This window comes from Hymenobacter nivis, from assembly GCF_006439025.1.
Taxonomy (GTDB): Bacteria; Bacteroidota; Bacteroidia; order Cytophagales; family Hymenobacteraceae; genus Hymenobacter; species Hymenobacter nivis_A.
The window spans coordinates 281343-396685 of record NZ_RCYZ01000002.1 but is presented as its reverse complement, the minus strand read 5'-3'; the positions used below and the strand labels follow the sequence as shown (position 1 = coordinate 396685).

Below are 115343 nucleotides of genomic sequence, written 5' to 3'. Positions count from 1 at the left end.
GCGCGACACAATTTCTATTTCCTTATGTTACTCCATTTCGCTTTGCTGGGGGCCCTATTTGCCGCCACCTTATCACCCGCTGGGGCCCAAACCGCGCCAGCCGCGAAGGCCGCACCCGGCAACTTGGTGGCCAACTGGGGGCTGAATGACTTGGCCGCCGCCCAGGCGCAGGCCAAGGCCACCAATCGGCCCATCGTGGCCGTGTTTTCGGGCTCCGACTGGTGCGCGCCGTGCGTGAAGTACGAACGCGAGGTGTTCGCCCAGCCCGCCTTCGTGGCCTACGCCAAGGACCGGCTTGTGCTGGCCCACTTCGACTACCCGCAGAAGCCCCAGAACCAGCCCGCGCCCGACCAAATCAAGCGCAACGACGCGGCCAAGGCCCAGCTTAACCGCGAGGGCGAGTTTCCGTTGGCTGTAGTGGTGGCACCCGACGGCAAAATCCTGGGCAAGATTGGCTACGTCAGCGGGGGTCCCGCGGGCTTCGAGGCATACCTGAAAACGCTGCTGGGCAAGTAGGCTGCCCTCGTTTTGAACGCAAAAAGGCCCGCGCAAATGCGCGGGCCTTTTTGCGTTAGTAGCCAGTGGCTCTAGGCCTTGGCCACGGCCAGGGCTTCGCGCACCAGCGGGGCCACGCGGGTGCCGAGCAGCTCGATGCCGTGCAGCATTTTGGCGTGGGGCAGCAGCCGGTTGGTCATCTGGATGGAGATGCGCGCCAGGCCACCCAGCGACTCGCTGACGGCCAGCAGCTTGGCGGCCACCGTTTCGGGGTCGCCGATCATGAAGGCGCCGCGGGGGCCCCGGGTGGCGTCGTACTGCGCACGGGTGGGCGCCGGGAAGCCGCGCTCCTTGCTGATGGTGGCAAACATTTGGGCGTAGCCGGGGTAGAAATCGTCGGCCGCCTGCTGGGTGGTGTCGCCCACAAAGCCGAAGACGTGGACGCCCACCTTCAGTTGCTCGGCGGGGTGGCCGGCGCGGCGGCCGGCCTCGCGGTACAGGTCCACGAGCGGGCGGAAGCGGTGCGGCTCACCGCCGATGATGGCAATCATGAGCGGCAAGCCCAGCGTGCCGGCGCGCACAAACGACTCGGGCGTGCCGCCCACACCAAGCCAAATGGGCAGCTTTTCTTGCAGCGGGCGCGGGTAGATGCCCTGGTTTTTGAGCGGGGCCCGGTGCCGGCCCGACCACGTAACGGTGGCGTTGTCGCGGATTTTCAAGAGCAAGTCCAGCTTCTCGGTAAACAGCGAATCGTAGTCTTTCAGGTTGAGGCCGAAGAGCGGAAACGCTTCCGTGAACGAACCACGGCCCACGATGAGGGCGGCGCGGCCCTGCGAGAGCAGGTCGAGCGTGGCGAAGTTTTGGAACACGCGCACCGGGTCGTCGGCGCTGAGCACGGTCACGGCGCTGTTGAGGTGGATGCGCTTGGTGCGGGCCGCGGCGGCCGCCAGAATCATGGCCGGGGCCGCGTCGAGGAAGTCGCTCCGGTGGTGCTCGCCGATGCCGAAGGTGTCGAGGCCCACTTCGTCGGCCAGCGCAATTTCTTCCAGCAGCTGCTGCATCCGGTCGGCCGGGTTGATGGGTTGGCCCGTGGCCGGGTCGGTGCCCGCCGCCACGAAGCTGTCGATGCCGATTAACAATTGATTGCTCATGGGTTTATCTAATTAAAAGTCTGTTGTTTTAAGAAGCAAAAAGCTGCAAAAAAGCCGCCATGCAGCGCGCGGCGAAGCACCTTCCTTGCCCAACTAATTATGGATTAGTGGTTGATGGGGGCCTCAATGAGCAGGAACCGGGCGTCGGCGCTGGTTTCGAGGCGGATGGCGTCGGTGTCCCAAATACCCAGGCTGTCGCGCGTGCCCACTTCCTGGCCGGCCACGGTCACAGTGCCGCTGATGACGAACAGGAACACCATCTTGTTCAGCGGCTTGAAGGTGTAATCCACCGCGGTGGGCTGCTCGTAGTGGCCCAGTGAAAGCTTAGCGTTTTGGTTGATCCAGCAGTGGGCCTGGCCTTCCTCGTTGCTGACGATGGTGGTGAGCTGGTTGCGGCGCTTTTCCTCCGGGAACTGGCGGCGCTGGTAGCGGGGCGCCACGTTTTGCAGCTTGGGCTCGATCCAGATTTGCAGGAAGTTTACCTCGTCCTCGCCTACGTTGTACTCCTCGTGGCGCAGGCCCGAGCCGGCGCTCATGATTTGCACGCCGCCGGGCGTAATCACCTCCGAGTAGCCCAGCGAGTCCTTGTGGTTCATGGAACCGGCCAGCAGCACGGAAATAATTTCCATGTTGGCGTGCCCGTGGATGCCAAAGCCGCCGCCGGGCTGCACAAAGTCGTCGTTGAACACGCGCAGCAGCCCGAACCCGTTACGCAACGGGTTGGCGTAGGAGCTGAAGCTCAGCGTGAAATTGCTGCGCAGCCAGCCAATGTCTTTGAGGCCGCGGTCGGCGGCGCGGGTGAGGTGGGTTTGCATGGGAACGGCGGGGATAATTTTGGGGCGCGAACGGGCGCGGCGGCCAACGGGCGGTGCGCTTCGGTTCGCAAATGTATATACATTAAATGTATGTACATGGTTTCAATAGAAATTTATTTCCTTCCGCACTGCATGAATTACTGGCTTGTCAAATCCGAACCCGATAAATATTCCTGGAACACTTTTTTGCAAGAAGACGGCACGGCTTGGACCGGCGTGCGCAACTACCAAGCCCGCAACAACTTGAACTTAATGCAGCCCGGCGACCAGGTGCTTTTTTACCACAGCGTGAGCGAGAAGGCCGTGGTGGGCCTGGCCGAAGTGGCCGCCCCCGCCGCTCCCGACGCTACCGCCGAAGCCGGCTCACCTTGGGTGGCAGTAGCCCTGCGCCCGGTGGCAGCCCTGGCGCGGCCGGTGGCGCTGGCCGCCCTCAAGGCCGACGCGCGCCTGGCCGAGCTGGCCCTGCTGCGGCAGTCGCGCCTGTCGGTGCTGCCGGTGCGGCCCGACGAGTTCGACCTGATTCTGGCCTTGGGCGCGGCGTAGGCCAGGGGCCCCGGCCGAACGACTTGCCCCCGGACCGCGTTAGGCCGTAGGGCCCCGGCTTGCGTAGCAGCAGCGCGGGGCGTACCTTTCAAATACTGCCGTTGCCGGGGCCCCACCCCCGGGCGGCCTACTAGCGGAACGGGTATGAAAACACTGTATTACTTGCTGTTGGCAGCGTGCTTGCTGTTGGGCCCCGCCGGGGCCCTGCGCGCTCAAGACCGGGGCGGCGCGCCCCTGCCCCCGCCCCCCGGGGCCCCCACCCAGGCCGCCCGCATCGAGCTCGACCTGGACCCCAACACCAGCGAGGCCCACGTGCTGGCCCTGCCCGCCGATAGCTCGGTGGTGCTGCTGCTGGGCCGGCCCAACCGGCCGGGGGGCCGTGAAACGCTGTATGCGTTTCAGCAGTACGACCGCGACCTGCGCCTGCGCACCGAGCGGGCGGTGGAGGTGCCCGACGAGTTCACCTTCGTGCGCCTGTGCGCCGAGCCGCGCATTGTGTACGCGCTGTTTGGCTCGACGCGGGTGCCCGGGCGGTTTTTGGTGGCGGCCTACGACGCCCAGGGCGGCCAGGCCCTCACGCAGGTGTTCGAAACGAAAACGGCCCGCGAGGTGGTGGACCTCAAGGCGATGGACGGGCACCTGTTTGCCACCGTTACGCTCAGCGACGGCCAGCACCTCACGGCGCTGCTGCTGGACGTGGCCACCGGCCGGCTGCAATTCATCCCCTCGGTGTACGAGCAGCTGCCTACCCAGCTCAGCTTCGTGGCCGACGCCGCCACCGGCCGCGCCGAGTACGTGCTCACCCAAACCAACGGCCGCAAGAGCCGCCTGCAGCTCAAGCAGCTCACCGACCGCGGCCAGCTCGTCAGTTCCGAGTACGTGCAGGCCCAGAGCGACCGCAGCCTCATCACGGCCCAGCTCAGCCCACCCCAGGACACCAGCACGCGCCTGCTCACGGGCACCTACTCGCTGCGCGACCCCGGCTATGCCCAGGGCCTGTTTGCCACCGACCTGAGCGCGGCCGCCGTGGGGCAATCATCGCTGAAGTTCTACGATTTCCGGCGGCTGAAGCACTTTTTCGACTACCTCAACCCCGCCCACCTGGCCCGCCTGGAGCGCCGCAACGAGCGCATCGACGCCACCGCCGCGGAGCCCCAGCGCTGGCGCTACCGCCTGCTGCTGCACGAGTTGCTGCCCCAGGCCGACGGCGGCTACGTGCTGGTGGCCGAGGTGTACGCCCCCCACTACCGCAGCAGCGCCTACGCCGGCAACCGCTACTACGGCTCGGGCTTCGGCCGCGGCGGCCTGCCCGGCTACGCCGGCATGCCCTTCGACATGCCCGTGGGCATGAATAGCGCCTACGGCAACCCGCGCGACGCCGACGGCTACCAAACCAGCCACGTGGTGGTCTGCGGTTTCGACCGCGCCGGGGCCCTTCTCTGGGATAACACCTACGTGCTCAACGACGTGCACCGCCGCGCCCTGGAGGAAACCGTGCGCTTGCAATCGCTACCCGACGGCCGCCTGGCCCTGGCTTACCTGCGCGAAGACCAGCTGCACTACAAGCTGGTGGACCGCGACGCCGCCGGCCCCAACGACCTGGCCGTGCCCCTGTTCACGCCCCCCGCCGGCTCGCCCGATAAGGTGCTCGACTCGGAACCCGACGAGCTGCTGCCTTGGTTTGGCACCCGCTTCGTGGCCAGCGGCTACCAGCGCGTGCGCCGCCCCGGGGCCCCCGACCGCGACGTGTTTTTCCTGAACGCGGTGGCTTTTTAGGGCCCCGGGGCGCGGGTTGGCCCGGCGTTTGCGAGGCGGCGCGGGCGGCGGGTTGTCTGTTCCCTGCCGCCTTTTCGTCATGCTGAAGCGCTTTATTGCCCCGTTTTCCTCGTTTTTCCTGCTCGGTTTACTGTTGCTGGCGGGTTGCCGCGCCAGCGGGCCCGGCGGGGCCCCGGCCCGCACGGTGTCCGCTTTCTTCAATAAGTACGAAGGCCAGCCCGGCTTCCACACCACCGCGTGGTCGGCCGATTTGCTCCAGCGCCTGGCCCTGGTGAAGGCCGCCAAGCTGCTCGGCGGCTCCGAGCTGACGGACGGCATCACGGGCATCCGGTCGGCGCGGTTCATCAGCTTCTTGCCGGTGTCATCGTCGGCGCAGGCGCTGGCCCGCGAGGGCTTGCGCGCCGAGGCGGCCGGCGTGCTGCAAAGCGAAAACTACACCGCCCTGAGCGCGGGGGCCCCGGCGGCGAGCAGCTACCAAGTATCTACCCGCGGCAGCGGCGACAAGGTATCGGAGTTCGCCGCCGTGGGCCAGTTGCCCGACGAGGCCAATTCCTTCGTGCTGGTGTCGGTGCAGGGCAATTTCACCCAGGCCCAGGTGCAGGCGCTCAGCAAGTACCTGCCGGCGCTGGTGCAAGCCACAGGAAAATGAGTTAAAAGCTAAAAGTGAGGAGTTAAAAAAAGCCCGCCTAAATCACTAGGCGGGCTTTTTTTAACTCCTCACTTTTAACTCCTTTTACCGCTGCATCAGCCGTTCGATGTCGTCGGCTTCGAGCGGGATGTTGGCCATCAGGTTTTCGTTGCCGTCGGCGGTGAGCAGGTAGTCATTTTCGAGGCGGATGCCCAGGTTTTCGTCGGGAATGTAGATGCCCGGCTCGATGGTGTACACCATGCCCGGCTCGAAGGTGCGGTACTTGGCGCCCACGTCGTGCACGTCGAGGCCCAGGTAGTGGCTAGTGCCGTGCATGAAGTACTTTTTGTAGAGCGGCTGGTTGGGGTTTTGGGCGGCCACGTCCTCAGCTTTCAGCAGGCCGAGCTTGATGAGCTCCTGCTCCATTTTTTCGCCCACGCTCTTGTGGTAGGCTTCGATTTCGTTGCCGGGGCGCAGTTGGGTTTCGGCGTAGCGCATCACGGCCAGCACCGATTCGTACACTTCGCGCTGGCGGGGGCTGAACTTGCCGCTGACCGGGATGCTGCGGGTGAGGTCGGCGGCGTAATTGGCGTATTCGGCGCCGAAGTCCATCAGAATCACGTCGCCGGCCTGGCACTGCTCGTCGTTGGTGGTATAGTGCAGCACGGTGGCGTTTTTGCCGCTCCCGATGATGCTGCCGTAGGCGGGGCCCCGGCTGCGGTTGCGCAGGAACTCGTGCACGATTTCGGCCTCAATCTCGAATTCCCACACGCCCGGCTGCACGAAGCCCAGCACCCGGCGCAGCGCCTTTTCGGTGATGTTGCAGGCCGTGCGCATGGCCTCAATTTCCTGGGGCCCCTTGATGGCGCGCAGCCCGTGCAGCAGCGGCGCGGCCCGGCGGTAGGTGTGCAGCGGGTACTGCGCCTGGATGGCCTTGATGAAGCGGGCGTCGCGGGTTTCCACCTCCACCACGGCCCGGATGTGGTCGTTGGCGTTCAGGTACACCTGCTCGGCCTCGTTCATCAGCGCGGGCAGCACGGTTTTGAAGCTCTCCAGCCACATAATAGTGGGAATGCCCGAGTTTTGGCGGGCCTGCTCCTTGGTCAGCTTATGGCCTTCCCACACCAAAATCAGGTCAGATGTTTCCTTCAAAAACAAGATTTCGCGGTGGCTTTCGAGCCGCGCGTTGGGCGCAATCACGAGGATGCTTTCCTCCTGGTCAACGCCCGCCAGGTAGTACAAGTCGCTGCTCTGCCGGAAGCCCATTGAGCCGTCGGCGTTGGTGGGCATGATGTCGTTGGACTGGAAAATGGCCAACGAATTGGCCGGCAGCAGCTCGCGGAAGCGGCGGCGGTTCTCAACAAAAAGCTCGGGGGCCAGGGGGGCGTAGCGCATAGCGGGAGTGAGGTGGGTTAGGGGCCGCAAGTTAGCGGCGCGGCGGGTGCTGGGGCCCCAGCGGGCGGCTTAGGGCCCCCGGGCGTTTGCCAAACCAGTAGTAAGTTGCTAGTGCAAACGGCTCTTGCTTTCCCCCGCCGCCGTGCGCCGCCTCCCATGAAAAAATTTGCTTTGCCGCTGGTCCTGAACTCGTTGTTTGTGTTGTTCGGGCTGCGCGGTTTTCTGCACGCCCTGGCCATGCACCAACCGTGGCGCATTGCCGCGGCCACGGCGGGCCTCATTATTGCGCTGGGGCTGCTGGTGGCGCTGGGGCTGGCCATGCAAAAGCAAGCAGCGGCCGGCAAAGCGGTTTGAATATGGGAAGTCCGCAAAGCTGCCGTTTTTTAGCCCCAGCGGGATTGCCCGTCGGTGGTACCGGCTTGATTTAGAAAGACAAAGTCCCGTAGGGGCGACCCAACCAATTACAATGACGTTGGGTCGCCCCTACGGGGCTTTATTACTTACCCTCCCTAGATTTCTACCGCCGGGCCGCCCCGCTGGGGCTAAAAAACGGTCTTTTTTGCAAGCCTCAATCCTATCTGAGCAGGTTTCTTGAAGTTAGCAGGCAACAAAACAGGGCGCCTCCCCGGCCGGGGAGGCGCCCTGTTTTGCTTTAAAGCGGCAGTGGCTTACGCCTCCTGCTCTTGCAAGGCGGGCCAGTCGATGGGCACTTGGGCAATGTGCTGCACGTAGTTGTTGAACGTGTTGAGGGCCACGAAGCCGATGAGCTCTACCAAGGCGGCCTTGCTGTAGCCGGCGGCGAAGAAGCGCTCGAGGCTCTCGGCGGCGGGGCGGCCGTTGCTGGCCACCACGTCGAGGGTGAGGGCAGCCACGGCGTCGAGCTTGGCATCGCCGGTGCTGGCGGTGCGCGCGCCGCGGGTTTCGGCTTCGCTCAGGCCCTGGAGCTGGCCCACTTTGGTGTGGGCGGCCACGCAGTAGTCGCAGGCGTTGGCTTCGGAAGCGGCGAGGTAGATGGTTTCAATTTCGCGGCCGTCCAGCTCGCCCTTGGCCAGGGCCGCGCCGAAGCCGATGGAGCCGTTGAGGGCCGCCGGCGAGTGGGCGAAGGTGGCGTAGAGGTTGGGCACGAAGCCCAGTTTGCCGTGCAGGCCGTCGTAGGTGGGCTGGGCGGCGGCAGGGGCCTGGGCGCGGGGCAATACTTCGAGGTGGGGCATGAGAAAAATGTGCTGATGTGAGAAGTTGGAGATGTGCGAATGGTTGGATTTACCGTGTATTTCGTTCGCCTTTTTCTTCACTCACAAGCAGTTGCCCCGGTACTGGCCGCCGGCTGGCCCGGCGCGACGACGCGCACCGGCCAGCCTGGCGAGCCGGACGCATCAACTACCCACAAGTAAGAAAAAAGGGCCGCTAGACGGGTGAGCCGCTAGCCGCGGCGGCACTGGGGGCGCGGCCCACGGGCCCGCGCCAGAAGCCGGGGAAAGTTGAGCGGCCTCAACAACCCCGGCCGGGCATCATCGCGCCGCAACACCGCCGGGCCGAAGCCAAGGGAGCGCGCAGAAGGGTACCGGATGGGGGAAAGAGGGGGCGCATGGCAATTCGTTTTTATATGATCAGGAATTGGCACCGTGCCAGCGGGTAGCTGGGGGTTGCCGGCGGTTCGTCGAGCCTGTCTCTCCGCGCCTCTTTATAAAAACAATCCTTTCAGAAAGAACTGCTGTGCCAAATGTAAGGCCCTGGTTTTGACTTTTCCAAACCAAGGATTGGGCAAAGGGCGGCGGGGCCCGTAGTTTTGGGGCCCCTGCCCGCCCGCCATGCCCCAGCCCCCCGCGCCCATCCTCCTCATCCAAACGGCGTTTATCGGCGACGTGATCCTGGCCACTTCCCTGGTGGAGTACCTGGCCCAGCACGAGCCCGCCACGCCCGTGGATGTGCTGGTGCGGCGCGGCAACGAGGCCCTGCTGACGGGCCACCCCCACATCCGGCGGGTGCTTGTCTGGGACAAAAAACACAATAAGTACGCTAGCCTCTGGCAGTTGGCCCAGCAAGTGCGGGCCGGCGGCTACGGGCGCGTCGTCACGCTGCAGCGCTTCGCCAGCACGGGGTTCCTCACGGCGTTTTCGGGGGCCCCCGAGCGGGTGGGCTTTGCCGAGAATCCGTTCAGCCGATGGTTCACGCGGCGCGTTCCCCACGTCATCGGCAACGGCACCCACGAGGTGCAGCGCAACCTGGCCCTGGTGGCCCCCTCGCGCAGCACCAACCCGCGGCACCAGCGCCGGGGCCCCCGCCCGGCCAGCCTGCCGCGCCTGCCCCCGCGCCTCTACCCCACCCCGGCCGACGAGGCCGCCGCCGCGCCCTATGCCGCCCGGGGGCCCTACATCTGCCTGGCGCCCACATCGGTGTGGTTCACCAAGCAGTACCCCGAAAGCAAGTGGCTGGAGCTGCTGGCCGCCCTGCCGCCCGGCCTGCCGGTGTACTTGCTGGGGGGCCCGCCCGACGTGCCCGCCTGCGACCGCCTGGCCGTGAACAGCGGCCGCACCAACGTCGTCAGCCTGGCCGGGCAGCTGGGTTTGCTGGCCTCGGCCGCCCTCATGCGCGGGGCCCAGCTAAACTACGTGAACGACTCAGCCCCGCTGCACCTGTGCTCGGCGGTGGGGGCCCCGGTAGTGGCGGTGTTTTGCAGCACCGTGCCCGACTTCGGGTTTGGGCCCCTGGGGCCGGCCGCCGCGGTGGTCGAAACCGAGGAGCGGCTCGACTGCCGGCCCTGCGGCCTGCACGGGCACGGGGCCTGCCCGCTGGGGCATTTCCGCTGCGCCCACACCATCAAGGTAGAGCAGCTGCTGGCCCCGCTGGAGGTGCGTCCCGATTGATTGGCAGTTAGTTGGCCGGTGTGTTAATCGCGCAACTCTAAACGGCCCATTGCTTGCACGCTGTTGCCCGGGGCCCTAATTTTTGGCGGCAGCGGGCAATAGCACCGGCATGGCGAAGGACACGGCCACGGCTTGGCCGTTTTGCATGCCCGGCACAAAGCGCGGCAATTGCCGCACGGCGGCCAGCACGGCGGCGTCGCAGGCGGCATCCAGGCCGTTGGTAATTTTGGCGTCGGTCACCCGGCCATCGGCCCGCACTACAAAGCTGACGGACACCCGGCCCTGGCACTTTTCGCCGGCGCCCGGCGGCAGCACGGTGCGCGCTCGGATGGCCTCGTAAATGGCTAGGTTGCCGCCGCCACCGGGCAGCTGGGGCATTTGCTCCACGTAGATGTACACCTTGTTGGGGTCGGAGGGGGCCGGCCCGGGCGCGGGGGCCCCAGCGGCGGCCGGAACCGAGCGCGCGGCAGTGGGCAGCAGCGGCGCCGGCGGGATGGCCGGTGCCCCGGGGGGCGGAAACGAAACGCCCGCTTCGATACGCACCGCCACGGGCTGGCCGTCGCCGTTGCGGCCCGGCTCGTAGCGCGGCAGGCGCGCCAGGGCCCCCAGCATGGCGCGGTCGTGGGCGAGGTCGCAGGTGCCCACCGAGAGCACGTCGGTGATGCGGCCGGTTTTGTCAACGGTAAAGGCCAGCCGAGGCCCGATGCCTTCTTCCGGGGGCACGGCGGCGCCCGGGGGCAGCAGCGGGTGCCGGGTCAGGTCGGCGTACATGGCGGTGTGGAAGGGCTCGCCGGTGGGCAGGCGGGGCGGCACGGGCACCCACTTTTCCACGTCGGGCCAGTCGGGCGGCATCCGGTAGCCGCCGGTGTCCGGGTGGGATTCGCGCGGCTCGGTCAGGCCCACCGTCAGCGTGTAGCGCACCGGCACGGGCTGGCCCTCCTTGCGGCCGGGCGCGAAGCGCGGCAGCCCGCTGGCGGCCGCCACCACGGCCTTGCCAAAGGCCTCTTCCTGCTCGGTGAACGCGCGAGCGTCGCGCACCCGGCCGTCGGGGCCAATGGTGAAGGTTACTTCCGCCTTGTAAAACTTCAGCGGCACCACCGGCACCGCGGGCCGGTACGTGAGCTTGGCCCGAATGGCGGCCTCAACGGCCTGGGCCGAGCTGGCCCCGCCCGGCAGCTGGGGCATGGGGTTGGTGACGGGGTAAAGCAGCTCCAGCGGCGGGGCGGCGGGGCGTTTTTGGGCCGTGGCCGCCGCGGGGGCCAGCAAGGCCACCGCCACCGCAAGCCGGGGGCCCCAAGCAAGTTGTGTAATCATGCGCCAAAACTAAACCCGCCGGAAACCTCCGGCCGGCGGCGGTAGTTTTGTGGTCCTTATGATTGATTACGATATCCACGAGTACCCCAACGGCATCCGGCTGCTGCACAAGCAGGTGCTGCACACCAAAATTGCGCACTGCGGCTTTATGCTCGACGTGGGCTCGCGCGACGAGGGCCCCCACCAGCAGGGGCTGGCCCACTTCTGGGAGCACATGGCCTTCAAGGGCACCCACAAGCGCAAGTCGTTCCACATCCTCAACCGCCTCGAAACCGTGGGCGGCGAGCTGAACGCCTACACTACCAAGGAGAAAATCTGCTTCTACGCCACGCTGCTCAGCACGCACTTCGAGCGCGCCTTCGAGCTGCTCACGGACCTCACCTTCAACTCCACCTTCCCCGGCCGCGAGCTGGAGAAGGAGCGCGGCGTGATTCTGGAGGAGATGAGCATGTACCAGGACGCGCCGGAGGACGCCATCATCGACGACTTCGACACGGTGGTATTTGGCGAGCACCCGCTGGGCGTCAACATCTTGGGCACGCGCGAGAGCGTGAGCGGCTTCTCGTCCGACGATTTCCACGCCTTTTACAACGAGAACGTGCGCACCGACCGGCTGGTGTTCAGCTCGGTCAGCAACCTGTCGTTTAAGGACGTGAAGCGGCTGGCCGACAAGTTTCTGGCGCCGCTGCCGGCGCGGCTGGGGCCCCGGGCCCGCCGCGGCGTGGGGCCCTACGCCCGCAAAACGCAGCTCGAAAGCCGGCCCATTACGCAGGCTCACTGCCTGGTGGGGGGCACCGCCTACCCGCTGGCCGACGCCCGCCGCATCCCGTTTTTCATGCTCAACAACATCCTCGGGGGCCCCGGCATGAACTCGCGCCTCAACCTGGCCGTGCGCGAGAAGTACGGCTTGGTGTACACCATCGACAGCACTTACTCGCCCTATACCGATACGGGCATGTTCGGCATTTACTTCGGCACCGAGGGCCGGCAGGTGAAGCGCACCCTGGGCCTGGTGCAGAAGGAGTTGAAGCTGCTGCGCGACAAAACCCTGACCACCACGCAGCTGCACGTGGCCAAAAACCAGCTCATGGGCCAACTCGCCATGAGCGAGGAAAGCAACTCGGGCCTGATGCAGCTGCTCGGCAAGAGCACCCTCGACCTGGGCCGCGTGGAGCCGCTGAGCGAAATCTTCGGCCAGATCGAGCACGTGACGGCCGCCCAACTGCGCGACATGGCCAACGAGCTGCTCACCGAGGAGCACCTGAGCGTGCTGCAATACCTGCCGGAGGAGAAGTAGCGCGGCGCGATGGCAAAGCTCCCGTTCGTGTTTGGGCCCCTGGCCGGCGTGGCGCCCGGCCACGAGTTCCGCAACCGCTTGGAGCTATACGGCGCGGGCGTGCACACCCAAACGCAGGCTGGCATCAGCGCCCGGCAGGGCGAGGGCGCGGCCTCCATCGTGCTGTCGGGCGGCTACGAGGACGACGAGGATTTTGGCGACGTCATCATCTACACCGGCCGCGGGGGCCGCAGCGCCGAGAGCCGCCAGCAGGTGGCCGACCAAACCCTGACGGGCTCCAACCTGGAGCTGGCGCGCAACTATACCACCGGCCTGCCGCTGCGCGTGACGCGCAAAGTGGAAGCCCGCAACGGCAGCTTCTACCGCTACGACGGCCTCTACCGCGTGGCGGGGTATTGGGCAGAGCCGGGCAAATCGGGCCTCCGCGTGTGGCGCTTCCGGCTGGAACTGCTCCCCAACGATGGGGCCCCTAGCCCTGATGCAGCAGCGGCGGTTTCTGCCGTGGCCGAAGAAATGGCGGCCTACGGGTCCGCGCCGCGCCGGGCCAGCACGGTGCTGCGCATCGTGCGCGACACGGCCATCAGCCGCGCGGTAAAGGCACTGCACGACTACCACTGCCAAGTATGCGGGGTGCAGCTGCGGGGGGGCCTGCCATACGCCGAGGCCGCCCACATCCGGCCGCTGGGGGCCCCGCACCACGGCCCCGATGCGTTGGCCAACGTGTTGTGCTTGTGCGCCAACCACCACGTTTTATTTGATCTAGGTGCCTTTGGCATTGCTCCCGATTTTCAGCTACTGGGATTGCCCGGGCAGCTCATTATCAAAAAAAAGCATCTCATCGGTGCTGAATTTCTGGCTTACCACCGGGCCCATTTCTACGAACCGCAAGCCAACGCTGGGCAAAAATAAGACCAGGCAAACATGGCATTATCCACCTTCGGCCACGTGGGCACGGCGCGGGCCGGTGACCTATTTGCCTCGCGCCACGAACTGGCCGAACGGGGCCAGCACCGGCCGCTACGGGCGGGCGTGTGCGCCACGGCCCAGCACGGGGCCGAAAGCATCATCCTGGCCGACCAGTACGAGGACGACGAGATTCACGACGACTACTTCTGGTACGCCGGGCACGGCGGGCGCGACCCTAAAACCGGCCGCCAGGCCACCGACCAAATCCTCACGCACCGCAACCAAGGCCTGGTGCGCAGCCAGGAAACGGGCCGGCCGGTGCGCGTGTTCCGGCGCATTGCGGGGGCCCCGGCGGCCCAGCAGTTTCGCTACGAAGGGCTGTTTGGAGTGGTGGCGCACACGTACGTAGTGGGCAAATCAGGATATAAGGTGTGGCGGTTTCGGCTGGAGCCTTGGCGGGCGTAGCACGACCTTTGCGGCGGGCGCCCTCGCCCCACCGTTTCCCACGCCCGTGCAATCCGAAGAGTCCACCGAGCGGTACGCCGCCGCCCACACGGCCCCCGAGCCGCCGCTGCTGGCCCAGCTCACCCGCGAAACCCACTTGCAAATGCTGCTGCCGCGCATGAGCAGCGGCCACGTGCAAGGGCGCTTTCTGAGCCTGCTGAGCCAGCTGATGGGGCCCCGGCGGGTGCTCGAAATCGGCACCTTTTGCGGGTACGCCACGCTGTGCCTGGCCGAGGGGCTGGCCCCGGCCGGGCACTTGCACACCATCGAAATCAACCCCGAGCGGGAGGCACGCATCCGGCGCTACGTGGCGGCGGCGGGCCTCACCGAGCGCGTGACGCTGCACATCGGCGACGCGCACGACGTTTTGCCCGAGTTGGCCGACGAAGTGTGGGACTTGGTCTTTATTGACGCCGACAAGCGCGCCAACGCCGCTTACTTTGAGGCCGTTATCGGCCAGGTGCGGCCGGGTGGATTGCTGATCGTCGACAATGTGCTGTGGAGCGGCAAAGTGCTGCCGGGCCACGCCCTGAAGCCCGGCGACAAGGATACGCCCGCCGTGCAAGCCTTCAACGACCAAGTGGCCCGCGACCCGCGCGTGGAGCCCGTGTTCTTGCCCCTGCGCGACGGCTTGCTGCTGCTGCGCCGGAAGTAGGGCCCCGCGGCGTCCGGGGCCCTATCTTGCCTTTCTTCCCTTTCGCCGCCCGTTCCTACCGCTTGATGAAACGCTACTTACTGCCGCTGTGCCTGGGCTCTGCCTTCGCCGCACACGCCCAAACCACCGCCGTGCCTGTGAGCGGGCGCGTGGCCGACGGCAAGGACCAAAGCCCGCTCATCGGGGCCAACGTGCTGCTGATTCACCTGCCCGACTCGGCGCGCAGCGGCGTGGCGGCCGACGCCCAGGGCGGGTTTCAGTTCGACAACGTGGCCCCCGGGCGCTACCTGCTCGACGCCTCTTTTGTGGGCTACCAGCGCCTGCGCCAAGCAGTTACCGTAGGGGCCGAGCCCGTGCGCCTGGGCACGCTGGCCCTGGCCGTGGGCGGCGTGCAACTGAAGGGCGTGGTGGTGACGGCCGCCGCCCAGCTGGCTTCGCAGAAGGGCGACACAACGCAGTTTAACGCCCGGGCCTTCAAAACCAACCCCGACGCCACGGCCGGCGACCTGCTCCAGAAGATGCCCGGCGTGACGGTGGGCACCGACGGCAAGGTGCAGGCCCAGGGCGAAACCGTGCAGCAGGTGCTGGTGGACGGCAAGCCGTTTTTCGGCACCGACCCCGACGCGGTGCTCAAGAACCTGCCCGCCGACGCCATCGACAAGATTGAGGTGTTTGACCAGCGCAGCGAGCAAAGCCGGTTTTCGGGCTTCGACGACGGCAACACCACCAAAACCATCAACGTCATCACCAAGGCCGAGTACCGCAACGGCAGCTTCGGGCGCGTGGTGGGCGGCGTGGGGCCCGCCGGCCAGCGCGACGCGGCCAGCAACGACGCGGCCCGCTACCGCCTCAGCGGCAACCTCAACAACTTCCACGGCGAGCGGCGCATTTCGGTGCTGGCGCAGAGCAACAACGTGAACGAGCAGAACTTCGGCACCGACGACCTGCTGGGCGTGGCGGGCGGCGGGGGCCAGGGCGGGCGCGGCGGCGGGGGCGGCGGCTCAGCCGGCAACTTCCTGGTGAACCAGAGCGGCGGCATCACCAAAACCAACGCACTGGGCCTGAACTACTCCAACAGCTGGAACAAGAAAACCCAGCTCACGGGCAGCTACTTCTACAACCGGGCCGACAACCGGGTGCTGAGCAACACGCAGCGCTTCTACGTGACGGCGGCGGGCAGCACCTACAACCAGGACGCCAACTCGGGCAGCCTCAACACCAACCACCGCTTCAACCTGCGCCTAGAGCACCAGATTGACTCGACCAACTCGCTGCTGTTCACCCCGCGCCTCAGCTTCCAGCGCAACAACGGCACCAGCAGCTTGCAGGGCCTCACGGCCCGCAACGGCGTGGTGCAGAGCCAGATCAACTCCGACTACGCCGCCCTCTACAATGGTGTGAACACCGGCGGCAACCTGCTGCTGCGCCACCGCTACCGCCGCGTGGGCCGCACCGTTTCGCTGAACCTGAACGGCGGCTACAACAACAAGGACGGCAACTCGGACCTGCTCACCACCAACACCGGCTCGCCCGCCGCCAACCTCAATCAGCACAGCGACCTGGCCCAGCACGGCGGCAACGTAGGCGCCAACCTGGCATACACCGAGCCGCTGAGCAAAACCGACCAGCTCCAGGCGAACTACAACATCAACTACGCGCCCAACAACTCCGATAAGCGCACGCTGGACTACGCCGACGCCGGCCGCCAAAACCCGCGCCTCGACACGGCCCTGAGCAACGTATTCCAGAACTACTACCTCACCCAGGCCGGGGGCCTCAGCTACCGGCACGTCACGCCCAAGTACCAGGCCAGCCTGGGCGTGGCCGGGCAGTACTCCGAGTTGATGAGCACCTCGCAGTTTCCGCGCGAGGGCACGGGGCGCTACACCTTCGTGAACCTGCTGCCCCAGGCCATGCTGAACTACCGGTTTTCGCGCCAGAAAAACTTGCGCATCTTCTACCGCACCAATACCAACCCGCCCAGCATCAGCCAGCTGCAGGCCGTGGTAAACAACTCCAACCCGCTCCAGCTCACCATCGGCAACCCCAACCTGCGGCAGGAGTACGGGCACTCGGCGGTGCTGCGCTACTCGGCTTCTAACCTGAAGGCGTCGAGCAACTTCTTCGCTTTGCTCTCGGGCTCGTTCACCCAAAACCCGATTGCCAACCGCAGCATCGTGGCCATCCGCGACACGGCCGTGGCCCCCGAGGGCGCGGGCCTCGTGAACTTGCCCGCCGGGGCCCAGCTCACGCAGCCCACCAACCTGAGCCAGCAGTACAACCTGCGCACCCAGGCCAGCTACGGCCGCCCCCTCAAGGCCATTAAAACCAACCTGAACGTAAACCTGAGCGCCAGCTACGCGCAGAACCCCGGCATCGTGAACGGGGGCCTCAACTACGCCCGCACGCCGGCCCTGGGCGCGGGCCTCGTGCTCAGCTCCAACATCAGCCCGCAGCTCGACTTTACGCTCTCGACCAACGCCACCCAGAGCTACGTGCGCAACACGCTGCAAACCCGCCTCAACACCAACTACTATTCGCAGGTGACGCGCCTGCGCCTGGGCTGGATTGTGGGCCCCGGCATCAACATCCAAACCGACGTGGCCCACCAGGCATACGCCGGCCTCTCGGCGGGCTACAACCAGCAGTACATCCTCTGGAACGCCAGCGTGGGCAAGAAGGTATTCCCGGGCCAGCGGGGCGAAATTAAAATCTACGCCTTCGACCTCTTGGGCCAGAACCGCAGCATCCAGCGCAACGTGACGGAGGCGTACTACGAGGACGTGCGCACCACCATTTTGCAGCGCTACTTCATGCTCATGTTCACCTACAACATCCGCAGCGGCAACGTGCAAACGCCCCAGGGCCCCGGCGAGGACCGCCCCGGGCGCGGCGAGGGCGGCGGCCGGGGCGAGGGCGGCGGGCGGCGCGGCGGCTTCGGCCCGCCCCCCGGCGGTGGGGGCCCGCCCCCCGGCGGGGCGTAGCCACCGCATTAGTAGCACAAAGGCCGTTCTTTGTACTTTGCTAGCCTGCTACTTCCCTTGCGTTTTCCCTTGAATACCCGCTTTTTGTTGTTGGCGCTGCTGGCACTGGCCGGGGCCCCGGCGGCGGCCCAGCGCCCGGCCGCCGGGGCCCACCCCAGCGTGCCGGCCGAGCTGGATGCCCTGGGCCTGCACCTGGTGCTCACGGAGGAGGCCCGGCGCCTGGTACAGGCCCGGGCCGATGCGCTGGTCCGGCACCAGCCTTCGTTTCAGGCCCGGGTGGACTTGGCCGATGCGGCCTTTCCACTCATCGACCAAACCTTGCAGCAGGCGGGCGTGCCGCGCGATTTCCGGTACCTGGCCTTGCAGGAAAGCGCCCTGCTGCCCGACGCCGAGAGCGCGCACGGCGCGGTGGGCTACTGGCAGTTCAAGCGCGAAACCGCCACCGGCCTGGGCCTGCGCGTGGACGGGGCCGTGGATGAGCGCAAGCACCTGGCCGCCAGCACCCGCGGGGCCGCCCGCTACCTGCTGCAGAGCAACGCCGCGCTCCGCAACTGGCTCGATGCGCTGCTGAGCTACTACACCGGCCTGGGCGGCGTGCGGCCCTACACCCTGCCCACCGACGCCGGGGCCACCGAAATGGCCATCACCGCCGATACGTCGCCCTACGTGCTCATGTTCTTGGCCCAGAAGCTGGCCTACGAGCCTGCCTGCGGCCTGAACCCAAACCCGGCGCGACTGCGCGAGTTGCCGGCCGTGCCGGGCCAGGGCCTGGCCCAACAGGCGCAGGCCCTGGGCGTACCGCCCGAGGCTTTGGCCACCCAAAACCGCTGGCTACTAGCAGCTACCGTGCCCACCGACGGCCGCGCCTACACCCTGGTGGTGCCCGTGGCCACCGCGGCCCAGGCCGCCGCCGTGCTGGCCCGCCAGGGCCAGGGCGCCAGCCCCGACCTGCCCGCCCGCCCCGTGGCCGACGCCCGCCACCCCGCCGAGGTGCGCGTGAACGACCTGCGCGCCCTCATCGCCCTGCCCGGCGAAACCACCGCCGACCTGGCCCGGCGCGGCGGCCAGCACCTGCCCCGTTTCTTGCGCGACAACGACTTGCGCCCGTTTGACGCCGCCGTGCCCGGCCGCCCCTACTACCTCGAAGGCAAGCGCGACGACGCGGAGGTGGAGTATTACGTGGTGCAGCCCAACGAAACGGTGGCCGACGTGGCCCAGAAATTCGGGGTGCGCCGGCACGCGCTGCTCAACAAAAACCGCCTAGCCCCCTCGGAGGCGTTGCGCCCCGGACGGGTGCTGTGGCTCCAGCACACGCGCCCCCGCCACGTGGCCATCGAGTACCGCACCCCGCCCGAAACCAGGGCCCCCGGCCCCGTGCTGGTAGCCGCCGCCCCGCGCCCGGCCGCGCCCGCCGCCACCCCGCCCAGCGACGGCACCGATGCCACCGCCGACGACGCAGACGATGCGCGGGCGGGCTGGCCGGTGCCGCTGCCCACGCGCCCGCGGCGGTCGGGGCCCCTGCCCACGGCCGCCCCCGCCCCGGTGCCGGCCGTGGTACCAGCCGTGGTGCCGACCGTAGTGTACCGGCCCGCCCCAGCAAAACCCACCCCCGTGCCAGAAGTGGTAGAGGAGGAGGAACCCGCCCCGCCGCCCGCCCCGCCCGTGCCCGTGCGCCGGCCCACGCCATCCGCAGCCGAGGCCGCCCCGGTGGCGCGCCCCACGCGGCCCGCGCCTGCCCCCGCCCCTGCTCCGGCGCGCCCGGTGGCGGCGAAGCCCGTGGCCGCGCCTCCAGTAGCTACGGCCCCTGCGGCTACGGCTGCGCCCGCCGTGCCCAGCCGCTACCAAGTGCAGCCCCACGAGGGCGTGTACGCCATTGCCCGCCGCTACAACCTGCGCCCCGCCGACCTGCTGGCCTGGAACCAGCTGCCACCCAACGCCGGCCTCACCGTGGGCCAGGTGCTGCGCCTGACGCCGCCGCCCGCCGCCGGGGCCCCCAGCACCACGGGCATCATTTACCAGCCGCGGGCCACGGCCGCGCCGGCCGCGGCGCCAGCAGCGGGGGCCCCAGCGCCACCCGCCGCCACGGCCGCGCCCGCAGTGTGGCACGCGGTGCTGGCCGGCGAAACCCTCTACAGCTTATCGAAGCGCTACGCGGTGAGCGTGAGCGATTTGCAGGCCTGGAACCACAAGCCCGACCCCAGCGTGCGCCTGGGCGAAGTGCTGCGCATGAACGCTCCGCCGGCCCGCTAATCATTTCGCTTTCCTGGCCCGGCGGCCGTACGCACATTTTCCCAATTGTTGGGTTTGGCGGTGCCAGTGGGGCACACGTTGCGCGTGCCTTGGCGGCAGCCTAACTACCACAAGAGCCGCTTGGCCGCACAGTGTTGGCAGCGGGCGCCTTTTACCGGCAGCGTGGCCGGCACTAACGAGCGCATCCGCGTGGCTGGCTACGCGCGGGCAACCCGGTTTTACGCGGCGCTGAATAAAACCTACTGCCCCGGTAACGCAGTGGGGCCCCCACCGCGCAGCGCGGTGGGGGCCCCACACAAAGCTTATTTACTGCCGCCTTACGCTGCCACCAGCACCGGCCGGGCAATGCGCCGGGTGCGGCTGCGCAGCAGGGCCACCACGTCGGCGTCGGAGCCGTAGCGGCCGCCCAGGTTCACGAAGTTCTTGGCCAGCAAGTCGTAGCGCTTCAGCATGAGGAAGGCGAAGATGTGCAGGTAATGGATGCCGTCGAACACCACGGCGTCGTTGGCGGCGTACTCGCCCACGTGCTGGCGGAAGTTGGCGGGATGCTCGGTCCAGTGCAGGGCCGGGCGCAGGTGGTGGCTGATGTGGTAGCCGTCGTTCCAGCACTTGTGGTTGTAGGCCGTGTTGATGCAGGTGGCGCTGTTGGTGTAGCAATTTTCGGGCGCGTTGCCGTCGATGAAGGCGTGCTGGCTCCAGTTGCCCAGCATCATCACGATGCGCGTGACCAGCAGGGGCCCCAGGAACACCACCAGCGTGGCCGGCAGGTTGACGAACGCCAGGCCCACCACCACGGCCGCATAGGCCAGCTCGCCGCGCACGGCCCGGAAGCGGAGCGTGAACTTGCGGGTGCGGCCCAGGTAGCCCAGCAGGCGCACTACGCCCAGCACCAGGAAATCGCCCAAATAGTGCAAAAAGCCCCAAGCCGAGTCGCGCTGGTAAAACATGGTCGAGCTTTCGTCGTCGGGCAGGTTGTTCTCCGGGTGGTGCATGCCCATGTGGTGGGTAAAGTACGTTTCCGGGGTTTGGCCAAACAGGGGCCCCACCACCCAGGGCGTAAACTTATTGAGCCACTTGTGCGCCTTTTTGAACAGGGGCCGGTGCGTGGTGCAGTGCATCATCAGCCCCAGGGGCCCCTTGAAATAGAACGTGCCCAGGAAAAAATATAGCCCGGCCGCCGCCCACCACGCCGCGCCCGTGAGGGCGGGCACGAACAGCAGCGCCGCCAGCGGCAACATGGTGAGCGAAATTTGCAGCAGCAGGTACACAAACGGCAGGTCGCGCTCGTCCTGCACGTAGCGCGCGGCAAATTGGTGGAACCACGACGGGGCCGCAACGGGGGAATAGCCCGGGTCGGTAGAGGCAGCGAGGTCTTTCATGAGGATGAAATGAGCCGTTTTTCGCTGCCCGGCGCGCCAATACGGCTTGTGGGTAGGAACCCACAGGCGGTTAGACCCAAAGGAGGCAATGAGGGAAGGAGCGCCGAACCACTAGTGAACAGCGGCGCCGTGTAATTATTAGCTTACGCAATTGCCTTAAACTCGGCCGTGTAAAACTAGTGCAAACGGCGGGCCCGGGCGGGGCCCCGCAACTTTCAAAGAATCAATCGGCTGGCAAACGCGCCCGCCGCGGGGGGCCCGGGCCGGCGCCGGGCCGGCGAACTAACCCCGGGGCCCCGGCCTTATCTTTACTATAGTACCCTTTTGCCCCGCCCGCCGCCATGCCCGTTTTCTCGCACCTCCACAGCCACACCCAATACTCGCTGCTCGACGGCCAAGCCAGCATTGGGGCCCTCATGAAAAAGGCCCAGGCCGACGGCATGCCCGCCGTGGCCCTCACCGACCACGGCAACATGTTCGGGGCCTTCAACTTCGTGGCCGAGGCCAACAAATACAACGTGAAGCCCATCGTGGGCTGCGAATTTTACTTGGTGGAGGACCGCCACAAAAAAGCCTTCAGCCGCGAGAAAGGCGAGCGCGACGTGCGCCACCACCAGCTGCTGCTGGCCAAGGACCAGGCCGGCTACCACAACCTGAGCAAGCTCTGCTCCCTGAGCTTCATCGAGGGCTCGTACTCGAAGTTCCCGCGCATCGACAAGGAGCTGCTCGAGCAGTACCACGAGGGGCTGATTGCCACCAGCTGCTGCATCGGGGCCGAGATTCCGCAAACTATCCTGTTCCGCTCCGAAACCGAGGCCGAAGAAAAGCTGAAGTGGTGGCTGAACCTGTTCGGCGACGACTACTACATCGAAATCCAGCGGCACGGGCTGATGAACTTCGACGGCACCGGCAAAAGCCAGGAAGACGTGAACCAAGTGCTGCTGCGCCTGGCCCACAAGCACGGCGTCAAGGTCATCTGCACCAACGACTCGCACTACGTGGACCAAACCGACTTCGCGGCCCACGACCTGCTGCTGTGCGTGAACACCGGCGAGGAACACAGCATCCCGGTCGGCGACATCCGCACCAACTACTACACCCTGCTCACCACCGACGGCACGGTGCGCTACGACCTGCTCGACAACCTGCGCCAAAACCACGGCCGCGACGAGCGGGCCCAGAAGCAGCTGCGCCGCATCGACGAAGAACTGCAGAAGCCCAAGCCGCACACCCGCTTCGGCTTCGCCAACGACCAGTTCTACTTCAAGAAGCAGGCGGAAATGAACGAGCTCTTCGAGGACGTGCCGGAGAGCGTGGACAACACGAACGAGATTGTGGACAAAATCACGCCGCCCAAGCTAGCGCGCGACATCTTGCTCCCCAACTTCCCCCTGCCCGCCCAGTTCGCCAACGCCGACGAGTTCCTGCGCGACCTCACCTTCAAAGGCGCTTTCGAGGGCCCCAAGCCGCGCTACTCCGAGCGCACGCCCGAAATCGAGGAGCGCCTGAACTACGAGCTGCGCATCATCCAGACGATGGGCTTTGCGGGCTACTTCCTTATCACCCAAGACTTTATCAACCACGGCCGCTCGGTGGGCGTGGCGGTGGGCCCCGGGCGGGGCTCGGCGGCGGGCTCGGCGGTGGCCTACTGCGTGGGCATCACCAACATCGACCCGATTAAATACTCGCTGCTGTTCGAGCGCTTCCTGAACCCGGAGCGCGTGTCGATGCCCGACATCGACATCGACTTTGACGACGTGAACCGCCAGAAAGTCATCGACTACGTGGTGGGCAAATATGGCAAAACCCAGGTAGCCCAAATCATCACCTTTGGCACGATGGCGGCCAAAAGCTCCATCAAAGACGTGGCCCGGGCCATGGAGCTGCCCCTGCCCCAGACCAACGACCTCACCAAAATGGTGCCCGAGCAGGTGGGCACTACCCTGGCCAAGGCCTTCGCCGAAAACCAGGAGCTGGACATGCTGCGGCGCGACGAGCACCCCGACAACTTAAAGGGCCAGATCCTGCGCTTGGCCGTGCAGCTCGAGGGCTCGGTGCGCAACACGGGCATCCACGCGGCGGGCGTCATCATTGCCCCCGACGACATCACGAAGTACATCCCGGTCTCCACCTCGAAGGATTCGGATCTGCTCGTGACGCAGTTCGACGGCAAGGTGATTGAGAGCGCCGGCATGCTGAAGATGGACTTTCTGGGCCTCAAAACCCTGACCATCATTGTGGACGCCATGCGCCTGATCGAGCGCAACCACGGCGTGAAAATTGACATTGACGACATTCCGCTCGACGACCCCAAAACCTACGCCCTGTACCAGCGCGGCGACACGATTGGCACGTTCCAGTTCGAGTCCGAGGGCATGCGCCAGTACCTCAAGGACCTGAAGCCCACCAACATCGAGGACCTGATTGCCATGAACGCCCTGTACCGCCCGGGCCCCATGCAGTTCATCCCGAACTTCATCAACCGCAAGCACGGCCGCGAGGAAGTGGTGTACCCGCACGAGCTGCTCAAGCCCATCCTCGAGTACAGCCAGGGCATCATGGTGTACCAGGAGCAGATCATGCAAACGGCGCAGATTCTGGCCGGCTACTCGCTGGGCGGGGCCGACTTGCTGCGCCGCGCCATGGGCAAAAAGGACATGAAAAAGATGGCCCTGGAGCGCGAGAAGTTCACCAAGGGGGCCCTGGAGCTGCACAGCATTCCGGCGAAGAAGGCCAACGAGGTGTTCGACGTGATGGAGAAGTTTGCCGAGTACGGCTTCAACCGCTCGCACTCGGCCGCCTACTCGGTGGTGGCTTACCAGACGGGCTACCTGAAGGCCAACTACCCCGCTGAGTACATGGCCGCCGTGCTCACCAACAACATGGGCGACATCAAGAAGGTGACCTTCTTCATCGAGGAAGCCCGCAAGCAGGGCGTAGACGTGCTGGGCCCCGACGTGAACGAAAGCCTGCTGAAGTTCAACGTGAACCAGGAGGGCAAAATCCGCTTCGGCATGGCCGCCGTGAAGGGCGCCGGCGAGCTAGCCGTGGAGTGCATGGTGGAGGAACGCGAAAAGACGGGGCCCTACTCCGACATTTTCGACTTTGCCAAGCGCGTGAACCTGCGCACCGTGAACAAGAAAACCTTCGAGAGCCTGGCCCAGGCCGGCGCCTTCGACGACTTTGGCAAGCACCGCCGCCTGTACCTGGAGGCCCCCGCCGGCGACCAGCCCCTCATCGAGAAGGCCATGAAGCTGGGCCAGCAGCACGCCGCCGCCAAGGAGAGCAGCCAGCACAGCCTATTCGGGGCCTCGGCCTTCGGGGCGGTGGCCGCGCCGCTGCCCAAGATGCACGAGATGGAGCCCTGGACCAAAACCGAGCAGCTCCGCCGCGAGAAAGACGTGGTGGGCTTCTACCTCTCGGGCCACCCTCTGGACAGCTACAAGCTGGAGCTGGACGCCTATTGCACCTGCGGCCTGGAAAAGGTGGAGGGCCACAAGAACAAGGAAATTAACGTGGCTGGCCTCATCACCAACGTGGCCTTCAAGACCACTAAAATGGGCCAGTCGTTCGCCACCTTCACCCTGGAGGACTACGAGACGAGCATCAGCCCGGCCCTGTTCCGCGACGACTACACGCGCTTCGCTCCGCTCATCAACCCGCGCAACTACGCCAACGAGCAGGTGCCGCCCATGTTCGTGCGCCTCAAGCAGGAGCTGCGCCGCGGCACCCAGGACCAGTGGGACTTGCGCATTCTCAACATGCAGCCGCTGAGCGAGGTGGCCGATAAGCTGAGCAAGGGCGTGCGCGTGCGCCTCGATTTGCGCACCGTGACGGGCCCCATGCTCGACCGGCTGGAGGAGGCCATCCAGGCCGCGCCGGGCCGCAAGCGCCTCGAAATCCAGTTTGCCGAGCCCCACGAGCACTTGGCGGTGGACATGTTCTCGCGCAAGTTTCAGATTGAGCCTAAGGCCTTTATTGAAAAAATGCAGGAGATGGAGATGGACGCCTGCCAGCTCATTTGAGGGCCCCGAACCTAATGCCCACGCGCCGGGTTTGGTAGATAATAAGGAGCCACGCAGCAACCATGAACTTTCCATGGAGCCCGTTGTTAAGCCCCCAATCTGCTACCTTGCGACCCCGTTGGCCGTACACGCCAGAGTCTATATAACCCGTAACCCTTACTGAAATGGGACACAAAGCAATTGAGATTACCGATGCCAACTTCGAGTCCATCATCAACTCCGACAAGCCGGTGCTGGTCGATTTCTGGGCCGAATGGTGCGGCCCCTGCCGCATGGTGGGCCCGGTAGTGGAAGAGCTGGCCGGCGAATACGAAGGCAAAGCCATCGTGGGCAAAGTTGACGTAGACGCCAACCCCCAAACCTCGGCCAAGTTCGGCATCCGCAGCATCCCTACGCTGCTGGTGTTTAAGAATGGTCAGATCGTTGACAAGCAAGTAGGCGCCGTGCCCAAGCACGTGCTCGCCCAAAAACTCGAAGCCCAAGTAACGGCCTAAGCGCCCGCACTTCCGTTTATAAATGCAAAAAGCCTGGACCCTATGGTCCGGGCTTTTTTGTGTGGTTTCGGCACGGCGCTTGCCAAGGGAGCACTGCGGCCGCCGGGGCCCTAGCCAAGAGATAAGCGCCGCGGTGCTACATTTCCGATGGCATCGGGGCAATTCCCGGGCCGTGTCAAAATCTTCACCTCCTACTCACCTTTTCCCATTCCCCTTATGAAACGCCTCCTCGGTTTCCTCCTCTCGCTCAGCCTGCTGGGCAGCGCCGCCCACGCCCAAGCCACGGCCCCCGCCACCGGCACGATGAGCTCGTCGAAAATGACGACCACCAAAATGTCGCAGACCCCGGCCACCACCACGCACACCACCACGTCGAAAACCGGCATGATGGGCACAACGGCCCCGGTGGGCTCGAAGAACATGGCCACCAAAACGGCCACCATGTCGTCGACCTCGACGGCCACCAGCAGCAAAATGAAGGCCGACGGCACGCCCGACATGCGCTACAAGGAGAATAAAATGGCCAAAACTACCACCACGACCACCGGCAAAATGAAGTCCGACGGTACGCCCGACATGCGCTACAAAGCCAACAGAACGACGACCACCACTACCAAAAAGACGATGTAATACCGGGCAAACTGCCCCAGTTTTCAAAGCCCTTCCCCGCCCGGGAAGGGCTTTTTTTGGCGCAATACCAGCCGGTGCGGGGGCCCCGCCGGCAACGGCTTGGGCGGCCCAACCCGGCGGCCAGGGGCGGGCAAATGTGCGGCGCAATTAGGGCCCCCACGGCCAATCTCAAACGTGCGAAAGAATAAAAAATTAAAAATTTGCTGGCTATATATTATTCTTAATCAGCATTATAAAAACTAACAATCGTTTGTTGTGACGTTTTCATTACATTTTTAATGCGGAAAACTATTTAATCTTATTCTACCTTTGCACCCGCCAACAGCCGAAAACTCCGGCTGATAACTTGTAGTGTGGTGGAACTGGCAGACACACCCTCCTCTCTCGAGGGTGAAGGTTCGGGATAAATCGGCCCCCCGGCCGGCTAACCACTTCGTGGAGGTTCAAGTCCTTCCGCTACAGCCAAAAATCGAAAAGAGGCGACTTTGATATAAAGTCGCCTCTTTTCGATTTTAGTGCTTTTGCACTTTGCGGCTATCGGGCCGCTACGGCCCCGTGCCGGGCCTGGTAGCTGCGCCGCCCTTCCTTCAGGAATTGCGCAAACTGCGCCACGTTGGGCTCGTAGGCGATGGGCGTCACGAGCGGTTTGCCCGTGGGGTCGTCGGGGTTGAGCAGCACGTAGTAGGGCTGGGCGTTGAAACCGTAACGGGTCACCTGGAGGTCAGCGTTTTGCTTGCCCAGGCTGGTTTTCTGCTGGTGGTCGCGGGCCGAGGTGTACCACTCGTTCTGGGGCAGCTCGGTTTTGTCGTCCACGTACAGGGCCACCACCACGTAGTCGTTTTGCAGCTGGCTGAGCACCGCGGGGTCGCTCCACACGGTGGCTTCCATCTTGCGGCAGTTCACGCAGGCGTGGCCGGTGAAGTCGATGAAAATGGGCTTGTGCGCCAGCTTGGCCGCCCGAATGCCCTGCTGCAAGTCGAAGTAGCCCTGCAAGCCGTGGGGCAGCTCCAGGAAGTCGCCGAAGCGCGGGGTTTCGGCCAGCGCGCCGGCGGCCTGCACTGGCGTGGCGGGCCCCCCGGCGGCCAGCGAGAAATCGTGGCGGCTCTGGGGCGGCAGGTAGCCGGCCAGCAGCGGCAGCGGGGCCCCAAATAGGCCCGGCACCAAATACGTCATGAAGCTGAAGGCCAGCACCGCCAGCAGCAGCCGGCCCACGCTCAGGTGCTCCAGCGGCGAGTCGTGCGAGAGGCGGAATTTGCCCAGCAAGTACAGCCCGAGCAAGGCCGAAAGCACAATCCAGAGCACCACGTACACGTCGCGGGTGAGGATGCCCCAGTGGTAGGCCAGGTCCACCATGCTCAGGAATTTCAGGGCCAGCATCAGCTCCACGAAGCCCAGCACCACCTTCACCGTGTTCAGCCAGCCGCCCGAACGGGGCAGGCTTTTCAGCCACGACGGGAAGATGGCGAATAGCGTGAAGGGCAGCGCAAAGGCCAGCGAGAAGCCCAACATGCCCACCACCGGCGCCAGCGTCTGGCCGCGGGCGGCCAAGCCCAGCACCGTGGCCACAATGGGCCCCGTGCAGCTGAACGACACGAGCACCAGCGTGAAGGCCATGAAGAATACCCCCAGCCAACCGCCCTTGTCGGCCTGCGCGTCGGCCTTGTTCACGAGGCCGCTGGGCAGCGTGATTTCAAACAAGCCCAGAAACGAGAGGCCGAACACCACGAACACGACAAAAAACAGCAGGTTCGGTAGCCAGTGCGTGGCCATGAAGTTGGGACCGTCTTCGCCCAGCAGGCGGGCCACCACCACGCCAATCAGCGTATATATCACGATGATGCTCAGGCCGTACACCACGGCTTTGAGGATGCCTTCGCGCCGCGTGCCACCGCTGCCGGTGAAGAACGAAACCGTCATGGGCACCATCGGGAACACGCAGGGCGTGAGCAGCGCCGCCAGCCCCGAAATGAAGGCCAGCAAGCCGAAGCTCCACAGCCCGCCCGCGTCGGCCACCGGGGCGCCGGCCACGGCCACTGCTACAGTAGGGGCCCCAGCGGTGGCCGTGGTGGTGGTCGTTTCAGGGGCCCCGGCGGTGGCCGTGGCAGCGGTCGTTTCAGGGGCCACTGGGGCCCCCAGCGGGGCGGCGGGGGCCGTGGCGGCGGCAGCAGGGGCAGTAGCTACCGTTGCGGCGGCGGCAGGTGTGGCCGGTGCTGCAGTGGCAGCGGCCGGGGCACCTGGCTTGGCGGCGGGGGCGGCGCTAGCGGCGACCGGGCCGCTCACTTGCAGGGGCCCAAAGGCCAGGGTTTCGTTGCCGGGCACGCAGCGGCCGTCCACGTCGGTGCAGCTCTGGTAGTCGGCTTCGGCCTTAATGGTGAGGGGCCCCGGCTGGAGCACTTTGATACGCTGGCGAATCTGGCCGGTTTTTTCCCAAAAAGCCACCTCGCCCTTGAATACCTCATCCTGCTGGTGGTGCGACTTCACCGACTGCGGCTTGCCCACCAGGGCGTAGCCCGCGCTGGGCGCAAACTTGAGTGTAAACACCACGGGCCCCACGTCCTCGCTGAAATCGGTGGCGTAGAGGTGCCACTTCTCGTCGATGCGGGCGTTCACCAGCAGCTCCACCTCTTGGCCCACCTTGGCGGCGGGCTGGCTAAGGGCCGTGCTGAGGTGCGTGGGCACCAGAATCTGGGCCGCGGCGGGCAGAGCCGGCAACAAGCACAACAGTAAAAATTTTAAAACCCGGCGAATATTCATACAAAATTTATCAGCATTAGCCCGTAAAAATAGGCTTCCTAAGCACAATCGGCTGGCTGAAAAGTTCAAACCGCCAACCCCCCGCGCCAAAGTCCGTACTTTTGGGATACAATGGCCCCCAGACCGTCCGCGTCGCGGGGGCCGCCGACATGGGTTTAAAAATTCTGATCACCCTGCTACTCATCATAGCCAACGGGTTTTTTGTGGCCGCTGAGTTCTCACTCATCCGGGTCCGTCTTTCGCAGCTCGAGCTCAAAGCCAAGGAAGGCAGCCGCCTAGCCAAGCAGGCGATGAGCGTACTGCACAACCTCTACAGCTACCTATCGGCCACGCAGCTGGGGGTTACCATCGCATCCCTGATCCTGGGGGCCGTGGGCGAGGAAGTGGCTACCGAGATCATTCTGAACACGATGGGCCGGTTCAGCATCGCCATTTCGCCGGCCGCGGCCCACAGCACGGCGGTGGTGGTGGGGCTGATTTTTATTACCATCCTGCACGTGCTCTTCGGCGAGCTGTTTCCCAAAACGCTGGCCATCCAGCGGCCCGAGGCCGTGAGCCTGGCCCTGGTGCTGCCGCTGCGGGTGTTTTATTTTGCCACCCTGCCCCTCACGTGGTTCCTGTCGAAGGCGTCCAACGTACTGCTCGGGGCGGTGGGCGTCACGCAGGCCCACGGCACCGAGGCCCACACCTCCGACGAGCTGCGCCTGTTGCTGGACCAGAGCAAGCAGAGCGGCGAAATCCAAGACTCGGAGCACGAACTGATCGAGAACGTGTTCGAGTTTAATGACCGCATGGTGCGCCAAATTATGGTGCCGCGCACTAAGCTGGCCGCTCTCGACGTGCACGCCTCGGAAGAGCAAATCCTGGAAACGGTGTTCAGCGAGGGCTACTCGCGCCTGCCGGTGTACGAAGGCAACATCGACAACATCGTGGGCATCCTGAACGTGAAGGACTTGCTGCCCATCATCCGGCGCAACGAGCCCGTGGAGCTGGCCCGCATCATGCGCGCCCCCTACTTCGTGCCCGAAACCAAGAAAATCAACCGCTTGCTGCGCAATTTCCAGCGCAAGCACACGGTGATGGCCGTGGTGAGCGACGAGTTCGGCGGCGTGTCGGGCATCGTCACCATTGAGGACATCATGGAGGAGCTGGTGGGCGAAATCCAGGACGAGTACGACAACGAGGTGCCCGTGGTGGAGAAGATATCGGCCGACGAGTACCGCGTGGCTGCTGCCACGTCCATCTCCGACGCCAACGAGTACCTGCCCTACCCACTGCCCGAGAGCGATGACTACGAAACCGTGGGCGGCCTGCTGAACGTGGTGTACGGCAGTATTCCGGAGGTGGGCGACGTGGCCGTGCTCGCCCCCTACGAGTTCCGGGTGCTGGAGCGCTCGCGCCGCGTTATCGACCTAGTACAGCTGCGCGTGGTGCGCGCCGAGGAAACCGCCGAGCCCCGCAACGACCTCAGCGCCGAGATTTAGGGCCCCCGGCTAGCGCGTCCCAAAACAGGCGCGCTTCAGTGTCCGTGAGTAGGCCTCGTGCACGAAGTGTTACTGCAACAAAGAAGGCGGTCATGCTGAGCGCCTTTCCGCTTGTTCGCCTTCGCACAACTACTTGTTCCGGTCCAATGCCCTTGCTTAGTGCAGTTTGGGGCTAGTGTACGTATCGATCCGTACCACTAAGCTGTGCTTGGCCTTGCCCCAGGGTCCTACACGCGAGACCAAGCGCAGCCTGGTAGTAAGTGGTCGCCATGTACACTAGCGCCAAACTGCTAGGGTCCCACAGCTTCTCTAGGGGCCCCAGCGGCCACAAAAAAAATCCCCGGCATCGTAATGCCGGGGATTTTTTTGTGGGTGACGGAGCAGCCGGGTAGCTTACAGCGACTTCAGGATGAAGAGCACCAAGCCTACCACCAGCACGATGGAACCAACGGTGATGAGGAAGCCCGAGCTAACAATGATACCAATCAGCAACGCGGCCAAACCGACCAAAGCCACCGTAATTGCAGTACCAGCAGCAGCGGTTTTAGCAGTGCTGGCGGTGTTCTGCTGGCGAGCCTCAGCCTTAGCCACTTGCTTCATCACTTTATTAACGGCCAAGCGCTGGATCAGCGTGGGCTTCACTTCTTTAGCGGTGGGCTGGGCCACCGTTTGGGCTACTACTTGCGCCGAGTTGACTTTGGCCAACTTGCTGGGAGCCACGGCAACAGCGGCCGGAGCGGGGGCGGTGGCCACAGGAACCACGGCTACCACTGGTGCTACGGGAGCGGGCGTGCCCACGGTTACTTCGGGGGCAATGGCCTCAGCGGCGGGGGCAGCCACGGTGGTGGCAACGCTCGTGTGAGCGGGCGTCTGGGCAGTGGCGGCGTAGTCGGTGCGGCTGCACGAGCTCAACGAACCAACAATTACTCCCAGGGCGAGGGTTAAAGAATAGGCTTTTTTCATGGTGAAAAATGAAGAAAAAGATGAGAGGTGGGTAATAGTTCCCTATACGCAGCCTATTTTTTCTTGATTGTCCATCTCCCACAAAATACCCGCTGAGCCCGTTCTGACCGCCACTAACGCATTGATAATTATTAGCTTTGTTTTTTAAAAAAATACCAAAAACGCGTTAACACTAAGCCTTTGGCCTCGTTGGCACCCACCTTCCCAGCCAACTTAGGGCCCCTAGGCGCCCGGCACTCCGGCGGAGGCACAGGGCCCTCCCCTACCCGCGCCTCACCTACTCAGCCGGGGCCGGCGGGGCGGCAAACCAGCTGCCGTAGAGTTGGTAATTCTCAGCGGTGCGGCGCAAACCGGCGCGCTGGGCCTCGCTCACGGGCTTAATACGGCGGGCGGGCACGCCGGCGTAGAGGTAGCCGGGCTCGCAAACGGTGTGCTCAAGCACCACGGCGCCAGCGGCGATGAGGCAGCCCGCACCCAATACGGCGTGGTCCATCACGATGGCGCCCATGCCGATGAGCACGTCGTCTTCCACGGTGCAGCCGTGCACCAGGGCCCGGTGGCCGATGCTGACGCGCGCGCCGATGCGCAGGGCCGCGCCCTGGTAGGTGCAGTGCAGCACGGCCCCGTCCTGGATGTTGGTGCCGGCCCCGATGCGGATGCTGTTCACATCGCCCCGCACCACGGTCGTGAACCACACCGTGCAGCCGGGCCCCAGCACCACGTCGCCCACCACCGTGGCGTTGTCGGCCACGAAGCAATCGGCCGGAATTTCAGGGTAAACGCCGCGAACGGGCAGGATGAGGGCGGGCATGGGGCGGGCTGGTTAATAGAAGCTCAAAGGTAGCCGCTGCTATATTTGGCGCATGGCGTCCTCCCCCGCTTCCGGCCCCGTGGTGTTCTCCGAAAGCCAAGGTTTTCTGCGCCCCTGGTGGTGGCTGTTACTGGTGCTAGCCCTGCTGCCGGTTGGCATCGCCGCACTGTCCCACGGGCCGGCGCGCTGGTCGCCGGGGCCCCTGGTGCTGCCGGTGCTGCTGGTAGCGGGGCTGTTTGCTTGGCTGCGCTTGGACACCCGCCTCGACGCCCAGGGCCTCACTTACCGCATGCGCCCGCTGGGATGGACGCGCCTGACGTGGGCGCAGGTTCGGACGGCGCAAGTGCGCACCTATTCGCCGCTGGGCGAATACGGCGGCTGGGGCATCCGGGGGTTGTCTGCACAGAATAGGGCCCTGAACGTGGCGGGCAGCCAGGGCCTGCAGCTGGAATTGACCGATGGCCGCCGCCTACTGCTGGGCACTCAGCGCCCGGAAGAACTGCAGCAGGCGCTGGCCCAGCTGGGGGCCCAGCTGGCGCGCTAGGCCCGCAGCAGCCGCTTCCAGGTGCCTTTGTCCCAGTTGTACTTGAGGGTGCTGGGCAGGGCTTGCCAGAAGTATTTGCTGGTTTCGACGGCGAAGCTGGGCTGCATGTAGCAGTTGATGGTACAGCCCTCGCAGGCGGGCAGGCGGCCTTCGAGGGCAGCGAGGCGCTGGGTTTCGGGGGCCCCGTAAAGGTCGAACAGGCGGCCGTCGATGGGAAATTTTTGCTGGCCCAAGTGGTAGCAGGGTAGCACCAGCTCGTTGCTGGGCGAGATGACGAGCGTAGTGCTGGCCGCGCGGCACACGGGCGCGGCCACGTGGTTGCCGCCGTCGCGCCGCAGCGCAATGAAGGCCTCGTTCAAATACACGCCCTTGCGCCGGCCGAAGGCGGAGAGGTAGTCCAGCTCCTCGGCGGTGAGCTGCTCACCGGTTTCCACGTCGCCGTACTCGAAGGCCGGGTTGAGAATGAGCACCAAGCCGTTGGGCTGGGTAATGTCGCGGTACACGGCCTCCAGGTCCTTCAGGTTGTGGCGGAAAACGGTGAACAGAATGTCGGGCCGCTCGCCCAGCTCCTTGGCCACGCGGATGCTTTCGAGCACGAAATCGTAACAGGCCACGCCGCGGCCCCGGTCGTGGGTGTCGCGGTCGGCCGAGTCGAGCGAGAAGTGCAGCATGTCCACCAGGCCGCGCAGCTTCTCCGCATTTTTCGGGTACAGCAAGCCGTTGGTGGTCACCGTAGTGATGAAACCCAGTTCCCGCGCCAGCGCCAGGAAGTCGGGCAGCTGGCGGTGCAGCAGCGGCTCACCCCCGGTAAAATCAATCACCGACACGCCCAACCGCTTGAGGTCGCGCAGGTTGCGGTCTACGTCGTCGAGCGTGATGTAGGGCGAGGGCTTCTCCCAGATGTCGCAAAACGCGCACTTCGCATTGCAGCGGTACGTGACGTAGTAATTGCAGAGAACGGGGTGCTTAACGAGGCGCATGGGCAGAGGAATGGGCGGCGGACGCCAGTGGGGCCCCGGCCGACCCGTTCCGCGAAGTTAGTGCGGCAGCTTGCCCCAGGCGGCGGCGTCCCAGGCGGTGGGCGTGGCGGCCAGGGCCTCGGGGGTGGCGGCGCCGTAGTGCTCTTGGAAGTAGTTGCAAAAGCCTTTGAGGGGACAGCGCGAGCAGTTGGGCTTCAGGAAAAAGCAGATTTGCTGCCCGTGCCAGTAGTTGTGCTTGTGGAAGTTGAACAGTCCTTCGGCGTCGAGCCGGGGCCCCAGCAGGGCCAGCAGCACGCTATGCGCCTTCTCCACCGACACTTTGGGCCCCAGAAACCCTACCCGCTGGGCCACGCGGTGCACGTGCGCATCCACCGGCAGCACGGGGTGGTGGTAGTTGAAGAGCAGCACCAGCGAAGCCGTCTTCAGGCCAATGCCGGGCATGTCCGTCAGCCAGGCCATGGCGCGGTCGGTGGGCCAGTCGGCCAGGAAGTCGAGGTCAAACTTACCGCCCGTCTCAGCCTGAATGCGCCGCAGAATCTCCTGGATGCGCGGCGCCTGCGTGGCCGGCCAGCGCGTGGTGCGGATGGCGTGGATGAGGTCGTCCACTGGGGCCCCCAGCACGCCGGGCCAGTCGCCGAAGGCCTCCAGCATCCGGTCGTAGGCCAGCTCTTCGTCGGCGTGAGTGGTGCGGTGCGAGAGCACCGTAGAAATCAGTTCGCGCATGGGCGTGCGCCGGGCCACCGGCGGCAAGTGGCCATAAAACTGGTCGAGGATATCGTGGTCGGCCAGGGCCTTGGCGGCGGCGTCCGAAGCGTAGGTGGCGGCAGGTGCGGGCATGGCCGGTTGTACCGCCCCGCCCCGGCGAAGGTTGCCGCCCGGGGCCCACAAAAAAGTCCGGCGGCCCGAGTGGGCCGCCGGACTTTTTTGTTTTGCAGCGTTGCGCTTACAGCGTGCCCTTCTTAGCGGCCTTCTGCATTTTTTCGTTGGCGAAAATGGCTACTTCCACGCGGCGGTTGGCAGCTTTGCCGGCCACGGTGGTGTTGTCGGCCACGGGCTGCGACGAGCCGTAACCCGTGGCCGTGATGCGGGCCGAATCCACGCTCTTGCCGGTCAGCTCGTTGGCCACGGCCTGGGCGCGGCGCTGGCTCAGGGGCTGGTTGATGGCGTCGGAGCCCGAGCTGTCGGTGTGGCCTTCCACCACCACGTTGGTGTCGGGGTATTTCTGGAGCGTGGTGGCCAGCTCGTCGATGTTGCCGGCGGCGGCAGCCGTCAGCGTCGAGGAGTTGCTGGCGAACAGGATGCCCGAGGCGAACGTGATTTTAATGCCTTCGCCCACGCGCTCCACGGTCGCGCCTTCCAGGTCGCGGCGCAGCTCGGCGGCTTGCTTGTCCATTTTGCGGCCGATGAGCACGCCGGCCCCGCCGCCCACCACGGCGCCCAGGATGGCACCCTTGGCCGTGCCCGATTTACCGCCAATCACGCGGCCCAACAGGGCCCCGCCGGCCGCCCCGCCCAGGCCGCCGATGATGCCGCCCTTCAGCGTTTTGGTCATGCCCTTGGGCTTGGCCGTAGTCACGGTGGTGCTTTGGGCCTGCGCCAGTTGGCCCACCAGCAGCAGCAACGCCAGCAAGAAAGAAAAAGGAGTGCGGAGATTTTTCATAAGTAACTTAAAAATGGATTTTGGCAAGAACGGAATAAACCGTGTTAAGAAATGGGCGCCGACCCGCCAAACAGTCGGCAAATACGCCTTTTACAAGCATCTTGCCAAACTCGCGCCCGCCGCCGGGGGCCCCACCGCGCCTAGGGCCCCACAAAAAAAGCCTGGCGACAGGGCCAGGCTTTTTGCAGTTGCTGAGCAGATTATTATACCCGCGTGGGCTCCTTATTTTTTATTGCGGTAGCCGTTGTAGCGGGCCGGATCTTTTTTCTTGTCTTGGTTGCGGCCTACTGCGCCGCCGCCTAAAACACCGGCACCAGCACCTACTACGGCACCAGTTTTGCCGCCAATCAGGCCACCAACTACGGCGCCACCCACACCACCGGCCACGGCACCCTTGGCCTTGCGGCTCCAACCTTTTTTAACGTCCTGGGCTTGCGCAGCAGAACCGGCTAACAGGAAAAACATCAACAAGAAGGCGAAAGCAATTTTGAAAGATTTCATGGGAAAGCAAGGCTAAGTGGAGAATGGATAAGCAGTACAATGATTTTAACGCAAGTCGTTTTATTGGAGTTACTCCCTACTAGTTAGAGCCCCACATATTCATAAAAAAAGCCGCCCAGGGGGCGGCTTTTTCTTGATTTTGAACTATGGCTGCTACAGGCGGCAATAGGCCTTGCAACGAAACTAGAGCGTGCCGTTTTCAGCGGCTTTCTTCATTTTCTCGTTGGCGAAAATGGCAATTTCCACGCGGCGGTTGGCCTGCTTGCCGGCCTCGGTCGAGTTATCACCCACCGGATCCGACGAGCCGAGGCCCTTGGTGGTGATGCGGCTGCTGCTCACGCCCTGGGCCACCGTGGCATCGGCCACCGATTGGGCGCGGCGCTCGCTCAGGGGCAGGTTGATGGCGTCGGTGCCGGTGTTGTCGGTGTGGCCTTCCACGAGCACGTTGGTGTCGGGGTACTTCTGGAGCGTGGCGGCCATCTTGGTGATGTCGGCCTGCGAAGCGGCCCGCAGCGTGGCCGAGTTGGTGTCAAACAGAATGCCCGAGTCGAAGGTGATTTTGATGCCTTCGCCCACGCGCTCTACTTTGGCGTTCTGCATGTCGCGCTGCAAATCAGCGGCTTGCTTGTCCATCTTCTTGCCGATGAGCACGCCGGCACCACCGCCCGCCGCGGCACCCAGGATGGCACCAATGGCCGTGCCGCGGCCGCCGCCCAGCAAGCCGCCCAGCAGGGCCCCTGCGGCCGCGCCGCCGCCAGCCCCGAGCAAGCCACCCTTAGTGGCCTTGTTCATGCCGTCTTTGCGGACGCCCGTGCCGTTGGCAGAGGTATCAGCTGGCTGGCGCGTGGAGGCGCAGGAGCTGAATAACAGCACGCAGGCCATGAATACCGAGAGTAGGGATTTGGGAGTAGTCATGTAAAAAGAGCAAAAAGTGAAAGAAGTAGCTGCCGCCTTGTACGGCAAACCCCGCCCCGGGGATGGGACGGGGTTTCAAGAAGTGTGCCGAAACGGCCGCTGGGGCCCCTAGCGGGCCTTGCCCGGGCTGCGCCGCGGGGCAGCGGCGGTGGCGCTGGCCACGGGGGCCGCGGCACCGGGAGCCGCGGCGGTGGGCCGCAGCAAGTGCAGCAGGTCGGCCAAGCGGCGCTTGAGGTCGCGGCGGTCCACGATGAAATCGAGGAAGCCGTGCTCGAGCACAAACTCGGCACTTTGGAAGCCCTTGGGCAGGTCCTTGCCGATGGTTTCTTTGATGACGCGTGGCCCAGCGAAGCCAATTAGGGCCCCGGGCTCGGCAATGTTAAAATCGCCGAGCATGGCGAACGAGGCCGTGACGCCGCCCGTGGTGGGGTCCGTTAGCAGGCTCACGTAGGGCACGCCGGCCTCGGCGAGCAGGGCCAGCTTGGCCGAGGTTTTGGCCATCTGCATCAGCGAGTAGCCGGCCTCCATCATGCGGGCCCCGCCCGAGCGCGAAATCATGAGGAACGGCACGCGGTGCTGGCGGGCGTAGTCGATGGCACGGGCAATTTTTTCGCCCACCACCGAGCCCATCGAGCCGCCGATGAACTTGAAATCCATGGCCGCCACCACCAGCGGCTGGCCGTCGCTCAGACCGTGGGCGGTGCGCACGGCGTCTTTGAGACCGGTATTTTTTTCGGTGGCCGCCACGCGCTGCGGGTAGGCCTTGGTGTCCACGAAGTGCAGCGGGTCGCCCGAGGTCAGGTCGGCGTTGAGCTCCTCGCACCGGCCGTCGTCGAAGAGCAGCTCGAAGTAGTCGGCCGCGTCGATGCGGTCGTGGTGGCCGCAGTGGCCGCACACGAAGTGCAGGCGCTTGTGCTCGGCCATGGTGGCCACCGTTTTGCACTCGGGGCACTTGTACCAGAGGCCGTCGGGCGTTTCTTTTTTCTGTTCGGTGGGGGTGTTGATGCCCTTTTCCTCGCGCTTAAACCAAGCCATTTGTTCGGGAGCTGCAAGCTGTGGGCGACGGGCCGCCAGCTTTGGATATAAGTAAAATGACCACAAAAATACGCGCTGGCCGGCAGAGGGCGCGGCCCGCCCGCCGGGGCCCTAGCAAAGGGCCCAGCGTAGCCGTTCCCAGTGCCGGGGGCCGGGCCAAAATTCTGGCCGCGCCGCCGCTCAAAGGGCTCCTAAAAGCCCAAAGCCGGGCGCCGTACTGAAGAATTCCTAGAATGACTTTTGCATTTCCAATCCTTCCCTTTCGGCTCCGGCCATTGGGCGCTGCCAAACGCCTTGGGGGCCCCGGCCGTACCTTGCCCCGGCGTTAGGAGGCGGCGCACCCGGCCAACCCGCGGCGCGCGCCCCCGTTCATTCCTTTGTTATGCGCCTGAAAAACTTTTCGCCGGCCCTGCTGGGCCTGGGTTTGCTCGCCGCCGGGGCCCTGCCGGGCTGCGTGGCGGCCCGCAAGTACGACGACCTGGCGGCCCGCCAGCGGGCCGATGCCCAGGGCAAGGCCGAGGCCGAGCGCCAATACCGCGCCGCCACCGCCGAGCTGCAAAAAACCGCCGACGCGCTGGCCCAGCAGCGCCTCGATAACCGCCGCCTGGAGGACGACTCGCTGGCCACCGGCACCGCGCTGCGCAAGGCCCGCGGCCTCAACCGCGACCTGAACGACAGCTACGACCGCCTGCTGAAAAACAGCGGCCAGGAGCTGGCCAGCAAGTCGTCGGACTACAACAAGGTGGCCAAGGACCTGGCCCGGCGCGAAGCCGAGCTGGGGGCCCTGGACGCCAGCCTGCGCACGAGCAAAACCGACAACGACCGCCTCGGCACCGATTTAAAGGCCCGCGAGGCCAAGCTGGCCGAGCTCACCCAGGCCCTGGCTGACAAGGACCGGGCCGTGAACGACCTCAGGGCCCGCGTGAGCAAGGCGCTGCTCAGCTTCAACACCAGCGACTTGCAGGTGAACGTGCGCAACGGCAAGGTGTATGTGTCGCTTTCGGAGCAGTTGCTCTTCAAATCGGGCTCGGCCAAGGTGGACCCCAAGGGCCAGGCCGCCCTGAAAACCCTGGCCACCGTGTTGCAGGAGCAGCCCGACGTGAACGTGGTGGTGGAAGGCCACACCGATACCGTGCCCATCAAGGGCGTGGTGAACGGGGCCAAGGACAACTGGGACCTGAGCGCCCTGCGCGCAACCGACATTGCCCGCCTGTTGGCCGCCGGCGGCGTGGGCCCGGCCCGCATCACGGCCGCTGGCCGCAGCCAGTACGTGCCCGTGGCCCCCAACGACACGGCCCCCAACAAGGCCCTGAACCGCCGCACCGAAATCATCCTGACCCCGAAGCTCGACGAGCTATTCCAGATTCTGGACAGCAGCAGCACCGGGGCCCCAGCGGCGGGCAAGTAGCTTTGCCCGGGGCCTGCTCAGAACTTGGAAATGAGCACGATGCCGATGACCATGAGGGCGCAGCCGGCCATGCGGCCGGGGCTAAGGGCGTGCACCTCCACCCCAAACCAGCCGAACTTGTCGATGAAGACCGACATGAGCAGGTTGGCCGAAATGGTGAGGCCCGCGAAGGCCCCCGCGCCTATTTTGTTGACGAACATGAGGCCCGCCACCACGGCCCCGGCCCCGAGCAACCCGCCCAGCGGGGCCCACCAGGGCATGCTTTGCAGCCCTGCCATGGTGGGCAGCGGCTTCGGAATGCAGATGAACAGGCAGAGCAGCAGGGCGATAATGGGCAGGAACGACACCAGGCTCGCCAGCCAGGGGTTGACCAACGATTTCTGCAAGGCGCCGTTCATGGGCGGGCCCCAGGCTTGCAGGATGCCCGCCGCGATGATGAGCGGGTAGATAAAGGAGGCGCTGAGGTTACTGGTTTGCATGGGGGGCGGGAATAAGGTGAGGTGATGGACGAGGGAAGCCGGCCGGGGTGCTGCCCCGGGCCGCCGGCTAGTGGGGCAGCAGAAACAGCGACGCAATAGCCAGCACTAGCGGCACGGTCATCACCAGGGCCCCCAGCTTCAGGAATTGCCAGGCCCCCACTTCGATCTTTTCGCGCCGCAGCGCCACCAGCCACAGAATGGTGGCCAATGAGCCCGTTACGGACAAGTTGGGCCCCAGGTCCACCCCGATCAGCACGGCGCTCTTGACCGTTTCCGACACGTGGGCCGTTTGCAGCACATTGCCGGCAATGAGGCCGGCGGGCAGGTTGTTCAGCACGTTGCAGAGCACGGCCACGCCCATGCCGCTCAGCCAGGTGGCCTTGGCGGCCGACTGCTGGGCGGTGGCGTCGAGCAGGCCCGTGAGCCAGCGGGTGACGCCCGTTTTGTTGAGGGCTTCCACCAGCACAAACAAGCCGGCCACCAGCGGCAGCACCGACCAGGACACGTTTTTCACAATCTCCGCCGGGCTTTTGCGGGCCGTGACGAGCACGATGAGCGCCGTGAGGCCCCCGGTGAGGGCCGTGGGCAGCCCCAGCTCTAGGCCCAGGCCCGACGACACCAGCAGCGCCACGGCCGTGACGCCGATGCCCGCCAGGGCCACCTGGCCGCCGCGCGCCAGGGTTGGAATTTCAATGTCCTCCGCGATGTCGGTGCCCAGCTCGGCCCGCTGGGTGCGCAGCAGCAGGAAGTAGGTGGCCGCGATGGCAATGGCCGACGGGAGGATGTAGCGCGGCAGCCAGGCGAGCAGCGGCGGCATGTGGGCCCCGTAAATCACCAGGTTGGCGGGGTTGGAGATGGGCAGCACGAAGGAGGCCGCGTTGGCGATAAAAGCGCAGATGAACAGGTACGGCAGCGGGTTCTTGACCTTGGCCGCCCGCACCGCGCTGGCCACGGCCGGCGTGAGCACCACCGCCGTGGCGTCGTTGGAGAGGAACGTGGTGACGACCACGCCCACCAGGTACACCAGCAGAAACAGCCGCTGCGCCGAGCCGTGCGAAAGCCGCGTGGCGTGGGCCGCCAGCCAGTCGAAGAGCTTTTCCTCGCGGGCGGTTTCGGCCAGCAGCATCATGCCGGTCAAAAACAGGTACACGTCGAGGCCCTTGGCCACGCCCGCCAGGCCCTCCTGCGGGCTCAGCAGCCGCAGCACCAGCAGCAGCACGGCCCCGCCCGCCGCCCACACAAACTCGGGCACTTTGAAGGGCCGGCTGATGACCAAGCCAATGGAAACGGCCGAAATGGCCCAAATGAGCAGCGTACTGGTTGGCATTAGGAACTCGTTGACGAGGAATTTTTAGGAGATTTTGCGTTGCGGTTGGGGCCCAGCTGGGTGCCCAGGATGCCGTTTTCTTCCCACGCGCCGACGCTGACCGCGTCGCTGCCCACGCCCGGCCGGAGCGGCGGCTGGTAGGGTGCCCGGGCCAGGCGCAGCTGGTGGCGGCCGGGCCGGCCGGTGGCGTCGCGGGCTTCCACGGTGAGGGCGAGGAAGGGCCCGGCCCCCGCGGGGCAGGTGGCCTTGGCCTGCCACACGCCGTGCGCGTCGGGCCGCATGGCCAGCCGGGGCCCGTCGTCGCCGAGCCAGCAGCACACGCTGGCCACGGCGTGGCTGCCGAACACCAGCGCCCGGACGGTGAACTGGGCCCCCACAGCAGGCTGCCCGTGGCGGAGCAAGCGGTAGTCGGCGGGGGCCGTAATCAGCACGAACGGAAAACCGCCGTCCACGGGCTTGAACCGCCAGCTTACTACGCCCTGGTCGAGGCTGACGAGGGAATAGCCCACCGGCCCTTCTTCGATTTGGCCGGTGGAGCGGGTGGCGGCGTACACGGTGGTGCCGTCGTTGGCCAGTTCGTTGTAGTGGGTGTGGCCCATGTCCACGAGGGCCACGTGGTGCTGGGCCAGCAGGGCCGCCAGCTGCTCGCGCTCGGCGGCGTCTTGCAGGTCGGCGGGGTAAGTGTGCATGAACAGCGCCACCTCCGTGCCCGGGGGCACTTGGGCCAGTTGCGCCCTTAGCCAAGCCAGCTGGGGGGCCCCCAGCCGAAAATCGGGGCCGCCCGCGCCGGGGCCGCACACGTCGAGGAACAGGCAGCGCACGCCCTGCACGTCCAGGGCCCTGGGCAGCGGCGCGGCCCCCAGCCCGGCGTAGAACGCGGCCAGGCTGCCGGGCTCCATGTCGTGGTCGCCCGAAATGGCGTGCACGGGCGCGCTGACCAGGCGCAGGGCGGCGGCCACCAGCCGGTACTGCTCGGCCCGGCCGTTGTCGGCCACGTCGCCCGGCAGGTACACGAAATCAAGCAGCCCAGCGCCCTCCACTTCCAGCTGCACCAGCATGGCCAGCAGGTCCAGGTAGTGGCGGGCTTTGGCGTCGGTAATGTGCAGGTCGCCGAGGTGCGCGTACACCAGGGGCTTGCCGGCGCTCGGGGCCGGCGGCAGGGTTTCAGCCATGCGAATAGGATGTGGATGGCCGGCCGCTAAGCAGAACAATGCGCCCCAGTACGAAGCCAACCAGCAAATGGGTGCGGCAGCGGCAATAAGATAAAATGGCGGCCGGTGCCACCCCGCCCTACCGCTGCCCTGCCGCCCCGAAACGCACCGAGCCATTCCGCGTTTGGGCCGGCCGCGCCGGGGCCCCCGCACCAGCCACGCAATTCGGTAAGCTGCTCATTGCCAAATCGTTTTTTCCCTTCCTAACTTATCGGCAGAAATCCCCTTCCACCTTCTTCCTCTATGAAATCAACTTTCTACTTTCGCTGGCTACCGGCAGTACTGCTGTGGCTGGGCTCCGCGCTGGCGGCGCAGGCTTCACACCTTTTAGGCGCGGAAATCACTTACGCGCCGGTGGCCTCCCTCACGCCTGGCACGCCACGCTACCACGTTACGCTCCGGCTGTATGTTGATTTATATCCCGCAGCGGCAAAGCAGCCGATAGCAACTATAACGTTCAGCCGCAACGGCTGCGATGCTATTGGTACCGGCAGCTTTTCCGTTACCATCCCCGTAACGCAAGTGCTGAAAACCTACAGGCAAAGCTGCCCGGGGTACTTGGCATACGCGGTGCAACTCCACGAGACCGACGTGGACCTGCCCCCGGGGCAGTGGACAATGAGCTTTTATGGTGAAAACAGAGCTGGTGGCATCAAAAATTTCTCCAATCCACCCAGCTATAGTTACGGGATCTATTGCAGCGCCTTCCTGAACACCGAGCTGGTGGCCCAAAACAATTCGCCTGTGTTCCTGTCGACGCGCTTGCCGTACGTGGCCAGCGGCCAGGCGGAACGCTACAGCTTCAGCGCGTTCGAAGCCGACGGCGATTCGCTGGTGTACCGCTTCGTGGCGCCGCAGTCAGCCACAGGGCCCCAACATGTGTGCGGTATCGATATTCCGAGCACGCCCTCGCCCCACTTCCAACTTACCGCCGCCACGGGGGCCCTCACGGCCCCGGCAACGGCTACCACCGACGTGGGCCGCTACATCATGGCGGCCCGCGTGGACGAGTACCGGCGGCTGAACGGCAGCTGGCAGCAAATCGGGTGGGTCACGCGCGACGTGAGCTACCTGTTTCTGAACATCGTTAACCAAACCCCCAGCTTTACGGCCCTCACCGTGGGCGGGGCCCCGTTTGCGCAGCCGGTGGACGAGCTCATCCGGGTGCGGGCGGGCCAAACCGTGGTACTGGCCCTCGACGCGGCCGACCCCGACGCGGGCCAAACCCTGAGCTTTACCAGCGACGCCGTGGGTGTGGTGCCCGGCCTGGCTCTGCAGCCCCTGGGGCCCTCCCGCGCCCAGCTCACCTGGCAGGTGCCGGCCGCCCTGCCGCCGGGCCGCTACCGGGTCACCGTGGCCGTGACGGACGACGGCTGCCCCACCGCCAGCGAGGAGCAAACCCTCACTTTCCTCGTAGCGGCGGCTACCCCCCTGGGCACCCGCCCCGCCGGGGAGGCCAAAGCAGCCGCCTTCCCCACGCCGTTTCGCGAGCAGGTGCAGTTCCAGGCCGGGGCCCCGGGGCAAGTGGTCACCGTGGTGGACGAGCTGGGGCGCGTGGTGGCCCAGCTGCGCGCCCAGGCCGACGGCCGCGTGGTGTGGCAGCCCGCCGCCACCCTACCCGCGGGCCTGTACGTGGCCCGCGGGGCCGACGGCCGCCCGCTGGCCCGCCTGCTGCGGGCCCCCGGCACCGACCGCTAACCACCTTGGGGCCGCGCCGCTGGTAGTTCACGGCGGAGTGCACCGGTTATCAAACTACTCACCCTTTTCCTAACGACCGCTTGAAAACGCTCTTGTGTAGTTGCCTGCTGCTGGCCCCGGGGCTGGCCCTCGCCCAAACGTCCTTTCCATTCACCATCAAGGGCAAAATCGGCCACCTGAACGTGCCGGCCAAAATCTACCTCATGCGCGGCACGGAGGTCACGGATTCTGCCACGTTTAAAAACGGGGCATTTGAGCTAAAGGGTACCAGCGACGTACCCCAGGCAGTGGACCTGCTGGTGAAGCGCGACGGCAAGCTGGGCAACGGCATGAACGGGCCCACTAGGCCCCTTCGGTTATTCCTGGAGCCAACCCCAATTGTCATCACCAGCCCCGATTCGATGCAGAACGCCCGCGTCACCGGGGGCCCCGTCGTGGCCGATTACCAGCGGCTACAAGCCGCGCTCAAGCCCGTCTACGACAAGAGGGAAGCGGTCGGGGCCAGGATTCATTCGGCGGAGGTTGCGGCGCGGATGCAAGGCCAGTTTGATGCCCTTAACAAAGAAGAGCAGCAGGTCCAGCAAGATTTTATCAAGGCCAACCCCAACTCCTGGGTGAGCCTGTACGCGCTGACGGGCAGCATGAGGGCCGTGCCCCAGTACGCAGTGGAGGGGCCCCTGTACGAGGCGCTGAGCCCGGCTCTTAAAAACAGCCCGGATGGCCGCCGCTACGGCGCGATGATGCAGGGCCTGAAGGCGGTGGCCATTGGCGCACAGGCCCCCAACTTCTCCCAAAAAACGCCCGACGGCAAGTTGGTATCGCTCGCGGACTACCGGGGCAAGTACGTGCTGGTTGATTTTTGGGCCAGTTGGTGCAAGCCCTGCCGCCAGGAAAACCCGGCCGTAATCAAGATATACGAGGCTTACAAGGGCCGCAATTTTGACATCCTGGGCGTGTCGCTCGACAGCGAGGAGGGCCGCGCGAAGTGGCTGAAAGCCATTCAGGACGACTACTTGCCCTGGACCAATGTATCAGACTTACGCGGCACGGAGAACGCCGCCGCCCAAACCTACCAGGTGAACGCGGTGCCGCAAAACTTCCTCATTGACCCCAACGGCAAAATCGTGGCCACCAACCTGCGCGGCGAGGAGCTGCAAGCAGCGCTGGCGAAGTTTCTCAAGTAGCCGCCGCACCGCGAACCGCAGGGGCCCCAAACGATTCCTGGGCCCCTGCCGGCCCGCGCTGGGGGCCCTACTTGCCGAGCAGCTGGCGGGCAATGTGGGGCAGCGTGGGGCCGGTGAGAGTGGGCGCGGGGGCCAGCGGGTAGGTTTGCTGGCCGGGGCGGGCAATGAAGGCGGCTTGCAGGCCGGCCAGTTGGGCCCCGGCCGTGTCCCAGCCGTGGGCAGCCACCAGCATGGCCTGGGCGGGCGCTACCCGCAGCCGCTCGCAGGCACTGTGGTAAGTATCGGGGTGGGGCTTGTAGCGCCGGAGCGCGTCGATGCTGAGCAGCTGCTCGAAAAAGCCGGTGAGGCCGGCGTAGGCCATCTGCTTCTGCACCGTAGCGTCGGGCGAGTTGGTGAGCGTAATCATCCGAAAGCCTGCCTGTTGCAGCGCCGTGAGGCCCGGGATAATGTCGGGGTGCGGGGGCAGCTCGGCGATGAGGGCGAGCAGCTCCTTTTTGCGCGGGGCCGGGCGAGCGGGCTGGCCCAGGCCCTGGGCCAGCATATCCAGGGCCCCGTCGCCAATCTGCCCGAAGTTGTGGTAGTTGCCGGTCACGGTATCGACCAGCGAGTACTGGAGCAGCAGGGCAAACCACTGCTTGAAGGCCGTTTCGGACTTAAATTCCTGGTTGATGGCTAGTTGCAGCTTGCCCAGGTCGAGCAGGGTTTCGTTAACGTCGAAAATCAGCAGCTGGGGGCGGGCGGGGGTAGCGGGCATGGCGCGGAGGGGAAACGGTAGGGCCGCGGCGGCAGTGGCCAGGGCGAGCGAGGAGAGAACGGAGCGACGAGTGAGCACGCGCCTGCTTACGCAGCCCGGCGGCGCGGAGCTGGCCGGCCTTGCATTTCGGGCAAGAAACACGTTTGGCGCGGGGGCCCCACGGGGGCAGTCCGGCGAATTGCCCGCCGCCAAACGTTCCCGCTGATAAGCGGCCACCCAGGGGCTCACTGAACCTGCGCGCCCCGCAAAAAAGCCCGCCCCGATGACCGGGGCGGGCTTTTTGCACGGGCGCGGGGCCTTGGCTTACAGCGTGAAGTTCACGCGGGCGAAGTAGTAGGCACCGTTGAAGCCGAACTGGTTGGCGCTGTAGAGGAAGCGGCCGCGGTTCGAGTTGTCGAGCGCCGAGCTATAGCTCAGGTTGGGGTCGACGGAGAAGTTGGTGGCGTTGTTGCGCGGGTTCACGATGATCTTGTCGGGGTACACGTTGAACAGGTTGTTCGCACCGATAACGATGCCAATCTGCTTGGTAACCTGGGCATTGAGCGTAAGGTCGGTGATCCACTTGGCCGAGAACGTCTGGTCGAGGAAAGCGCGGGCGGGGTCGGCGTCGGCGGTTTTGATTTCACCGAAGCGCACCGAGCGGGCCTCCACGCCGAAGATGCCATAGGTGTAGGCGGCCGAGAGGGCGATTTTGCTGCGCGGGTTGCCGCTTTCGAGGCGGGTGCGCTGGGCGCGGTCAAACAGCGTGTTTTGCAGGTTGCTGTTGCCAGCGGTCTGGTCGTTGTTCACCGTGGTCGATGAGCTGTTGAAACTCGTCACCGTCGTCTGGTTGAAGTTGGCGGCGGCCGTTAGCAGCAGGCGGCTTTTTTCGCCCAGCGGCAGGCGCTCGTTCAGCACCACGTCGAGGCCCTTGGTGCGGGTGTTCACGGCGTTGGCGAAGAACTGCACCCGGCTGATTTCGCGCGCACCCAGGATTTCGTTCACGATGGGGTTGGTGCGCGTGAACTGCGCCGAGAGCACAATCCGGTCCTTTATGTCAATCAGGTACGCATCGGCTGTGAAGGTGAGGCCCCCGGCTTTGGCGGTGAGGCCCACGCCGTAGTTGGTCGATTTTTCCTGCCGGAGCGGCTCCACGCCGAAGCCCTGCTGGCCGGCGCCGCCGGGCGTGTAGCCGTTGCGCACGATGGGGCTGTCGTTGTTCACGGTGAGCACCTGGTTGGCCACGCCGCTCACAAACTGGGTGCTGGTGTTGCTGAAGTAGCGCTGCTGGAGCGAGGGGGCCCGGAAGCCGTTGCCCAGCGAGCCGCGCAGGGCCACCGCGTCCACGATGCTGTAGCGCAGGCCCAGCTGGCCGCTCACGTTGCCGCCAAAGTCGCTGTAGCGCTCGGCCCGGCCGGCGGCGTGGATGAGCAGCTTCTCGGTGATGTCGCTCTCCAAATCGAGGTAGCCCGCCACGTTGGTGCGGCCCTTATTCACCTCGTCCCGCGGCTGGTAGCCGGGGAACACCTGCGAGCCCGAGGCCGCGGGGCCCCCGTTCACGGTGCGGCCGCCGTTGATGTACGAGGCGTACTCGCCCCGGCCGATCAGGAAGTTGTCGTAGCGAAACTCGCCACCGAAGGCCACGTTGAGGTTGGCCAGGGGCCCCACTTCGATGAAGCGGCGCGAGAAGCCCAGGTTGGTCGTGTTCTGCAAGAAAGCCAGGCGGCCGGCGTAGAAGCTAGTGGGGCTCAAGCCCACCAAGTTGGCGCCCTGCGGCAGTGAGGCGTTCACGGAGCCGTCCACGTTGTAGGCCAGCTCGTTGCGACCAAAGGTGTTGCTCAAATCCACGGCGAAGCCGCCGAAGGTGTTGCGCACGCCCACGATGGCCGACTGGTCATAAATGGTGGTGTTGATGAACGGCAGGAAGCCGTTCGGGAACAGGTTCAGGTCGATTTGGGTGGCCTGGTTGGGCAGGCGGTTGAAGCCGGAGCCGCGGCCGGTGCGGTAGGAGGCGCCGCCCGACACGTACAGTTCGTAGCCCAGGCCCAGACGGTAGCCGCCGTTGAGGAAGCCGCCGAAGTTGCGCGTAGCCGACTGGCCCACGCGCAAGTCGTTGCGGTCGAAGCCATTCTGCGCCACCAGGGCGTCGTCCTGGGCTTTCAGGTCGCGGCGGCTCTGCTCGGTGGTGGCCGAAGCGGGGTAGTTGCCGCCGTTGTTGCCCAGGTAAATGAGGGGGGCCTGGTCGGTGAAGCCGCGGTCGGTGTAGGCGCGGTTCAGGAACTGGCCGCTCAGGTCGAGGAAGCCGCGCTTGTTGAGGCCGATGCCCACGTTGAAATCGACCTGCTCGGTTTTGCCGTCGCTTTGCGTCGTCTGGCCATATAAGGCGCTGCTGCTCACACCAGTCGAGTCGTCTTTCAGCTGAATGTTAATCACGCCCGCAATGGCGTCGGAGCCGTAGAGGGCCGCCGCGCCGTCGCGCAGCACCTCGATGCGCTTGATGCTAGCCGTCGGAATCACGTTCAAATCGGTGCCCACCGAGCCGCGCCCGATGGTGCCGTTGATGTTTACCAGGGCCGAGTTGTGGCGGCGCTTACCGTTCACGAGTACCAGCACCTGGTCGGGTCCCAGGCCGCGCAGGCTGGCGGGGTCCACAAAGTCAGTGCCGTCGGAAATGGACTGGCGCGACGACTGGAACGAGGGCGCGGCGTAGGTCAGCACCTGGCTCACATCGGTCTGGGCAAAGGCCTTAATTTCGCGGGCCGAAATCACGTCCACCGGGGCTGTGGTCAGCACGTTGGAGCGGCCCTCGCTCACGCGCGAGCCAGTCACCACCACGTCGCCCAGGTCGGTAGCCGAAGTCACGAGGCGCACGTCGAGCCGGGTGCGGCCGTTGAGGGCAATCTGCTGCGTGGCAAAGCCGATGGCCTGCACCGTGATGGTGGCCGTGGGGGCCACGCTCAGCGAAAACTCGCCGTTGGTGCCGGTGCCGGTGCCGTTGGTAGTGCCGCGCTCGAGCACGGTGGCGCCGGGCAGGGCCTCGCCCTGGGCCCCCAGCACGCGGCCGGTGACGGTAACGTTCTGGGCGTGCGCGGCCAGGGCCGCAACCGCAAATAGCGGCGTGAGTAAGAGTTTTTTCATGCAGGAAACAGGGAGTTGAAGTAAAAAAGAGGACGCAAGCCAAGCTCAACCACAGCGCCTTGGGAAAAGCTCGGGCCGCAGTATTCCAGCCAATGTAATAAGTATTCTTCCGAAAAGAATAATTATCCAACCAGCGAAAAGCCATGAAGCCCAATGCAGGCCCCAGCGAGCCCCATTGTGGCCCCCTACTGACGCAACGCATTAAACCAAGCCGCGCACAAAAGCGGGCGGCCTTGCCGCAATGTTACCGCAATATTTCCGCAATTTCAGGATGCTGCCCTCTCCAACGGCTACCCTTTGGCGGGCTAGTGCAGCCGGTAGGCCACGCCCAAGCGCAGCGTGCGGGCGTAGGCCTCGCGCACGGGCCCACCCACCAGGCCCGCTTGGGCGTTGGCGAAGCCGTGGGAATAGCTGGCATTGACGCCCACCCGGCCGTACCACGCGGTGGCGTCGGCCCGCAGGCGGCCATCGAGGGGAAAGTGGCTGCCACGGTCGGTGTCCGTGGTCCAGGCCGTGCCGTTGTTGTAGGTGCCGTGGCCTGTTTCGTGGGCCCCGAGCTGGCCGGCCAGCTCGGGGCCCACCAGCACGTCGAGCGCCAGGGGCCCCACCTGGAAGCGGCGGCCCAGCCCCAAAAAGGCTGTCAGGACCTGCGCCCGCAGGTGCGCGCTGCCGGTGGCGGCGTAGGCCGTGTTGGCAGCGCCGTCGTAATAGTAAAGGGTGGTGATGGCCGTGCGGCTCCGCGCCCAATCGTAGCCCAGGTCGAACGCCAGCAGGCCCTGGCGCCGGCCCACCCGCTGCACGCGCCCGCCCAAGGCAAAGCCCGCGCCCAGCCGGCGGCCGTAGGGGTTGTTGGTGTAGCCGCGCTCGGCACCGGCGTAGCTGCTGTAGTTGATGAACGACGTGGCCTCGGTGCCGCTGCCCCGGTACTGGGAGAAGCTGGCCCCGGCCCGGCCAATTAGCTCGAAGTGTTGGGCCGTGGCGGGCGCTGCTACGGCCAGCGCAGCGGCAAATAGTAGGAGTTTTTTCACTGGTACGCGGGCGTTAGGTAGAAAGCTGGTGGAACACAACAGGTTCAAGATACTCGCTGCTCCCCAAAGCGTTGCACCGGTGCCCCGCCTACTTCAGCAGCCGCTGCACCACGGGCAGCGCCTGCTGGGCCCAGCGCTGCATTTGGGGCCCCGCGTAGTGCAGGCCGTCCTTCACAAACTGGCTGGCGTCGCCGGCGGCGCTCCGGGTAGTGGGCGTGATGTCGACGAAAGCCACGCGGGCCCGGCGGCACTCCTCTTGGGCCACTTCGTTGAACTCGTCGATTTGGCTGGCAATCAAGGTGGCGTCGCGGTTGTGGGCGAAGGGCGACAGGCCCCAATCGGGGATGCTGAGCACCACCACCCGCCCCGGCCGGCCGCCGGCAAACTGCACCGCCGTGGCCAGCAGCTGCCGAAACTCGGTGCGGTACAGGGCCGGGCTCTGGCCGCGGTACTGGTTGTTCACGCCAATCAGCAGCGACACCAGGCCGTAGTCGGTGCGGTGGTTGCCGCTGGCCACAATGGCGGCTTGCAGCTCGGCGGTGGTCCAACCGGTGCGGGCGATGAAGTCGGGGGCCTGCACGCCCAGCCCGGCTTGCTGCGCCATGCCGGCCAGCTGCACGGGCCAGCGGTCGGCCTCATCGGCGCCTTCGCCAATGGTGTACGAATCGCCGAGGGCCAGGCACGCAACGGGCACGGCCGGGGCCGTACGGGCGGGGTTGTTCATAGGGGCAACGGCGGAATTGACAGCGCAGGAAAGCAGAAAAAAAGCGAGCAGCAACGGCAAAAAGCGCATGACAACAGGGGATAAACGGCCAGGGGCCCCAACCTACGTTGCGCGCAGTCGATTGGGTTGGGCCGGCCGCGGTGGGGCCTCCGCTTGGCCCAGGCCATCGGCCGGGGCCCCGGGGCCCCCAGGTTAGTGTACGTGGCGACCCGTGCCACCAAGCTGTGCCGGCACGGGTCGCTACTACCCTAGCCGATGGCCTGGGCCAAGTCCTCAATCAGGTCCTCGGCGTCCTCGATGCCCACGCTCAGGCGAATGAGCGAGTCGCTCAGGCCGGCCTTGCGGCGCTGCTCGGGCGGGATGCTGGCGTGCGTCATGGTGGCGGGGTGGCCGCTGAGGCTTTCCACGCCGCCCAAGCTTTCGGCCAGCGTGAAGAGCTGGAACTTCTCGAGCACGGCAATGGCGTCCTCCTTCTTATCACCCTTCAGCACGAACGAAATCATGCCCCCGAAGTCGCGCATCTGCTTCGCGGCCACAGCGTGGTTGGGGTGGGTTTCGAAGCCGGGCCAGAATACGTGCTCCACCTTGGGGTGCTGGCGCAGGTACTCGGCCACGGCGCGGCCGTTTTCGCAGTGGCGCTGCATGCGCAGGTGCAGGGTTTTGAGGCCGCGCAGCACCAGGAAGCAATCCTGGGGCCCCGGGGTGCCGCCGCAGGCGTTCTGGTAGAAGCTCAGGCGCTCAAGCAGCTCGTCGCCGTTGAACACCAGGGCCCCCATCACCACGTCGGAGTGCCCGCCCATATACTTGGTGAGCGAGTACACCACAATGTCGGCGCCCAGCGCCAGCGGCTCTTGCAGGTAGGGAGTGCTGAAAGTGTTGTCCACGGCCAGCAGGGCCCCAGCTTCCTTGGCAATGGCCGCCGTGCCCGCAATGTCGATGATGTTGAGCAGCGGGTTGGTGGGCGTTTCCACCCAGATGAGCTTGGTTTTGGCGGTCACCTTCTCGCGCACGGTGGCCAGGTCGCGCATCGGCACGAAGTGAAAAACGATGCCCAGCGGCTCGTATACCTTGGTCATGATGCGGTAGGAGCCACCGTAAAGGTCGTCGGTCGAAATTACCTCGTCGCCGGGCTTCAGCAGGCGCAGCACGCAGTCGATGGCCGCCATGCCCGAGGCAAAGGCCAGGCCGTGCTGGCCCCCGTCGAGGGCGGCCAGGGCGTCCTGCAGCTGGGTGCGGGTGGGGTTATGAGTGCGCGAGTACTCGAAGCCTTTGTTGACGCCGGGCGAGGATTGGGCGTAGGTCGAGGTCTGGTAAATAGGCGTCATAATGGCCCCGGTGGCGGGGTCGGGGTGCACGCCGGCGTGGATGGCTTTGGTGGCGAATTTCATGGGTGGGGGCAAACAAGTAGGTGGGGCACAAAGGTGGGGCCGGGCCGGCCTTTTGGCGCCGGGCGCGTACCGGGGTCCCGGCCGCCCCCACAACTGCCCCTTTCTCCAATGCATTCCGCCGCGCACGAAAAAACGGCGGTGCGTGGGGCCCCGGGCCACCCGGCACTTTTGGCCCGCGCCAGGCGCGCCGTTCGGCCGCGCGCCGCCCGGCCCCGTAAAACGCCCCACCCCCGCCCCGGCTTTCGGCGGCGGGGCGGGCCGTTTCTTTGGGGCCCCGGCTGCCCCCCTTTCCCCCCGTTGATGGCTTTTTTGCGCGCCCTTTTTCAGAAGAATTTCTCCACCCTGCTCACCATGTTCCTGCTGGTGGCCGTGCCGCTGCTGGGCTCATCGGCAGTGGCCGCGCTGCTCTACCAGCACCAGCACCTGCTGGAGGGGCTGCGCTGGGGCCCCGCGCTGCTGTATTTCGCCCTCACGGCCGTCACGATGGCGTTTGCCCTCACGCCCACCACGTTCGTGGCCATTGCCACGGGCTACTACTTTGGCTGGGCGGGGCTGCCGGGCATGGTGGCGGCCTACGCCGTGGCCGCCGCCATCGGCTACGAGCTGGCCCTGCGCCTCGACCACGGCAAGCTGCGCCAGTTCCTGCATCTGTTTCCCAAAGCTGGGGCCGTGGTCGACCAACTCCAAACCCAGAGCTGGTCGCTCATCATCCTCACGCGCCTCTCGCCGGTGCTGCCCTTTGCCCTCATGACGTTTGTACTGGCGATGGTGGGCGTGCCGCGCCGCCGCTTCCTGGCCGCCTCGGTGGCGGGCATGCTGCCGCGCAGCTTATTTTTCTACTGGCTCGGCACCCAGGCATCCGACGTGCTGGCCCTGCTCCGCAACCCCGACCAGGGGGCCCTGAGCAAGCTCGTGCTGGTGGGCCTGGTGGCGGCCTCGCTGTTCGGCCTGTTTTTCGTGTTCAACCGGGCCCTGAAGCGCGGCCTGGAGGGCAATGCGGCCCCTGGCGCAAAAATCTCACCCTGATAATGAACGGGTTTGCCCCGGCACAGCAAAAAAAGCGGGGCCAAAGTTGTGGGGGCCCAAAAAGTCTCCCTACCTTTGTGCTCCCAACAGGGGAAATGGTTGTGTAGCTCAATTGGATAGAGCATCTGACTACGAATCAGAAGGTTTAAGGTTCGACTCCTTACACGACCACGAAAAAGGCCCTCGGCGCACTGCTGAGGGCCTTTTTTTGTGAATTTAGGTTACGCCAGGCCGCCGCTTCGTGGGGGGCCCCGTGCGTACCTTTGCCCGGCGCAACGGCCCTACCGCCGCCGCGCCCCGTTCCCAATGCTGCACCCACTTTGGCGCGCGCTGCGCACACTCCCGTTTTTTTGAAAGGCCCTCGGCATTGCGCCAAGGGCCTTTTTTTATGCGCCAATCGCTAGGATTTATGCTTGATTAAATAGTTTCTCGGTCCCGCCCACCCTATCCTGCGCTCTTTCCAACCCCTTCCGTTTCCATCAAATACCACTTATCTACCAACCCGTTAGCTTTATGAAAACGCTATTATTCCTCCTGACGCTGACGCTGACCGCGCCGGCCGTGCGCGCCCAGGATCCACCCACGCTGCCTGTTGACCCCACCACGCACTTGGTAGCTTACTCCGCCGTGGTCGACATCCCCGGGGCCACCGAAAGCGAGCTGTACCGCAGGGCCCGGGCCTGGGCCTTGCGCCGCTACAAAGGCGACGCCGCTGTGCTGCAAGTGCAGGATGCGGCCACCGGTAAAATCATCGTCAAGGGCCGCACCCAAGCCTTGGTGAACGGCCGCAACTGCGGCCCCGTGGGCCACGTGCTCAGCATCCGCGTCCTCAAAGGCGGGCAGTACCAGTACCACGTCACCAACTTCGTGCACACCAACGCTACGCCCACCGGCGACTACGGCATGGGGCCCTTCGAGCGCGACAAACCGCACCTGGCTTCGGCCTACACCGATGAAGTGACAGACGCCCTCATCCAAAAGACCTGGGACCTGCTGCGCGTCAACACCGACGACGAAATCAAGACCATGCTCGGCTACTTGCAGGCGGCCATGACGGACACCACGCAGGACGCCAAGCTGTAGCCCCGCCGCGGCCGGGGCCTACGCGGCGCGGTGCATATGCTCCCACAAGGCCCATACAAATCCTGCCGCCGCCGCGAAGGCCATCAGAATGTACACGATGCGGGTTTGGCGGGGAGCAATTTCGTCGCGTTTCATAAGGTGGTCCGTTGGTAACCAGACTTCAACGGCCCGCTTGGGGCCCCGGTTGTTACCCCCAGGTTATCATTTGCCAATGGAGCCGATTTTGGGCTGAATCTGGATAATGAAGCGCTTATTCTTCGCTTCCTCGGCCCCGGTGTAGCGGCCGGCGCCGCGGAAGCCGCTGCCGGCCGCCACCACCTCTAGGTTGGCCGGGAATTGCAAGCCGGCTTGCTCCCAGAGCCGCAGCACGGCCAGGGCCCGGCTGTAGCTGAGCTGGCGCACGGCGGGCCCGTCGAGGTTGTGCGGGTCGGTGGCGGGGTAGCGCAAGTCCTTGGCGGCGCGGCCCTCCACCACGATGAGGTACTGCACGTTATCCTGCTTGTTCAGGCTCTGCATTTGGCGCAGCAGGAAGCGCCCGGCCTGCACCAGGGGGCCCTGGGCGGCGGCGGGCAGCACGTCGCTCTTGGGCGCGAAGGTCACTTCCGAGTTCAACTCGTAGCGCTTGTAGCGCTGATTGTACGTGAAGTAGCTGCTCTCCAGCCGCTTCAGGGCATCCTTGATTTCGTCGAGCTTGCGCTTTTCCTGCACCTGCACCTTCAGTTCGGCAATTAGGTTTTCGTTGGTGCGCTGCTTGTCCTGGAAGCGCTTGTAGCTGAGCACAAACAGCACCAGCATTACCAGGAACAGGGCCGTCATCAGGTCCACGTAGCTGGGCCAGAAGAAGTCTTTGCGGTCCTGGTTCATCTACTTCTTGTTCAGGCCCAGTGCTTTCTGGAGCCAGCTGCGCTGGGTGAGCTGCTCGAGCACGGCGTTGGTGCGCGTGACCTGGAAGAGCAGCTGCTGCTGCAAGGCCGTGTCGGCGTCGAGGCGCTGCTGCAGGGCTTGGATGGCCTGGGCGGTTTGCTGGGCCTGGCGCTCCTGCAGCTGGTTGAGGGCCTGCTGCTGGGCCGGCAGCTGGCTGAACGGGTTGAGGTACTCGACGATGCGCTGGTAAATGTTGTCGGCCTTGAGCGTGTCGAAGCGGCGCTGCCACTCGGCTTGGGCATTCTCGGCATCGGCGTTGAAGTGGGCCAGGCGCGTGGTCATCATGCCCGTGAGCTGGCGGCTGGCCTTGTCGAAGTACTGCTCCGTGTCGGCGCCCATGCGGTCCATGCGCTCCTGGCTCTGGTTGAAAAACCGGAACTGGCGGTCCACCGTGTCGTTGTGCTGCTGGAGCATGGCCGGCACCTGGTTGAGGCCGGTTTCCAGGCCCGTGAGGCGGCTCAGCAGGCTTTCGACCTTGCGCACCACATCGCCCCCGGCGGCCAGGGTAGCGTTCAATTTCTCCTGGTACACCAAGAAGTCCTCGAACATGTGGGCGCTGCGATCCATGCGGTCGAACACGGCCACCGAGGCGTTGGCCATCTCGGTGAACCCGATGCCTTGCAACCGCTCTAAAAACCGGCGCTGCACCTCCGTGCTGCTGATAATCTGGTCGATGAGCGGCCGCAGCTGCTCAAACGCCGGCCCGATGGACTGGATGTCGTTGACGAACTTGACGTTGAAGCTGTCCAGCACCGTCTTGAGGGTGCTCAGGCTGCCGGCCATGTCGGAGTGCAAAATCGGCAGCAGCTCCACCTGCAAAAACGAGTAGTAATCGTTGCGCAGCCGCTCGGCTTGGCGGCGGGCTTCGCGGTACAGCGCGTTGCCCCACAGCGTGAGGCCCAGCCCGCACAAGCTGCCCACCATAGCCACCGTGATGCCCCGTAGGAAGCCCGCAATAGCCACGTCGTCAAACTTGCCGTCGCCCAGCACGAGGCTCACCAGGCCCAAAATGGCGCCGCCGAACGTGCCCATCAGCCCGATGTAGAGCGGCAGCGAGGTGGTGGACTGAATTTCGCCGTCCAGGGCCCCCACGCGGCGCTCGGTCAGGTCTTGCAGGATGTTGAAGTCGGCCGTGCCCTTGTTTTTGAGCAGGTACACGTTGGTGTTGGCCAGCACTTCGGCAAACTCCGGCGAGGGCGCCGTGCTGGCCACTGTGTCCACCTCGCGGTGCGTCGCCGGGTCGCTCACCTTGGTGAGAAACAGGGCCCCGGGTCCCGGGAACAGTTTTTCCAGGCGGCCAATTTGGGCGCGGGCCCCCAGGAAGGCCCGCACTTGCAAGCCAATCAGCAGCACGATGGCCAGGGCCTCAATGAGTAGCAGCATAAGCTAAAATCGTTGCGCTGGGCGCCGCGCGGCCACTGGGTAAGGTTCCAGTGGCCGCGCGGCGCCCAGCGCAACAGTTGAAATTAAGCGAAGTGAATGCGCGCCTTGCGGACGATTTCCCAGTCGTCGCCGTCGACGCGGCGGAGCAGGCCGGGGGCCTCCGTCACGATGCGCGAAGCGGCGCCCTGGGGCAAGTTAAACTCGCAGGCCGGTTCCAGCACGTCGGCGTAGGAACTGATGTGCCGCGGGTGCGACACCGGGTCGGGGTTCACTTGGAACGTGGTTTCGTCGGGCCGCGCCGGGTCCCAGGTCAGCTCATAGATGCTGTTGTGGGCCGGCTGCCCCTGCAGCACGTTGCGCCGAAACCGTCCGTTCACTGGCGCTGAACTGACGTAGGCGCGCCGGGGCCCCACTGGCGCGGGCGGGGCCGGGGCGGCGGGTTGCTCGGCGGACACTTCCGGCACTACGGCTTCGGGCTCAGCAAGGGCCACTGGCGCCCCTACCGGGGCTTCGGGTGGCGGTACGGCAGTGGAGGCCACTTTGGGACGGGGCGCGTTGACTGCCTGTTTTGGGCGGTTTGCCGCGGCGCTGGCCATTGGCGCAGCGGGGGCTGGGGCGGCGGGGCTTGCGGCCGGCCGGTTTTGGTCGGCCAGGGCCCTGGCTATCATCTTCTGTACTTCCTTGAACTGGCCAGGCGTCAGCTCATCGGTCGCGCCGGCCAGGCGGGTGGTATTGCTGCTCGCCACGCTGCCCGACGATGCGCGGTGCCGGTGCTTGGGCCGGGTCATAATCAGAAATACGACCCCGATCAAACTCAGGGCAGACAACGCCAGGGCCCACTCGCTCCAGTCGCGGCTCGGCACGGGCTGGGCTGCGGCCGCTGGGGCCCCTACCTCCTGCCCCGCCGATTCCTGCGCCGGCGCGTTAGCCACCGGCGCGGGGCTCTCAATGCCTTGGGCCAGGGCCCCGGAGCCGCTGGCCAGCAGCGCTGCGCAGGCTGTTACGCGGGCCGCGCGGCCACCAAAATCAAGCAGTTTGTGCAGCATAGTGGCGTTCGTAAAGGCGTTGGGTGAGCTTAGGCAGGGCGTCGCGGAAGGCGAAGAAGAACAGCGTCTCGCCAATGGCCGTCGTTTCCTTGGCCGTGTTGGCGGAGAGCTGGTTGAAGCCCGCATTGAGGCTGTCGCCCATCTCCTGGCGGAAAAACTCGCTCAGGAAATCGGCGTCAAACTCCACGTTTAGGCGCGGCAGCAGCTCTTCCACGTCAGGGTCGTTGGCCAGGAAGTCGATGAGGCGCTGGGCGTTCACGAGCACCCCGTCGCGCCCCTCGCGAGCCTGGGCCAGGTTGGGCTGGGCGGCGCGGCCGGTAAGCACCGGCGCGGGCGCCACGGCCGGGGCCCCAGCGGCTTCGGCGGCGTCATCCGACGGCTCCTTGGGGAAGGTATCACCGATGATGGCGGTGGCCTTCATGTTCTCCATCAGGTCCTGCAGGGCCAGATGCTCGCCCTGCTGGGTGGCGAAGAGGCGGGCCCCGCCGTTGGCGGTAGCTTCCTTGGGGTCGGTGGCCACGGTGAGGCGGAAGTCGGCGGGCACGGGCTGGCCGGTGGCAAACGCCAGCACCAGCCGCGCCAGCTTGGTGGCCGTGGGCTGGCCGGGGCGGAAATCGAGCAGCTTGATGTACGTGCTGCCCTTGCCGCTGAAGCTGAGGTGGCGCGGCAACGGGCTGAGGCCCTGGGCCTGGGCCGCCTGCCCCACGTGGTACACAATGGCCGCAAAGTGCAGCAGCAGCACCACGCGCAGGTGCTGGGCCAGGATGATTTTCTCGCTGAACCGCAGCTGGTCGTCGAACCCAAACAGCAGGCTCACCACGTCGGAGGCGTAGAAGTCCGGATTCTTCATGGCCTTCTCGAACGCATTGCGGGCCTTTTGGAAAGCGTCCTTGTTCGTTTCGTCGGGCACCATTTTGCCCACCAGCGCATCTTGGTAGCGCAGGAAGCCATTCAGGCGACCGCCGCGGGTTTGGCGGGAGCCGTCGCTCCACAGCACGTCGCCGGCAAAGCGGAACGAGCTGATGGCGGCCGGTTTTTCGCCCCGCACAAACAGCACGTCGGTGGTGCCGCCGCCGATGTCCACGTTCACGGCATTCACGCCGTCGCGCGGCTCGATGGCGCCCTGCTTCACCAAGTCGAGGTACGGGGCCAGCGACTCGCTCAGCACCCGCGGCGGGAACTGCTGGCGCTCACCGAACACCCACTTGTACTCCTCGGCCCAGGTATTTTCGAACACCAGTTGGGCAGCGGCGTTCATGCTCAACGGCCGGAACCACACCACTTGGGTCTTGCTCACGTCGCCGTTGTTGAGGGCCGTTTTGTGCTTGATGAGCAGCAGCAACTCGCGCAGGAAAGCCCGCACGCGGCGCTGACCGGCCTCGTTGTCAGCCCCGCTGGTTTCCCACTTTAGGTTGGTGCGGTAGTGGCCCACGGAGCCGTTCAGCTCGTCGCGGTTGATATTGAAACCGATATTGACGTTGCCGAACAGCTGGGTGATCTGGCCCGCAAAAATGGGCGTTTCGCAGGTGGCCGTTCGGATTGGAAAGGCGTAATCGGCGCCCGGCGTACCAATGAAGGCGGGCACGAACTCGCGGTTTTGCACCGTGCGGGCGTAGGCCAAGCTGCCGAAGCTGTTGCTGTAGCGCTCGGGCAGGGCGTTGGCGCGCTTCAGCGGCTGGTTCAGCGTCACCACTTGCAGCTCGTCCTCGGTGGCGATGCTGAAGGGCTCGGGCGTGGTGTCGGCGCCGCGCATCAGGGCCACGTGGCTGTTGGTGGTGCCAAAATCGACGGCGAACGTGAAGTTGGCCGGGCCGCTGGCCACCGGCTTCCAAAGGGGCACCACCACGTTGCGCACCGTGCGGAAGGGCGTGCCGGGCGCATCGGGCAGCGGGCATTCCAGCTCCACGAAGTCAAACGGCGCCTGCCGCAACTGGTAGTAGATGCTGGCCGCCCCGAACGGGTTGCGGGCCACGCGCACCTGCTTTTCGGCCTGGCGGGGGCCCTGCGCGTCGTGGAAATGCAAGTCGGCCAGCGACGAGCCGGAGTTGTCGTCCACCAGCATCACCTCGTAGGTGTTGTTGATTTCAGCCCGCTCGTGCTTGTAGAACGGGAACACGCCCAGGTTCACCAGCGTCTCCACCAGGAAGCCGTTTTCGGGGCGCTGGCTCACGGCGCTGGGCAGCTTGCGGTAGTAATGGCGCTCGTACACCACGGGCTGGCCGTTTTGCACGGGCACGGTCAGCGTCACGGTCACGTAGTTCATTTCCACCGTGAACTGTACCAGGCGGTTCACGTCTTCGGGGGTGAAGAAGGTGAAAAACTGCTTTTTCAGCGGCAGCAGAAACGGAAACTGCAGGTCAGCGTCCGTATCAAAATCGGTGTACTGGTACGCCTTCCGGGCCCCCGGCTTGTAAATGACAGGCTGGCGGCCGGCGGCAAATTTGTCGCGGTTCAGGCCGTAGGGCAGCTCCACGAGGAAGTCTTCCAGCAGGTCGTTCACCGTCAGGTACGGGTAGGTGATGCCCAGCGCGGGCAGCACGCGGGCCGCCAGGTTGGGCTCGGCGTCGGCCCAGCCAATTTGGGCCCCCATGCCGGCCGCGCCGCGGGTGCCGCCGTAGTAGTTGCTGCCCGTCAGGTCGAGGTCGGGCTTGAGCACGAGCGGCGCGGGGCCCTCCAGCACCCGCGTGGCGGCGATGAACCAGTCGCTGGTGCCGGGCTTCTGCGAGGTGCGCGCCTGGTACAGCTCGGCGCCCTTGATGCGCACCGTGCCGCCCTCGTAGATCAGCGGCTCGTAGTCGGCTAAGAACTCGGTGGGGTTGAGGTTCTGGCCGGCCACGTCGTTCACGCGCTGCCGGTCGGTGTCCTGCAAGTACTTGAAGAAACTGTTGGCGAACGTCTTGTCGCGCAGGTTCTTGTTCACGTCGAACCAGCCGTACAGAAACTTCTGGAACTCGGGGGCCCTGCTGGCCAGTGGCACAATGGCCTGGTCGAAGTAGCGCCCGGTGCCATTCACCCGCTGAATGTCCAGCGCCCGCAGCCCCTGCCGCGCAAACACCAGTGTAAACGGCGAGGTGAGGCCCAGCAGCTCGCGCCGCCCGCTACCGCGCGCTTCCCCAAAAATCAGGAACAGCGTTTCGACGCCCGCAAACTGCGGGTCGTTCAGGTACAGGCCCAGCGTGCGGCCCATCAGGCGGGTGGCCTCGTTGCTTTGCAGGGCCCTAAGTTGGTCGTCTTTGTGCCAGGGCAGCAGCGTAAGGCTGTAGTTGGCAAACTGTTGGCGGAAGAACAACAGCTCCAGCAGGTCCAGGCAGTGCGTCACCAGGTGATGGTACACGGACGTGCCGTTGGGCTCGTGGCGCACAAACTCGAACGCCTCGGCCAGCAAGTGCAACTGCCCAAAAGGCGTCGGAATCGACGTGCTGGTGACGTGCGCCGAACCGCCGTCGGGGTCGGCAATGGTCTTAATTTGGTTGTCGCTCAAGCGGTCGGACTGCTGCCAGCCACGAAGCAACGATTTGCCCTGCTGGTGCAGGCGGAGGATGGTGCTCATAACGTTATCGATCTATCGACTAATGATTTTCAACGGCTAAAAGCCCTTGATTTTGCTGTCCACCGTCTCGCGCATCACCTTGCTGAACAGCTCCACGAACTGGCCCGGCTTGGTGGGGTGACCCACTTTGGTGGCGTTGTCGTCGAGCGACTTGCGCAGCGAATTGGTGACGATGCCCTTGTCGAAAAAGCCGGTTTCGACGCGCTGGCCGTACACTAGGTCGTTATAGTCGGCCGAGCCGAGCTGGAACGGCGCGAAGGACCGGTCGTTGGCCGCCAGTTCCTTCAGCCAGGGCGTGAAGCCGTAGGCCGGGTTGTCGAGCAGCTCGCGCAGAGCCCGGTAAAAGTCGTCGTGCTTCCACTCGGCGGGCAGTTGCAGGGTTTTGGCAAACACCGCGTCCATGGTGCCGGGCAGGCCGTGGGTGAGGAAAGTGGCGAAGAGCTGAAACCGCGTCAGGGCCCGGCCCAGCAGCTGCAGGCTCTTGTCGGGGTCGAGCGAGCCGAAGCGCACCGGCCGGTCGTCCTTCTCCAGGCCATACTCGAAAAATAGCTCCTGCCCTTGCAGCTCGGCCTTGCTGTGGGCCATGAAATCGAACACCGCCAGGGCCCCCACCAGCTCGATGAAGTGGGCGCCGTTGGTCTGGTTGGCGCCGCCCTCCTGGTTGTCGTAGCTCTTGGTAACCGGGTCGGCCAGGTAGTACAACGAGTTGAGGCCCCGCAGGTTGGTCTCGTAGTAGCTGAGGGCCGCCTTGGTTTTGGTGATAAAAAACCGCGAGTCGATGGCACTCTCCGCGCTGGGGTTCACCTTGAAGTAGGGCAGCACCGTGAGGCCGCCCATGGGGGCCTCGCGCAGGGCTTTTTCGTTGGGCAGGCGCTGGCCGCTGCTCAGGTCGGGGTAACGCAGGTTCTTGAGCAGCAGCGGAAAACCCGCCGCGCCCGTGCCCCCGAAGATGGAGCTGATGAAGAACACCCGGTCGCCGTCCTGCTCGTTGAAGTTGTTGGCAAAGGCCTGGATTTCGGCCGAGCCCATCAGCCCGTTCAGCACCACCGAGCCCACGTTGGGGCTGCCCTTGAAGCCCACGGTGAGCGGGCTGGCCAGGTTTTCGGGCGTGAAGAGCAGGTCCACCAAGTGACGGCTTTCCACCGGCATCCGGTCGTAGTGCAGGTAGTCGCGGAAGCTCTCGTTGATGTTGCCGAAATCGTACACGAAGGCATCCTTCACGTCGCCGCTGCCAGTTTGGGCAATGGCCGAGAGCGTTTTGATGTCGGTGTGGAAGAAGTCGCCCACCGCCGGGGCCGGCTGCAAGCTTTTGCGAAGCCGGGCGTAGGTTTTGAGCAGTTCCACGGTGCGGTTCATGTCGCCGTTGCGGGCGTCGGGGTCGATGATGATGGGCACCACCGTGTCGCAGTTCTTGATTTCGACGCCCGCCGCCAGCAGCATCGTCAGCGAGCGAATCACGCGCGAGCCCGTGCCGCCGATGCCGAATAAAAATAGTTTAGCCATTGAGGTAGAATGGAATAAAAAGCAATTAGCACGTCGTGCGCCGGTAGCGTCCGCGCCGCCGAGCACAACGTTTAAGTTGTTTCAGTGGGGCCCTAATTGGGCCAGCGCACCGGCGTGGTGCGGGCGCTGGTGGAGAAGGATTTCACCACAAACGACCAAAACACAAAAAATAGGGCCCCGAACAGCGCATTCACGCATAAAAAACCGAGCACATAGCGGTTGTAAGCCGATTGCTCGATACCCTCCAGGGCCACGCCGCTGCTGTTGAGGCTCTCCGTAACGACGGAGTGCGCCTGCGAATACGCCAGCCCGGCCGACGCCACGGCGGTGAGCAGCACGAACAGCAGCCAATGCGAGGTTTTGAATAAGGCCGTGGTCATCAACCGGTTCAGCACCACGTAGTACACCAGGGCCATGCCCAGCGCCACGGCGAAAAACGTGCTGAGGCCCACGCCGGGAAAAATGCTTTTTTGGTACACGGGGATGAGCGACGACGGCGCCGGCGTGCCCAATAAAGCTTGGTAGAGCGAAGTGAAAAGCTGTTGAAACATGCGGTGGTTTGGGTTGGCGGTTATAAGAAATTTAGGGCCCCGGCGCGCAGTGCCTAGGCTATTCCGCGCGCTGCACGCGGACGGGCAAATCGAGGGCTTGCTGGGCGCTGGGCTGGTCGGCAAAGTAGTCGGCCACGCCCTGCAGTACATCGGCCAGGAGGAAGGTTTTGGGGCCCTGCTTAGCGATGTTGCTGTCGTTGGCGGTGGAAGTTTGGGCCACCCAGGCGGGCTGCGGGCGGGGCAGCGTGAGGTGTAGCAGGGCCCCCACGCCGGGCACCTGGGCCAGCTTTATCTTGGCTAGGTGCGTGTATTGCTGCAAGTTGGCGTGGGTGGTGGCGCTGGGCTCCTGGGCCACGGGCCAGGTGCGCAGCAGCGTGGCGTCGGTGGCGGCGGCGTCGAGGCGCAGGTCCTGGGCGGCAGCTTTCTGCCACTCGGCGGGCACGCCTTTCAGGTCGAGGCCGAACACCACTTCGGCGGGCTCTTTGCGCGACACGCTTTTGGTAAAGCTCAGGGCGGGCACGCCGGCCACGGGCTCGGCCTTGTACCACTCGCCCTGGTTTTGGAAGTGGTCGAGGGCCGCGTAGGGCGGGGCAAACTTGGTGTTGAAGTGGGCCTGGGGCTGGGCGGCCAGCCGCTTCAGCAGCGTGCCATCGACCTGGCCCACCAGCGCCGGGGCCCCCACCACCCAGATGTAATACGGCAGCTTGTCGCCGCGCAACGCCTGCGGCTTGGTGCGGTTACCGGGGTAGAAGTTACCCCGGTAGGCCGACGTGCCGGCGAACACCGACACGGCCAATTTCGCCGCGTCGGCGGTGCCGAGGGCGTCCTTCACGTCGGTTTTCACACGCCAGGTTTCGCCGGCGTTTTTGGGGCTGTAGATGAAGTCAGACACGATGATGCTCACCGTGCCGGGCCGTTTGGCGTGCAGCTTCAGGGCTTCGGCTATCATCAGGGGCAGCTCGGTGCCTAGGGCGGGCTTCTGGATGCCGGTGCTCACGGCACTCGTCAGGGCCCCGTAGCTGGTGGGGACCAAGATGCGCGGGTCGGCGCCGGTGGCTTCCTTCACGAAGTAGTAGGCCGCCGGGGCCCCGTGCTGGCCGTTCACGTCGGAGAGCAGCGCGGCCACCGTTTGCTGGAAGTTGCTGCCCGGCTCACCGGGCGCGTTGGCGTGCATGAAGCCCTGCATGCCGCCCGAGGCATCCACCAACACGTTGAGCTGACTAATTTTATCGGCCGCCGCGGGGGCCCCAGCGGCCGGTTTGCCCCCGTTAATTTTGACGGGCTCACCGCCCGAGCCGCAGGCCGCGGCCAGCCCGCTGAGGGGCAGCAGCAGGGCGTATTTTCTAAGAATCGAAGCTGAAATCATGCGCCGGGAAACGGACTGAGGGAAGAGGCGAAGGCACCGCGGGGGTTTTCGGCAACAAGGTAGGGCCGGCGCGCGGCCCGGCCGCTCCCTGCACATAGCAGGCCAAACCGGTGCGGCCAACGCCAAAACAGCCAACGATTTCGGGCCCCAGGTTGTTGTATTCGCGCGGGGCCATTGGCGGCCCCGGCCGCGGGGGTTACCTTTGCGGCTGCTTGTTTCAGGTACTTAGCTCGTTTATGCCCAACGTAATTTCCACCGATATCTGCATTGTCGGGGCCGGCCCAGTGGGCCTGTTTGCCGTGTTTGAAGCCGGCTTGCTCAAGCTCCGCTGCCACGTCGTCGATGCCCTGCCGCAGCCCGGCGGCCAGCTCACCGAAATTTACCCCAAGAAGCCGATTTACGACATCCCCGGCTTCCCCGAGGTGCTCGCCGGCGACTTGGTCGATAACCTGATGAAGCAGATCGAGCCCTTCCACCCCACCTTCACGCTGGGCGAACGGGTGGAGGAATTTGCCAAGCTCGACGACGGCTCGTTTCGCCTGCTCACCACCGACGGCACCGAGGTGCAGTGCAAGGCCGTGGCCATTGCCGGGGGCCTGGGTTCGTTCGAGCCCCGCAAGCCGGCCGTCGAAAACCTCGAGCGCTTCGAGGGCGGCAAGGGCGTGCACTACATGGTGCGCGACCCTGAGCACTTCCGCGACAAAAAAATCGTGATTGCCGGTGGCGGCGACTCGGCCCTCGACTGGACCAACTTCCTGGCCAACGTGGCTTCGGAGGTGACGCTGGTGCACCGCGGCACGACGTTCCGCGGCGCCGCCGACTCGGCCGAGAAGGTGAAAAACTTGCACGAAGCCGGCAAAATCAAGCTCGTGCTCAGCTCCAACGTGACGCACCTGCACGGCAACGGCCACTTGCAGGAGGTCACCATCACTGGCAACGACGGCGTGGCCGAAACCGTGCCACTCGATGCCTTTGTGCCGCTGTTTGGCCTCACGCCCAAGCTGGGGCCCATCGGCGAGTGGGGCTTGGGCCTGGAAAACGACGCGGTGCAGGTGGACACGGTGGACTACAGCACATCCACGCCCGGCGTGTTTGCCATCGGCGACATCAACACCTACCCCGGCAAGCTCAAGCTCATCCTCTGCGGCTTCCACGAGGCCGCGCTGATGTGCCAGGGCGCCTTTAAGTACATCTACCCCGACAAGAAATACACCCTCAAGTACACGACGGTGAACGGGGTGCCTACTTTGTAAATAAGGAAAGAGGCCGTCGTGCTGCACGCAGCGTGACGGCCTCTTTTTGCCTTGCCAACTTTACCAATTTGATGGAAAACGACATACGTATTTACGTGGAGGAGGCCCCCGGCCAGCGCCGCGAACTGGAGGCCCCTACCGACATGGGCCTGAGCCTAATGGAGTTGCTGAAAGCCAACGATTACCCCATCCAGGCCACGTGCGGCGGCATGGCCCTCTGCGCTACCTGCCACGTGGAGGTGCTGGCCGGCCCCGCCCTGCCCAAGCCCCAGGACGCCGAGCTGGACATGCTCGAAACCCTGCCCCACGTGTACGAAGGCTCGCGCCTCAGCTGCCAGATTCGCCTCGAGCCCCGCACCGACGGCCTCGTGGTGCGCATCGCCGGCTAAGCGGTTGAATGTAGCGCGGACTTTGTAGTCCGCGGCTCTCGGCTTCGTCTTGCCGATTAATCGTTTAGCGACCGTGCAGCGCCGCGGACTACAAAGTCCGCGCTATATTCAACGACACACAAAAAAATCCCCGCCAGTTACTTGGCGGGGATTTTTTTATGCCTGTGGCCGGGGCCCTAGCGGCGGTGCTTCTTGCTGCTGGCGTGGCTGGTTGAGGCCTTCTTTTTGGTAGCCGATGACTTCTTGGCGGAGGTCGTCTTTTTGGTGGCGGCCTTGTGCTTGGTTTTGGTTTTAGTGGCGGTGCGGGCCTCCTTAGCGCGGGTGGCTTTCGACTTGGTTTTGGTCTTCGTTTTGGCGGCTTTGCTGCGGCTGGCTTTGGTGCTGCGCGTGGCCTTGCTGTGCTTGCTGCTGCTACGGCGGGAAGCGCGGCGCTCGGAGGCGCGCTCTTCGGCCCGGGCCTCGGCGCGGCGGGCCGATAGCCAAGCGGAGTGGCGGGCGGCGTACGAGCGGGTGGCGTGGGCTTCGCGGGCAGCGGTGGCCGCCTCTTCGGGCCGGGCCTCGTCGGCGCTGGCGGTGGCGTGGGCAGTGGCGTCGTTTTCGGGCGAAGCAGTAGCGTCGTCAATGGCGGCGGAGTGAACGGCCTCGGCCTTCTTGCGGCGCACCGGCATCAGGAAATCGCGCTCGGCGCGCTCGCGCACGCTCAGGTTTTCTTCGCCGGGAAGTTTGGTTACGGGCGTCTGGGCGTGGGCCGTGCCCAGGGTCAGAAAAAGGGCCGCCAGGGCTAACAACTGCTTCATAGTATAATCATTATCCAATTGGTCGAAGGGCAAAGCTAAGGCTGTTCTTGGCAAGATGCAAGCTCCACCAGGCCCCGAGCTGGCCCGGTGGCAGGCCTGTTTGCCCCCACCCGGGGCCCCCACCGGCCCCTCGCCTACCGCGCAATGCTGAGCCGCTGCCCCGCCGAATTTGCCCCAAATTCGGGCGCGTAAAGGCACTGCACTTGGCTCAGGCCGCCCGAAAAATTGCCGGCCTGGCTGGCCCGCAGCCGGTACTCAAACACGTGCGTACCGCGCGGCACTTCGCTTAAAAAAAAGTTGGTGGCCGCGTCGCGCGGGCTCTCGTAGTAGCCCAGGCCGTTCTGGTAGCGGTAGCCGCTGGTTTGGCCAATGGGCTCGAGGCCGGCGGCGCGCTGGTCCTTGAGGTGCACGTACTCCAGGGCCCTGTCGGTGCGCAGCACGAGGCGCACCACCAGGGCGTCGCCCACTTTGAGGGGCGCGGCGGCGGTCAGCTTTTCGAGCACGGGGCCCCCGGCGGTGCGGGTTTCGCGGTAGAGCTGGCGCTCCAGGCTGAGGGGCGTGGCGGCGGGCGTCACCTTGTCAAGGTCCTCGAAATACTGCCAATACAGCGCGCCCCAGGCCACGCCCGCGTCGGCTTTGGCCACGGTGACTTTGCCCTGTGCGGGCTGGATTTCGGCCGCCGGCCAGCTGGTCTTGAAGTAGCCGGTGCCGGCCTGGGCCGCCTCGGGCCGCACGGCTTGGGCCCCCACGCTGATTTGCAGCGGCTGCGGGGTGGCCAGCCCGGTGGTGCCGCGCAGCAGCAGGGCGTAGCAGGCGTCGGCGGTGGCGCGGGTGCTGGGCCAGTTGTGGGTTTGCTTCTGCTTGAGCAGCCAGAGTTTCATTTCGTCAACCGATTTCTGGTCGTTTTTCACCTCGTCGAAGGCTTCGATGAGCGTGGTCTGGGTTTCGGTGGGGGCCTCGCGCCAGTAGTAGCCGCCGGTCACGTCCTTCCAGTACATACCCAGCTCGGGCGAGTGCAGGGCGTTTTCGGCCAGCGCGCGCAGGATTTGCTGGGCCGCCGGGGCCCCCTTGCTTTCGCGGAACAGGGCCAGGGCCGCCTGGGCTTGCAGGTAGCGCGTTTGGCCGGCCCAGTATTGGGCGGCTTGCCCGCGGTAGTAGGCGTAGGCGGGCTGGGCGGCCTTGGCCACGGGCTGGCCGGGCCAGAAGCTGCGGGCGTACAGGGCCTGGATTTGCAAGTCGCCGAGGTGATTGGCGGCCAGCTTCACGGCCTTTTGGCGGCGCAGGTCGGCGTAGTCGCGGGCGGTGGCGGCGTCGAGGTAGGCCAGGGCGGCTTGCAGGAGGGGGCGGGCAGCGGCGTCCTGGCTGGCGTCCAGGGCCCCCAGTTTCTTCAGCTTGCCAAACCCGGCCACGATGAGCTGGGTGAGGTAGCGGTCGTCAGGCATTTTCTCGAACCACGGGAACGCCCCGTCGGGCCGCTGCATGGTTTGGAGCTTGGCCAGGGCCCGGGCCGTTTCGGTGCGCAGCCGCACGGTATCGAACAGCGTGGTGAGGCGGGCCAGGCGCTCGGTCTCGCCCTGGGCGTCGCGCACCCAGGGGGTTTCTTGCAGCAGCAGGTTTTTTAGCTCCTGGTTTTGATCGAGCTTGCTGGCCAGCTGGTTGCGCTGGGCAGATGTGCCGCTTTGGGCCTGGCGCGTCCATTCGGCCAACACGGTGCGGAAGCGCGGGTTGGACTTGAGAATTTGGGCAGCCAACAGGTTGGCGTACAGCCGGTCGAATACCTGCTCCGAGCACTCGTAGGGGTACTCCATCAGGTAGGGCAGGCTCTGCACGGCGTACCAGGCGGGGTTGGCCGTCATCTCCAGCGTGAGGGAGTAGTTGCGGCGCGTGGGGCTGCTGGTGCTGGTCAGCTTCGTGAGCTCGAACGTGCGGGTGCCGGGGCCCACAATGGGCAGCGGCAGGCTCTCGGTGACGAGGATGCGGTTGGGCAACACGGGCAAGGTGTTTTCCTCGCCGTCGGAGTAGGTGGTGGCTACTGGCTGGCTGTCGGCAACTCGGCGCTTTTTGCCCCCGGTTTTCTTCGCATCTTTTTCACCACCAACCGGCGCCGAAGTGCTAGCCACTACCCGATACGTCACGGCTACCGGCGCAAAATCAGCGGGCAGGCTAATCTCCCAGCCCAGGGCGGCGCTCTGGTGGGCCCCAGTGGCCACGGGCTGCTGGGCGGGGCCCCGCAGGAGTTGGGCGGTGAGGTCCTGGCCGGTGGCGGCGTCGAGCAGGAATAGCTGGGCCGTGCCGCTGGTGGCGTGGTCGGTCAGGTTCGAGAACTTGGCGGGGAAGGTGAACGTGTCGCCCTGGCGCAGGAAACGCGGGGCGTTGGGCGTAATCTGGATTTCCTTTTGGGTGACGAGCTGCCGGGCCAGTTGGCCGGTGCGCAGGTTGCGGTCATGGGCCAGGGCCAACAGCTGCCAGCGCGTCACGGCTTCCGGCATCTGGAATTCGAGCACCACGTCGCCGTTTTTGTCGGTGCGCAGGGCCGGCTCCCACAGGGCCGTTTCGCGGAAATCGGTGCGGGTGGGCACGGTGGTGAGGTCGGGCTGTTTGACTGGAGACGCTGCTTTATCAGTCAATGTATCCATGTCAGGAATATCTTCCCGCTTCATTGCTTCCTCGGCTGAGACTGGTGCGGGCGGCGGCGGGCGCATTTCCTCGTCTTTTTTTATAACAGGAGGAGTAAATTTTATGGTAGTCATCTTAGAGCGCGCAGCTGAAGCCATGCCCCGAATCATAATACCACGCCCATTTCCGCGCGCACCATGGCCGATAAGCGCCTCCCACATATTCAAGGCTGGATAATCTACCGCCGTTTCACCAGCGCCAATTGCGTCGGCAACAGCCACCCCGTTTATTTCTCCAAATTCCCCATCCCATCCCAACTGCGCGTCATACCCACCGTTGCCAAAATCTAACCCCGAAAAGCTGTGCTGCCGGAATACGTCCAGGCTTTGGTCGTAGAGCGTCGCCAACAGTTCGGCATCGGCTGCTTTGCCGCCGGCTTGGTGGATGCCGATGCGCCAGGCTTCCTTTTGCCCGGGCTGGATCTTGTCGCGGAAGGTGCTGATAGTGAGCTGCAACGGCTGCGGCTTTTCGGTTACCTGCACGGTGGCATCGTGGCGGTAGAGGTGGTTGGCGCGCACTTGCGTGGTGTGGATGTACAGGGCCCCCGGGGCGCTGGCCGGGCCGCTTTCCACGGCCACGCGGCGCTGCTCGCCGGCCCGCAGCGTCAGCCACTCTTGGCGCAGGAGCTGGCCGCCGCGCTCCACTTCGAGCAGGATGCGGGCGTCGGGCTCGCTGCTGCCCAGCAGGATGGCGGCGGGCTGGCCGGGGGCCACGGTGTCGGCCAGCGCCACAAACCAGTCGGGCGTGGCGAAGGGCACGGTGGGGGCCCCGGCGTCGTAGAGCGTAAAATCATGCTGCGCCCGCGCCGAGTCGCGGCCCGCGGCGCGGGCTTCGAGGCGGTAGCGGCCGGTGGGCAGGGCCCCCAGCGCGGCGCGCAGGTCGAGGGCGGCACTGGCTTTGGTGTCGAAGGCCAGGGTTTTGACCAGCTCCGGCTTGGCCTCGTTCTCGGCGGTTTCGGGTGCGGGGCCGGGCACGCCGGCGGGATTGGGGCGGTAGCGGATGGCCAGCAGGCGCAGCGTGCCGGCGGCCGGCAGCGGCTCGCCGGTGGCGTTGGTGCCCAGCAGCCGGAAGGTGGGCAGGTGCTGCTTGTCGGCCGTTTCGGGGCCCTGAATACTTAGGCTGAGCGGATTGCGGCCGATGGGGAAGCCGCGGGTGGCGCTGCGGGTTTCGCCGGCCGCGTCGGTTACGTCGGCCGTCACTTCAAACAAGTAGCCCGGCTCCCAGCCGCGCCGGCCCACCCGGGGGGCCCCCAGCGGCGGCGTGAACGTGACGCTAAACCGGCCGTCGGCGTCGGTGGTGGCGGTGCCGTGGGCAATTTCCTGGGTGCCGCCGCGGTTGGGCGGGTACACGCCGCGCCCGAAGCCCCCGTATTCAAACAGCGCGAACAGCTCGCGGCGCGTGACGCGGTATTGCACCGTGGCCCCGTCGGTGGCTTGCCCGGCGTAGGCGCGGGCGCGGCCCTGCACCGCCAGCGGCTGGCCCAGTTGCGGCCGGCCGGGCACCGAGTCGAGCTGCACGTAGAACGTGGGCCGCTTGTAGTCTTCCACGGCAAAAGCCAATTCACCGTCGTCCGCGCTCAGCCTGAACTCGCCGTTCAGCAAGCCCGCCGGCAGCACAAACGAGCCGCTGAAACTGCCGAAGTCGTTGGTCACAAAGCTCAGCTTCTGCACGGTGTCGCCGTTCACGTCCTCCAAGCTCACGTCCTGCTTTTCCTTGGTCAGCAGGTGCGATTTCCCGCCCTGGTTTTCCACCAGAATGCCCTTGAAGTACACCGTTTGCCCCGGCCGGTAAATGGCGCGGTCGGTGAAGAGGAAACACTTGGTTTCGGGCTTGTTTTCTTGGTTACTACCGTTGTAATACCCGCCCAAATTATTCACTACCAACGTGTCGCGGCCGCGCCAGATGCGGGCGCCAGCTAATTGCTCGTCCGGCCGCTGCGGGGTGTTGGTGGTGGCTGGCGGTAGTTCTACCTGGCCCGAGGCGGCCGTTTGCTGCACGGCGCTCAGGCGCGTTACTTGCTTGCGGCCGAGCGGGTCGTAGTGCCGGTACGTGGCCTGCGCCGATACCCCGGCCAGCGGCTGCCCGCTCTGCCGCTGCAGCACCAGCAGTTGCGGGGCCCCGGTGCCGGACCGGTGGCGGCTCACGGCGCTCAGCTCGCTGGCGCCCAGCGCGGCGTAGCTCGTGGCCGCGCCGGCCTGGGGCTGGGCGGGGTCGGTGCCCTGGGTGCTGACGATGACCAGGTAGTAGCCCGCCGGCAGCGCCGGGCCGGCCGCCGCCAGCTTTTGGGCCCTGTAGTCGAGCGGATGCGCGGGCACCGGCACGGCCCACGTGGCGGCGGGCGCCGCCTTCAGGGCCCGGGCAAACCGCCGGGGTATGGACTGCTCCCGGGTCTGGTAATCGCTGAAATTCGTCCACTCTTTCAGCGAAATGCGGTAGGCCCAGGCGTGCAGCGCGGTGATGTTGCGGGCCGTGGCATCGAGGCGCCAGGGCTGGCCGGGCACCACGATTTCGGCGGCGGAGAAGGTTAGCTCCGGCCGTTCAATCTCTTCGCGCAGGGCCCTGGCACGGGCCGCCCCGCGCGACTTTGGGAACCGGGCTTCGGCGGCCCGCGCCAGGGCCACGGCGGCCACCGGGGTGCTGTCGCGCGCGGCTTCAGCTTGGCGGGCTATGAACTCGGTGCTGAGGGGCAGTGCTTGGTAGGCCTCCGCGGCGCGGGCCAGGGCGGGGGCGTACTGGTCGGCCAGGTCGGTGTTTTGGGTGAGGGTGCGCAGGTAGTCGAGGCGCTGCAAGTCCACGTCGGCCAGGGCCCCGGGGTTGGCGGCGGCCAGCGGCAGGCGGGCGGCGGTGAGGCGCTGCAACAGGCGCAGCGCCAGCAGCGGGCCGTTCAGCGAGTCGGCGGCGGGGGCCCCCAACTGCAGGCCTGCAAACTCCTGGGCGCTGCCGAACAGCTTAGGGTCGGTTACCTGAAATTGCTGCTCGGGGCGGGCGATGTACAGCTCCTGGTTTTGCAGGCCGGCAATGGCGCGCTGGGCCAGCAGGTCGTAGAGCGTGGGGCGCAGGGCGCGGCCCTCGGCGTCGCCGCCCGTGGCCAAGTCGCCAAGGTCGGCCAAGGTGGTTTTTAATTGGCGCTGGGGCTCGTCCTCCACCGATTGGAAGTAGTGCCGCACAACGGCGCCGCCGAGCCGGGCGGCGTCCCAGGTGGCGAGGGTGGTGCCGCCGTCGGCCGCGCCGGGCGTGGCACCGTCGGCGGTGGGCGGGGCCCCGGCGGTGCGCTGGTAGAGCTGGTAGCGGTGCTGGTTGTAATAGTTGGCGTAGAGGCCGGCCAGCAGCGAGTGCAGCACGGGCCGGGCCGGAAACTGGGCCGTTTTCAGGTCGGCTTCGAGCAGGGCAATGGCCTTCTCGTCGGCGTCGTTTTCCTTATTTTCCAGCAGCCGGATTTTGTAAAGCAGGGCCCGTACGTAGGCCGGGGCGTTGCCTTCTTTTTTGGCCTGCTGGTAGATTTTCTCGACCAGCGGCGCGGCGGTGGCGGTCTGCTCCTTTTGCAGGAGGGCGTCGATTTTTTTCCACTGCGCGGGGTACGGCGTGGTAGGGCCCGGCGCGGCGCGGTCGGCAAAAAAGGTCATCAGCAGCAGTAGGCAAGCAAGCAGGAACGGGCGCATGGGCGGCAACGAAGGGACGGTTGGGGCCCTAAAGATGCCGGGCCACGCCAGATTCCACACGGGCCGGGCAAATTAATTGCGAGCCCCTTCCCTGCTGCTTTCATATGGCCGTGGCGGGGCTGGCTTTCGCTGCGCTGGCCGGCGTGCAGCCCGTACTTCGGCTGGCCAGCCAGTCGTTGAAAAACCGCTTGCCATTGCTTTTTAGGGCCCTGGGCGCTACGCAGGAGCATCTTCGCAGCCGCTCGCGGCCGGGTTGCTACCTAACGGGAGACGCAAAGATGCGGCTCTCCCCCCTATGCAAGCGGCTATCAATAAACCGTGCAAGCCGCAGAATGCAAATTTTTCGCTGCCAGTAGTTTACGAAGCCACGGGCTGGCTGGCCAGTACGCGGGCGGCCTGGGCAGCGTGGCGCTGCAAGTGCAGCACTAGGTACTCAAGTTGGTCAACCAAGCGCAGGCGCAGCAGCGGAAACAGCGGGTTGGGGATGCGCACGGCGTTGGCGTTCACTTGGCGGGCGCGCAGCACGAGGCTCAGCAGCTCGTCGAGCTGGCGGCTGTACACCTCCGTCACGGTGCGGGTGAGGCGGGTGCCGGTGGGGGCGTAGCGCTGGGGCGTCACGCGGGGTTTTTCGGCGGCGGGCACGCGCAGGTCGGCCACCAGGCGGGCCCCTACGAAGCCATTTTTTACCGTGGGCGCGGGCTTGCTACCGCGCTCCTGGGCCCGACGCAAGCGGGCGCCGATGGTGGGCAGAAAATAGCCGCCCACGATGTTGAGGTGCTCCAGGCATTCGCCCACGCTCCAGGGCCCCGGGCCGGGGCCAGGCCGGCGGTTCAGCACCTCGGGCCCCAGCGGGCGAAACTGGCGCTGGGCCTGCACCCGCAACACCAACAGGGCATTGGTGAGGTCGTCGAAGAATTCGGAAGTGGGGCGGGGGGGCGCGGGCATACGCAAAGAGACGCTTACAGGAATGTAATATTACAGCCAGCTACCCGATTCGGTTCGATTTACCTTGGCTGTGGCCCGGGTGGGCCTGTTTCCTCGCCGAGTAGCGGCGAGCCGGGCCAGCAGGGGCCCCAGGCACGGGCGCACGGCTCAAAGTGGCCCCAGGCTTAGCAGACTAAATTCAAAAGTGCAGGTCAGGAATTGAAATGCTAACTAATTAGTATTTCGATTCCTGACCTGCACTTTCTAGCTTGTGGCTAGCGCGCCGGCGGGCCGGCGCGTGGCCTTACTCTGCGGTGGACTCGTCGCGGCCAGCGTTGGGCTTCGGGGCTGTGACGGCTTGCTCGTCGGGGGTGCCGGCGGGGCGGAAATTTTCCTGGGCGGCAGGACCGTTATTTTTCGCCGTACGCTCCTGGCTGGTGTAGTCGCCTTGGGCCGGTGAGCCGCCGGTGGCCCCAGACTGGCCGGCAGCGTACTGGTCGTCGTAGGAGCCACCCTTCGAGCCGAAGCCCTCGTGCTTAGCCTGCTGGGCCGCGTTGGGCCCCTCGCCAAAGCCGCTGCGGTCGTCGCCGGTGGCGTAATTGGGCTTGTTGGCCTCGCCCTGGCGGCCTCTGTCGCCGTAGCCTTCGCCGGCGGCATCGGGAGCGGGCGTGCCGCCGGTAGCGGGCGGCGCCGGGGCGGCACCCGTGGCCGCCGAGCCGCCGGGCCCGTTGGCCGAACCCTGGTTGTCGTAGCCGCCGCGTGAGGAGCGGTCGTCTTCGCCCTGGTTGCGCTGGGGTGCATCAGTGGGGGCCGCCGTGGGCGTGGGGCCCCCACCGCCGAAGGCCGTGTGGCCATAGTCGGCGGCGTAGCCAGGGCCCTGGGGAGGAGCCGCGCTGTTGTCGTTCTGCTGGTTGGCGCGGGCATCGGTGCGGCCCGGCAGGTTACGGGTGTCGTACTGATTGCCGCGGCCGTCGGGGCCCGGGGTTTCGGGGCCGGGCGCGGGCGGTAGGGCGGCGTCGTGCGAGTTAGCATTCACTAGCTGGTCGCGGTCGGGCTGGTAGGAATTGTGCTGCGGGCCGGGCTCGCCGGGGCCCCCGTAGTAGCGGTCTTCGGGCGAGTTGCGGGGCTCGTAATCGGCCTCGCGGTACTGGTTGCCGTAGCCGCCGTGGGTATTGTGGTCGCCCTGGCGGCCAAACTCGCCCCGGCTGGCGTCGGCCTGTTGGTTATCGAGGCGCTCTTGGTCGCCAAACACGTCCTGCGTCGCGTTGCTCAGGTTGCCGCCGTAGGCATTGGGTTGCCCGGCCGCGGCCGGGGCGCTGGGCTCGGGCTCGAGGTCGGCGGGGTCGGCCTCCTTGTTTTCCTGCTGGCCGTGGTCATCCACGCCGCCTTCGCCCGCGCTGGTTTCGGCCGCGGCCAACTGCTCGCTCGACACCGGCTGCACGGCGGGCGTGCCGGCCGGGGGCACGGGCTGGGTGGCGGTGTTGCCCTTGGGGCCGCCCAGGCGGTTGCCGGCGATGTCGTTCGATTCGGTGTTGAGGTTTTCCGTGCTCATGGGGCGAAGAAGTGAAGGGGTGGGAATGCCCAAGGGGCCCTAAACTATACGCGCCCCCCGGGCCACGGTTGGGGCCCCGGCGCGGCGGGTTGCGGGCGGGGCCGTATTTTTGCCGCCACGCTTCTCTTTTATTTTCGATTCGCTGCTTATGGAAACCGGTACGGTTAAATTTTACGACGACGCCAAGGGCTTCGGCTTCATCATCCCCGACGGCACAGAGGAGGAGATTTTCGTGCACCACACCGGCCTCATCCACGAAATTGAGGCTGGCGACCGGGTGCAGTTCTCCGTCAAAGCCGGCAAAAAAGGCCCCAACGCCGTCGACGTAACGCGCGTCGCGTAGCCCGCATTGCCCCGCAAAAAAGCCGGCCCCGCAGTGTGCGGGGCCGGCTTTTTTGCGGGGCAATGCGGGCGTTATTTCTTCGTCGGGGGCTGGTACTTGGCCACGCGCACGCCCACGGCCATCAGCCCGGGCAGCTGGTCCTGGCGCATGAACTGCTCCAGGGTGAGGGTGTAGTTGCCGGGCTGGGCGAAGCGCTGGCGGGGCAGGGCCAGAATCTGGTGGTCGTAGATGTCGCCGGTGCCGCTGCCGCGGGGCTCGCCGGTTTTGGGGTCCATCAGCAGCATTTGGTGCAGCAGCGGGGCCCCCACGCGGCCGCCGGGCCCCGTGAGCGTGGCCTTCACATAAAGGTTGTAAAACGGGTACACCGAGGCGTTGCGCACGTCGAAGTACACGTCGTAGCGGGCAGCCGTGTCGGCAATGGCAAACGTGAAGGCGGGCTTGCGCTGCACGTCCCACGAGTTGCTGGGGAAGTCGGTGTTTTCCTCAAACACGCGGTTGGGGTCGCAGCCGGCCAGCGCCAGCAAGCCCATGGCCCCCACCAGCGCCCATGGCCGGGCCAGAAATCTCACGTTAAAAAATCGAAGCATAACCATTTACTGTCAATAGCTTAAGCACCGGCCGGCGCGGGGCCAGCACTGGGGTTGGGGGTGCCGCCTTCGTTGCTGCGGCCTTCGCCGCCCCGGCCGCCACCGCGGCGGCCACCGCGCCCGCCGCGGCCTTCGCGGGGGGCCCCGGCGTCGCCGGCGGGGCGGGGCGTGGGCGCGTCGGGGTTGCGGCGGGGGCCCTCGGGGCGCTCGTTGCGGGGCGCGCGGGGCTCGCCGGCTTCGCCCTCGGGGCGGGTGCCGTCGGCCGAGCGGCCACGGCCGTTGCGGCGGTTGAGGGGTCGGGCGGCGGCGCCGCGGCGGCCCCGCTGTTCGGGGGCGGCGTCGCCGGCGGCGGGGGCCCCGGCGGCTTCGCGGGGCGCGTCGGAAGCGGCCGGGGCCGGGGCCGGGCGGCGCTCAGCGGCGGGGCGGGACTCACGGGCTTCGCGCTCGCGCTGTTCTCCACGGGGCTCGCGCTGCTCCCTGGGCTCGCGTTCGCGTTGTTCACGGGGCTCACGCTGTTCGCGTGGTTCCCGGGGCTCGCGGGTAGTGGGGCGCTCGGCGCGGGGGGCACGGGGGGCCCCGGCGGCGGCGGCGGGAGCTTCGGCAGTGCCGTCGGTGGGCTTGCCTTTTTTGCGCTTGCTGCGCTTGCTACCGGTGCGGATCTGGTCGTCGAGACGGTCGAGCGAGCCCTCCACAATGGCCGATACTTCGGGCTCCGGCTCCTCCTCGCGGGGGGGCAGGAGGTTCTCGATTTTTTCGCCGCGCTTGTTCATCTCTAGCAGCTCGCGCACGCGGGCGGCCTCCAGCATCACCCAGTTGTTGTCGCCCTTGATGGCGAACCACATGCGGCGGCGGAAGATGTCAGTTTTCTGCAAAAACGCCTCGCCCTTTGTGGTTTGCAGCGGGCGCTGCACCTGCGGAATGTCTTTGAGGGCGTCGAGGTAGGCGTCGAGCTCGTAGTTGAGGCAGCACTTAAGGCGCCCACACTGGCCGGCCAGCTTCTGGGGGTTCAGGCTCAGGTTTTGGTAGCGCGCGGCGGTGGTGCTCACGGTTTTAAAGTCGGTAAGCCACGTCGAGCAGCACAGCTCGCGCCCGCAGATGCCGATGCCGCCGATGCGGCCGGCCTCCTGGCGCAGCGAAATCTGGCGCATCTCCACCCGCACCCGAAACTCATCGGCCAACCGCCGGATCAGCTCGCGGAAGTCCACCCGGTCTTCGGCCGAGTAGAAAAACAGGGCCTTCGTGCGGTCGGCCTGGTACTCCACGTCGCTGAGCTTCATGCGCAAGCGCAGCTCGCCCACCATGGCCCGGGCTCGGAACATGGTGCCGTTTTCAAGGTCGCGCACGGCCTGCCAGCGCTCCTCGTCGTCGGGCGTGGCCACGCGCAGGATGTTGCGGATGTCTTTGGTGTCGGTGGGCACCTTTTTCTTGCGCATTTGCAGGCGCACCAGCTCGCCCTTCAGGCTCACGTGGCCCAGGTGCCAGCCGCTGCCGGTGGCCTCCACCACCACGGCGTCGCCCGTCACAAGCGGCAGGCGGTCGGCGTTGCGGAAGAACTCTTTGCGGCCGCCTTTGAAGCGAATTTCCACAATGTCGAAGCCCGCGAAGGAGTCGGGCACGTCCACGTCGGCCAGCCAATCGAAGACGTTGAGGCGGGTGCAGCCACTGCTGCAGCCCCCTTTGGAGCCGCAGCCGCCTACCTTGCTGGTAGAGCAGCCGCCGCCGGAGGAACAAGTTGAACAAGCCATGAGGCCGAGGATATATATAGTGTGAAGCGGCGCTTTGTCCGGGCCGCAGAAAGTTCGGAATCTAGCAAAGATAGCCGTTTCAGGAGGGCAACGGGCACCCCCCGCCAGCGCCCCGCTACCGGGGCCCCAGCCCCCCGGCCGGGCCCTAAAAAAGCCTGCGGCGGGGCCGCGGGCTTTTCGGGCCAATTCGTTTGGCGAGCCCGTGCCGGCGGGCACCGGGGCCCGTCTTTCACGGCAAAAAGCACCGCCCTGCCCCCGGCGCACCGGCCAAAGTGCTGGCCAGAAAACTGGCTGCAAACCCGGCGCTGGCTGTCATTTCCGCGTAGGAATAGTAGCACTCCAGCTTTTTTTTGGCTTATCTGCTATTCCTACGCAAGACTTTATGAACGAGCTTATTGAAATTCGACATCTGCAAAATACTGACTATGAGGCCGTGAAGGCCGCCATGTTGCAAGCTTACCCCAGCATGGGCAGCTACTGGCGGCGCGAGCAGCTGGCCCGGCTGGTGGCCATTTTCCCCGAAGGCCAGTTTGTGGTGACGGTCAACGGCGACGTGGTGGCGGCCGCACTGGCCCTCATCATCGACCACGAAAAACTGACCCGCGAGCATACTTTTCAGGAGGTGACGGGCGACTACACGTTCTCGACCCACGACCCGGCCGGCGACACGCTCTACGGCATCGAGGTATTCGTGGTGCCGGCCATGCGCGGGCGGCGGCTGGCGCGCCGCCTCTACGAGGCCCGCAAGGAACTGTGCGAGCGCCTCAATCTGCGCGCCATCAACTTCGGGGCGCGCATTGCGGGCTACCACGCCTACCAGGACACGCTTTCGCCCAAAGAATACGTGCGCCGGGTGAAGGACCGCGCCATCGTGGACCCGGCCCTCAACTTCCAGCTGGCCAACGACTTCCACCCGGTGCGGGTGCTGCGTGGCTACCTGCCCGGCGACGAGGCCAGCGGCGACTATGCCCTGCTCATGGAGTGGGACAACATGCTGTACGACACCCGCCCCACGCCGGCCGTGGCCCAGAAAACGCAGGTGCGCCTGGGCCTCGTGCAGTGGCAAATGCGCCTCTATGACGGCCTGGAAGACATGTTCCAGCAGGTGGAGTACTTCGTGGATGCGCTGGCCGCCTACCGCGCAGACTTCGCGCTCTTCCCCGAGCTATTTCACGGCCCCTTGATGGCCGAGACCAACGAGCTGTCCGAAATCGACGCCATTCGCAAGCTCAGCCAGTTCTCGGACGAGATTCTGGCCCGCTTTACCAAGCTGGCAGTGCAGTACCACATCAACATCATCACCGGCTCGATGCCCGTGGTGGGCGACGATGGCCAGCTGCTGAACGTGGGCTACCTCTGCCGCCGCAACGGCTCGGTGGAGCGCTACGAGAAAATCCACGTCACGCCCAACGAGGCCAAGTACTGGGCCCTGCGCGGCGGCACCCGCCTACAGACGTTCGATACCGACTGCGGCCCCATCGGGGTGCTCATCTGCTACGATTCGGAGTTTCCGGAGCTGGCCCGCCTGCTCGCCGACCAGGGCATGAACATCCTGTTCATTCCCTTCCTGACGGATACCCAGACGGCTTACTCGCGGGTGCGGCATTGCGCCCAAGCCCGCGCCATCGAAAACGAGTGCTATGTGGCCATGGCCGGCTCGGTGGGCAACCTGCCCAGGGTCAAGAACATGGATATCCAGTACGCCCAGAGTGCGGTGCTCACGCCCTGCGATTTCGCCTTTCCCAACACCGGCGTGAAAAGCGAGGCTACGCCTAATACGGAGATGATTCTGGTGACCGACGTGGACCTGACCATCCTGGACCGCCTGCGCCACAGCGGCAGCGTGCAAAACCTGCGCAACCGCCGCCACGACATGTACAAGCTCTCAGCCGCCGAGCTGATGCCCAAGCACTAGGGCCCCACGGGGCCCTAGTGTGCGCCTTTCCAAATCCCTACTTTTTAGCTATTTACATTCTTCCAACATGGCAGGAAAACTCACGGGCAAAGTCGCCCTAATCACCGGCGCGAGTGCTGGCATCGGCGCGGCCTGCGCCCGCGCCCTGGCCGCCGAAGGGGCGCAGCTCATCCTCACCGCCCGCCGCGAAGAGCGCCTCGAAGCCCTGGCCAACGAGCTGGCCGCCCACGCGCCCCGGCCCATCATCGTGCTTGGCGACGCCCGCGACGAGGAAACGGCCCGCCAGGCTGTGCAAGCCGCGCTGGACGGCCCCGGCCGCCTCGACATCCTGCTCAACAACGCGGGCACCGGCAACTACAAAAACCTGGTGGACACCAGCGCCGACGAGTACGACGACTTGATGGACACCAACATGCGCTCGACGTTCCTATTCACGCGCCACGCGGCCCCAGTGCTCATCAAGCAGGGCTCGGGCACCATCCTCATGCTCTCGTCGATGGCCGGTGTGTATGGCTTTGCGGGCGAGGCGGTGTACTGCGCCACTAAGTTTGCCCAGGTCGGCTTTGCCCAGGCCCTGGACAAGGAGTTGCGCCCCCACGGCATCAAAGTCGGGGCGATTTGCCCGGGCGGCGTCAAAACCGAGTTTGCCCTCGGCCGCGGTCGCACCGAAGACAGCGTGGCCAACTCCGACATGCTAGAGCCCGAAGACGTGGCCGGGGCCGTGCTGCTGGCCTGCACGCAGTCGCCAGGTTCGCGCATCATCGAAATCCAAATGCGCACCATGGCCGAGGGCCTGTAGCCGCAGCCCCGTGCCGTCGCGCTTATGTTCAAAAAAGCCCTTCGCAAGCTTGCGAAGGGCTTTTCTATTGGCAGGAAGGTGCTGGGGCCCCCAGGGTACCAGCGCCACTTTTGCGCAGCTTGCTTTTGCGTGATGATGCCGTGACCGTGGGCAGCCCCGGGGCCCTAGGGCAGCCGGTACACGGCCACGCCCTGGGCCGTGAACAGGTAGGCGTACTGCTCGCCCACCAGTACTTGGCGCAGGGCCCCGGCGTCGGCCGCGGCGGGCAGGGCCACGGCGCGGCTGGTCAGGTTGTAAAGGTGGAAGAACCGCACCTGGCCGCCGTCGAGGTAGTACAATTCATCGCCCCGGAAGCCCACCGTGCTCAGCCCTGGCAAGGGCAGCTTTTTCTTGTAATTGCCCAGGTTATCAAACACGTACACGCCGGTCGTTTTGTCCACCAAGTACGTGTTGTTCTGGTATTGCCGGATGAACCGGAAGTCGGGCCGCGTGCGGCCAATGAGAATGTCGAGCGGCGTGTTTTGCACCAGACGCAGGGCCCCGGGGTCGAACTCGCGCAGCGTGAGCGTGCTCTCGTCGAGCAGCCACACCTGGCCGTCGGGGGCCAGCGTGGCCACGCGCACCGTGCCGTCGAGGTAGTCGGCCAGGCGCAGCTCGCTGAGCGGGGCCAGGAAGCGGTCGAGCAGCACGAGCTGCTGGCGGTCGTCGTAAAAAACGAGGGTAGTGGTGAGGTTGAAGGCTTCGAGTTGGCCCACGTGGCCGGGCTGGGCGGGCGCATAGGTGTTCAGCGGCAAGCCCTCGGGCCCAAACTGGCGGATGTTGTTGTCGGCATCGGCCACGTAGAGGCCCCCGCGCCGGTCGAGCGAGGCCGCGCCGGGGTTGGGCAGTCGCAGGGTGCGCACCAGGGCCCAGGCCCCGGCGGCGGGCACCTCGGCCGGGGCCGGGGCCGGAGCAGTGGCCGGGCGCGGGGCTTCCACCGGGGCCACCACGGCGGCGGGGGCCACCGAGGCCGCGTTGGGCACGGTGGCCTGGGCGCGGGCCGCCAGGGTGCCGGCGGCCAGCAACAGGGCCCCCAACGGGCGTGCCACGCATCGGCTACTGCTGCTCAAAGTACCGCAAAACCAGGTCGTTGCCATCGTAGTCGGCGTACGAGCAATAATTGACCCACTCGCCGAGGTTGACGTAGCGGCTGCCGGGGCCCACGGCCAAATCCAGGGGCAAGTGGCGGTGGCCGAACACGTAATAATCGTGGTGCTGGCGGGCCTCTAGCGCGCGGCAGTACACGAGCAGCCACTCGTCTTCGCCGAAGTACTTGGCGTCGGCGGCCGTGTTCTGGATGCGGCTGCGCTTGCTCCAGCCACTGGCCAGGCCGATGCCCAGGTTGGGGTGCAGCCGGGCAAAGAGCCACTGCGCCAGGTCGGAGGTGAACACCTTTTTCAGGGCCTTGTAGCTGTGGTCTTTGGGCCCCAGGCCGTCGCCGTGTCCAATGTGAAACAGCTGGTTGCCAATCTGCTGCGTCACCGCTTCGCGCAGGATGGGAATCCCCAGCTCTTCGGTGAAGTAGCCGAACATCCACAGGTCGTGGTTGCCGGTGAAGATGTAGATCGGGAGGCCCGCATCGGCCAGCTCGGCCAGCTTGCCTTGCAGCCGGATGAAGCCGCGCGGGACGGCGTGGCGGTACTCAAACCAGAAATCGAACAGGTCGCCGACCAGGTAGATGGCCGCCGCGTCGCGGGCGGCCATGTCCAGCCAGCGCACAATGCGCTTCTCGCGCACCGCCGACGTGGCCGCATCGGGCGTGCCCAAGTGGAAATCGGAAGCGAAGTACACCCGGCGGCCGGGCGGCAGGGCCAGCGGGGGCAGCGTGGGGGACAAGGAACTCATGCAGCAGCGTCGGGGGTGAGGGCCCCGGCGGCGGGCGCGTCGTCGAGCAGAAACAGCACCAGCCGGCGCGGGCCGTGGGCCCCCAGCACCAGAGTTTTTTCGATATCGGCGGTGCGGCTGGGGCCCGAGGTGAGGGAGGTCATCGAGGGCAAGTCCGCGCCGTAGCGGGCTTGCAGCCCGCGCAGCGCGTCGCCGATTTCGGCCACCACCTGGCCGGTGCGGGCCAGCACCAAGTGCTGGTCGGGGTACACGCTGAGACGGCGGCCGCTAGCCGTAGCCGGGGCCACCAGCAGGCTGCCGGTGCGGGCCACCAGCGCCTCGCAGGTGGTGAGGCTGGCGTCGGCGTGGGCCACAAACTCGGTTTCGTCGGCCACAAAAGGCACCTGGCCGGTGTAAAGCACCCGCTGCAGCGCCGCTTCCCAGGCAAATAGGCGGCCAATTTGCTGCTCCTCCAGGTAAGCGCTCAACTGGGCAATGAAGTGCGCTTCGGAGGTACAATAGAAAAACACGCCGCCCACGCGCACGAAGCTTTCGGCGAAGGCCACGGCCAGATCGGTGGGCAGCGGCGGGTGCACTAGGGCCTCAAAATCGGGGCGCGGGGGCTGCGGCGCGGGTTGCGCTAGCCCTTGGCGGATGCGGGCGAGCACAGCGGTGCGCGCCGCGGCAGCGTAAGAATCAGGAACCATGCGATAAAGAAAATAGGAGGGCGAAGATACGGCTGGGGCCGGGCTAGCGCCAGGGCCCCGACCGTGCCAATTAGGGCCCCTGCGCTTCGCGTATTTATACGTGGGTGCAACACTTATTTTAGCACCTATCTTTACATCCAGCAATTACTCAATACATTTTCACTTAGCTATTTGCCTATTAAATGACCATTTACTTCTTGCATTCGTTCTATCCGGCCTACCAAGTGCCGCCGGTATCGCTCGCCCTCGCCCCCGGCTGGATTTGCCTCACGCACTCCTACACCGATTAATTCCGGGCTCCGCGCCGGTTTTATAAGTACTGAGCCATTGGCTGATGGCTATTATTCTTAATAGTAAGCAGTTAAGTTAAAAAGGTTAACTTTCTAATTATTAATAGTCGCTTGAGCATAAAAAAACCCGCCCTCGATTACCGAGGGCGGGTTTTTTGTTGAGCTAACCAGCTTGTTAAACACCAGCCACGGCGCTACCGCTGGGCGCGGCGGCTTCGCTGGGGCCCCCGCCGGTGTCGAGGCCGGGCAGGTGCAGTTCGGGCAGGTCGCTGCCGATGGTGGCGCCGGCGTGCTCGTTGATCAGCTCGCTGGCGGTTTCGCTGCGGTCGGTGCCGGCCATGTGGGCCTGGTAGTTGGTTTGGCCACCGAAGGGGCGCTTGCCCACCAGGCGCTCCAGGTCGTCTTGTAGAAGCACTTCTTTTTCCAGCAGCTCCTTGGCAATCACTTCCAGCTCATGGCGGCGCTCGGTGAGCAGCTCCTTGGTGCGGGTGTAGGCCTGGTCGATGATGGTACGCACTTCTTCGTCAATCATTTGCGAAGTGGCTTCCGAATAAGGCTTCGAGAAGCCGTACTCGTTCTGGCCCTTCGAGTCGTAGTACGACACGTTGCCGAGCTTCGAGTTCATGCCGTACATCGTCACGATGGAATAGGCCATCTTGGTGATGCGCTCCAAGTCGCTCAGGGCACCGGTCGAGATTTTGCCGAACACCAGTTCCTCGGCGGCGCGGCCACCCAGGGCCATGCACATCTCGTCGATCAACTGCTCGGTATTGTACAAGAACTGCTCTTTGGGCAGGTACTGCGCGTAGCCGAGCGCGGCCACGCCGCGAGGCACGATGCTAACTTTCACCAACGGGTCGCAGTGCTCCAAGAACCAGCCCACGATGGCGTGGCCAGCTTCGTGGTAGGCCACAATGCGCTTTTCGCTGGGCGAAATAATTTTATTCTTCTTCTCCAGGCCCCCAATCACGCGGTCGATGGCATCGGTAAAGTCCTGGTTGGTGATAAACTTCTTATCGCGGCGGGCAGCGATGAGGGCCGCTTCGTTGCAGACGTTGGCGATTTCGGCACCCGCAAAGCCAGGCGTTTGGGCCGACAGCTTCTTGGCGTCTACATCGGGGCCCAAAGTCAGCGGCTTCAAGTGCACCTGGAAAATCTGGGTGCGGCCGTTGATATCGGGCTTGTCGATGCTGATCTGGCGGTCGAAGCGACCGGGACGCAGCAGAGCCGAGTCAAGGGTATCGGGGCGGTTGGTAGCGGCCAGGATGATGACGCCGGAGTCGGTGCCGAAGCCGTCCATTTCTACTAGCAGCGAGTTCAGGGTGTTCTCGCGCTCGTCGTTGCCGCCGGGCATGTTGCCCTTGCTGCGCGAGCGGCCCACAGCGTCAATCTCGTCAATAAAGATGATGCACGGAGCCTTGGCCTTGGCCTGCTTGAACAAGTCGCGTACCCGGGCCGCGCCCACACCCACAAACATCTCAACGAAGTCGGAGCCCGACAGTGAGAAGAATGGCACGTCGGCTTCGCCAGCTACGGCCTTGGCCAGCAATGTTTTGCCAGTACCGGGAGGGCCAACGAGCAGGGCCCCCTTCGGGATTTTACCGCCCAGGATGGTGAACTTGCTGGGGTTTTTGAGGAACTCCACAATCTCCTGCACTTCCTCCTTGGCTTCTTCAAGCCCGGCCACGTCTTTAAACGTGATTTTCACCTTGTCGCCGCCCTCAAACAAGGCCGCGCGGCTCTTGCCGATGCTGAAAATCTGGCCGCCGGGGCCCCCGGCACCGCCCATGCGCTTCATCATGAAGAGGAAGCCCACCACGAGCAGGGCCAGCAGGCCCCACTTGCCGATGAAGTCGCCCAGGCCCTCGCGCGACTCAATGTTGAGGGCGAGGCGCTGGGCCAGGGGGGTGTCTTTCTGGAGCTGGTCGAGGTTTTCCTGGAACAGCTTGGCATCGACGATGGGGAAGTAGAAGTGGGCGTCGCCGCTTACGCCGAACGGCGATTTGCGCACCAGCTCGCTGGTGTACTGGTTTTTGGCCAGCGCGGCCGGCGTGAGCGACACGTACACCTGCTTCTCGTTGACGAGGGTAATCTTGCCGACGTCGCCGGCGGCCAGCATTTGCTCAAACTTTTGCTGGTTAATTTTGGCGGGGTCGTTGATGTTGCTCACGAACATCACCCCGAACATGAACACGAGCAAGCCGGCCAGCACCCACAGCTGCACCCCGGGCCGGGGCGTAGGGTTGGGCGCGGGTTTTTTCCGCTTGTTGGTGCCGTTAGGCGTTTTATCAGACATAGGACACGAGGTTAAAAAGCACGGATTTTTACGGGAGGGGCCAAAGGCCCGCCGGGGTAGACGGGGCCGGCCCAGTTTTACTTTGGGCTAACCGGCCGGGGCCCCTTTCGTTGGGGCCCCGGGCTGGTTGCATAACACCGGCGGCGGCAAAATCCGTCCCCTAATCGCTCAAAAACAAAGCGGTGGGCCCGTGCTAGGCCGTTACCTCTTCGATGTACGAAATTTGGGCATCGCCCCACAATTCTTCCAACGCGTAGAACTTGCGGCGGTCGCGCAGGAACACGTGCACCACCACGTCCACGTAGTCGAGCAGCACCCACTCGCGGTTGGTGCGGCCTTCGGTCTGCCAGGGGTAGTCGCCGGTGATTTTTTCTACTTCTTCCTCTACCGAGCGGGCAATGGCATCAATCTGGGTGTCGGAGTTGGCCGAGCAGATGATGAAATAATCCGCCACGGCGTTTTTCAGCTCTTTTAAGTTGAGCACAACGATGTCAGAAGCTTTTTTGTCCTGCATGCCGCGTACTACGACGTCTGCCAATGTGTCCGAATCCTGCCGGACCAAGGTGCTTTTCATAAGGTATAATTAGGTTTGAGCCCTGGTTCTGCCGGGGCCCTCAATGCAAGTTACACAACAAAGGTGATGGAAATTAGTCCCCAAACCCTGTTCACGGGCCAGCAGCTGCTGTGGTTGCCCGCGTGCGGCTCTACCAACGCGGAGGCCCAGCGCCTGCTTGGCGAAAACCGGGCCAGCGAAGGCTGCACCGTGGCCACGGGCTACCAAACCGCCGGCCGGGGCCAGCGCGGCAACCACTGGCACGCCGCTGCCGACGAAAACCTGACCCTTTCGGTGGTGTGGATGCCCACGTTTTTGGCCGCCGGCCAGCAGTTTTTGCTCAGCCAGGCGGTGGCCCTGGCGGTGCACGACTGGGCCGCCGCCCGGCTGGGCCCCTCCCCCGCCCTGCGCCTGAAGTGGCCCAACGACCTGTACTACGGCGCCCAAAAAATGGGCGGCATCCTGATTGAAAACGCGCTGAGCGGAACCCAAATTCAGCACAGCATTGTAGGCATTGGCCTGAACGTGAACCAACTGGCCTTTGAGATGCCTACTGCCACGTCGCTGGCCGCCCTCACCGGCCGCGCCTACGGCCTGGGGCCCCTGGCCGCCCACCTGCTCGAGTGCCTGGAGCGGCGCTACCTCCAGCTACGGGCCGGCCAGGTGGGGGCCCTACGCCGCGACTACCTGCAGGTGCTGTACCGCTACCAGGAGCCTCACGCCTATGAGGTGGCCGGCCAGCGGGTGCACGGCCAGATTGTCGGGGTGGGCGAGGACGGCCGCCTGGCGGTGGAAATCGGCGGGGCAGTGCGCTGGTTCGGATTGCAGGAAATTCGGCACGCGTAGTCAACCATTTAGGGGGTTTGCGCATCTACCTTCGCAGCGCGGCACGGTGCTTGATTTATTATTTAACAACGACCGGTTATTATTTAACAACGACCGGCTGCCGGGGCCAGTCCGTTGTTTTTTCGGCCCCGCCGCGCCCCGATTGTTTCCTCCCCCGCTTTTCTTTTTTCTGCGATGAAAATATTTACCCTGTTTTTTTTGGCGCTGGCCGCGGCCGGCCTTGCCGGGGCCCCCACCGCCACGGCCCGCACGCCTAAGCCACTCGTGCTGCTCGCCGGCCCGGTGCAGGGCCCCGGCGAGGCCCTCGGCCTGAGCTTGTACCCCAACCCCAGCCACGGCTTCGTGACGGTGCAAATGCGCCAGCCCGCCGGCCCCGCCTACCTGCTGCGCCTGAGCAACGTCATCGGCCAGGAAATTCGCTCCGTGGCCCTGCGCCCCGAAATCAGCTTCCCCGGCCTGAGCCTGAACCTGACCGACCTGCCCGGCGGCCTGTACTTCTACAGCCTGGTGGTTGACGGCAAGGTGGCCAGCACCAAGCGCCTGGTGCTCCAAAACTGACGGCCCGGGGCCCTACCCGCACTTCTTCGTTTCCCGAAAGCAGCCCCTGGCTGCTTTCGGTGTTTATGGGCGTACCGGGGCCCTGAAGCTCACCGGGTGGGCGGCCCGGCGCCCGTGCCTACTTTTGAGCTTTGCTAGCCGCGCCCGGCCCTTTTCGATTTGCCCGCAGGCCCCCACAGGGCCGGGGCCGCACTACTTTTTTTATGCGTTTCCAACGATTAAACAACCTCGTCGGGTGGCTCGTGTTCGCCATCGCCGCCGCCACCTACCTCAGCACGCTCGAGCCCACGGCCTCGTTCTGGGACTGCGGCGAGTTCATCGCCTGCGCCTACAAGCTGCTGGTGCCGCACCCGCCCGGGGCCCCCACGTTCCTGCTACTGGGGCGGCTGTTCTCGCTGTTTTCGTTCGGCGACCCCACTAAGGTGGCCGTGCTCGTGAACGCCCTCTCGGGGCTGAGCAGCGCCTTCACCGTGCTGTTTCTGTTCTGGAGCATTACCCGCATGGCGGCCAAGCTGGTGCTGCGCCGCTCGGCCGTGAACACGCCCACCGAGGAGCCCACCGGCACCGACACGCTGCTGATTCTGGGCGCGGGGGCCGTGGGGGCCTTGGCCTTCGCCTTCACCGATTCGTTCTGGTTCAACGCCGTGGAGGGCGAGGTGTACGCCATGTCGAGCCTGTGCACGGCGGCCGTCGTCTGGCTCATGCTGAAGTGGGAAGGCCACGCCGCCGAGCCCGACTCTGATAAGTGGATCGTGCTGATTGCCTACGTCATCGGCCTCAGCATCGGCGTCCACTTGCTCAACCTGCTCACGCTGCCCGCCCTGGGCCTTATCTACTACTACCGCCGCAACCCCAACCCCAACGTGAAGGGTATTATCGCCGTGATGGCCGTGTGCTTGGTGCTGCTGGCGGCCGTGCTGGTGGGCATCATCCCGGGCTTGCCCACGCTGGCCGGCTACTTCGAAGTGTTCTTCGTGAACACCGTGCGCCTGCCCTTCAACTCGGGCCTCATCATCTTCGTGGTGGCCCTCATCGGCCTGATGGTGTACGGGTTCCGGGTGTCGTTTCAACGCAAAAGCCAGCTCCTGAACACGGCCATGCTGTGCTTCACCTTCATCCTGATCGGGTATTCGAGCTACCTCATCGTGCCCATCCGCTCGTCGTACCACCCTACCATCAACGAGAACGACCCCGAGGATGTGCTGAGCTTCGTGAGCTACCTCAAGCGCGAGCAGTACGGCTCGCGGCCGCTGCTCTACGGCCCCCAATTCAACGCCCAGCCCGACCACAACGAGCCCGGGGCCGCGCGCTACGTGCGCAACACCACCTCGAATACCTACGACGAGGCCCTGCCCCGCGCCCAGGAAGCCGGCTACCGCGACGAGGACAAGATGCTGCTCCCGCGCATCTACAGCCCCGAGGCCAACCACATCCAGGAGTACAAGAAGTGGGTTGACATTCAAGAAGGTGTGAAGCCGACGATGGGCCAGAACCTGTCGTTTTTGTTCCGCTACCAGATGGGCCACATGTTCTGGCGCTACTTCATGTGGAACTACGTGGGGCGCGAGTCCGACGTGCAGCAGGCCGGGGTGGTGACGCCCTTTAGCCCCAGCGCCCACAGCCTGCCCGAGCGCATCGGCCTGAGCAAGGCCCACAACAACTTCTTCGCCATCCCGCTGATTTTGGGCCTTATCGGCCTGTTTTTCCAGAGCCGGCGCGACAGCAAGGACGCCTTGGTGGTGGGCCTGCTGTTCCTGCTCACCGGCTTGGCCATCATCGTGTACCTCAACCAGCCGCCGCTGGAGCCGCGCGAGCGTGACTACACGTTTGCGGGGGCCACGTTTGCCTTCGCCATCTGGATCGGGCTGGGCGTGCTCGGCATCGCCGATCTGCTGCGCTCGGCCATTAAGAACGAGGGGCCCCGGGCGGCCATTGCCATTGCGCTGGGCGTAGTGGCACCGGGCATCCTGGCTGCCCAGGGCTGGGACGACCACGACCGCTCGGGCCGCTACAACTCGGTGGATTCGGCCAAGAACCTGCTCAATAGCTGCGCCCCGAACGCCATTTTGTTCACCAACGGCGACAACGACACCTTCCCGCTCTGGTACGCCCAGGAGGTGGAGGGCGTGCGCACCGACGTGCGCGTGGCCGTGCTCAGCTACCTGAACACCGACTGGTACATCCAGCAGATGAAGCGCCGCTCGTACCTCTCGCAGCCGCTGCCCATCAGCATGGGCGAGAAGGGCTACGCGCAGGGCACCAACGATTACCTGCCCTTCGCCCAGAACCCGGCCGTGAAGGAGGTGGACGTGAAGCAGTTCATCCAATTGGTGCAGCAAAACAGCCCGCTGCTGCAAGTGCAGTACCAGGAAGACGGCCCCGGCATCATGTCGTTCCCGACGCCGAACTTCTACCTGCCCGTGGATACGACGGCCTTTAAGAAGTTGGGCCTCATTCCCAAGGGCCGCGAAAACCAGCTCGTGGACCGCATGGACTGGAGCATGGGCAAGCGCGGCATCGAGAAGAAGAACCTGGTGATCCTCGACATGATTGCCACCAACAACTGGAAGCGGCCCATCTACTTCAGCTCCACCGTCACGCCGAGCGACTACATGAACCTGCAGCCCTACTTCCAGCTGGAAGGCCTGGCCTACCGCCTGCTGCCGCTGAAGGACCCCAACTACACGCCCCAGGGCGAGGACGGCTACGTGGACCTCGACCTGAACTACCGCGAGCTGATGAAAACCTTCAGCTACCGGGGCCTGACAAACGACAAGATTTTCTACGACGAGAACAGCCTGAAATTCCCGTCGAACTACCGCGACAAGTTTGCCCGCCTAGCCAACACGTACCTCGAGCGCGGCAACAAGGCCAAGGCCAAAGAGGTGGCCGACTACTGCTTGCAGGTGATGCCCGACAAGGCCATTCCCTACGACTACTACTCGCCCCAGCTAGTGCCGGCCCTCATCGCAGGCGGCGAAAAGCAGCGCGCCGACAACATCCTCGACACGATGACGCGCCGCTCCATCCAGATGCTGTCGTACTACGCGGCCCGCCCCGACGGCAGCCTCTTCGACTACGACCAGCGCCTGCACCTCGTCAACCTCCAGTACGTGTACCGCTCGGCCCTGCAAGTGGGCGACACCGTGCGGGCCCAAAAGGCATTTGCCGTGCTCCAGCCCTACCTGCAAGGCCAAGGCCAGTAGCAGCCCCCGGGGCCCTAAATCCAAAAAGGGCCGGCCCGCAGCAATGCGGGCCGGCCCTTTTTTAGTGGCCAAAACGAGCAGGGCTTATTCCGCCGCCGGTAGCAGCTCGATGGCGGCGGCCAGGGCGCGGGCGGGCGCAATTTGGTCGATTTGTGGGTCGCGGGCCGGGGTGCTGAAATCGCCTTGGGCGAAGCGCGCTTCCTGGCTGGGCGGGAACAGGCAGCAGCACGGGGCCCCCAGCAGGGGCGCGGGGTAGGGAAAAAACTTGCCGTAGTTCTCGCCCATCAGCAGCACCAACAGGGGCACGCCGGCCTGGGCCGCTAAGTGGGCCGTCACGGTGTCGTTGCTGATGAGCAGCTGGGCGCCGGCCACCAGCGCGGCCAGGCCGGGCAGGGCGGTTTGGCCGCAGCGGTTTTCCAGGGACACGCCCGGCCCGGCGGCCTTGATAATGCGCTGGGCGTGCGCATCGTCGGCGGCGCTGCCGGCGATGATGAGCCGGTACCGGGGCCCAAAGTGCTGGCGCAGGCCCCGCGCCAGCTGCGCAAAGTGCCCCGTGGGCCAGCGCTTCTGCCGTGCGCTGGCCCCGGGGAACAGCACGAGGTAGGGCCCCAGCGCCGCCTCAGCGGCGGCGGCTTGGTGCACGGCGGCGGGCAGGCACAGCGGCACGGCGGCGGCCGTGGCGCCCGGCACCAGGGCCAGGGGCGCGTCGGTTTCGGTGGCTCCGCGCTGCCAGTTCTCGAAGAACTCGCGGTTGCGGTCGTACTCAAATAGTACGGCCGGCGTGCTGGGCAGCAGGCGGGTGTAGCCGGCATTGAGGAGCTCGGCCCAGGGGCCCTGCTGGCCGCTCTGGCCGGCCACCCGCACGGGGGCCCCCAGGAAGCGGAGGAAGTTTTCGACCGCCGGCTCGCGCACGTGAAGCGGGTAGATGGCCTCGCCGAACCCGGTGGTCCCCAGGGCCCCCACGGTGGCGGCGCGGTAGGCCAGGTCTTTGGTGAAGCGGCCGAAATCGACCACCACCAGCTCGTCAAACAAGTCGGCGTCCCAGGCGCGGGCCAGGGGGGCCCACAGCGCGTTGGCCACCAGCGTGAGGCGCTGGCCGCGGCCGCGCACCGCGGCGCTCATTGCGCGCAGCCAGGGGCGGTAGAGGAGGTAGTCGCCGATGGAATCGTTGCGCACCACCAGCACCCGGGCGGGGTCGGGCGGGGCCTGCGCGGCCAGGGCGGCGGCGTCGGCTTGGCTCAGGGCCGCCACCTGGCCGCCCTGCCGGCGCTGGCGGCGAAACTGGCGGAAGCGGCCAATCAAGTAGCTGAACATGGCGGCAAAGCTACGGCCGGGGCCCCGGGGCTAGGGTTTTTAGCGCGGCGCGGGGGCCCCTGGGGTGGCCGGCGGCGCAACGGGCGCGGCGGCCAGCAAGATGAAAAACAGGCCGATCAGCACCCCAATCTGGGTTTCCAGCGTGTATTCGGCCACGAAAGAGAGCGTGACGATGGCGTACATGAGCAGCAGCATGAGGTTGCGCTGCCGGATGCCCACCCACAGCGCGTAGTAAAAGCCCACCAAAAATACCAGCAGGCCAAAGGCCCCGTAGGCCGCCAGGTTGTAGAGGAACTGGTTGTGCGGCAGCAGGTAGTGGGCGGGCTCGATGCCCGGGTACATGGCGCGGTACTGCCGGGCCATGGCCGGCTCCAGGCCCACCTTGCTCAGGCCAAACAGCGGGCGCTGCTTGACAAGGGCCCAGGCCACATCGTAGGAATACACCCGCGCCGTGACGGAGTAGTAGTTGGCCGCCCCCACGGTGTCGAGCTGCTTGGCATCGGTGCGCGTGACGCTGATTTTGTTGCGCAGCGTGGGGAACAGCACCAGGCACGCGCCCCCCAGCAGCAGCACCGCCGCCGCCCCGGCCAGCGCCACGCGCCAGTGCCGCAGCTGCCACCCCAGCCAGAAGAGCCACAGGGCCCCCGCGGCGTACATCGTGACGACGCCGCTGCGCACGGCCAGCAGGTGCTGGAACAGAAACAGCACCACCACGCCCACCCAGGTGGCCAGCCGCAGCCGCGGGCGCAGCTCCCGGTTCAGCACCAGCACCAGGCCCGCCAGCACGGCCATGCTCACCAGCAGGCTGAAGCGGATGTAGTCGGGCACGGTGGGAATCACCTGCGAGCGCAGGTAGCTCTCGTCAATCGTTGCGCGGTGCAGCAGGTAGTAGGTCGTGGCCCGGGCCGCCGCCACCAGGCAGCCCCCGATGAGCACGAGCCACAGCGCCCGCTTGTGTGCGGGCCGCCAGCTGGGCAGCAGCAAAAAGGCCAGCGGCAGCACCAGAAACGGCAGCTGAAGCACGGCGTCGCGCTGGAGAATTTCGGTGCCCCAGCCTGCGTGCGCCAGCGCCGTGCCCACGTGCAGCGCATACACCAGCACGAAGCTCAGCAGCACGGGCCAGTGGGCCCGCTGGGCCACGCGCCGGTGGGCCAGGGCATAGCCCGCGCCGGTCGCAAATAGCCCGGCAATGCCGATGCTGGGCAATACCCGCACGTGGTCTGACACGAAAATGCCGGCAATAATGACCACGCCCCAGAACACCCCCAGTTGCTGCGTTCTAGCTTCCGAAAAAAACCTCTTCATGCGGCGAATAGCGGCCGAACGTGGCGCAGTTAGTAGTGGAGTAGCAACGCACCGCCCCGCGAATATTGTGCCCGGCCCGGGGCGGCCAGGGCCCCCGGCGGGCAGCCCCGCCTCCCCCGGGGGCCCTGCAAAACAACAACCGGCCGGCTTAAGCCGGCGCAGCAAACCGGCCCCGGGGCCCCACGCACAGCGCCCCCAGCGGCCCCGCACCTGAGCAACAGGCCCAGGTAAATCCTGTTTGGTCTGGGCCTTATGCCCCTACGGAGATGGCCCCCGCGGCCAGCCCCGCGCCGCCTAAATTTTGTGCAGCGGGGCGCCCAGGGCCGGGCCCGGCGCGCCCCCGCCCCGGGTGCGCCCCGGGCCCGGCCGCGCAGCCCTTCGGCACCCGGGGCCGTATAAACAGGGCCCCGGCGCGCCCCGCGGTGCCCGCCGCTCTACCAGCCTTTGGCAGGTGAAGCGGTTTGGCAAATCTTCGGCCCCCGGTCAGCCGCCCGGCCGGGCATGGCGTTCCAGGCTGAACTTCCCGACTTCCCAAACAGCTTCTATGTTTGGGGCCCCAACCACGTACACGCTGCATGAACCGTTTTCTCTCCTGGGCGCTGGCGCTGGCCGCTCCCTGCCTGGCCGCGCTGCCCCGGGCCGCCGAAGCCCAAACACAGGCCCCGGCCCTGCCCCGGCCCGATTTTGCGGGCCTCTACCGCGACGTGCCCCGCGTGATGCTGGACGTGCGCCGCGAGCTCGACAGCTTACGCCTGTACGTGCGCCTGCCCGCCGGCACGGCCGTGGGCCAGCTGCGCGTGGCGGCCTGGGCCGGCTACGGGGCCCCCGCCCCGCAGTGGCAGGACAGCATTCCGCGGGCCCGGCAGCGGCGGCGGCCCGACGTCACGGGCGGCACCCGGGCCAGCTTCTGCGTGGCGGTGGCGCGGGTGCCCGAGGGCACGGTGCTTCAAGTGCAGGTGGGGCCCCCGGGCCCGGCCGTGGCCCCGCAAAACGCCGCCACTACCGCCTGGCTGCCCCTCACGGCCGAGCGCCTGGGCCGCCCGTTCATCGTCACCGACTCGGCGGGGCTGCCGCTGCTGCGCGGCTACGTGCGGGCCGGCGAGACGTTTCGGGTGGATAACTACGGGCTGACCCAGCCCCTGCGGCTGCGGCGCTACGCCGTGCCCCCCACCCCCGCCCTGCCCCCCATGACGAACCCCGCCACCGTGGTGGGGCCCCCGTCTACCCTGCCGCTGCTCGACTCGGCCGCGGCCCGCACCGGCCAGCTGCTGCGCTGCGACGACCCCAGCCTGCTGGCCCTGCGCGTGGGCGGCCTCGGCGGGCAGGAGCCGCGCACCCTGGCCCTGCTCGTGGCCAACGGCGACTACCCCAACCTGCGCACCGCCGCGCAGCTCGTCGAGCCCCTGCGCTACCTCACCAGCACCACCGAGCACCAGCGCCTGGCCACCGCCGCCGACCCCAAGCGCGCCGTGGACGGCTTCTGGCTGAACGCCGCCCACGACAACCAGCCGCTGGGTAAAATCATGATTCGCAACTACTACGGCCGCGTGGCGGCGGCTAACCGCCTCTTCGCCGCCCACAAGGCCGGCTTCCTCACCGACCGCGGCTTGCTGTACGTGGTGCTGGGGGCCCCGCAGGGCGTGCGCCGCCTGGCCAGCGGCGAGGAGCAGTGGTCGTACGCCAAAGTGGGCAACGGTGGGCCCCTCACCTTCAGCTTCCGGCCGCGGCCGAGTACCTTTGCGCCTGATAATTACGAATTAGTGCGCCGCCCCGAGTACGAAAAGCCTTGGTTCGGCGCTGTGGAGCAATGGAGAAACGCACAGACCGCCCCGAGCGCCCCGACCGACCCCAGCGGCCGGTAACGGGCCGCCGCTTTTACGACGAGCAAAACCGGCCCGTCACGCCCAAGCAATTCCGCCCCGACCGCGACGCGGCCGACGGCTTTGCTGAGGAAACCCGCGCCCGCCCCCGGGGCCGCGGGGGCAGCGACAACCGCGACGACCAGCCCGACCGCAGCGGCCCGCCCCGCCGCGACAACGCCGCCCGCCCCCCCTACCGCCAAGACCGCCCCGAGCGCTCGGAGCGCGGCGACGACCGCCCCCGCTACGAGAATAGGGCCCCGCAGCAAGACCGCAGCATCGACATGCTGTTTGGCCTGCGCCCCATTCTGGAGGCGCTGAACGCGGGCCGCACGCTGGAGAAAATCTTTTTGCTGCGCGGCACCAAGAACAGCCTCGTGGGCGACATCTCGACGCTGGCCCGCGCGGCCGGCATTCAGGTGCAGCAGGTGCCAGTGGAGAAGCTCGACGGCCTCACCCGCAAGAACCACCAGGGCGCGGTGGCCTTCGTGTCGCCCATCGACTACGCCCCGCTCGACAACCTGCTCAGCGGCTTGTTTGAGGAAGGCAAAGTGCCGTTCCTGCTCCTGCTCGACCGCATCACCGACGTGCGCAACTTCGGCGCCATTGCCCGCACCGCCGAGTGCCTGGGCGTGCAGGCGCTGGTGGTTCCCAGCCACGGCGCGGCTCAAATCAACGGCGACGCCCTCAAAACCTCCGCCGGGGCCCTGAACCTGCTGCCCGTGTGCCGCGAAACCAACTTGCAGGACACCATCCGCTTCCTCCAGCAATCGGGCGTGACGGTGGTGGCCTGTACCGAAAAAGCCACCGAAGCCGTGGGCGCCGCCGATGTCGATTTCACGGGCCCCGTGGCCGTGCTTATGGGCTCAGAAGAAGACGGCATCGCCCCCGAGCTCCTCCGCCTGGCCGATGTGCGCCTGAAAGTGCCCATGGCCGGCCAAATTCAGTCGCTGAACGTGTCGGTAGCCGCCGGCATCATGCTGTTCGAAGTAGCCCGCCAGCGGGTGAGCGCGGAGTAAGCCGAATAAAAAGGCTGGGTGGCTGGGGCCCCTGTTGCAAGTAGCAACAGGGGCCCCAGCCACCCAGCCTTTTTATTCGGCTTACCTGTACCGCCAAGCTGTGCTTGGCCTTGCGCTAGGGGCCCCAGGGCAGCATAGGCAAGGCCAAGCACAGCTTGGCGGTACAGGCAAACCCAACCGATCCAAAAACCACCGAGCGGGCAAGCCCCCGAACATCAAAGAAGGCCTTCCCGATGGGAAGGCCTTCTTTGATGTTTGCATTAACAAACAACCGCCAATCAGGCATTAATAACTGTTAACTGATTAGTTGTAGCCGATGCCTTTCTTGGCTTTCACGTCGGCCACGAATTCTTTCACACGCTGCTCTTCGCTGCGCTTGCAGATGAGCAGCACGTTGTCGTACTCGGCGATGATGTAGTCTTCGAGGCCCTGTACCACCACGAGGCGCTCGGACGGGGTTTTGATGACGCAGCCGGTGGTATCGTACAGCAGCACGTCGCCGTTCACCATGTTCCCGTTTTCGTCTTGCTGGCCAATGCGGTGCAGCGAATCCCAGGTGCCTACGTCGCTCCAGCCAAACTCGGCGGGCAGCACGTACACATTGTCGGCCTTCTCCATAATGCCGTAGTCGATGCTGACATTGGCGCAACGCGCGTATGCTTCGCTGATGAACGCTTCCTCCTGCGGCGTGCCCAGGGCCCCGGCGCCCTCCTCAAATACCTCGGCCATGTCGCCCAAATACTGGCGGAAAGCGTTGAGAATGGTATCGGCGCGCCACACAAACAGGCCTGAGTTCCAGAGGAAGTCGCCGCTATCGACGAACATCTTGGCCAGCTCCAGATTGGGTTTCTCGGTAAAAGTCTTCACTTTGTGCAGCTGGCCGCCGGGTAGGCTCTGCGCATCCATGTACTGGATGTAGCCATAGCCGGTGTCGGGCCGCGAGGGGTGGATGCCCAGCGTCACGAGTACGTCGTGGTGGCGGGCGGCGTCCACGGCCAGGCCCATCACCCGCTGAAACTCCGCCTCGTTGGACACGGCGTGGTCGGCGGGCGTCACGATGATGGTGGCCTGCGGGTCGCGCTGGGCGATGCGGTAGCTGGCGTAGGCAATGCAGGGGGCCGTATTGCGCCCGATGGGCTCGCCTAGAATCTGGTCGACCGGCATCTGGGGGAGGTGCTGCTGCACGAGCTGCACGTAGTCGCGGTTGGTCACCACAAACACGTTTTCGGCCGGGCAGAGGCCAGCGAAGCGGTCCACCGTCACTTGCAGCATCGAACGGCCGGTGCCCAGCACGTCGTGGAATTGCTTGGGGTGGTTGGTGCGGCTAAAAGGCCAAAACCGGCTGCCAATGCCGCCGGCCATCACAACGAGGTAAGTCGAATTCATAAGAGTAACAACATAGTGATATTGCCGCGGCAAGTTACGGGCGGTTTCACACAAGTCCTTCACGCAGCAGGTCGTGCAGGTGGATAAAGCCGGCGAACCGCTCGTTTTCCAAGACAACGAGTTGCGTGATGTTGCGGGCCTGCATCCGCGCCAGGGCCTCAGCAGCAAACTCATCGGTGCCAATGGTGGCCGGCGCGGGGGTAAGAATGTCGCGGGCGCGCACCGTTTCCAAGTCGCCCAGGTGGCCGCCGAGCATGCGCCGCAGGTCGCCATCGGTGATGATGCCGGCCAGGGCCCCGGCGCCGTCGAGCACGGCAGTGGCCCCGAGGCGCTTGCCCGAAATTTCGAGCAGCACCTCCCGCAGCGGTGCGTCGAGGCCCACGTGCGGGCGCTGGTTTTGGCGGCTGAGGTCGCCCACGGTGAGGTAGAGCTTTTTGCCGAGCGTGCCGCCGGGGTGCAGCCGGGCAAAGTCTTGGGCCGAAAACTGGCGGCTTTCGAGCAGGCACACGGCCAGGGCGTCGCCCAGGGCCAGGGCGGCGGTGGTGCTGGTGGTGGGGGCCAGGTCGTGGGGGCAGGCCTCGCGGGCCACCGGGGCGTGCAGCACGTAGTCGGCCTGCTGGGCCAAGTACGAGCCGGCATTACTGACCAAAGCCGCCAGCGGCACGCCCTTGCGGCGCAGCAGCGGCACCAGCACCTTGATTTCGGGCGTGTCGCCGCTCTTACTGATGGCCACCACAAAATCCTGGGCCTGAATCATGCCCAGGTCGCCGTGGATGGCGTCAGCGGCGTGCATGAACAGGGCCGGCGTGCCCGTACCGTTGAGCGTGGCCACTATTTTGCCCGCGATGTGGGCGCTTTTGCCCACGCCCGTCACCACCACCCGGCCTGAAAGGCCCAGAATGGCCGCCACGCAGCGGGTAAAATCGGGAGTGGCGCCCACGGCCTCGGCCACGGCGTAGAGGGCCGCGGCTTCTTCGTGCAGCACGTGGCGGGCCACGGCCAGCACATCAACGGCGGCAGCGGGAACGGGGGAAGGGGGCGTGGGCATGGCAGCGGGGCAAAACGACCGCAAAGGTGGGGCCGAATGCCCGGTGCCGTGCTCTGGCCAGGGCCCCAGACCCGGTAGCCCGGCTGTCAGCCCGGGGCGGAAGGCAGATTGCTTACCGGGGCCTTCGGTGGCGGTGCGGCTGGGGCCCCTGCCCTACCCCAGCCGGAGCAAACGCGAGGCCCCCGGCCCCGCCCGCAGCCAGCGCAACACGGCCGGGCAGCGCAAGAAAATTTCCGCAAAATTAAGGAAATATGAACAAAAAACGGCCTTTAAAAGGCGCTAGTGCTTATCTTCGTTATCAGCCGCTGCTTCTTCTTATTCACCTGCCTTACCTACACCATGTCTTCACAAACCCTGGCCGCAGCCCCCGAACGGACGGCGACGCTCAAGCACACCCTGAAAGAAGTATTCGGCTACGGCCAGTTTCGGGGCACCCAGGAGGCGGTGATTCACAACGTGCTGAGCGGCAGCAACACGTTCGTCATCATGCCCACGGGGGCGGGCAAAAGCCTGTGCTACCAGCTGCCAGCCCTGGTGGTGCCGGGCACGGCCATCGTCATCTCGCCGCTTATCGCCTTGATGAAGAACCAGGTAGACCAGCTGGGGGCCTTCGGGGTGAATGCGCAGGTGTATAACTCGACGCTCACCAAAACCGAGATGACCCGGGTGCGCAAAGACGTGATGAACGGGGCCGTGCGCCTGCTCTACGTGGCCCCGGAAAGTCTCACCAAGGAGGACACCATCGCCTTTTTGCAGAAAACGGCCATCTCATTTGTGGCCATCGACGAGGCCCACTGCATTTCGGAGTGGGGCCACGACTTCCGGCCCGAGTACCGCAAGATTCGCGGCATCATCGACAACCTGGGCGGCAATATTCCCATCATTGCCCTCACGGCCACGGCCACGCCCAAGGTGCAGCTCGACATCCAGAAAAACCTGCAGATGGACGATGCGAGCGTGTTTAAAACCTCGTTCAACCGCACCAACCTGTATTACGAAGTCCGGGCTAAGCACAACACTAAGAAGCAGCTGATCCAGTACGTGAAGCAGCACAAGGGCAAAGCCGGCATCATTTACTGCCTCTCGCGCAAGAAAGTGGAAGAAATTGCGGAGCTGTTGCGCGTCAACGACGTGCGCGCCCGCCCCTACCACGCCGGCCTCGACCCGCACACGCGCATGAACAACCAGGACGCATTCCTGAACGAGGACTGCGATGTGATTGTGGCCACCATCGCCTTCGGCATGGGCATCGACAAGCCCGACGTGCGCTTCGTGATTCATTACGACGCGCCCAAATCCATCGAGGGCTACTACCAGGAAACCGGCCGCGGGGGCCGCGACGGCCTGGAGGGCAACTGCCTGATGTTCTACAGCTACGACGACATTCTCAAGCTCGAAAAATTCAGCAAGGACAAGCCCGTAACCGAGCGCGACAACGCGCACCAGCTGCTGGCCGAGATGACGAACTACGCCGAAAGCTCGGTGTGCCGCCGCCGGCAGTTGCTGCACTACTTCGGCGAAACGCTGGAGCAGGACTGCGGCTTTTGCGACAACTGCAAGCACCCCAAGGAGCGCTTCGAGGGCAGCGAGGCCGTGGGCTTGGCCCTGCGCGCCGTGGTGCAAACCGAAGCCCGCTTCAACCTGAACCACGTGGGGCAGGTGCTGCTGGGCCTCAGCAACCCCCACATTGCGAGCTACGCCCACAATGCGCTGCCGGTGTACGGCCAGGGCAAGGAGCTAGGCGATGCCCAGTTCTGGCATTCGGTGCTGCGCCAGTGCCTGCTCAACGGCTTCATGGAGAAGGACATCGACAGCATCGGGCTGGTGCGGATGACGGAGAAGGGCATGGATTTCATCGAAAACCCGCAGTCCATCACCCTCACCAAAGACCACAACTTTGAGGCCGAGCAGAAGGCCGACGAAGACAAGGAGGAGGAGCAGCACGCCGCCGGCCACGACGAGGCCTTGTTTGGGCAGCTCAAGGAGCTGCGCAAGCAGGTGGCCAAGCAGAAAAACCTGCCGCCCTACGTGCTCTTCCAGGACCCCAGCCTGAAGGAGATGGCCACCACCTACCCCACCAGCCTGGCCGACCTGACGCACGTGGCGGGCGTGGGCCAGGGCAAGGCCCAGAAGTTTGGGGCCCCGTTCGTGGCGGCCATCAAGAAGTACGTGGAGGACAACGACATCGAAACGGCGTCGGACGTGGTGATTAAATCGGCGGTGAACCGCTCGAAGATCAAAATCTACGTCATTCAGCAGATCGACAAGAAGACGATGCTCGAGGACATTGCTTCCTCAAAAGGCATCACCATGGGCGAGCTGATGGAGGAAATTGAGCACATCTGCTACGCCGGCACCCGCCTCAACATCGGCTACTACCTGGAGGAGATGGTGGACGAGGACAAGCAGGACGAGATTTACGATTACTTCATGACGGCCAGCACCGACAACATCGCCGTGGCCATGAAGGAGCTGGGCGACGACTACTCCGAGGAAGAGGTGCGGCTCGTGCGCGTCAAGTTCCTGAGCGAGGTAGCAAACTAGGGCCCCGGGGCGACGCCTCGCCTTGCAGCCCTGGTTTTAAGCGTCACTTATTTACAGCACAGAAGGGCCCCAGGGGCCCTTTTTTGTGCCGCTTTTTGGGTTCGTTGCACGCCGCTGTAACTGCAAGGGTAAGCACGGCGTTGGGTAGGCCATGTGGATTGTTTTTTCTTTACTAGCGGCCTTGGTCACGGCGACGGTGGTGACGCTGTCCAAGGCAGGCATTAAAAACGTGCCCTCGGCGCTGGCGTTTGCCATCCAATCGGTGCTGATTATTGCGGTGGCGTGGGGCACGGTGGTGTGGCAGGGCCTGTGGCCCGAGGTGGCGCGCATCGACCGCAAAAGCTGGCTGATATTGCTGGCCGCGGGCGTGCTCACGGGCGTGTCGTCGCTGCTCTCGTTCAAGGCCCTGTCGCTGGGCAACGCCTCCCGGGTATCGCCGCTCACCAACCTGGCGCTGGTGTTTTCGGTCACGCTGGCGGCCATTTTCCTCAAGGAGAAGCTCAACTGGCAGATTTTGGTCGGGGTGGCCTTGATGGCGGGCGGCGCCATCGTCATCACCCTGGCCGAGCCCAGCGAGTAGCGGGGCGCTCAGTCGGCGCCGCTCATGGGGCAGCCGGCGCAGTTGGCCCCGCCGGGCGCGGGGCCCCCGAGCAGGGCTTCGGTTTCGAGGAGCAGGGCCGTCATTTCCACCAGTTCTTGCAGCTGGCCCATTTCGAGGCGGGTAAATACCAGGGCCAGGCGGTCGGCGCGGGTGCGCAGGGCCACGCACCGGGCCCCAGCATCCACGACGGGCTGCTGGGTGGCCTGGTAAGCCGTGGCGGCCACCACCTCGCGGAACTCCTTGAACTCGGGCGGGGTGAGGGCCATGGCCACCGTGCCGAAGCACAGGTGCAGGTAGCCGGTGTGCGGGCAGCGCACGCAGTAGCCAAATTCGTTGTGGTGCAGGAACTTCGCCATATCAATCAACGCGGTTGAAGTTTTAATTATTCGTTGCCCATTGCCAGCAAGCGCACTGCCCACCACCAGGCAGCGAACAACCAGCAGCCAGCCCGGGCACGGGCAGCGAGGGCCCCGGGGGCACGGTTTGGGGCCCCGGACTGGCTCCCGCAGCGGCGGGCAGCAGCGGCCGCCAAGTAAAGCGCAGGAGGAAATGAGCAGCCACTGAGTTTATTTAGATTTGTTCTAAACATCAGCAAAGGTATTCGGCTACACTGATTTTACCATGCGCTATTTAGAATTTTTATAAACAAGGAGAACGGGCACAAAAAAACCACTCCGGTTGGGGAGTGGTTTTCAGGGCATTGGGGCCGGCTGGGGCCCTAGCAGTATTCTTCGAAAGCGCCCTGCAGGTTGTTGACGATGCGGGTGAGGTCGTTGCCTTCGATGTGGTAGCGCTCAATCATGTGCACCAGCTCGCCGTCTTTGAACAGCCCGATGCAGGGCGACGAGGGCGGGTAGGGCAGCAGGTGCTCGCGCATTTTGGCCACGGCCTCGGTCTCCATGCCCGCAAATACGGTCACGAGCTTGCCGGGCTTCTTATCAGAGCTGGCGAGGGCCATTTTGAGGGCGGGGCGGGCCTTGGAGGCGGCGCAGCCGCACACCGAGTTCACGGCCACCAGCACGGTGCCTTCGGTGGCGGCCAGACTGGCGTCCACATCGGCGGGGGTCATGAGCTGTTCGAAGCCCACGTCCGTCAGGTCTTGGCGGATGGGGGCCACCATGTATTCGGGGTAAACTGCCATAGTAGTAGAGAATAAAAAAATGCGGAGAAACGGCCGAAAAATCCGGCCGCCGGCGGCACAAACAAAGGTACGCACGGCGGGCCGGGTGCTAAAACCTGGGCCCGGCCAAAAGGTTCGGCCCGGGGCCCCTTGGTCGATGCATACCCGGGGCCGGTCGGCGGAACTAGGGCCCCGGGGTTATGCTTAGTACTTTGCTTGCCCGTAGCCGCTGGCCGGCCGCCCCGCCCCTCGCCCATCCTTCCTTCATCATCCTCGTTTTATGAATCTTACCTCTATCGGAAACTACGGGCGCGCGGCGCTGCTGGGGGCCCTGGCTTGGGCCGCCGCCGGGGCCCCGGCCCGCGCCCAGACCGAGCCGGACCTCCGCCGGCCCCGGCCCACGGCCCGCGCCCCGCGCCAGGCCCCGGCTCCGGCCGCGTACCAGCACACCGACCCCAACTCGCGCATCAGCCCCGAGCTGCAGCAGGTGTACCAGCAGGGCACGGCCGCCAGCCGCGGCGGGGCCCCGGTAGATTTGAAAACGGCCCACCCGCAGCTGCGCCTGAGCAAAGACGCCACGGCTGTGCTGGTGCACATCACGGCCAAGGACGTGGCGGCGCTGCTGCCCGCGCTGCAGGCGCGGGGCTTCGTGGTGGTGGCCAGCCGGCCCGATCTGCACTTCGTGGACGGGATGCTGCCGCTGGCCCAGCTAGCCCCCGGGGCCCCCGGCCTGGAGGCGCTGGCCGCCCAGGGCCTGCTAGGCATCTTGCCGGTGTGGCGGCCCATGGCCCACACCGGCCGCGTGACCACCCAGGCCGACTACGTGCTGGAAGCGGCCCGCGCCCGCGCCACCCGGCCCAAGGGCCTGAGCGGCGCCGGCGTGCGCATCGGCATCCTCAGCGACTCGTACAACTCGCTGAAGGGCGCGGCCAACGACGTGGCATCGGGCGATTTGCCGGCGGCGGGCGTGCAGGTGCTCAGCGACTTGGGCGACGGCGAGGGCACCGACGAGGGCCGGGCCATGGCCCAGCTCGTGTACGACATTGCCCCCGGGGCCCCGCTGGCGTTCAGCACGGCTTATAATTCGGAGGCCGATTTTGCCCAGCACATCCTCGACCTGGCCGACCCGGCCAAGGGCAATTGCAAGGTAATCGTGGACGACATTGCCTACTTCGCCGAGCCCTACTTCCAGGACGGCGTAGTGGCCCAGGCCGTGACGCAGGTGGTGAGCCAGCGCGGGGCCACCTACTTCTCGTCGGCCGGCAACAACGGCGACCAGAGCTACGAAAACGCTGCCCCGGCCTTCGTGGCGGGGGCCCGCAACCTGGCCCGGCTCAACTTCAACACCGCCGGCGGCACCGACGTGGCCCAGCGCTTTTCGGTGCCCAGCGGGGCCGACATGACGGTGGCCTTGCAGTGGAGCGACCCGTTTTACACCACGGCGGGCGTGAAAACCGACCTCGACGCCTACATCCTCTCCTCGCGCGGCGACACCGTGGATGTGTCAAACTCCAGCAACCTGCGCAGCCAGGTGCCCTTCGAAATCACGGGCTTTACCAACGACACTTCGCAGACCCACACCACCTTGTTTGACCTGGTGATTGTGCGCCGCACCGGCACCGCCAACCCCACCCGCATCAAGTACATTGCCCTGGCCGCGGGCCAGCCCACCGAGTGGCTCACCAACAGCGGCACCGTGGTGGGGCACGCGGCGGCGGCGGCGGCCTCCGCGGTAGCCGCCGTGGCGTATTTCGACCCCAAAACGCCCGAGTCGTACACTTCCAAAGGCAGCCCCACCATCCTGTTCAACCCCGACGGTACGGCCCTGGGGGCCCCTGTGACGCGCCCCAAGCCCGACTTTGCCTCGGTGGACGGCGGCAACACCACGTTTTTTGGCGACGATGCCGAGGGCGACGGCTTGCCCAACTTCTTCGGCACCTCGGCGGCGGCGCCTGCGGCGGCAGCCGTGGCGGCGCTGCTGCTGCAGTCGGAGCCGGCCCTCACACCGGCCCAGTTAAATGCCCGCTTGGCCAGCACCGCCCGGCCCGTGGGGGGCCAAACGGGCTTTAGTGTCCTCACCGGGGCCGGGCTGATTGACGCCTTCACGGCCATTTACGGGGGCCCCGTGGCCGTTACGCCGCCGGCCGTGGAAGACCTGGAAAAGCAAGCCCTGCCCGTGAGCTGGACCGTGAACAGTACCAAAACCGGCCGCGTGCAGGTGGCCACCGGCACCGGCGCGGCCTCGGGCACGTCCTACCTAGTAATGGACGCCGCCTTTGCCGCCAATGCAGCCTTTGCGGGCCTGAACGAGGCCGTGTGGTACGCCAAAAACACGCCTGGCCAGGACCTGCTCCTCACCTTCCGCCAGCGCAAGTTTGCGGCCGAAACCGATAACGCCCTGCCCACCCAGTTCACAGGCTCGAGCAACGGCGATGGCGTAGCCCTGAGCGTGGACGGCGGCAATACTTGGTACCGGGTCGTGAGCCTGACGGGCGCGAGCTCGACCACTACCTACCAAACCCAGAGCGTGAACCTGACCCAGTTTGCGGCAACCAACAACCTGACGCTGGGCACCGACGTGCGGGTAAAGTTCCAGCAGTACGGCACGGGGCCCGCCACGGCGTCCGCGGCCAGCAGCCGCCGCGGCATGGCCTTCGACGACATTGCCCTGACGTCGGCAGCCCCCGCGCCGGTGCCGCTCTACACCTCTACCCAGCCCCTGGCGGGCTGCCCGGGCCTGGTGGTGGCCTTCCGCGATTCGTCGCTGTTCAAGCCCACCAGCTGGGCCTGGACGTTTGCCGGCGGCACCCCCGCCACCTCCACCGACCGCAACCCCACGGTGACCTACAACACCCCTGGCCGCTTCGCCGTGACGCTGGCCGCCACCAACGCCAACGGCACCGCCACCCGCGTCGACACTGGCTACGTGGTGGTGTACGGTAGGGCCCCGCAGGCCACAGCCGTGGCCAACCGCACGCGCATCTGCCCCGGCGGCACGGTGAGCTTCACCAGCCAGACGGCCTTCTGTCCGGGCACCTACGCGTGGTCGTTTCCGGGGGGCTCGCCGGCCGCGGCTAGTACCGCCAGCGCCACGGTTTCGTACGCCGCGGCGGGTACCTACGTGGCCACGCTCACCGTTTCCAACGGCTTCGGCAGCACCACTTCCACCGTCAGCATTGAGGTGACGGCCGGGCGCACCCTGCCCTTTGCCGAAACCTTCGACACCTCGACAACCTTGCCCGCGGGCTGGATTATTGAAAACCCCGACGGCCTCTTTACCTGGGTATTGGCCGACGGCATCATCGGCCGCGCTGGCACCAGCACCCGCGCCGCCCGGGCCCCGTTTGCGCCTGATGCCGCCGTGGGCCAGCGTGACGTGCTCCAGACCCCGCCCCTCAACCTGAGCGCCGCCCAGCCCACGCTGCGCTTCGACCTGGCCTACGCGCCCATCACCAACGCCGCCAGCGCCCCCGACTCGCTGGTGGTGCAGGTGCTGGATGCCTGCACCCTGGCCGTGCTCGGCCGGCCCTACGCCAAGGGCGCCACCGGCACGCTGGGCACCGCCACGCCCCAAAACGCCTACTTCGTGCCCTCGGCCGCCAGCCAGTGGCGGCAAGAGCTGGTCGACCTAACGCCCTACGCCGGCAAAAGCGTGCTGCTGCGCTTCGTGGGCTACAACGGCTACGGCAACTACTTGTATGTGGACAACGTGAACGTGGGCAGCCAGCTGCTGGCCCTCACCAGCGCCGCCGCCGCTGCCGGCCTCGAGGCCTGGCCCAACCCCACGGCGGCCGGCACGGCCCTGCACGTGCGCCTGCCCGCCCAAAGCGGCGGCGGCCAGCTCCGCTTGATTGACGACCTGGGCCGCACCGTGTGGCACACCCAACTCACGGCCGCCGCCGCCGCTACCGAGCAGCTGCTGACCACCGCCCTGGCCCCGGGCCTCTACAGCGTCGTGTTCAGCCCCGTGCACGGGGTGGCCGCCGCCCGCCGCGTATTGGTGCAATAGGTACTTGCTTCCTACGCAAGCAGCCCCGCGGGGCCCGGGGCCCCACCCCGGGCCCCGCTTTTTTTGGGGCGCCCAAAGTAGGGCCCCGGGCAAGCTAGCGCCTGGGGGCCCTACTTGGCATCGGCCAGGCCAGGGGCGCTGGGCATGGGGAGGCCCGTCCGCAGCTCCTGCAAGGCCAGTTGCCACAGGGTTTCGTAGGGAATGATTTCGACCTCAGCAAAAGCTTCACCGGGCGGCGGCGCGGCCTCCAGTTGCTTGAGCAGCACGGCGGCCTGCCGGGCATTGCGCGCCGGGTCAAACTCCTGGTCCACAATCAGCAGCAACAGCCGCAGAAACAGCCGGGTGCGCAGGTTGGCCGCCTCGCGCAGGTGGCGCTGCTGGTACTTGCGCAGCCGGTCGGCGCGCAGCAGCACGGCGTCGAGGTCGCGCTGGCGCAGGAAGTACAGCACCTGCATCACCAGGATGGCCACGTTGTGGCCCCGCTTGTCGCGGCTGTACTCCGGAATGGTGAGGGCCCACTGCTCCATTTGCTGGCGCCGCACCGGCGTGGGCCGGGCGGGCGGCTGCACAAAATCGACGTAGGCCCGGAACAGCTCCCAGCGCTGCTGCGCTGCCGCCCGCTGCTTGCCGAAGCTGGCGTTGCCGGTGGCCGTTTGCAGCACTTGCCGCGCCTGCACGTAGTCGCCGGCGTGCAGCGCCAGCAGCAAGTAGTGCTCCTGGAAGTAAAACCAGTTGCCCGACGACGGGTGAAAATCCTTGTCGTACGCCGCCGCCAGCTTCAGCCCCTTTTCCGCCTGGCGGCTCAACAAGTGCGCGTACACGCTCATGAAGTGGTTGAAGCGCACATCAAACCGGCGCGGGTTCAGCTTGCCCGCCTTGAGTTGCTTTGCTGCTTCCGCCGTGATGTTGATAATCTCGGCGTAGTTGCCCGTCAACTCCTGCTGCGCCAGGCGCGTTTGGTACAAGTAGTTGTTGGTATTGAATGATTTAGCTTTCCGGTGCAGCACTTCCAGCTTGGCCACGTACTCCGGAATCATGGGCAGCAAAACGCGGCGCATTTTTACCGTTCCCGCCATCGCTAATTGAACGTTGCTGTAGATGTCATCGGCTTCTTCCTCGCAAGCACGCATATCCTGCAATTCCCTCAGCGTCTTCGATATCGCACGGTAATCAGGTCCCTTCTGCTGCTGGGCATACAATAGCCGCAACAGGCTTGCTGCGTGAATCGCGTACCGAGTGAACCCATCGCGTTGAGCCAGTTCCAGGCATTTGCTAAGCAGGCGTGTAGATAGAATGTATTCGCTCTCATTGGACAGAATAACCGCCTTGTGAAGCAAACTCAAACATTCAAGCTCATAACGCCTTGACACCAAATGCCTTTGATCAGAATTATCTAAAAAATACAGATGATTCAGCAGCTTGGCCGTGACCCTAGAATGCAATTTTCGAAACGATGCTTCCGTACTGGCGCTCCCCTTGCCATAAATCGTCCGCACCAGCTGCGCCCGTGTCGACTCGTGGCCTTCAGCTAAGGCCGTCACCAGCTTGTTTTCCTTCATCTTCTCTCCCGCATCGAAGTCCAGCAGAGGCAATAAGGACAGTTTTCGAGACGTCACTATGCGCGCTAAGTTTCTCGATTCTTTCATACACACCAACTTGTCTAGGATGCTAGCCAGCACTCACTAGCAAATGTCTTCAAATAATCTTATCTTATGAGAATAATGAAACTATGCGGAATGTCCTTGCTCGCAGTTTCTTTATTTATGAAAATATTTTAGTGCAACATTCATATAAGCAATGTCACAATTCAACAGCTTATCGCAATACGTAATAGTTATTTTCAAATAAAAACAATGATTCTACTGATGATTCATAAAAATTTATATTATTAGTCATATTTACCATTGATATAATTATAGTCATAATTGATCTAATAATGTCCTTTATTGAGGGATAGCAGCAGGCCAATTTTGTACTGCAAAAACGTCAATAACAATATAAAGGCTGCTCCCATGTTTGAACTTATCGCCTACGCCGTGTTTCAACTTTTCAGCATCACCGGAGCACCTGCTCAAAATGCTACACTTGATGGTGGCAGCGGCGGCTGGGGCACCGGCATCGTGGCCAGCAAAGGCGGCAGCGGCGGCTGGGGCACCGGTGTTGTGGCCAGCAAAGGCGGCAGCGGCGGCTGGGGCACCGGCATCGTGGCCAACAAAGGCGGCAGCGGCGGCTGGGGCACCGGTGTTGTTGCTCCAAACAACTAAAGATTGACCAAGAAGCTTTAAGTAGCTGGACTGCTAAGCAGAGCACTACTTCTTCGCCCGGTTAAGGTGGCGGGATAGAACAGGATGGCTAACTTAGCCCCGTTCTATCCCGCTATTATTTTATGAAGCTACCGTTACTCACCGGCCTATGCGCAGGATTGCTGGTGGCCTGCTCAGGCCATAGGGCAAATGTGGCTGATAATGTGCGCATTCGGTGGGATGCCGACCCGGAAACCCTTGACCCGCTCAGGCAGCCGACTAAGGCAAGCTCCGAAGCAGAGAATTTGCTTCACCTAAGCTTATTGCAAGTTGACTACGCAAAATCGTCGTATAGCCCTGGCCTAGCCGACTCCTTGCCCCGCATCAGGTTGGTGGGCGACTCGCTCACGCTGCTTACCTACCGCCTGCGCAAAGCGGCAACCTGGGACAATGGCCAGCCAGTGCTCGCCACCGACGTTGCCTTCACCCTCAAGTTGATGCAGGCGCCGGGCTTGCCCAACGAAAGCATCCGCACCCAGTACAATTTTATCCGGGAGCTGCGGGCCGACCCCAACGACGCCCGGCGATTTACGCTGGTGTGCCAGGGGCAAGCGTCGGACTTTGCGCACACTTCCGGCGACTTCTTCATTTTGCCCGAAGCCGCACTGGACGCGCGTGGCACGTTGCGCCGCTACCGCTTGGCCGACCTGATTGGCCGCTCCGCCAGTGCGGCCCCGGACACGGTGCTGGCGGCGCTGGCCCGGCGATACGCCGCCGCTGCCCCGGGCCGGCGCCCTGAGCGCCTGCCCGGCTGCGGTCCCTACCGCTTGGTGAGCTGGGAAAAGGACCACCACCTGCGGTTCCAGCGCAAGCCGCAGTGGTGGGCCGACTCTTTGAAACCGCTCCCCGCGGTGCTGCAAGCGCGCCCTTCCCAAATCGACTTTTTGATTATCCCCAACGAAGCCAGCGCGGTGCTGGCGCTGCGCCGGGGCGACGTGGACCTGTACCCGGACGTGCCGGCCCGCGAATTCAACCGGTTGCGCCAATCGGATAAGGCCCGGCAGACCCTGGCCTTCTACACCACACTGTCGCACAACGTGGTAACTGCCGGCTTTAACACCCGGCGGCCGGCCCTGGCCGACCGCCGCACGCGGCAGGCCCTGGCTTTACTTTTCGATGTGCCATCCTTGTTGGCCGCTACGCAGCAGGGCCTGGGGCAGCGCACCGTTGGCATTATCTCGCCCAACACGCGCTGCAACTACGCCGATAGCCTGCCCCCGCTCGCGTTTGCCCCGGGCCGGGCCGTGGCGTTGCTACAGCAAGCGGGCTGGCGGCAGAAAGCGGCCACCCCCACCGCTCGCTGGACGCGCCAGGGCCCCAGCGGCACCGTGCAGCAGCTGGCCCTGCAAGTGCGCTACCGGGCAGAGGAAACAGCGTTTGAAACGATTGGGCTGCAGTTTCGGGCCGCTGCCGCGCAGCTTGGCATTGCCGTTGAGCTGCGCCCTACCGAGGCCAGCTCACTTAAGGCTACGTTGCAGCAAGGCGATTTTGACTTGTACATCAAAGCAGTCCAAGGCAACCCTTATATTTTCAACTTCACCTCAATACTGCACTCGCAAGGCGTGGGCGAAGCAAACCTGACGGGCTTCGGCACCCCGGCCAGCGACCGCCTTGTGGAGGCCGTGGCGCTGGCGTACTCGCCCACCGTCCGGAGCCGGCTGCTGCGCAAGCTGCAAGTGCTGATGCGCGAGGAAATGCCGATGGTACCGCTCTTTTTCGAGAACAACCGCATAGTGGCCAACCGCCGGCTGCGCAACCTTTGCCCCAGCAGCATGCGGCCGGGCTACGCGGCGGCGGCCATTACCTGGGGGCCCCAGGCCACACTTCAGTAGGCGTGGGGCTGGCTTTTTTCCAACGAGCGGGCCAAGCCGTACTGGCCGCGTGGGCGTTGGCTTCACTCGTGTTTTTGCTGAGCCGCTGGGCCCCACTCTCCGATGAAAACCTGGGCTTGGCCAATGCCACCGAGCTGGGCAATGGCGCGCTGGCCAATGCCCAGGCGCGCGACCTGGCCCGCCAGGCAGCCCGCCAGCGGCTGGGGGTAGCCGAGCCGCTGTTTTATTTTTCGCGCCGGGCCCCCATGCCCGGCGGGGACCCCGTCCCCTGGCAGTGGAACGGCCGCCGCAACCAGTACCACCGCTGGCTGGGGGCCCTGCTCCGGGGCGACTGGGGCACTTCGTTCCGCGACGGCCAGCCCGTGCGCGTGCGGCTGGGTGCGGCGCTGGCTTGCACCCTGCCCCTCACCGGCGCGGCGGCGGCCCTGGCGCTGGGGTTGGCCTTGGCCCTGGCCTTGGCCCTGGCCCGCCGGCCGTGGTGGCGGCGGCCGGCACTGGTGCTCCTGGCGGGCTTGCAGGCCCTGCCCCTGTTTGTGCTGGCCACCGGCTTACTGCTGGCCCTCGCCAACCCCGATGCCCTGGACTGGCTGCCCACCTACGCGCAAGCGGCGGAGGGCGAAGGCTTTTTTGCACTGGTGCCCTACCTGGTATTGCCGCTGGCCTGCCTGGTGCTGAGCGCCCTGCCCGAACTCGCCCTGCAGCTGACGGCGGCCCTGGCGCAGGAGCTAGGCGCAGGCTACGCCACTACGGCGCGGGCCAAAGGCTTAGCCACCAAGCAGGTACTGCAGCGCCACGCGCTGCGCAACGCCCTGGTGCCGCTGCTGCCGCTGGTGGCCGACCTGCTGCCCGCCCTGGTAGCGGGCGCGGTGGTGGTGGAGATAGTGTTTTCGCTGCCCGGCATGGGCCACTTGCTGGCCGATGCCGCCACCACCCGCGACTACCCCGTGCTGGTGGGCGGTGTGCTGCTGGTAGGGGCCGCCCGCCTGTTTTCGCTGGTGCTGGCCGATGCGGGGGCCCGCTGGCTTGACGCGCGCGTGGCATGAGGGCCGCTCCTTGGGTGACTTTGGTGCCGGGGGCGCGTACAGTGGCGCTCGGCTGGCTGGCGCTGCTGGGGGCCCTGGCCTTGCTGGCCCCGGTGCTGCCACTGCCTTACCCGCCCGCCCAGCCCGACCTGGCCCACATCAGCCTGCCGCCATTTGCCGCGGGCAGCACCCACTGGCTGGGCACTGACCCTCAGGGCCGCGATGTACTGGCCGAGCTGGTCTTTGGCACCCGCACGGCGCTGGGTCTGAGCGTGGCAGCGGCCGTGCTGGCCAGCGCCGCGGGGGCCCTGTTGGGCGGGGCGGCCGGCTTCTGGCGCAACCGCCTGCGCCTACCCCTGGTAAGCGGCGTGGGCTTGCTGGGGGGGCTGTGGTGGGCCCTGGCGCTGCCCGGGGCCGGGGCTGGGCTGGTGGTGGCAGTGGCGGGGCTGGCCGGCAGCGGGTGGGCCCCGGCCCGCCGCCCCCCCCGGCTACCGGTGCCGCTCGATGCGGTAGTGTTGGGGGCCACGGCGCTACTGGGGGCCGTGCCGCGGCTAGTGCTCGTGGTAGTGCTGGCCGGCAGCGTGGCCCTGGGCCCGGCGGGCTTGCTGGGAGTGTTGGTGCTCACGTCGTGGGCTGGGCCGGCGCGGCTGGTGCGGGCTGAAATGCTGCGCGTTGGCGTCCAGCCGTTTGTGGCCGCCGCCCGGGCCCTGGGGCTGCCGCCGGGGCGCGTGTGGTGGCGGCACGCCCTGCCGGCGGCGTGCGCGCCGCTGCGCACGGCCTTCCCGCTCGGCTTGGCGGGCTTGCTGGGACTGGAAAGCACACTCTCGTTTCTGGGCATGGGCCTACCGCCCGAAGTACCCAGCTGGGGCCGGCTGCTCAACACCGCCCGCCTCGAGCCCACGGCCTGGTGGCTGGTGGCCGGCCCGGGTGGGCTCTTGCTACTCACCATGCTGGCCCTTCAGGCACTCAGCCGACCCGCATCCGCACATAAATGAGGCCCGCCATCTTTTACCAATGTCACAATTGCACGCTTTTTTGCAAACGATGAGCTTATGGGGCTGGTACTAAAAGGGTATTTTACCGCTATTCATTGCGTATTGATTGAATATTGGGGCGCATTATGCATTTTCAACCCATTTTTTATTTCAGTATTTTCAGTTTTTTTTACAGCGATTTTTGCAAGGGGTAATGTCACAAATACCCGCGAAGTGTCTTAGGGCGGAGGCAAGCAGGGCGGGTAATATTGTATACTCTTAGCGAATATCCATTCTCCTACGTGTCTCTGCTGATGTGTCCGACTATTACCATGGCGTCTATTTTTGATCTTTACCAGCCCACGCCGCCACCCACGCCTTGGGTGCGGCCCTACTCGACCACCCGCCGCGCCGCTGCGCCGGCCCCCGATTTTTTGACCCCCGACGGCCACCTCATCCCGCGCGCCATCGGCGAAGCGGCCTTGCGCGACTCCAAAGCCATCCTCATCGGCGACCTGCTGGTGCTGGGCAACCCCGACGTAGCGGCCAGCGTGGGCAGCCGCAGCAACTGGTAGGCCCCCGCCTACGCCGGGGCCCTGCCCCTTACTTGCCATTACCTACTATTATTTTCTGATCCCAATTATGCCACGCAAACGGCCCGCCCCTTACCGGGCGGGCCGTTTGGCGTAGTGGGCAACCCCGCCGGGGGCCCTATTGGGCCGCCACCAGCGCAATGCCCGCCTCAAAAGGGCGCGGGCGGTAGCCCAGTTCGCGCTGCGCCTTGCCGATGAGCAGGCCGGTGCGGGCCGGCCGCCGCGCCGGCTGCGAAAACGTACTGGCATCGACCCGCTCGATCAGGCTGGCATCGAGGCCGAAGTAATCGGCTACGCGCAGCGCCATGGCGTAGGGCGTCAGCAGCTCGTCGCCGCAGATGTTGTAGATGCCGGCTGCGCTGTGCCGGGCCAGCAGCCAGCAGCCTTCGGCCAGGTCTTCGGCCAGCGTGGGCGTGCGCCACTGGTCGTCTACCACCTTAATGGCCTTGCCGGCGCGCAGCGAGTCGCGCACCCACAGCACGATGTTGGTGCGGCCGCCGCCGCGCAGCACCCCGTACACGAGCACGGTGCGGGCAATGGCCCAGCGCAGGCCCGCCGTGCCCTGCACTGCTTGTTCGGCGGCCAGCTTGCTGGCACCGTAGTGGCTAATGGGTGCGGGTACGGCGTCTTCGGCCAGGGGCCCCGCGCTGCCGTCAAAAATAAAATCGGTGCTAAGGTGGGTGAGGTGGCTGCCCTGGGCGGCGCAGGCGGCGGCCAGGTGCGTTGTGGCCGCCACGTTTTGCTGCCAGCAAGCTTCCTGGTTCAGCTCGCACTCGTCCACGTTGGTCATGGCCGCGGTGTGGATGACGTGGGTGGGTTGCTCCTGGGCCAGCACGCGCTGCACTTGCGCGGCATCGGTCACGTCTAGGGCCACGAAGGGCACGCCGGGGTACCACTCGGCCAGGCGGTTGGGGCCCCGGCCGGTGGTCACCAGTGCCACGCCCGGCTCTGCGT

The 115343-nt window shown here is 65.5% G+C and carries 89 protein-coding genes, 2 tRNA genes and 1 riboswitch (1 of these 92 only partly in view); of the genes, 42 read left to right on the top strand and 49 right to left on the bottom strand.

Annotated elements, in window-relative coordinates:
- The first annotated feature begins 24 nt into the window (after window positions 1-24).
- Window positions 25-516: a thioredoxin family protein gene (locus EAH73_RS06175; protein WP_140465610.1), complete on the top strand. Its 492-nt coding sequence runs from the start codon at window positions 25-27 to the stop codon at window positions 514-516.
- A gap of 71 nt (window positions 517-587) precedes the next feature.
- On the opposite strand, the gene EAH73_RS06170 is transcribed toward EAH73_RS06175, so the two are convergent.
- Together EAH73_RS06170 and EAH73_RS06165 are read right to left on the bottom strand one after the other, a co-directional pair.
- The gene (locus tag EAH73_RS06170; RefSeq protein ID WP_205012965.1) at window positions 588-1646 is read right to left on the bottom strand and encodes an LLM class flavin-dependent oxidoreductase; all 1059 of its coding nucleotides are present in this window, start codon (window positions 1644-1646) and stop codon (window positions 588-590) included.
- Window positions 1647-1750: 104 nt separating this feature from the next.
- Window positions 1751-2461: a pirin family protein gene (locus tag EAH73_RS06165; RefSeq protein WP_140465609.1), complete on the bottom strand. Its 711-nt coding sequence runs from the start codon at window positions 2459-2461 to the stop codon at window positions 1751-1753.
- Window positions 2462-2593: 132 nt separating this feature from the next.
- Here EAH73_RS06165 and EAH73_RS06160 point away from each other — a divergent pair, with 132 nt between their 5' ends.
- The 3 genes from EAH73_RS06160 to EAH73_RS06150 all read left to right on the top strand — a co-directional run bounded on the left by EAH73_RS06160 (window position 2594) and on the right by EAH73_RS06150 (window position 5429).
- Window positions 2594-3004, top strand: a complete 411-nt coding sequence (locus tag EAH73_RS06160; RefSeq protein ID WP_140465608.1) for an EVE domain-containing protein — start codon at window positions 2594-2596, stop codon at window positions 3002-3004.
- Window positions 3005-3148: 144 nt separating this feature from the next.
- The gene (locus EAH73_RS06155) at window positions 3149-4780 is read left to right on the top strand and encodes a hypothetical protein (RefSeq protein WP_140465607.1); all 1632 of its coding nucleotides are present in this window, start codon (window positions 3149-3151) and stop codon (window positions 4778-4780) included.
- Window positions 4781-4859: 79 nt separating this feature from the next.
- Window positions 4860-5429, top strand: a complete 570-nt coding sequence (locus EAH73_RS06150) for a DUF4252 domain-containing protein (RefSeq protein ID WP_140465606.1) — start codon at window positions 4860-4862, stop codon at window positions 5427-5429.
- Between the two features lie 84 nt (window positions 5430-5513).
- Here EAH73_RS06150 and EAH73_RS06145 read toward each other — a convergent pair whose 3' ends face one another.
- On the bottom strand, window positions 5514-6803 hold the full coding sequence (locus EAH73_RS06145) for an aminopeptidase P N-terminal domain-containing protein (protein ID WP_140465605.1): 1290 nt from the start codon (window positions 6801-6803) through the stop codon (window positions 5514-5516).
- Window positions 6804-6959: 156 nt separating this feature from the next.
- On the opposite strand from EAH73_RS06145, the gene EAH73_RS06140 reads away from it, so the two are divergent.
- Window positions 6960-7157 carry a hypothetical protein gene (locus tag EAH73_RS06140; RefSeq protein ID WP_140465604.1) on the top strand — a complete coding sequence of 66 codons (198 nt, stop codon included), beginning with the start codon at window positions 6960-6962 and terminating at the stop codon, window positions 7155-7157.
- 314 nt (window positions 7158-7471) lie between these two features.
- On the opposite strand, the gene EAH73_RS06135 is transcribed toward EAH73_RS06140, so the two are convergent.
- Window positions 7472-8014, bottom strand: coding sequence for a carboxymuconolactone decarboxylase family protein (locus tag EAH73_RS06135; RefSeq protein WP_140465603.1), 543 nt, complete (start codon window positions 8012-8014; stop codon window positions 7472-7474).
- A 385-nt stretch (window positions 8015-8399) separates the two neighbouring features.
- A riboswitch (SAM riboswitch) is annotated at window positions 8400-8493 on the bottom strand.
- Window positions 8494-8611: 118 nt separating this feature from the next.
- On the opposite strand from EAH73_RS06135, the gene EAH73_RS06130 reads away from it, so the two are divergent.
- Entirely contained in the window at window positions 8612-9667 is a 1056-nt protein-coding gene (locus EAH73_RS06130) for a glycosyltransferase family 9 protein (RefSeq protein WP_140465602.1), read from the top strand.
- Between the two features lie 75 nt (window positions 9668-9742).
- On the opposite strand, the gene EAH73_RS06125 is transcribed toward EAH73_RS06130, so the two are convergent.
- The gene (locus EAH73_RS06125) at window positions 9743-10981 is read right to left on the bottom strand and encodes a TonB family protein (protein ID WP_140465601.1); all 1239 of its coding nucleotides are present in this window, start codon (window positions 10979-10981) and stop codon (window positions 9743-9745) included.
- Window positions 10982-11039: 58 nt separating this feature from the next.
- Here EAH73_RS06125 and EAH73_RS06120 point away from each other — a divergent pair, with 58 nt between their 5' ends.
- From EAH73_RS06120 to EAH73_RS06095, 6 genes are all read left to right on the top strand, one after another.
- The gene (locus EAH73_RS06120; protein ID WP_140465600.1) at window positions 11040-12278 is read left to right on the top strand and encodes a M16 family metallopeptidase; all 1239 of its coding nucleotides are present in this window, start codon (window positions 11040-11042) and stop codon (window positions 12276-12278) included.
- 9 nt (window positions 12279-12287) lie between these two features.
- Window positions 12288-13187 (top strand): YDG/SRA domain-containing protein, encoded by a 900-nt coding sequence (locus EAH73_RS06115; protein ID WP_140465599.1) that lies wholly within the window; start codon window positions 12288-12290, stop codon window positions 13185-13187.
- Between the two features lie 12 nt (window positions 13188-13199).
- Window positions 13200-13649, top strand: coding sequence for a YDG/SRA domain-containing protein (locus EAH73_RS06110; RefSeq protein WP_140465598.1), 450 nt, complete (start codon window positions 13200-13202; stop codon window positions 13647-13649).
- A gap of 46 nt (window positions 13650-13695) precedes the next feature.
- Window positions 13696-14343 (top strand): O-methyltransferase, encoded by a 648-nt coding sequence (locus tag EAH73_RS06105; RefSeq protein WP_240047160.1) that lies wholly within the window; start codon window positions 13696-13698, stop codon window positions 14341-14343.
- A 65-nt stretch (window positions 14344-14408) separates the two neighbouring features.
- Window positions 14409-17327, top strand: a complete 2919-nt coding sequence (locus EAH73_RS06100) for an outer membrane beta-barrel protein (protein ID WP_140465597.1) — start codon at window positions 14409-14411, stop codon at window positions 17325-17327.
- Window positions 17328-17396: 69 nt separating this feature from the next.
- The gene (locus EAH73_RS06095; RefSeq protein WP_140465596.1) at window positions 17397-19577 is read left to right on the top strand and encodes a LysM peptidoglycan-binding domain-containing protein; all 2181 of its coding nucleotides are present in this window, start codon (window positions 17397-17399) and stop codon (window positions 19575-19577) included.
- A 317-nt stretch (window positions 19578-19894) separates the two neighbouring features.
- Here the strand turns inward: EAH73_RS06095 and EAH73_RS06090 are convergent, their stop codons facing one another.
- The gene (locus tag EAH73_RS06090; protein WP_140465595.1) at window positions 19895-20956 is read right to left on the bottom strand and encodes a fatty acid desaturase family protein; all 1062 of its coding nucleotides are present in this window, start codon (window positions 20954-20956) and stop codon (window positions 19895-19897) included.
- Window positions 20957-21297: 341 nt separating this feature from the next.
- Between EAH73_RS06090 and dnaE the strand changes: the two genes are divergently transcribed.
- The 4 genes from dnaE (at window position 21298) to EAH73_RS22920 (ending at window position 26570) form a co-directional block, all read left to right on the top strand.
- Window positions 21298-24981 (top strand): DNA polymerase III subunit alpha, encoded by a 3684-nt coding sequence (gene dnaE, locus EAH73_RS06085; protein ID WP_140465594.1) that lies wholly within the window; start codon window positions 21298-21300, stop codon window positions 24979-24981.
- 164 nt (window positions 24982-25145) lie between these two features.
- Window positions 25146-25475, top strand: coding sequence for a thioredoxin (gene trxA / locus EAH73_RS06080; protein ID WP_068235800.1), 330 nt, complete (start codon window positions 25146-25148; stop codon window positions 25473-25475).
- Between the two features lie 216 nt (window positions 25476-25691).
- The gene (locus EAH73_RS06075; protein ID WP_140465593.1) at window positions 25692-26105 is read left to right on the top strand and encodes a hypothetical protein; all 414 of its coding nucleotides are present in this window, start codon (window positions 25692-25694) and stop codon (window positions 26103-26105) included.
- Window positions 26106-26452: 347 nt separating this feature from the next.
- Window positions 26453-26570, top strand: a tRNA-Glu gene (locus tag EAH73_RS22920).
- 69 nt (window positions 26571-26639) lie between these two features.
- Here EAH73_RS22920 and EAH73_RS06070 read toward each other — a convergent pair.
- Window positions 26640-28820, bottom strand: a complete 2181-nt coding sequence (locus EAH73_RS06070; protein ID WP_317129377.1) for a protein-disulfide reductase DsbD family protein — start codon at window positions 28818-28820, stop codon at window positions 26640-26642.
- A 140-nt stretch (window positions 28821-28960) separates the two neighbouring features.
- On the opposite strand from EAH73_RS06070, the gene EAH73_RS06065 reads away from it, so the two are divergent.
- On the top strand, window positions 28961-30343 hold the full coding sequence (locus EAH73_RS06065) for a hemolysin family protein (protein ID WP_240047159.1): 1383 nt from the start codon (window positions 28961-28963) through the stop codon (window positions 30341-30343).
- Between the two features lie 393 nt (window positions 30344-30736).
- Here EAH73_RS06065 and EAH73_RS23360 read toward each other — a convergent pair whose 3' ends face one another.
- Together EAH73_RS23360 and EAH73_RS06055 are read right to left on the bottom strand one after the other, a co-directional pair.
- Window positions 30737-31306, bottom strand: a complete 570-nt coding sequence (locus EAH73_RS23360; RefSeq protein ID WP_193560184.1) for a hypothetical protein — start codon at window positions 31304-31306, stop codon at window positions 30737-30739.
- A 277-nt stretch (window positions 31307-31583) separates the two neighbouring features.
- A complete protein-coding gene (locus EAH73_RS06055; RefSeq protein ID WP_140465591.1) occupies window positions 31584-32117 on the bottom strand; it encodes a gamma carbonic anhydrase family protein in 534 nt (177 codons plus the stop codon).
- Between the two features lie 52 nt (window positions 32118-32169).
- Here EAH73_RS06055 and EAH73_RS06050 point away from each other — a divergent pair, with 52 nt between their 5' ends.
- Complete coding sequence (locus EAH73_RS06050; protein WP_140465590.1) at window positions 32170-32661, top strand: hypothetical protein; 492 nt, start codon at window positions 32170-32172, stop codon at window positions 32659-32661.
- Here EAH73_RS06050 and EAH73_RS06045 read toward each other — a convergent pair.
- The 6 genes from EAH73_RS06045 to accD form a co-directional block, all read right to left on the bottom strand.
- A complete protein-coding gene (locus EAH73_RS06045) occupies window positions 32658-33641 on the bottom strand; it encodes a radical SAM protein (protein WP_140465589.1) in 984 nt (327 codons plus the stop codon). The two genes, EAH73_RS06050 and EAH73_RS06045, sit on opposite strands and share 4 nt — an antisense overlap.
- A 57-nt stretch (window positions 33642-33698) precedes the next feature.
- The gene (locus EAH73_RS06040) at window positions 33699-34478 is read right to left on the bottom strand and encodes an endonuclease III domain-containing protein (protein ID WP_140465588.1); all 780 of its coding nucleotides are present in this window, start codon (window positions 34476-34478) and stop codon (window positions 33699-33701) included.
- 106 nt (window positions 34479-34584) lie between these two features.
- The gene (locus EAH73_RS06035; RefSeq protein ID WP_140465587.1) at window positions 34585-35301 is read right to left on the bottom strand and encodes an OmpA family protein; all 717 of its coding nucleotides are present in this window, start codon (window positions 35299-35301) and stop codon (window positions 34585-34587) included.
- 222 nt (window positions 35302-35523) lie between these two features.
- Entirely contained in the window at window positions 35524-35802 is a 279-nt protein-coding gene (locus EAH73_RS06030; protein ID WP_193560183.1) for a glycine zipper domain-containing protein, read from the bottom strand.
- Window positions 35803-35985: 183 nt separating this feature from the next.
- Window positions 35986-36717, bottom strand: coding sequence for an OmpA family protein (locus tag EAH73_RS06025; protein ID WP_140465586.1), 732 nt, complete (start codon window positions 36715-36717; stop codon window positions 35986-35988).
- 108 nt (window positions 36718-36825) lie between these two features.
- A complete protein-coding gene (gene accD, locus EAH73_RS06020; protein WP_140465585.1) occupies window positions 36826-37752 on the bottom strand; it encodes an acetyl-CoA carboxylase, carboxyltransferase subunit beta in 927 nt (308 codons plus the stop codon).
- A gap of 382 nt (window positions 37753-38134) precedes the next feature.
- Between accD and EAH73_RS06015 the strand changes: the two genes are divergently transcribed.
- The gene (locus EAH73_RS06015) at window positions 38135-39160 is read left to right on the top strand and encodes an OmpA family protein (protein ID WP_140465584.1); all 1026 of its coding nucleotides are present in this window, start codon (window positions 38135-38137) and stop codon (window positions 39158-39160) included.
- Window positions 39161-39177: 17 nt separating this feature from the next.
- On the opposite strand, the gene EAH73_RS06010 is transcribed toward EAH73_RS06015, so the two are convergent.
- From EAH73_RS06010 to EAH73_RS06000, 3 genes are all read right to left on the bottom strand, one after another.
- The gene (locus tag EAH73_RS06010) at window positions 39178-39639 is read right to left on the bottom strand and encodes a DMT family transporter (RefSeq protein ID WP_140465583.1); all 462 of its coding nucleotides are present in this window, start codon (window positions 39637-39639) and stop codon (window positions 39178-39180) included.
- 67 nt (window positions 39640-39706) lie between these two features.
- Window positions 39707-40966, bottom strand: coding sequence for an arsenic transporter (locus tag EAH73_RS06005; protein WP_140465582.1), 1260 nt, complete (start codon window positions 40964-40966; stop codon window positions 39707-39709).
- Entirely contained in the window at window positions 40966-42138 is a 1173-nt protein-coding gene (locus EAH73_RS06000) for a metallophosphoesterase family protein (RefSeq protein WP_140465581.1), read from the bottom strand. Before EAH73_RS06000 ends, EAH73_RS06005 begins: the two co-directional genes overlap by 1 nt.
- Window positions 42139-42420: 282 nt before the next feature.
- On the opposite strand from EAH73_RS06000, the gene EAH73_RS05995 reads away from it, so the two are divergent.
- Both EAH73_RS05995 and EAH73_RS05990 read left to right on the top strand, forming a co-directional pair.
- A complete protein-coding gene (locus EAH73_RS05995; RefSeq protein ID WP_140465580.1) occupies window positions 42421-43875 on the top strand; it encodes a hypothetical protein in 1455 nt (484 codons plus the stop codon).
- A gap of 80 nt (window positions 43876-43955) precedes the next feature.
- Window positions 43956-45059 carry a TlpA disulfide reductase family protein gene (locus EAH73_RS05990; RefSeq protein WP_140465579.1) on the top strand — a complete coding sequence of 368 codons (1104 nt, stop codon included), beginning with the start codon at window positions 43956-43958 and terminating at the stop codon, window positions 45057-45059.
- 67 nt (window positions 45060-45126) lie between these two features.
- Here the strand turns inward: EAH73_RS05990 and EAH73_RS05985 are convergent, their stop codons facing one another.
- From EAH73_RS05985 to EAH73_RS05965, 5 genes are all read right to left on the bottom strand, one after another.
- The gene (locus EAH73_RS05985; protein WP_140465578.1) at window positions 45127-45813 is read right to left on the bottom strand and encodes a haloacid dehalogenase type II; all 687 of its coding nucleotides are present in this window, start codon (window positions 45811-45813) and stop codon (window positions 45127-45129) included.
- 303 nt (window positions 45814-46116) lie between these two features.
- On the bottom strand, window positions 46117-48930 hold the full coding sequence (locus EAH73_RS05980; protein WP_140465577.1) for a TonB-dependent receptor domain-containing protein: 2814 nt from the start codon (window positions 48928-48930) through the stop codon (window positions 46117-46119).
- 305 nt (window positions 48931-49235) lie between these two features.
- Complete coding sequence (locus EAH73_RS05975; RefSeq protein ID WP_140465576.1) at window positions 49236-49958, bottom strand: hypothetical protein; 723 nt, start codon at window positions 49956-49958, stop codon at window positions 49236-49238.
- An 88-nt stretch (window positions 49959-50046) separates the two neighbouring features.
- Window positions 50047-50682 (bottom strand): SGNH/GDSL hydrolase family protein, encoded by a 636-nt coding sequence (locus tag EAH73_RS05970; protein ID WP_240047158.1) that lies wholly within the window; start codon window positions 50680-50682, stop codon window positions 50047-50049.
- A 248-nt stretch (window positions 50683-50930) separates the two neighbouring features.
- Window positions 50931-52070: a cystathionine gamma-synthase gene (locus EAH73_RS05965; protein WP_140465574.1), complete on the bottom strand. Its 1140-nt coding sequence runs from the start codon at window positions 52068-52070 to the stop codon at window positions 50931-50933.
- Window positions 52071-52370: 300 nt separating this feature from the next.
- On the opposite strand from EAH73_RS05965, the gene EAH73_RS05960 reads away from it, so the two are divergent.
- The 3 genes from EAH73_RS05960 to EAH73_RS05950 all read left to right on the top strand — a co-directional run bounded on the left by EAH73_RS05960 (window position 52371) and on the right by EAH73_RS05950 (window position 54179).
- On the top strand, window positions 52371-53096 hold the full coding sequence (locus EAH73_RS05960; RefSeq protein ID WP_140465573.1) for a TVP38/TMEM64 family protein: 726 nt from the start codon (window positions 52371-52373) through the stop codon (window positions 53094-53096).
- Window positions 53097-53193: 97 nt separating this feature from the next.
- Window positions 53194-53267, top strand: a tRNA-Arg gene (locus tag EAH73_RS05955).
- Between the two features lie 342 nt (window positions 53268-53609).
- The gene (locus EAH73_RS05950; protein WP_140465572.1) at window positions 53610-54179 is read left to right on the top strand and encodes a DUF4468 domain-containing protein; all 570 of its coding nucleotides are present in this window, start codon (window positions 53610-53612) and stop codon (window positions 54177-54179) included.
- Between the two features lie 201 nt (window positions 54180-54380).
- Here the strand turns inward: EAH73_RS05950 and EAH73_RS05945 are convergent, their stop codons facing one another.
- The 7 genes from EAH73_RS05945 to EAH73_RS05915 all read right to left on the bottom strand — a co-directional run bounded on the left by EAH73_RS05945 (window position 54381) and on the right by EAH73_RS05915 (window position 64502).
- The gene (locus EAH73_RS05945) at window positions 54381-55043 is read right to left on the bottom strand and encodes a hypothetical protein (RefSeq protein ID WP_070744870.1); all 663 of its coding nucleotides are present in this window, start codon (window positions 55041-55043) and stop codon (window positions 54381-54383) included.
- Window positions 55044-56486, bottom strand: coding sequence for a hypothetical protein (locus tag EAH73_RS05940; protein ID WP_140465571.1), 1443 nt, complete (start codon window positions 56484-56486; stop codon window positions 55044-55046).
- Window positions 56487-56569: 83 nt separating this feature from the next.
- Window positions 56570-57532 carry a hypothetical protein gene (locus EAH73_RS05935; protein ID WP_140465570.1) on the bottom strand — a complete coding sequence of 321 codons (963 nt, stop codon included), beginning with the start codon at window positions 57530-57532 and terminating at the stop codon, window positions 56570-56572.
- Window positions 57513-61082 carry a hypothetical protein gene (locus tag EAH73_RS05930; RefSeq protein WP_140465569.1) on the bottom strand — a complete coding sequence of 1190 codons (3570 nt, stop codon included), beginning with the start codon at window positions 61080-61082 and terminating at the stop codon, window positions 57513-57515. The genes EAH73_RS05935 and EAH73_RS05930 overlap by 20 nt, the downstream gene beginning before the upstream one ends.
- A gap of 36 nt (window positions 61083-61118) precedes the next feature.
- The gene (locus tag EAH73_RS05925; protein ID WP_140465568.1) at window positions 61119-62585 is read right to left on the bottom strand and encodes a hypothetical protein; all 1467 of its coding nucleotides are present in this window, start codon (window positions 62583-62585) and stop codon (window positions 61119-61121) included.
- Window positions 62586-62677: 92 nt separating this feature from the next.
- The gene (locus tag EAH73_RS05920) at window positions 62678-63136 is read right to left on the bottom strand and encodes a hypothetical protein (protein WP_140465567.1); all 459 of its coding nucleotides are present in this window, start codon (window positions 63134-63136) and stop codon (window positions 62678-62680) included.
- Window positions 63137-63194: 58 nt separating this feature from the next.
- Window positions 63195-64502 carry a hypothetical protein gene (locus tag EAH73_RS05915; RefSeq protein WP_140465566.1) on the bottom strand — a complete coding sequence of 436 codons (1308 nt, stop codon included), beginning with the start codon at window positions 64500-64502 and terminating at the stop codon, window positions 63195-63197.
- A 236-nt stretch (window positions 64503-64738) separates the two neighbouring features.
- Between EAH73_RS05915 and EAH73_RS05910 the strand changes: the two genes are divergently transcribed.
- Window positions 64739-65755: an NAD(P)/FAD-dependent oxidoreductase gene (locus tag EAH73_RS05910; RefSeq protein ID WP_140465565.1), complete on the top strand. Its 1017-nt coding sequence runs from the start codon at window positions 64739-64741 to the stop codon at window positions 65753-65755.
- A 71-nt stretch (window positions 65756-65826) separates the two neighbouring features.
- Window positions 65827-66144 (top strand): 2Fe-2S iron-sulfur cluster-binding protein, encoded by a 318-nt coding sequence (locus EAH73_RS05905; protein WP_140465564.1) that lies wholly within the window; start codon window positions 65827-65829, stop codon window positions 66142-66144.
- Between the two features lie 176 nt (window positions 66145-66320).
- Here the strand turns inward: EAH73_RS05905 and EAH73_RS05900 are convergent, their stop codons facing one another.
- The 4 genes from EAH73_RS05900 to EAH73_RS05885 form a co-directional block, all read right to left on the bottom strand.
- Entirely contained in the window at window positions 66321-66941 is a 621-nt protein-coding gene (locus EAH73_RS05900; protein ID WP_140465563.1) for a hypothetical protein, read from the bottom strand.
- A 134-nt stretch (window positions 66942-67075) separates the two neighbouring features.
- A complete protein-coding gene (locus EAH73_RS05895) occupies window positions 67076-73276 on the bottom strand; it encodes an alpha-2-macroglobulin family protein (protein ID WP_140465562.1) in 6201 nt (2066 codons plus the stop codon).
- A 357-nt stretch (window positions 73277-73633) separates the two neighbouring features.
- Entirely contained in the window at window positions 73634-74221 is a 588-nt protein-coding gene (locus tag EAH73_RS05890) for a DinB family protein (RefSeq protein WP_140465561.1), read from the bottom strand.
- Window positions 74222-74504: 283 nt separating this feature from the next.
- Window positions 74505-75752: a hypothetical protein gene (locus EAH73_RS05885; RefSeq protein ID WP_140465560.1), complete on the bottom strand. Its 1248-nt coding sequence runs from the start codon at window positions 75750-75752 to the stop codon at window positions 74505-74507.
- A 148-nt stretch (window positions 75753-75900) separates the two neighbouring features.
- On the opposite strand from EAH73_RS05885, the gene EAH73_RS05880 reads away from it, so the two are divergent.
- The gene (locus EAH73_RS05880) at window positions 75901-76095 is read left to right on the top strand and encodes a cold-shock protein (protein WP_140465559.1); all 195 of its coding nucleotides are present in this window, start codon (window positions 75901-75903) and stop codon (window positions 76093-76095) included.
- A gap of 71 nt (window positions 76096-76166) precedes the next feature.
- On the opposite strand, the gene EAH73_RS05875 is transcribed toward EAH73_RS05880, so the two are convergent.
- Window positions 76167-76682, bottom strand: a complete 516-nt coding sequence (locus tag EAH73_RS05875) for a gliding motility lipoprotein GldH (protein ID WP_240047157.1) — start codon at window positions 76680-76682, stop codon at window positions 76167-76169.
- 20 nt (window positions 76683-76702) lie between these two features.
- Window positions 76703-78427: a stage 0 sporulation family protein gene (gene ricT, locus EAH73_RS05870; RefSeq protein ID WP_140465558.1), complete on the bottom strand. Its 1725-nt coding sequence runs from the start codon at window positions 78425-78427 to the stop codon at window positions 76703-76705.
- Between the two features lie 382 nt (window positions 78428-78809).
- On the opposite strand from ricT, the gene EAH73_RS05865 reads away from it, so the two are divergent.
- Entirely contained in the window at window positions 78810-80342 is a 1533-nt protein-coding gene (locus tag EAH73_RS05865; protein WP_140465557.1) for a carbon-nitrogen hydrolase family protein, read from the top strand.
- 67 nt (window positions 80343-80409) lie between these two features.
- Window positions 80410-81141, top strand: a complete 732-nt coding sequence (locus EAH73_RS05860) for an SDR family oxidoreductase (protein WP_140465556.1) — start codon at window positions 80410-80412, stop codon at window positions 81139-81141.
- Window positions 81142-81305: 164 nt separating this feature from the next.
- Here the strand turns inward: EAH73_RS05860 and EAH73_RS23355 are convergent, their stop codons facing one another.
- From EAH73_RS23355 to rsfS, 5 genes are all read right to left on the bottom strand, one after another.
- Window positions 81306-82229 carry a hypothetical protein gene (locus tag EAH73_RS23355; RefSeq protein ID WP_193560182.1) on the bottom strand — a complete coding sequence of 308 codons (924 nt, stop codon included), beginning with the start codon at window positions 82227-82229 and terminating at the stop codon, window positions 81306-81308.
- Between the two features lie 7 nt (window positions 82230-82236).
- Window positions 82237-83025, bottom strand: coding sequence for a UDP-2,3-diacylglucosamine diphosphatase (locus tag EAH73_RS05850; protein ID WP_140465555.1), 789 nt, complete (start codon window positions 83023-83025; stop codon window positions 82237-82239).
- A complete protein-coding gene (locus EAH73_RS05845; RefSeq protein WP_140465554.1) occupies window positions 83022-83711 on the bottom strand; it encodes a lactate utilization protein C in 690 nt (229 codons plus the stop codon). The genes EAH73_RS05850 and EAH73_RS05845 overlap by 4 nt, the downstream gene beginning before the upstream one ends.
- Window positions 83712-84176: 465 nt before the next feature.
- Window positions 84177-86297: an ATP-dependent zinc metalloprotease FtsH gene (ftsH, locus tag EAH73_RS05840; protein WP_140465553.1), complete on the bottom strand. Its 2121-nt coding sequence runs from the start codon at window positions 86295-86297 to the stop codon at window positions 84177-84179.
- Window positions 86298-86490: 193 nt separating this feature from the next.
- On the bottom strand, window positions 86491-86871 hold the full coding sequence (rsfS, locus tag EAH73_RS05835; protein WP_140465552.1) for a ribosome silencing factor: 381 nt from the start codon (window positions 86869-86871) through the stop codon (window positions 86491-86493).
- Between the two features lie 66 nt (window positions 86872-86937).
- Here rsfS and EAH73_RS05830 point away from each other — a divergent pair, with 66 nt between their 5' ends.
- The 3 genes from EAH73_RS05830 (at window position 86938) to EAH73_RS05820 (ending at window position 91460) form a co-directional block, all read left to right on the top strand.
- Window positions 86938-87696: a biotin--[acetyl-CoA-carboxylase] ligase gene (locus EAH73_RS05830; RefSeq protein WP_140465551.1), complete on the top strand. Its 759-nt coding sequence runs from the start codon at window positions 86938-86940 to the stop codon at window positions 87694-87696.
- A gap of 174 nt (window positions 87697-87870) precedes the next feature.
- On the top strand, window positions 87871-88254 hold the full coding sequence (locus EAH73_RS05825) for a T9SS type A sorting domain-containing protein (protein ID WP_140465550.1): 384 nt from the start codon (window positions 87871-87873) through the stop codon (window positions 88252-88254).
- Window positions 88255-88457: 203 nt separating this feature from the next.
- Complete coding sequence (locus EAH73_RS05820) at window positions 88458-91460, top strand: DUF2723 domain-containing protein (RefSeq protein ID WP_140465549.1); 3003 nt, start codon at window positions 88458-88460, stop codon at window positions 91458-91460.
- 84 nt (window positions 91461-91544) lie between these two features.
- Here EAH73_RS05820 and EAH73_RS05815 read toward each other — a convergent pair whose 3' ends face one another.
- Complete coding sequence (locus tag EAH73_RS05815) at window positions 91545-92774, bottom strand: glycosyltransferase family 9 protein (RefSeq protein WP_140465548.1); 1230 nt, start codon at window positions 92772-92774, stop codon at window positions 91545-91547.
- A gap of 39 nt (window positions 92775-92813) precedes the next feature.
- Window positions 92814-94079 (bottom strand): O-antigen ligase family protein, encoded by a 1266-nt coding sequence (locus EAH73_RS05810; RefSeq protein WP_140465547.1) that lies wholly within the window; start codon window positions 94077-94079, stop codon window positions 92814-92816.
- A gap of 575 nt (window positions 94080-94654) precedes the next feature.
- Here EAH73_RS05810 and EAH73_RS05805 point away from each other — a divergent pair.
- The gene (locus EAH73_RS05805; protein WP_140465546.1) at window positions 94655-95941 is read left to right on the top strand and encodes a GWxTD domain-containing protein; all 1287 of its coding nucleotides are present in this window, start codon (window positions 94655-94657) and stop codon (window positions 95939-95941) included.
- Entirely contained in the window at window positions 95887-96957 is a 1071-nt protein-coding gene (gene rlmB, locus EAH73_RS05800; protein ID WP_140465545.1) for a 23S rRNA (guanosine(2251)-2'-O)-methyltransferase RlmB, read from the top strand. The genes EAH73_RS05805 and rlmB overlap by 55 nt, the downstream gene beginning before the upstream one ends.
- 303 nt (window positions 96958-97260) lie before the next feature.
- On the opposite strand, the gene EAH73_RS05795 is transcribed toward rlmB, so the two are convergent.
- Both EAH73_RS05795 and EAH73_RS05790 read right to left on the bottom strand, forming a co-directional pair.
- Window positions 97261-98343: a mannose-1-phosphate guanylyltransferase gene (locus EAH73_RS05795; protein ID WP_140465544.1), complete on the bottom strand. Its 1083-nt coding sequence runs from the start codon at window positions 98341-98343 to the stop codon at window positions 97261-97263.
- 46 nt (window positions 98344-98389) lie between these two features.
- Window positions 98390-99391: an SIS domain-containing protein gene (locus EAH73_RS05790; protein ID WP_140465543.1), complete on the bottom strand. Its 1002-nt coding sequence runs from the start codon at window positions 99389-99391 to the stop codon at window positions 98390-98392.
- 339 nt (window positions 99392-99730) lie between these two features.
- On the opposite strand from EAH73_RS05790, the gene recQ reads away from it, so the two are divergent.
- On the top strand, window positions 99731-101935 hold the full coding sequence (recQ, locus tag EAH73_RS05785) for a DNA helicase RecQ (protein WP_140465542.1): 2205 nt from the start codon (window positions 99731-99733) through the stop codon (window positions 101933-101935).
- Window positions 101936-102086: 151 nt separating this feature from the next.
- Window positions 102087-102515 (top strand): EamA family transporter, encoded by a 429-nt coding sequence (locus EAH73_RS05780; protein ID WP_140465541.1) that lies wholly within the window; start codon window positions 102087-102089, stop codon window positions 102513-102515.
- A gap of 8 nt (window positions 102516-102523) precedes the next feature.
- Here the strand turns inward: EAH73_RS05780 and EAH73_RS05775 are convergent, their stop codons facing one another.
- Complete coding sequence (locus EAH73_RS05775) at window positions 102524-102892, bottom strand: DUF6686 family protein (RefSeq protein ID WP_140465540.1); 369 nt, start codon at window positions 102890-102892, stop codon at window positions 102524-102526.
- A 362-nt stretch (window positions 102893-103254) separates the two neighbouring features.
- A complete protein-coding gene (locus tag EAH73_RS05770; RefSeq protein ID WP_109656501.1) occupies window positions 103255-103677 on the bottom strand; it encodes a BrxA/BrxB family bacilliredoxin in 423 nt (140 codons plus the stop codon).
- Window positions 103678-103936: 259 nt separating this feature from the next.
- On the opposite strand from EAH73_RS05770, the gene EAH73_RS05765 reads away from it, so the two are divergent.
- The gene (locus EAH73_RS05765) at window positions 103937-107665 is read left to right on the top strand and encodes a PKD domain-containing protein (protein WP_140465539.1); all 3729 of its coding nucleotides are present in this window, start codon (window positions 103937-103939) and stop codon (window positions 107663-107665) included.
- A 110-nt stretch (window positions 107666-107775) separates the two neighbouring features.
- Here EAH73_RS05765 and EAH73_RS05760 read toward each other — a convergent pair whose 3' ends face one another.
- Entirely contained in the window at window positions 107776-108795 is a 1020-nt protein-coding gene (locus tag EAH73_RS05760; protein WP_140465538.1) for a hypothetical protein, read from the bottom strand.
- A gap of 882 nt (window positions 108796-109677) precedes the next feature.
- Here EAH73_RS05760 and EAH73_RS05755 point away from each other — a divergent pair.
- The 5 genes from EAH73_RS05755 (at window position 109678) to EAH73_RS05735 (ending at window position 114371) form a co-directional block, all read left to right on the top strand.
- The gene (locus EAH73_RS05755) at window positions 109678-109929 is read left to right on the top strand and encodes a hypothetical protein (protein WP_140465537.1); all 252 of its coding nucleotides are present in this window, start codon (window positions 109678-109680) and stop codon (window positions 109927-109929) included.
- 302 nt (window positions 109930-110231) lie between these two features.
- Window positions 110232-111800, top strand: a complete 1569-nt coding sequence (locus EAH73_RS05750; protein ID WP_161599458.1) for an ABC transporter substrate-binding protein — start codon at window positions 110232-110234, stop codon at window positions 111798-111800.
- Complete coding sequence (locus tag EAH73_RS05745) at window positions 111728-112843, top strand: ABC transporter permease (RefSeq protein ID WP_140465535.1); 1116 nt, start codon at window positions 111728-111730, stop codon at window positions 112841-112843. Before EAH73_RS05750 ends, EAH73_RS05745 begins: the two co-directional genes overlap by 73 nt.
- Complete coding sequence (locus EAH73_RS23850) at window positions 112840-113817, top strand: ABC transporter permease (RefSeq protein WP_140465534.1); 978 nt, start codon at window positions 112840-112842, stop codon at window positions 113815-113817. The genes EAH73_RS05745 and EAH73_RS23850 overlap by 4 nt, the downstream gene beginning before the upstream one ends.
- Window positions 113818-114128: 311 nt before the next feature.
- Window positions 114129-114371, top strand: coding sequence for a hypothetical protein (locus EAH73_RS05735; protein WP_140465533.1), 243 nt, complete (start codon window positions 114129-114131; stop codon window positions 114369-114371).
- Window positions 114372-114507: 136 nt separating this feature from the next.
- On the opposite strand, the gene EAH73_RS05730 is transcribed toward EAH73_RS05735, so the two are convergent.
- Window positions 114508-115343, bottom strand: partial view of an SDR family oxidoreductase gene (locus EAH73_RS05730; RefSeq protein WP_140465532.1) — the 3' portion only. 61 nt of this gene lie beyond the right edge of the window; 836 of the gene's 897 nt are visible here — the last part of the coding sequence; its start codon lies off the right edge, out of view; its stop codon occupies window positions 114508-114510.

Excerpts from the sequence above, each read along its gene's own strand:
- EAH73_RS06175 (WP_140465610.1), top strand. The coding sequence starts at position 25 with ATGTTACTCCATTTCGCTTTGCTGGGGGCCCTATTTGCCGCCACCTTA.
- EAH73_RS06170 (WP_205012965.1), bottom strand. The coding sequence starts at position 1,646 with ATGAGCAATCAATTGTTAATCGGCATCGACAGCTTCGTGGCGGCGGGC.
- EAH73_RS06165 (WP_140465609.1), bottom strand. The coding sequence starts at position 2,461 with ATGCAAACCCACCTCACCCGCGCCGCCGACCGCGGCCTCAAAGACATT.
- EAH73_RS06160 (WP_140465608.1), top strand. The coding sequence starts at position 2,594 with ATGAATTACTGGCTTGTCAAATCCGAACCCGATAAATATTCCTGGAAC.
- EAH73_RS06155 (WP_140465607.1), top strand. The coding sequence starts at position 3,149 with ATGAAAACACTGTATTACTTGCTGTTGGCAGCGTGCTTGCTGTTGGGC.
- EAH73_RS06150 (WP_140465606.1), top strand. The coding sequence starts at position 4,860 with ATGCTGAAGCGCTTTATTGCCCCGTTTTCCTCGTTTTTCCTGCTCGGT.
- EAH73_RS06145 (WP_140465605.1), bottom strand. The coding sequence starts at position 6,803 with ATGCGCTACGCCCCCCTGGCCCCCGAGCTTTTTGTTGAGAACCGCCGC.
- EAH73_RS06140 (WP_140465604.1), top strand. The coding sequence starts at position 6,960 with ATGAAAAAATTTGCTTTGCCGCTGGTCCTGAACTCGTTGTTTGTGTTG.
- EAH73_RS06135 (WP_140465603.1), bottom strand. The coding sequence starts at position 8,014 with ATGCCCCACCTCGAAGTATTGCCCCGCGCCCAGGCCCCTGCCGCCGCC.
- EAH73_RS06130 (WP_140465602.1), top strand. The coding sequence starts at position 8,612 with ATGCCCCAGCCCCCCGCGCCCATCCTCCTCATCCAAACGGCGTTTATC.
- EAH73_RS06125 (WP_140465601.1), bottom strand. The coding sequence starts at position 10,981 with ATGATTACACAACTTGCTTGGGGCCCCCGGCTTGCGGTGGCGGTGGCC.
- EAH73_RS06120 (WP_140465600.1), top strand. The coding sequence starts at position 11,040 with ATGATTGATTACGATATCCACGAGTACCCCAACGGCATCCGGCTGCTG.
- EAH73_RS06115 (WP_140465599.1), top strand. The coding sequence starts at position 12,288 with ATGGCAAAGCTCCCGTTCGTGTTTGGGCCCCTGGCCGGCGTGGCGCCC.
- EAH73_RS06110 (WP_140465598.1), top strand. The coding sequence starts at position 13,200 with ATGGCATTATCCACCTTCGGCCACGTGGGCACGGCGCGGGCCGGTGAC.
- EAH73_RS06100 (WP_140465597.1), top strand. The coding sequence starts at position 14,409 with ATGAAACGCTACTTACTGCCGCTGTGCCTGGGCTCTGCCTTCGCCGCA.
- EAH73_RS06090 (WP_140465595.1), bottom strand. The coding sequence starts at position 20,956 with ATGAAAGACCTCGCTGCCTCTACCGACCCGGGCTATTCCCCCGTTGCG.
- dnaE (WP_140465594.1), top strand. The coding sequence starts at position 21,298 with ATGCCCGTTTTCTCGCACCTCCACAGCCACACCCAATACTCGCTGCTC.
- trxA (WP_068235800.1), top strand. The coding sequence starts at position 25,146 with ATGGGACACAAAGCAATTGAGATTACCGATGCCAACTTCGAGTCCATC.
- EAH73_RS06075 (WP_140465593.1), top strand. The coding sequence starts at position 25,692 with ATGAAACGCCTCCTCGGTTTCCTCCTCTCGCTCAGCCTGCTGGGCAGC.
- EAH73_RS23360 (WP_193560184.1), bottom strand. The coding sequence starts at position 31,306 with ATGAAAAAAGCCTATTCTTTAACCCTCGCCCTGGGAGTAATTGTTGGT.
- EAH73_RS06055 (WP_140465591.1), bottom strand. The coding sequence starts at position 32,117 with ATGCCCGCCCTCATCCTGCCCGTTCGCGGCGTTTACCCTGAAATTCCG.
- EAH73_RS06050 (WP_140465590.1), top strand. The coding sequence starts at position 32,170 with ATGGCGTCCTCCCCCGCTTCCGGCCCCGTGGTGTTCTCCGAAAGCCAA.
- EAH73_RS06045 (WP_140465589.1), bottom strand. The coding sequence starts at position 33,641 with ATGCGCCTCGTTAAGCACCCCGTTCTCTGCAATTACTACGTCACGTAC.
- EAH73_RS06040 (WP_140465588.1), bottom strand. The coding sequence starts at position 34,478 with ATGCCCGCACCTGCCGCCACCTACGCTTCGGACGCCGCCGCCAAGGCC.
- EAH73_RS06035 (WP_140465587.1), bottom strand. The coding sequence starts at position 35,301 with ATGAAAAATCTCCGCACTCCTTTTTCTTTCTTGCTGGCGTTGCTGCTG.
- EAH73_RS06030 (WP_193560183.1), bottom strand. The coding sequence starts at position 35,802 with ATGAAATCTTTCAAAATTGCTTTCGCCTTCTTGTTGATGTTTTTCCTG.
- EAH73_RS06025 (WP_140465586.1), bottom strand. The coding sequence starts at position 36,717 with ATGACTACTCCCAAATCCCTACTCTCGGTATTCATGGCCTGCGTGCTG.
- accD (WP_140465585.1), bottom strand. The coding sequence starts at position 37,752 with ATGGCTTGGTTTAAGCGCGAGGAAAAGGGCATCAACACCCCCACCGAA.
- EAH73_RS06015 (WP_140465584.1), top strand. The coding sequence starts at position 38,135 with ATGCGCCTGAAAAACTTTTCGCCGGCCCTGCTGGGCCTGGGTTTGCTC.
- EAH73_RS06010 (WP_140465583.1), bottom strand. The coding sequence starts at position 39,639 with ATGCAAACCAGTAACCTCAGCGCCTCCTTTATCTACCCGCTCATCATC.
- EAH73_RS06005 (WP_140465582.1), bottom strand. The coding sequence starts at position 40,966 with ATGCCAACCAGTACGCTGCTCATTTGGGCCATTTCGGCCGTTTCCATT.
- EAH73_RS06000 (WP_140465581.1), bottom strand. The coding sequence starts at position 42,138 with ATGGCTGAAACCCTGCCGCCGGCCCCGAGCGCCGGCAAGCCCCTGGTG.
- EAH73_RS05995 (WP_140465580.1), top strand. The coding sequence starts at position 42,421 with ATGAAATCAACTTTCTACTTTCGCTGGCTACCGGCAGTACTGCTGTGG.
- EAH73_RS05985 (WP_140465578.1), bottom strand. The coding sequence starts at position 45,813 with ATGCCCGCTACCCCCGCCCGCCCCCAGCTGCTGATTTTCGACGTTAAC.
- EAH73_RS05980 (WP_140465577.1), bottom strand. The coding sequence starts at position 48,930 with ATGAAAAAACTCTTACTCACGCCGCTATTTGCGGTTGCGGCCCTGGCC.
- EAH73_RS05970 (WP_240047158.1), bottom strand. The coding sequence starts at position 50,682 with ATGAACAACCCCGCCCGTACGGCCCCGGCCGTGCCCGTTGCGTGCCTG.
- EAH73_RS05965 (WP_140465574.1), bottom strand. The coding sequence starts at position 52,070 with ATGAAATTCGCCACCAAAGCCATCCACGCCGGCGTGCACCCCGACCCC.
- EAH73_RS05960 (WP_140465573.1), top strand. The coding sequence starts at position 52,371 with ATGGCTTTTTTGCGCGCCCTTTTTCAGAAGAATTTCTCCACCCTGCTC.
- EAH73_RS05950 (WP_140465572.1), top strand. The coding sequence starts at position 53,610 with ATGAAAACGCTATTATTCCTCCTGACGCTGACGCTGACCGCGCCGGCC.
- EAH73_RS05945 (WP_070744870.1), bottom strand. The coding sequence starts at position 55,043 with ATGAACCAGGACCGCAAAGACTTCTTCTGGCCCAGCTACGTGGACCTG.
- EAH73_RS05940 (WP_140465571.1), bottom strand. The coding sequence starts at position 56,486 with ATGCTGCTACTCATTGAGGCCCTGGCCATCGTGCTGCTGATTGGCTTG.
- EAH73_RS05935 (WP_140465570.1), bottom strand. The coding sequence starts at position 57,532 with ATGCTGCACAAACTGCTTGATTTTGGTGGCCGCGCGGCCCGCGTAACA.
- EAH73_RS05930 (WP_140465569.1), bottom strand. The coding sequence starts at position 61,082 with ATGAGCACCATCCTCCGCCTGCACCAGCAGGGCAAATCGTTGCTTCGT.
- EAH73_RS05925 (WP_140465568.1), bottom strand. The coding sequence starts at position 62,585 with ATGGCTAAACTATTTTTATTCGGCATCGGCGGCACGGGCTCGCGCGTG.
- EAH73_RS05920 (WP_140465567.1), bottom strand. The coding sequence starts at position 63,136 with ATGTTTCAACAGCTTTTCACTTCGCTCTACCAAGCTTTATTGGGCACG.
- EAH73_RS05915 (WP_140465566.1), bottom strand. The coding sequence starts at position 64,502 with ATGATTTCAGCTTCGATTCTTAGAAAATACGCCCTGCTGCTGCCCCTC.
- EAH73_RS05910 (WP_140465565.1), top strand. The coding sequence starts at position 64,739 with ATGCCCAACGTAATTTCCACCGATATCTGCATTGTCGGGGCCGGCCCA.
- EAH73_RS05905 (WP_140465564.1), top strand. The coding sequence starts at position 65,827 with ATGGAAAACGACATACGTATTTACGTGGAGGAGGCCCCCGGCCAGCGC.
- EAH73_RS05900 (WP_140465563.1), bottom strand. The coding sequence starts at position 66,941 with ATGAAGCAGTTGTTAGCCCTGGCGGCCCTTTTTCTGACCCTGGGCACG.
- EAH73_RS05895 (WP_140465562.1), bottom strand. The coding sequence starts at position 73,276 with ATGCGCCCGTTCCTGCTTGCTTGCCTACTGCTGCTGATGACCTTTTTT.
- EAH73_RS05890 (WP_140465561.1), bottom strand. The coding sequence starts at position 74,221 with ATGCCCGCGCCCCCCCGCCCCACTTCCGAATTCTTCGACGACCTCACC.
- EAH73_RS05885 (WP_140465560.1), bottom strand. The coding sequence starts at position 75,752 with ATGAGCACGGAAAACCTCAACACCGAATCGAACGACATCGCCGGCAAC.
- EAH73_RS05880 (WP_140465559.1), top strand. The coding sequence starts at position 75,901 with ATGGAAACCGGTACGGTTAAATTTTACGACGACGCCAAGGGCTTCGGC.
- EAH73_RS05875 (WP_240047157.1), bottom strand. The coding sequence starts at position 76,682 with ATGCTTCGATTTTTTAACGTGAGATTTCTGGCCCGGCCATGGGCGCTG.
- ricT (WP_140465558.1), bottom strand. The coding sequence starts at position 78,427 with ATGGCTTGTTCAACTTGTTCCTCCGGCGGCGGCTGCTCTACCAGCAAG.
- EAH73_RS05865 (WP_140465557.1), top strand. The coding sequence starts at position 78,810 with ATGAACGAGCTTATTGAAATTCGACATCTGCAAAATACTGACTATGAG.
- EAH73_RS05860 (WP_140465556.1), top strand. The coding sequence starts at position 80,410 with ATGGCAGGAAAACTCACGGGCAAAGTCGCCCTAATCACCGGCGCGAGT.
- EAH73_RS05850 (WP_140465555.1), bottom strand. The coding sequence starts at position 83,025 with ATGAGTTCCTTGTCCCCCACGCTGCCCCCGCTGGCCCTGCCGCCCGGC.
- EAH73_RS05845 (WP_140465554.1), bottom strand. The coding sequence starts at position 83,711 with ATGGTTCCTGATTCTTACGCTGCCGCGGCGCGCACCGCTGTGCTCGCC.
- ftsH (WP_140465553.1), bottom strand. The coding sequence starts at position 86,297 with ATGTCTGATAAAACGCCTAACGGCACCAACAAGCGGAAAAAACCCGCG.
- rsfS (WP_140465552.1), bottom strand. The coding sequence starts at position 86,871 with ATGAAAAGCACCTTGGTCCGGCAGGATTCGGACACATTGGCAGACGTC.
- EAH73_RS05830 (WP_140465551.1), top strand. The coding sequence starts at position 86,938 with ATGGAAATTAGTCCCCAAACCCTGTTCACGGGCCAGCAGCTGCTGTGG.
- EAH73_RS05825 (WP_140465550.1), top strand. The coding sequence starts at position 87,871 with ATGAAAATATTTACCCTGTTTTTTTTGGCGCTGGCCGCGGCCGGCCTT.
- EAH73_RS05820 (WP_140465549.1), top strand. The coding sequence starts at position 88,458 with ATGCGTTTCCAACGATTAAACAACCTCGTCGGGTGGCTCGTGTTCGCC.
- EAH73_RS05815 (WP_140465548.1), bottom strand. The coding sequence starts at position 92,774 with ATGTTCAGCTACTTGATTGGCCGCTTCCGCCAGTTTCGCCGCCAGCGC.
- EAH73_RS05810 (WP_140465547.1), bottom strand. The coding sequence starts at position 94,079 with ATGAAGAGGTTTTTTTCGGAAGCTAGAACGCAGCAACTGGGGGTGTTC.
- EAH73_RS05805 (WP_140465546.1), top strand. The coding sequence starts at position 94,655 with ATGAACCGTTTTCTCTCCTGGGCGCTGGCGCTGGCCGCTCCCTGCCTG.
- rlmB (WP_140465545.1), top strand. The coding sequence starts at position 95,887 with ATGGAGAAACGCACAGACCGCCCCGAGCGCCCCGACCGACCCCAGCGG.
- EAH73_RS05795 (WP_140465544.1), bottom strand. The coding sequence starts at position 98,343 with ATGAATTCGACTTACCTCGTTGTGATGGCCGGCGGCATTGGCAGCCGG.
- EAH73_RS05790 (WP_140465543.1), bottom strand. The coding sequence starts at position 99,391 with ATGCCCACGCCCCCTTCCCCCGTTCCCGCTGCCGCCGTTGATGTGCTG.
- recQ (WP_140465542.1), top strand. The coding sequence starts at position 99,731 with ATGTCTTCACAAACCCTGGCCGCAGCCCCCGAACGGACGGCGACGCTC.
- EAH73_RS05780 (WP_140465541.1), top strand. The coding sequence starts at position 102,087 with ATGTGGATTGTTTTTTCTTTACTAGCGGCCTTGGTCACGGCGACGGTG.
- EAH73_RS05775 (WP_140465540.1), bottom strand. The coding sequence starts at position 102,892 with ATGGCGAAGTTCCTGCACCACAACGAATTTGGCTACTGCGTGCGCTGC.
- EAH73_RS05770 (WP_109656501.1), bottom strand. The coding sequence starts at position 103,677 with ATGGCAGTTTACCCCGAATACATGGTGGCCCCCATCCGCCAAGACCTG.
- EAH73_RS05765 (WP_140465539.1), top strand. The coding sequence starts at position 103,937 with ATGAATCTTACCTCTATCGGAAACTACGGGCGCGCGGCGCTGCTGGGG.
- EAH73_RS05760 (WP_140465538.1), bottom strand. The coding sequence starts at position 108,795 with ATGCGTGCTTGCGAGGAAGAAGCCGATGACATCTACAGCAACGTTCAA.
- EAH73_RS05755 (WP_140465537.1), top strand. The coding sequence starts at position 109,678 with ATGTTTGAACTTATCGCCTACGCCGTGTTTCAACTTTTCAGCATCACC.
- EAH73_RS23850 (WP_140465534.1), top strand. The coding sequence starts at position 112,840 with ATGAGGGCCGCTCCTTGGGTGACTTTGGTGCCGGGGGCGCGTACAGTG.
- EAH73_RS05735 (WP_140465533.1), top strand. The coding sequence starts at position 114,129 with ATGGCGTCTATTTTTGATCTTTACCAGCCCACGCCGCCACCCACGCCT.